General features: G+C 71.7%; 121 protein-coding genes, 1 tRNA gene and 2 pseudogenes. 87 read left to right on the top strand and 37 right to left on the bottom strand.

The annotated features are described in order from the left end of the window. Nucleotides 1-258 precede the first annotated feature (258 nt). On the bottom strand, nt 259-1386 hold the full coding sequence (ssd, locus tag GTW67_RS32280; RefSeq protein WP_161168286.1) for a septum site-determining protein Ssd: 1128 nt from the start codon (nt 1384-1386) through the stop codon (nt 259-261). A 562-nt stretch (nt 1387-1948) separates the two neighbouring features. On the opposite strand from ssd, the gene GTW67_RS32275 reads away from it, so the two are divergent. Next, the gene (locus tag GTW67_RS32275; protein ID WP_161168285.1) at nt 1949-2782 is read left to right on the top strand and encodes an HAD family hydrolase; all 834 of its coding nucleotides are present in this window, start codon (nt 1949-1951) and stop codon (nt 2780-2782) included. A 357-nt stretch (nt 2783-3139) separates the two neighbouring features. On the opposite strand, the gene GTW67_RS32270 is transcribed toward GTW67_RS32275, so the two are convergent. Continuing rightward, nucleotides 3140-3964, bottom strand: coding sequence for a Fic family protein (locus GTW67_RS32270; protein WP_161168284.1), 825 nt, complete (start codon nt 3962-3964; stop codon nt 3140-3142). 111 nt (nt 3965-4075) lie between these two features. Here GTW67_RS32270 and GTW67_RS32265 point away from each other — a divergent pair, with 111 nt between their 5' ends. After that, on the top strand, nt 4076-5056 hold the full coding sequence (locus tag GTW67_RS32265; protein WP_161168283.1) for an ATP-binding protein: 981 nt from the start codon (nt 4076-4078) through the stop codon (nt 5054-5056). A gap of 3 nt (nt 5057-5059) precedes the next feature. Here the strand turns inward: GTW67_RS32265 and GTW67_RS32260 are convergent, their stop codons facing one another. Further along, nucleotides 5060-6337, bottom strand: a complete 1278-nt coding sequence (locus GTW67_RS32260) for a polysaccharide deacetylase family protein (protein ID WP_161168282.1) — start codon at nt 6335-6337, stop codon at nt 5060-5062. A 348-nt stretch (nt 6338-6685) separates the two neighbouring features. On the opposite strand from GTW67_RS32260, the gene GTW67_RS32255 reads away from it, so the two are divergent. Further along, nucleotides 6686-9121 (top strand): SulP family inorganic anion transporter, encoded by a 2436-nt coding sequence (locus GTW67_RS32255; protein ID WP_161168281.1) that lies wholly within the window; start codon nt 6686-6688, stop codon nt 9119-9121. A 286-nt stretch (nt 9122-9407) separates the two neighbouring features. Here the strand turns inward: GTW67_RS32255 and GTW67_RS32250 are convergent, their stop codons facing one another. From GTW67_RS32250 to GTW67_RS32240, 3 genes are read right to left on the bottom strand one after another with little or no spacing between them, the layout of a single operon-like run. Then, complete coding sequence (locus GTW67_RS32250; RefSeq protein WP_161168280.1) at nt 9408-11057, bottom strand: recombinase family protein; 1650 nt, start codon at nt 11055-11057, stop codon at nt 9408-9410. Beyond that, nucleotides 11054-11401: a hypothetical protein gene (locus tag GTW67_RS32245; RefSeq protein WP_161168279.1), complete on the bottom strand. Its 348-nt coding sequence runs from the start codon at nt 11399-11401 to the stop codon at nt 11054-11056. The genes GTW67_RS32250 and GTW67_RS32245 overlap by 4 nt, the downstream gene beginning before the upstream one ends. A gap of 14 nt (nt 11402-11415) precedes the next feature. After that, nucleotides 11416-11604, bottom strand: a complete 189-nt coding sequence (locus tag GTW67_RS32240; RefSeq protein ID WP_161168278.1) for a hypothetical protein — start codon at nt 11602-11604, stop codon at nt 11416-11418. A gap of 506 nt (nt 11605-12110) precedes the next feature. Here GTW67_RS32240 and GTW67_RS32235 point away from each other — a divergent pair. From GTW67_RS32235 to GTW67_RS31970, 56 genes are all read left to right on the top strand, one after another. Next, on the top strand, nt 12111-12344 hold the full coding sequence (locus GTW67_RS32235) for a helix-turn-helix domain-containing protein (RefSeq protein WP_161168277.1): 234 nt from the start codon (nt 12111-12113) through the stop codon (nt 12342-12344). Continuing rightward, the gene (locus GTW67_RS32230; protein WP_161168276.1) at nt 12341-12559 is read left to right on the top strand and encodes a hypothetical protein; all 219 of its coding nucleotides are present in this window, start codon (nt 12341-12343) and stop codon (nt 12557-12559) included. The genes GTW67_RS32235 and GTW67_RS32230 overlap by 4 nt, the downstream gene beginning before the upstream one ends. Nucleotides 12560-12627: 68 nt before the next feature. Then, entirely contained in the window at nt 12628-13026 is a 399-nt protein-coding gene (locus GTW67_RS32225; protein WP_237519131.1) for a hypothetical protein, read from the top strand. Next, nucleotides 13023-13400, top strand: coding sequence for a hypothetical protein (locus GTW67_RS32220; protein ID WP_161168275.1), 378 nt, complete (start codon nt 13023-13025; stop codon nt 13398-13400). Before GTW67_RS32225 ends, GTW67_RS32220 begins: the two co-directional genes overlap by 4 nt. After that, nucleotides 13397-14434 carry an ERF family protein gene (locus GTW67_RS32215; protein ID WP_346010799.1) on the top strand — a complete coding sequence of 346 codons (1038 nt, stop codon included), beginning with the start codon at nt 13397-13399 and terminating at the stop codon, nt 14432-14434. The genes GTW67_RS32220 and GTW67_RS32215 overlap by 4 nt, the downstream gene beginning before the upstream one ends. Beyond that, nucleotides 14431-15051: a hypothetical protein gene (locus GTW67_RS32210; protein ID WP_161168274.1), complete on the top strand. Its 621-nt coding sequence runs from the start codon at nt 14431-14433 to the stop codon at nt 15049-15051. Before GTW67_RS32215 ends, GTW67_RS32210 begins: the two co-directional genes overlap by 4 nt. A 60-nt stretch (nt 15052-15111) precedes the next feature. Beyond that, complete coding sequence (locus GTW67_RS32205) at nt 15112-15699, top strand: helix-turn-helix domain-containing protein (protein ID WP_161168273.1); 588 nt, start codon at nt 15112-15114, stop codon at nt 15697-15699. Next, nucleotides 15696-15845 (top strand): hypothetical protein, encoded by a 150-nt coding sequence (locus tag GTW67_RS32200; RefSeq protein ID WP_161168272.1) that lies wholly within the window; start codon nt 15696-15698, stop codon nt 15843-15845. Before GTW67_RS32205 ends, GTW67_RS32200 begins: the two co-directional genes overlap by 4 nt. Further along, nucleotides 15842-16654 (top strand): adenine nucleotide alpha hydrolase family protein, encoded by an 813-nt coding sequence (locus tag GTW67_RS32195; protein ID WP_161168271.1) that lies wholly within the window; start codon nt 15842-15844, stop codon nt 16652-16654. The genes GTW67_RS32200 and GTW67_RS32195 overlap by 4 nt, the downstream gene beginning before the upstream one ends. Beyond that, nucleotides 16651-16935 carry a hypothetical protein gene (locus GTW67_RS32190; protein WP_161168270.1) on the top strand — a complete coding sequence of 95 codons (285 nt, stop codon included), beginning with the start codon at nt 16651-16653 and terminating at the stop codon, nt 16933-16935. Before GTW67_RS32195 ends, GTW67_RS32190 begins: the two co-directional genes overlap by 4 nt. A gap of 500 nt (nt 16936-17435) precedes the next feature. After that, a complete protein-coding gene (locus GTW67_RS37975; protein ID WP_237519130.1) occupies nt 17436-17840 on the top strand; it encodes a hypothetical protein in 405 nt (134 codons plus the stop codon). Then, nucleotides 17837-18526 (top strand): cell surface glycoprotein, encoded by a 690-nt coding sequence (locus GTW67_RS32180; protein ID WP_161168268.1) that lies wholly within the window; start codon nt 17837-17839, stop codon nt 18524-18526. Before GTW67_RS37975 ends, GTW67_RS32180 begins: the two co-directional genes overlap by 4 nt. Next, the gene (locus GTW67_RS32175) at nt 18523-19014 is read left to right on the top strand and encodes a hypothetical protein (protein ID WP_161168267.1); all 492 of its coding nucleotides are present in this window, start codon (nt 18523-18525) and stop codon (nt 19012-19014) included. Before GTW67_RS32180 ends, GTW67_RS32175 begins: the two co-directional genes overlap by 4 nt. Continuing rightward, nucleotides 19011-19187, top strand: coding sequence for a hypothetical protein (locus GTW67_RS32170; protein ID WP_161168266.1), 177 nt, complete (start codon nt 19011-19013; stop codon nt 19185-19187). The genes GTW67_RS32175 and GTW67_RS32170 overlap by 4 nt, the downstream gene beginning before the upstream one ends. Before the next feature lie 163 nt (nt 19188-19350). After that, nucleotides 19351-19848, top strand: coding sequence for an HNH endonuclease family protein (locus GTW67_RS32165; RefSeq protein ID WP_161168265.1), 498 nt, complete (start codon nt 19351-19353; stop codon nt 19846-19848). After that, nucleotides 19848-20336 carry a single-stranded DNA-binding protein gene (locus tag GTW67_RS32160; protein ID WP_161168264.1) on the top strand — a complete coding sequence of 163 codons (489 nt, stop codon included), beginning with the start codon at nt 19848-19850 and terminating at the stop codon, nt 20334-20336. Before GTW67_RS32165 ends, GTW67_RS32160 begins: the two co-directional genes overlap by 1 nt. Nucleotides 20337-20414: 78 nt before the next feature. Continuing rightward, complete coding sequence (locus GTW67_RS32155) at nt 20415-21356, top strand: hypothetical protein (protein ID WP_161168263.1); 942 nt, start codon at nt 20415-20417, stop codon at nt 21354-21356. Then, nucleotides 21353-21655, top strand: coding sequence for a hypothetical protein (locus tag GTW67_RS32150; protein ID WP_161168262.1), 303 nt, complete (start codon nt 21353-21355; stop codon nt 21653-21655). The genes GTW67_RS32155 and GTW67_RS32150 overlap by 4 nt, the downstream gene beginning before the upstream one ends. A 151-nt stretch (nt 21656-21806) precedes the next feature. Further along, nucleotides 21807-21998, top strand: a complete 192-nt coding sequence (locus GTW67_RS32145) for a hypothetical protein (RefSeq protein WP_161168261.1) — start codon at nt 21807-21809, stop codon at nt 21996-21998. After that, nucleotides 21995-22138, top strand: coding sequence for a hypothetical protein (locus GTW67_RS32140; protein WP_161168260.1), 144 nt, complete (start codon nt 21995-21997; stop codon nt 22136-22138). The genes GTW67_RS32145 and GTW67_RS32140 overlap by 4 nt, the downstream gene beginning before the upstream one ends. Beyond that, nucleotides 22138-22665, top strand: coding sequence for a hypothetical protein (locus GTW67_RS37210; protein WP_202437968.1), 528 nt, complete (start codon nt 22138-22140; stop codon nt 22663-22665). The genes GTW67_RS32140 and GTW67_RS37210 overlap by 1 nt, the downstream gene beginning before the upstream one ends. Beyond that, entirely contained in the window at nt 22662-23729 is a 1068-nt protein-coding gene (locus GTW67_RS32130) for a coiled-coil domain-containing protein (RefSeq protein WP_161168259.1), read from the top strand. Before GTW67_RS37210 ends, GTW67_RS32130 begins: the two co-directional genes overlap by 4 nt. A gap of 56 nt (nt 23730-23785) precedes the next feature. After that, entirely contained in the window at nt 23786-24601 is an 816-nt protein-coding gene (locus GTW67_RS32125) for a recombinase zinc ribbon domain-containing protein (protein WP_237519129.1), read from the top strand. A 121-nt stretch (nt 24602-24722) separates the two neighbouring features. Next, nucleotides 24723-25025: a hypothetical protein gene (locus GTW67_RS32120; RefSeq protein ID WP_161168258.1), complete on the top strand. Its 303-nt coding sequence runs from the start codon at nt 24723-24725 to the stop codon at nt 25023-25025. A gap of 16 nt (nt 25026-25041) precedes the next feature. After that, nucleotides 25042-25653 carry a hypothetical protein gene (locus GTW67_RS32115; RefSeq protein ID WP_161168257.1) on the top strand — a complete coding sequence of 204 codons (612 nt, stop codon included), beginning with the start codon at nt 25042-25044 and terminating at the stop codon, nt 25651-25653. Between the two features lie 24 nt (nt 25654-25677). Continuing rightward, nucleotides 25678-25902: a hypothetical protein gene (locus tag GTW67_RS32110; RefSeq protein ID WP_161168256.1), complete on the top strand. Its 225-nt coding sequence runs from the start codon at nt 25678-25680 to the stop codon at nt 25900-25902. 77 nt (nt 25903-25979) lie between these two features. Continuing rightward, the gene (locus GTW67_RS32105) at nt 25980-26447 is read left to right on the top strand and encodes a hypothetical protein (RefSeq protein WP_161168255.1); all 468 of its coding nucleotides are present in this window, start codon (nt 25980-25982) and stop codon (nt 26445-26447) included. Beyond that, nucleotides 26419-26664 carry a hypothetical protein gene (locus tag GTW67_RS32100; protein WP_161168254.1) on the top strand — a complete coding sequence of 82 codons (246 nt, stop codon included), beginning with the start codon at nt 26419-26421 and terminating at the stop codon, nt 26662-26664. The genes GTW67_RS32105 and GTW67_RS32100 overlap by 29 nt, the downstream gene beginning before the upstream one ends. A gap of 165 nt (nt 26665-26829) precedes the next feature. Beyond that, the gene (locus GTW67_RS37205; RefSeq protein WP_202437967.1) at nt 26830-27252 is read left to right on the top strand and encodes a hypothetical protein; all 423 of its coding nucleotides are present in this window, start codon (nt 26830-26832) and stop codon (nt 27250-27252) included. Between the two features lie 83 nt (nt 27253-27335). After that, a complete protein-coding gene (locus GTW67_RS32095) occupies nt 27336-27548 on the top strand; it encodes an Acb2/Tad1 domain-containing protein (RefSeq protein ID WP_161168253.1) in 213 nt (70 codons plus the stop codon). 20 nt (nt 27549-27568) lie between these two features. After that, the gene (locus GTW67_RS32090) at nt 27569-28123 is read left to right on the top strand and encodes a helix-turn-helix domain-containing protein (protein ID WP_161168252.1); all 555 of its coding nucleotides are present in this window, start codon (nt 27569-27571) and stop codon (nt 28121-28123) included. Further along, entirely contained in the window at nt 28107-29378 is a 1272-nt protein-coding gene (locus GTW67_RS32085; RefSeq protein ID WP_161168251.1) for a PBSX family phage terminase large subunit, read from the top strand. Before GTW67_RS32090 ends, GTW67_RS32085 begins: the two co-directional genes overlap by 17 nt. Nucleotides 29379-29392: 14 nt before the next feature. Continuing rightward, nucleotides 29393-29590 (top strand): hypothetical protein, encoded by a 198-nt coding sequence (locus tag GTW67_RS32080; protein ID WP_161168250.1) that lies wholly within the window; start codon nt 29393-29395, stop codon nt 29588-29590. Then, nucleotides 29577-31076 carry a phage portal protein gene (locus GTW67_RS32075; RefSeq protein ID WP_161168249.1) on the top strand — a complete coding sequence of 500 codons (1500 nt, stop codon included), beginning with the start codon at nt 29577-29579 and terminating at the stop codon, nt 31074-31076. The genes GTW67_RS32080 and GTW67_RS32075 overlap by 14 nt, the downstream gene beginning before the upstream one ends. 15 nt (nt 31077-31091) lie before the next feature. Next, nucleotides 31092-33335 carry a phage minor capsid protein gene (locus tag GTW67_RS32070; protein WP_346010798.1) on the top strand — a complete coding sequence of 748 codons (2244 nt, stop codon included), beginning with the start codon at nt 31092-31094 and terminating at the stop codon, nt 33333-33335. 4 nt (nt 33336-33339) lie between these two features. Then, nucleotides 33340-33504, top strand: a complete 165-nt coding sequence (locus GTW67_RS37200) for an Rmf/CrpP fold protein (RefSeq protein WP_202437988.1) — start codon at nt 33340-33342, stop codon at nt 33502-33504. 95 nt (nt 33505-33599) lie between these two features. Next, nucleotides 33600-34241 carry a hypothetical protein gene (locus GTW67_RS32065; protein ID WP_161168248.1) on the top strand — a complete coding sequence of 214 codons (642 nt, stop codon included), beginning with the start codon at nt 33600-33602 and terminating at the stop codon, nt 34239-34241. Between the two features lie 43 nt (nt 34242-34284). Then, entirely contained in the window at nt 34285-35139 is an 855-nt protein-coding gene (locus GTW67_RS32060) for a N4-gp56 family major capsid protein (protein WP_161168247.1), read from the top strand. 17 nt (nt 35140-35156) lie between these two features. Continuing rightward, on the top strand, nt 35157-35363 hold the full coding sequence (locus tag GTW67_RS32055; RefSeq protein WP_161168246.1) for a hypothetical protein: 207 nt from the start codon (nt 35157-35159) through the stop codon (nt 35361-35363). Between the two features lie 3 nt (nt 35364-35366). Further along, entirely contained in the window at nt 35367-35756 is a 390-nt protein-coding gene (locus tag GTW67_RS32050) for a hypothetical protein (RefSeq protein ID WP_161168245.1), read from the top strand. Next, entirely contained in the window at nt 35753-36067 is a 315-nt protein-coding gene (locus GTW67_RS32045) for a hypothetical protein (RefSeq protein WP_161168244.1), read from the top strand. Before GTW67_RS32050 ends, GTW67_RS32045 begins: the two co-directional genes overlap by 4 nt. Continuing rightward, the gene (locus tag GTW67_RS32040) at nt 36064-36414 is read left to right on the top strand and encodes a hypothetical protein (RefSeq protein ID WP_161168243.1); all 351 of its coding nucleotides are present in this window, start codon (nt 36064-36066) and stop codon (nt 36412-36414) included. The genes GTW67_RS32045 and GTW67_RS32040 overlap by 4 nt, the downstream gene beginning before the upstream one ends. Further along, nucleotides 36407-36820 (top strand): phage tail terminator protein, encoded by a 414-nt coding sequence (locus GTW67_RS32035; RefSeq protein ID WP_161168242.1) that lies wholly within the window; start codon nt 36407-36409, stop codon nt 36818-36820. Before GTW67_RS32040 ends, GTW67_RS32035 begins: the two co-directional genes overlap by 8 nt. A gap of 12 nt (nt 36821-36832) precedes the next feature. Beyond that, entirely contained in the window at nt 36833-37309 is a 477-nt protein-coding gene (locus tag GTW67_RS32030; protein ID WP_161168241.1) for a phage tail tube protein, read from the top strand. After that, nucleotides 37306-37785 (top strand): hypothetical protein, encoded by a 480-nt coding sequence (locus GTW67_RS32025; RefSeq protein WP_202437966.1) that lies wholly within the window; start codon nt 37306-37308, stop codon nt 37783-37785. Before GTW67_RS32030 ends, GTW67_RS32025 begins: the two co-directional genes overlap by 4 nt. Further along, on the top strand, nt 37782-37994 hold the full coding sequence (locus tag GTW67_RS32020; protein ID WP_161168240.1) for a hypothetical protein: 213 nt from the start codon (nt 37782-37784) through the stop codon (nt 37992-37994). The genes GTW67_RS32025 and GTW67_RS32020 overlap by 4 nt, the downstream gene beginning before the upstream one ends. A 41-nt stretch (nt 37995-38035) precedes the next feature. After that, nucleotides 38036-40231, top strand: a complete 2196-nt coding sequence (locus GTW67_RS32015) for a phage tail tape measure protein (RefSeq protein WP_161168239.1) — start codon at nt 38036-38038, stop codon at nt 40229-40231. 4 nt (nt 40232-40235) lie between these two features. Then, the gene (locus GTW67_RS32010; protein ID WP_202437965.1) at nt 40236-41201 is read left to right on the top strand and encodes a phage distal tail protein; all 966 of its coding nucleotides are present in this window, start codon (nt 40236-40238) and stop codon (nt 41199-41201) included. 12 nt (nt 41202-41213) lie between these two features. Then, a complete protein-coding gene (locus tag GTW67_RS32005) occupies nt 41214-42263 on the top strand; it encodes a hypothetical protein (RefSeq protein WP_161168237.1) in 1050 nt (349 codons plus the stop codon). Further along, nucleotides 42260-43369, top strand: coding sequence for a hypothetical protein (locus GTW67_RS32000; RefSeq protein WP_161168236.1), 1110 nt, complete (start codon nt 42260-42262; stop codon nt 43367-43369). The genes GTW67_RS32005 and GTW67_RS32000 overlap by 4 nt, the downstream gene beginning before the upstream one ends. Continuing rightward, on the top strand, nt 43369-44094 hold the full coding sequence (locus tag GTW67_RS31995; protein WP_161168235.1) for a hypothetical protein: 726 nt from the start codon (nt 43369-43371) through the stop codon (nt 44092-44094). The genes GTW67_RS32000 and GTW67_RS31995 overlap by 1 nt, the downstream gene beginning before the upstream one ends. 22 nt (nt 44095-44116) lie before the next feature. Then, nucleotides 44117-44968 (top strand): hypothetical protein, encoded by an 852-nt coding sequence (locus GTW67_RS31990; RefSeq protein ID WP_161168234.1) that lies wholly within the window; start codon nt 44117-44119, stop codon nt 44966-44968. After that, nucleotides 44965-45684 carry a hypothetical protein gene (locus GTW67_RS31985; RefSeq protein ID WP_161168233.1) on the top strand — a complete coding sequence of 240 codons (720 nt, stop codon included), beginning with the start codon at nt 44965-44967 and terminating at the stop codon, nt 45682-45684. The genes GTW67_RS31990 and GTW67_RS31985 overlap by 4 nt, the downstream gene beginning before the upstream one ends. Nucleotides 45685-45751: 67 nt before the next feature. Next, nucleotides 45752-46828, top strand: a complete 1077-nt coding sequence (locus GTW67_RS31980; protein ID WP_161168232.1) for a peptidoglycan-binding protein — start codon at nt 45752-45754, stop codon at nt 46826-46828. Between the two features lie 60 nt (nt 46829-46888). Continuing rightward, nucleotides 46889-47125, top strand: a complete 237-nt coding sequence (locus GTW67_RS31975) for a hypothetical protein (protein ID WP_161168231.1) — start codon at nt 46889-46891, stop codon at nt 47123-47125. Beyond that, nucleotides 47122-47388, top strand: coding sequence for a hypothetical protein (locus tag GTW67_RS31970; protein ID WP_161168230.1), 267 nt, complete (start codon nt 47122-47124; stop codon nt 47386-47388). The genes GTW67_RS31975 and GTW67_RS31970 overlap by 4 nt, the downstream gene beginning before the upstream one ends. A gap of 58 nt (nt 47389-47446) precedes the next feature. On the opposite strand, the pseudogene GTW67_RS31965 reads toward GTW67_RS31970, so the two are convergent. The 3 genes and pseudogenes from GTW67_RS31965 to GTW67_RS38255 all read right to left on the bottom strand — a co-directional run. Continuing rightward, nucleotides 47447-47608 (bottom strand): annotated as a pseudogene (locus GTW67_RS31965) (DUF397 domain-containing protein); the annotation flags it as partial. Between the two features lie 44 nt (nt 47609-47652). Then, nucleotides 47653-47952 carry a DUF5753 domain-containing protein gene (locus GTW67_RS38260; protein ID WP_272920550.1) on the bottom strand — a complete coding sequence of 100 codons (300 nt, stop codon included), beginning with the start codon at nt 47950-47952 and terminating at the stop codon, nt 47653-47655. Nucleotides 47953-48055: 103 nt separating this feature from the next. Next, nucleotides 48056-48619, bottom strand: a pseudogene (locus GTW67_RS38255) (helix-turn-helix domain-containing protein); the annotation flags it as partial. A 140-nt stretch (nt 48620-48759) separates the two neighbouring features. Here GTW67_RS38255 and GTW67_RS31955 point away from each other — a divergent pair. Continuing rightward, entirely contained in the window at nt 48760-49203 is a 444-nt protein-coding gene (locus tag GTW67_RS31955; protein ID WP_237519128.1) for an ATP-binding protein, read from the top strand. A 147-nt stretch (nt 49204-49350) separates the two neighbouring features. Further along, nucleotides 49351-49782 (top strand): hypothetical protein, encoded by a 432-nt coding sequence (locus GTW67_RS31950; protein WP_161168228.1) that lies wholly within the window; start codon nt 49351-49353, stop codon nt 49780-49782. A gap of 13 nt (nt 49783-49795) precedes the next feature. Here the strand turns inward: GTW67_RS31950 and relB are convergent, their stop codons facing one another. Further along, entirely contained in the window at nt 49796-50050 is a 255-nt protein-coding gene (gene relB / locus GTW67_RS31945) for a type II toxin-antitoxin system RelB family anti-toxin (protein ID WP_161168227.1), read from the bottom strand. A 252-nt stretch (nt 50051-50302) separates the two neighbouring features. On the opposite strand from relB, the gene acs reads away from it, so the two are divergent. The 5 genes from acs to GTW67_RS37970 all read left to right on the top strand — a co-directional run bounded on the left by acs (nt 50303) and on the right by GTW67_RS37970 (nt 55758). Next, nucleotides 50303-52267 (top strand): acetate--CoA ligase, encoded by a 1965-nt coding sequence (gene acs, locus GTW67_RS31940; protein WP_161168226.1) that lies wholly within the window; start codon nt 50303-50305, stop codon nt 52265-52267. 200 nt (nt 52268-52467) lie between these two features. Next, nucleotides 52468-53892: a Na+/H+ antiporter NhaA gene (gene nhaA, locus GTW67_RS31935; protein ID WP_161168225.1), complete on the top strand. Its 1425-nt coding sequence runs from the start codon at nt 52468-52470 to the stop codon at nt 53890-53892. 102 nt (nt 53893-53994) lie between these two features. Then, nucleotides 53995-54483 carry a phage holin family protein gene (locus tag GTW67_RS31930; RefSeq protein WP_161168224.1) on the top strand — a complete coding sequence of 163 codons (489 nt, stop codon included), beginning with the start codon at nt 53995-53997 and terminating at the stop codon, nt 54481-54483. Beyond that, nucleotides 54480-55430: an alpha/beta fold hydrolase gene (locus GTW67_RS31925; RefSeq protein ID WP_161168223.1), complete on the top strand. Its 951-nt coding sequence runs from the start codon at nt 54480-54482 to the stop codon at nt 55428-55430. Before GTW67_RS31930 ends, GTW67_RS31925 begins: the two co-directional genes overlap by 4 nt. 127 nt (nt 55431-55557) lie before the next feature. Then, entirely contained in the window at nt 55558-55758 is a 201-nt protein-coding gene (locus GTW67_RS37970) for a hypothetical protein (RefSeq protein WP_161168222.1), read from the top strand. Nucleotides 55759-55770: 12 nt separating this feature from the next. Here the strand turns inward: GTW67_RS37970 and GTW67_RS31915 are convergent, their stop codons facing one another. The 3 genes from GTW67_RS31915 to nth are packed head-to-tail and all read right to left on the bottom strand — an operon-like array spanning nt 55771 to nt 58902. Continuing rightward, nucleotides 55771-56970 carry a MarP family serine protease gene (locus tag GTW67_RS31915; RefSeq protein ID WP_161168221.1) on the bottom strand — a complete coding sequence of 400 codons (1200 nt, stop codon included), beginning with the start codon at nt 56968-56970 and terminating at the stop codon, nt 55771-55773. Between the two features lie 47 nt (nt 56971-57017). Then, nucleotides 57018-57725 carry an NUDIX hydrolase gene (locus tag GTW67_RS31910; RefSeq protein ID WP_161168220.1) on the bottom strand — a complete coding sequence of 236 codons (708 nt, stop codon included), beginning with the start codon at nt 57723-57725 and terminating at the stop codon, nt 57018-57020. Nucleotides 57726-57777: 52 nt separating this feature from the next. Further along, nucleotides 57778-58902 (bottom strand): endonuclease III, encoded by a 1125-nt coding sequence (gene nth / locus GTW67_RS31905; protein ID WP_161168219.1) that lies wholly within the window; start codon nt 58900-58902, stop codon nt 57778-57780. Nucleotides 58903-59271: 369 nt separating this feature from the next. Here nth and GTW67_RS31900 point away from each other — a divergent pair, with 369 nt between their 5' ends. Then, nucleotides 59272-59946, top strand: a complete 675-nt coding sequence (locus tag GTW67_RS31900; protein ID WP_019329813.1) for a Crp/Fnr family transcriptional regulator — start codon at nt 59272-59274, stop codon at nt 59944-59946. Nucleotides 59947-59952: 6 nt separating this feature from the next. Here GTW67_RS31900 and GTW67_RS31895 read toward each other — a convergent pair whose 3' ends face one another. The 5 genes from GTW67_RS31895 to sp36 form a co-directional block, all read right to left on the bottom strand. Further along, a complete protein-coding gene (locus tag GTW67_RS31895; protein WP_161168218.1) occupies nt 59953-60795 on the bottom strand; it encodes an MBL fold metallo-hydrolase in 843 nt (280 codons plus the stop codon). Next, nucleotides 60792-61703 carry an NUDIX hydrolase gene (locus tag GTW67_RS31890; protein ID WP_161168217.1) on the bottom strand — a complete coding sequence of 304 codons (912 nt, stop codon included), beginning with the start codon at nt 61701-61703 and terminating at the stop codon, nt 60792-60794. The genes GTW67_RS31895 and GTW67_RS31890 overlap by 4 nt, the downstream gene beginning before the upstream one ends. 58 nt (nt 61704-61761) lie before the next feature. After that, nucleotides 61762-62799: an alpha/beta fold hydrolase gene (locus tag GTW67_RS31885; RefSeq protein WP_524539845.1), complete on the bottom strand. Its 1038-nt coding sequence runs from the start codon at nt 62797-62799 to the stop codon at nt 61762-61764. A gap of 439 nt (nt 62800-63238) precedes the next feature. Beyond that, nucleotides 63239-63706 carry an Atu1372/SO_1960 family protein gene (locus tag GTW67_RS31880; protein ID WP_161168216.1) on the bottom strand — a complete coding sequence of 156 codons (468 nt, stop codon included), beginning with the start codon at nt 63704-63706 and terminating at the stop codon, nt 63239-63241. Next, nucleotides 63703-63864, bottom strand: a complete 162-nt coding sequence (sp36, locus tag GTW67_RS31875) for a Sp36 family protein (RefSeq protein ID WP_003975360.1) — start codon at nt 63862-63864, stop codon at nt 63703-63705. Before sp36 ends, GTW67_RS31880 begins: the two co-directional genes overlap by 4 nt. Before the next feature lie 106 nt (nt 63865-63970). On the opposite strand from sp36, the gene bagA reads away from it, so the two are divergent. After that, nucleotides 63971-64948, top strand: a complete 978-nt coding sequence (bagA, locus tag GTW67_RS31870) for an ATPase BagA (RefSeq protein ID WP_161168215.1) — start codon at nt 63971-63973, stop codon at nt 64946-64948. After that, a complete protein-coding gene (gene bagB / locus GTW67_RS31865; protein ID WP_161168214.1) occupies nt 64945-66291 on the top strand; it encodes an ATPase BagB in 1347 nt (448 codons plus the stop codon). Before bagA ends, bagB begins: the two co-directional genes overlap by 4 nt. Before the next feature lie 27 nt (nt 66292-66318). Here bagB and wblA read toward each other — a convergent pair whose 3' ends face one another. Next, entirely contained in the window at nt 66319-66657 is a 339-nt protein-coding gene (wblA, locus tag GTW67_RS31860) for a transcriptional regulator WblA (RefSeq protein ID WP_189421905.1), read from the bottom strand. A 460-nt stretch (nt 66658-67117) separates the two neighbouring features. Here wblA and GTW67_RS31850 point away from each other — a divergent pair, with 460 nt between their 5' ends. Next, nucleotides 67118-69373 carry a transglycosylase domain-containing protein gene (locus GTW67_RS31850; RefSeq protein ID WP_161168213.1) on the top strand — a complete coding sequence of 752 codons (2256 nt, stop codon included), beginning with the start codon at nt 67118-67120 and terminating at the stop codon, nt 69371-69373. An 82-nt stretch (nt 69374-69455) separates the two neighbouring features. On the opposite strand, the gene GTW67_RS31845 is transcribed toward GTW67_RS31850, so the two are convergent. After that, nucleotides 69456-69920: a GatB/YqeY domain-containing protein gene (locus GTW67_RS31845; protein ID WP_161168212.1), complete on the bottom strand. Its 465-nt coding sequence runs from the start codon at nt 69918-69920 to the stop codon at nt 69456-69458. A gap of 109 nt (nt 69921-70029) precedes the next feature. On the opposite strand from GTW67_RS31845, the gene GTW67_RS31840 reads away from it, so the two are divergent. The 5 genes from GTW67_RS31840 (at nt 70030) to GTW67_RS31820 (ending at nt 73290) form a co-directional block, all read left to right on the top strand. Next, nucleotides 70030-70965: a metallophosphoesterase gene (locus tag GTW67_RS31840; protein ID WP_161168211.1), complete on the top strand. Its 936-nt coding sequence runs from the start codon at nt 70030-70032 to the stop codon at nt 70963-70965. Nucleotides 70966-71019: 54 nt separating this feature from the next. Beyond that, complete coding sequence (locus GTW67_RS31835; protein WP_161168210.1) at nt 71020-71769, top strand: Pr6Pr family membrane protein; 750 nt, start codon at nt 71020-71022, stop codon at nt 71767-71769. Nucleotides 71770-71836: 67 nt separating this feature from the next. Continuing rightward, nucleotides 71837-71910: transfer RNA gene (locus GTW67_RS31830), tRNA-Pro, on the top strand. A gap of 238 nt (nt 71911-72148) precedes the next feature. Next, nucleotides 72149-72280 carry a hypothetical protein gene (locus GTW67_RS38250; RefSeq protein ID WP_272920549.1) on the top strand — a complete coding sequence of 44 codons (132 nt, stop codon included), beginning with the start codon at nt 72149-72151 and terminating at the stop codon, nt 72278-72280. Nucleotides 72281-72456: 176 nt separating this feature from the next. Then, entirely contained in the window at nt 72457-73290 is an 834-nt protein-coding gene (locus GTW67_RS31820) for a PIG-L family deacetylase (protein ID WP_161168208.1), read from the top strand. A 631-nt stretch (nt 73291-73921) separates the two neighbouring features. On the opposite strand, the gene rfbB is transcribed toward GTW67_RS31820, so the two are convergent. The 17 genes from rfbB to GTW67_RS31745 all read right to left on the bottom strand — a co-directional run bounded on the left by rfbB (nt 73922) and on the right by GTW67_RS31745 (nt 92215). Next, the gene (gene rfbB, locus GTW67_RS31815; RefSeq protein WP_161168207.1) at nt 73922-74881 is read right to left on the bottom strand and encodes a dTDP-glucose 4,6-dehydratase; all 960 of its coding nucleotides are present in this window, start codon (nt 74879-74881) and stop codon (nt 73922-73924) included. A gap of 47 nt (nt 74882-74928) precedes the next feature. Beyond that, nucleotides 74929-75996 carry a glucose-1-phosphate thymidylyltransferase gene (locus GTW67_RS31810; protein WP_161168206.1) on the bottom strand — a complete coding sequence of 356 codons (1068 nt, stop codon included), beginning with the start codon at nt 75994-75996 and terminating at the stop codon, nt 74929-74931. Then, nucleotides 75993-77060 (bottom strand): glycosyltransferase family 2 protein, encoded by a 1068-nt coding sequence (locus GTW67_RS31805; RefSeq protein WP_161168205.1) that lies wholly within the window; start codon nt 77058-77060, stop codon nt 75993-75995. The genes GTW67_RS31810 and GTW67_RS31805 overlap by 4 nt, the downstream gene beginning before the upstream one ends. A gap of 226 nt (nt 77061-77286) precedes the next feature. Further along, a complete protein-coding gene (locus tag GTW67_RS31800) occupies nt 77287-77913 on the bottom strand; it encodes a helix-turn-helix transcriptional regulator (RefSeq protein ID WP_161168204.1) in 627 nt (208 codons plus the stop codon). A 250-nt stretch (nt 77914-78163) separates the two neighbouring features. Further along, nucleotides 78164-78826, bottom strand: coding sequence for a GOLPH3/VPS74 family protein (locus GTW67_RS31795; RefSeq protein ID WP_161168203.1), 663 nt, complete (start codon nt 78824-78826; stop codon nt 78164-78166). Nucleotides 78827-78882: 56 nt separating this feature from the next. Continuing rightward, nucleotides 78883-80181 carry a YcaO-like family protein gene (locus tag GTW67_RS31790; RefSeq protein WP_161168202.1) on the bottom strand — a complete coding sequence of 433 codons (1299 nt, stop codon included), beginning with the start codon at nt 80179-80181 and terminating at the stop codon, nt 78883-78885. Between the two features lie 80 nt (nt 80182-80261). After that, on the bottom strand, nt 80262-82838 hold the full coding sequence (gene lanKC / locus GTW67_RS31785) for a class III lanthionine synthetase LanKC (RefSeq protein WP_161168201.1): 2577 nt from the start codon (nt 82836-82838) through the stop codon (nt 80262-80264). Between the two features lie 42 nt (nt 82839-82880). Next, nucleotides 82881-84554 (bottom strand): daptide biosynthesis intramembrane metalloprotease, encoded by a 1674-nt coding sequence (gene mpaP / locus GTW67_RS31780; RefSeq protein ID WP_237519127.1) that lies wholly within the window; start codon nt 84552-84554, stop codon nt 82881-82883. Beyond that, a complete protein-coding gene (locus GTW67_RS31775; protein WP_161168200.1) occupies nt 84551-85297 on the bottom strand; it encodes an ABC transporter permease in 747 nt (248 codons plus the stop codon). The genes mpaP and GTW67_RS31775 overlap by 4 nt, the downstream gene beginning before the upstream one ends. After that, nucleotides 85290-86027, bottom strand: a complete 738-nt coding sequence (locus GTW67_RS31770; RefSeq protein ID WP_161168199.1) for an ABC transporter ATP-binding protein — start codon at nt 86025-86027, stop codon at nt 85290-85292. The genes GTW67_RS31775 and GTW67_RS31770 overlap by 8 nt, the downstream gene beginning before the upstream one ends. A 195-nt stretch (nt 86028-86222) precedes the next feature. Next, nucleotides 86223-86393, bottom strand: a complete 171-nt coding sequence (locus GTW67_RS37195; protein WP_202437964.1) for a daptide-type RiPP — start codon at nt 86391-86393, stop codon at nt 86223-86225. Between the two features lie 63 nt (nt 86394-86456). Continuing rightward, a complete protein-coding gene (locus GTW67_RS37190; protein ID WP_202437963.1) occupies nt 86457-86627 on the bottom strand; it encodes a daptide-type RiPP in 171 nt (56 codons plus the stop codon). A gap of 91 nt (nt 86628-86718) precedes the next feature. Continuing rightward, the gene (mpaC, locus tag GTW67_RS31765) at nt 86719-87945 is read right to left on the bottom strand and encodes a daptide-type RiPP biosynthesis dehydogenase (RefSeq protein WP_161168198.1); all 1227 of its coding nucleotides are present in this window, start codon (nt 87943-87945) and stop codon (nt 86719-86721) included. Continuing rightward, a complete protein-coding gene (gene mpaD / locus GTW67_RS31760) occupies nt 87942-89234 on the bottom strand; it encodes a daptide-type RiPP biosynthesis aminotransferase (RefSeq protein ID WP_161168197.1) in 1293 nt (430 codons plus the stop codon). Before mpaD ends, mpaC begins: the two co-directional genes overlap by 4 nt. Next, entirely contained in the window at nt 89231-90070 is an 840-nt protein-coding gene (gene mpaM, locus GTW67_RS31755) for a daptide-type RiPP biosynthesis methyltransferase (RefSeq protein ID WP_346010797.1), read from the bottom strand. Before mpaM ends, mpaD begins: the two co-directional genes overlap by 4 nt. Nucleotides 90071-90074: 4 nt before the next feature. Next, on the bottom strand, nt 90075-91253 hold the full coding sequence (gene mpaB / locus GTW67_RS31750) for a daptide biosynthesis RiPP recognition protein (protein WP_202437962.1): 1179 nt from the start codon (nt 91251-91253) through the stop codon (nt 90075-90077). Continuing rightward, nucleotides 91250-92215, bottom strand: coding sequence for an LLM class flavin-dependent oxidoreductase (locus tag GTW67_RS31745; RefSeq protein ID WP_161168196.1), 966 nt, complete (start codon nt 92213-92215; stop codon nt 91250-91252). Before GTW67_RS31745 ends, mpaB begins: the two co-directional genes overlap by 4 nt. 301 nt (nt 92216-92516) lie before the next feature. On the opposite strand from GTW67_RS31745, the gene GTW67_RS37965 reads away from it, so the two are divergent. From GTW67_RS37965 to GTW67_RS31685, 12 genes are all read left to right on the top strand, one after another. Continuing rightward, on the top strand, nt 92517-93566 hold the full coding sequence (locus GTW67_RS37965) for a glycosyltransferase (RefSeq protein WP_161168195.1): 1050 nt from the start codon (nt 92517-92519) through the stop codon (nt 93564-93566). Next, nucleotides 93563-94942, top strand: coding sequence for an NDP-hexose 2,3-dehydratase family protein (locus tag GTW67_RS38410; RefSeq protein ID WP_161168194.1), 1380 nt, complete (start codon nt 93563-93565; stop codon nt 94940-94942). The genes GTW67_RS37965 and GTW67_RS38410 overlap by 4 nt, the downstream gene beginning before the upstream one ends. After that, a complete protein-coding gene (locus tag GTW67_RS31730; protein WP_161168193.1) occupies nt 94936-95904 on the top strand; it encodes an NAD-dependent epimerase/dehydratase family protein in 969 nt (322 codons plus the stop codon). Before GTW67_RS38410 ends, GTW67_RS31730 begins: the two co-directional genes overlap by 7 nt. Then, nucleotides 95901-97013, top strand: coding sequence for a DegT/DnrJ/EryC1/StrS family aminotransferase (locus tag GTW67_RS31725; RefSeq protein WP_161168192.1), 1113 nt, complete (start codon nt 95901-95903; stop codon nt 97011-97013). The genes GTW67_RS31730 and GTW67_RS31725 overlap by 4 nt, the downstream gene beginning before the upstream one ends. Next, entirely contained in the window at nt 97010-97594 is a 585-nt protein-coding gene (locus tag GTW67_RS31720) for a dTDP-4-dehydrorhamnose 3,5-epimerase family protein (RefSeq protein WP_161168191.1), read from the top strand. The genes GTW67_RS31725 and GTW67_RS31720 overlap by 4 nt, the downstream gene beginning before the upstream one ends. After that, nucleotides 97591-98811: a class I SAM-dependent methyltransferase gene (locus GTW67_RS31715; protein WP_161168190.1), complete on the top strand. Its 1221-nt coding sequence runs from the start codon at nt 97591-97593 to the stop codon at nt 98809-98811. The genes GTW67_RS31720 and GTW67_RS31715 overlap by 4 nt, the downstream gene beginning before the upstream one ends. A 52-nt stretch (nt 98812-98863) precedes the next feature. Continuing rightward, complete coding sequence (gene argG, locus GTW67_RS31710; RefSeq protein ID WP_161168189.1) at nt 98864-100309, top strand: argininosuccinate synthase; 1446 nt, start codon at nt 98864-98866, stop codon at nt 100307-100309. A gap of 156 nt (nt 100310-100465) precedes the next feature. After that, on the top strand, nt 100466-100957 hold the full coding sequence (locus GTW67_RS31705; protein WP_161168188.1) for a DUF2975 domain-containing protein: 492 nt from the start codon (nt 100466-100468) through the stop codon (nt 100955-100957). Beyond that, the gene (locus tag GTW67_RS31700; RefSeq protein WP_161168187.1) at nt 100957-101178 is read left to right on the top strand and encodes a helix-turn-helix domain-containing protein; all 222 of its coding nucleotides are present in this window, start codon (nt 100957-100959) and stop codon (nt 101176-101178) included. Before GTW67_RS31705 ends, GTW67_RS31700 begins: the two co-directional genes overlap by 1 nt. A 116-nt stretch (nt 101179-101294) precedes the next feature. After that, complete coding sequence (locus tag GTW67_RS31695; protein WP_161168186.1) at nt 101295-101585, top strand: zinc-ribbon domain-containing protein; 291 nt, start codon at nt 101295-101297, stop codon at nt 101583-101585. 114 nt (nt 101586-101699) lie between these two features. Beyond that, a complete protein-coding gene (locus GTW67_RS31690) occupies nt 101700-102761 on the top strand; it encodes a helix-turn-helix domain-containing protein (protein ID WP_161168185.1) in 1062 nt (353 codons plus the stop codon). 413 nt (nt 102762-103174) lie between these two features. After that, on the top strand, nt 103175-103833 hold a 659-nt coding region (locus tag GTW67_RS31685; RefSeq protein WP_202437969.1), incomplete at its 3' end, for an NAD-binding protein.

The following is a 103833-nucleotide window of genomic DNA, read 5'->3' as shown; positions in this document are numbered from 1 at the left end:
GCAACGCCCCCGGGACTGCCGGCGCCCGCACGCACGACGCCACGGCCGCCCCCACGGACGTCCCCGCCCCCGTGCCCGCCCACGAGGGCCCTTCCTCCCGGCGCCCCGTCGCCGTGACCGCCCACGAGGGCCGCCCCACCGCCTCCCGCTGCCCCGCCCCGCCTGACCGCCCAGGACCCGCTCCCCTGGCCCTCCGGACCACCACCGCACCGGCCGGCAGCCCCTCGGCCACCGCGTCGACGGCACTCACCGGCGCCCTCATCCCGCACCGCCCGTCTCCGCCACCAGCGCCCGCTCCCAGAACTCCCGGCAGAAGCGCGCCAGCGGCCCGCGTCCGGCGGCGCCCGGCGGCCGCCTGCCCTCCGTCGCCCGCAGCAGCCCGGACTCGACGGGCACGTCACCGACCAGCGGCAGCCCGAGCAGTCGGGCCACCTCGCGGTCGTCGAGCCCCGACGCGTAGGGCCCGCGTACCGCGACCCGCAGGTCGCGCAGCACCATGCCGACCGCGGAGGCCACCCGCCCGGCCGCCGCGACGGCGCGCAGTTCGGCCGGGACGACGAGGATTCCGACGTCGATCTGGGCGAGAACCTCGGCGACCCCGTCGTCGATCCGGCGCGGCAGGTCGACGACGACCGTGCCGCCCCTGCGCCGCGCCGCCGCGAGGACCGCCCGTACGGCCGGGGCAGGTACGGCGACGCAGTCCCCGCGGTCCCAGCTGAGCACACGCAGCGAGTGCAGCTCGGGCAGCGACTCCTCCAGGGCGCCCCCGCCGACCCGCCCGCGCGAGGCCGCGAACGCGGGCCACCTCAGCCCCTCGGCCGTCTCACCGCCGAGGAGGACGTCGAGTCCGCCGCCGAGCGGGTCGGCGTCCACCAGCAGGCTGCGCAGCCCCTGGCGTGCCGAGGTGACGGCGAGCGCGCAGGCCAGCGTGGACGCTCCGGCACCTCCGCGCCCGCCGATGACGCCCACGGTGAGGGCGGGCCGCCCGACGCCCTCCGCGACGTCGGCGATGCGGTCGACCAGCCACTGCTCGCCGTCGGGCAGCATCAGGACGTGGTCGGCGCCGATCTCGACGGCCCGCTGCCATACCCCGGAGTCGTCCTGGTCGCGGCCGACCAGCACCACGCCCCGCCTGCGCGTGGCACCGCGTACGCGCCGTGCGGCGTCGTCGCCCACCAGGACGAGCGGCGCCGCCTCCCAGCTGCCGCGCTGTCCGGACGCCGACGGCTTCCCGGGCACCGAGTGGTGCACCTCGGGTGTGGCGCCGGCCGCCGCGCACAGGCGCAGCAGGTCGTCGAGGAGTTCGGTGTCCTCGGTGACGATCAGTGGGCCGCCCTGCCGTCCACCGGCGGCGGGCGGCGGATCGTGAGTGAAGGTTCCGGTCATGCCTGTGTCCCCCTTCGTCGTGTCCTGCTTCGTCGAGTCCTGCTTCGTCGGCGTCCTGGGCATCGCTCCGCCGGAAACCGGCCATATGCGCCCGGCAAAACGAACCGGTCATGAGCGGGCACGGCCCGAACGCGTGGAATCACGGTGCAGCGGCCCGCGAAATCGTGTGGATCTTGGTCGATATCTGTGGACAACGTGAGGCCTGTGGATATCGCCGTCACCCTTACCGGTGAGTCCGGAGCCACCCCGCTCCACGCCCGCGTGCGACTCCCGCAGAGCAGCCCGTCAACTACCCACCGTGAGCAATCATGGACATGACAAGACACTCGCCTCGCACCGACCGAGCACGCCGACCGCCTCGGCGGAAGAAGGGAAAACCCACCCGGACATGCGACGACCCCCGCCGGGGGGGAGAGCGGGGGTCGTCTCCACGGCCGACTCGGGGGGGGAGGAGTCGGACCGGGTTAGCACGGTCGCGAACGATCCGTGACTTCCATGGTGTACCCGAGAGCCTTCTCAGGCAAACCCACACGCCCCACCTTACGCCGAATGGGCTGCGCCTATGCTCGGGGTCGTGGAAAACCACTCCTCGCCCCGTACCGCGGCCTTCTTCGACCTGGACAAGACGGTCATTGCGAAGTCGAGCACACTCACCTTCAGCAAGTCGTTCTACCAAGGCGGGCTGATCAACCGCAGGGCCGCCCTGCGCACCGCCTATACCCAGTTCGTGTTCCTCGCCGGCGGCGCCGACCACGACCAGATGGAGCGGATGCGCGAGTACCTGTCCGCGCTCTGCCGCGGCTGGAACGTCCAGCAGGTCAAGGAGATCGTCGCCGAGACGCTGCACGACCTGATCGACCCGATCATCTACGACGAGGCCGCGTCCCTGATCGAGGAGCACCACACCGCCGGCCGTGACGTCGTCATCGTCTCCACGTCGGGCGCCGAGGTCGTCGAACCGATCGGCGAGCTGCTGGGGGCGGACCGGGTGGTGGCGACCCGCATGATCGTGGGCGACGACGGCTGCTTCACCGGGGAGGTGGAGTACTACGCCTACGGTCCGACCAAGGCCGAGGCCGTCCGCGAACTGGCCGCGTCCGAGGGGTACGACCTCGCCCGCTGCTACGCGTACAGCGACTCGGCGACCGACCTGCCGATGCTGGAGTCCGTCGGCCACCCGCACGCCGTCAACCCGGACCGGGCCCTGCGGCGCGAGGCGGTCGCGCGCGAATGGCCGATTCTCGATTTCCACCGGCCCGTGCGGCTCAAGCAGCGGCTCCCCGGCTTCGCCGTACCACCGCGGCCGGCCCTCGTCGCCGCCGCCGCGATAGGCGCCGCGGCGGCCACCGCCGGCCTCGTCTGGTACGCGAGCCGGCGCCGGGCGGCAGTGGCCTGACAGCGGCCCGACCCTGACCCTTTCACCCGTGTTTGACCACAGAAGTAAAGAAGTGCGGGGAGGGCTTCCACTTGTTCCCGGGCAGGAGTACAAAGGAGTCAACGGCCCGCGAGACCAAGGACATCCGAAAGGATCACCTTAAGAACGCATTTGGCCCCACGGACCGAGCATGAACACCGGGCACCCACGCGACGTCGACCCGTCGATTACGGGCCAGCCGCACCAGGTGACGGGCAAAGTCCCGACCTGATGGGCATATCTCGAGGACGCTTGGTAACTGGGTGGGCATGCCAGCGGCGGTACGAATTCTCGTACCGCCGCATTACTTTGTGCCGGGCTCCAGCCGGGTGCGGCCGTTTATGCCGCTCCGCGCTGGAGCGCCTCGCACACCGCCGTCGACTCGCGTGCGCCCAGCTCCACCGCCCGGCCGCAGTGCGCGATCCAGGCGGCCATGCCCTCGGGAGTGCCGGAGACGTAGCCGTCGAGGGCCGCCAGGTAGGCCGCGCGGCCCAGCTCGGCGTGTCCGACCTCGGCGGCGCAGACCGACTTCGGGTCCAGACCGCTGCCGACCAGGACGATCCGCTCGGCCGCACGCGCGACCAGGCCGTTGTGCGAGGTGAAGGGACGCAGGGCCAGGAGCTCGCCGTGCACGACGGCGGCGGTCACCAGCGCCGGGGCGGAACCCCCCGCGATGACCAGCTCGGACAGGCCGTCCAGGCGGCCGTGCGCCTCCGCGGCGCCCGGCAGCGGCAGCTCGACGAGCGGCTCGTCCACCGCCTCGCCCTCCTGGCGCGGCCGTCCCACCTGGTCGTCCTTGTCCGCGGCCGCCACCAGGTGCAGCCGGGCCAGCACGCGCAGCGGGGACTGGCGCCAGATCGACAGCAGCTGCCCCGCCTCGGCGGTCAGCCGCAGGGCCGCGCCCACCGTGCGCGCCTCGTCGTCACCGCTGAAGTCGGTCCGCCGGCGCACCTCCTCCAGCGCCCAGTCCGCGCCGGACAGCGCCGCCGAACCCCGGGCGCCGCGCAGGGCCGCCTCGGACGTGATCTCGTTGCTGCGTCGCCGCATGATCCGGTGACCGTAGGTCCGGTCCACGGCCTTGCGTACGGACTCCACGGTCTCGGCCACACCGGGCAGCGAGCCCAGGGCCGCGAGCGGATCGGCGGCCGCGCCTGTCGTACTCATGGGTACGACCCTACGCACCCCGGCGCCCCACCCCACGAATGAGTGGTCTTCTTCACGCACTTCCCGGCTCTCGTGACACGTACAGCTATCAGCACACTACGCTTGGTGAACATGAAAATTGCTTTCGTCGGGAAGGGCGGCAGCGGCAAGACCACCCTGTCCTCCCTGTTCATCCGCCATCTCGCCGCCACCGGCGCACCCGTCGTCGCGATCGACGCCGACATCAACCAGCACCTGGGGGCCGCGCTGGGCCTCGACGAGGCGGACGCGGCGGCGCTGCCCGCGATGGGCGACCACCTCCCGCTGATCAAGGACCACCTGCGCGGCACCAACCCGCGCATCGCCTCCGCCGACAAGATGATCAAGACGACGCCGCCCGGCGAGGGTTCGCGGCTGCTGCGGGTGCGCGAGGAGAACCCGGTCTACGAGGCGTGCGCCCGGCCGGTGGAACTCGACGGCGACGCCGTCCGTTTGATGGTCACCGGGCCCTTCACCGAGGCCGATCTGGGAGTCGCCTGCTACCACTCCAAGACCGGAGCGGTGGAGCTGTGTCTGAACCACCTGGTCGACGGCCGCGACGAATACGTGGTGGTCGACATGACGGCGGGCTCGGACTCGTTCGCCTCCGGCATGTTCACCCGCTTCGACGTCACGTTCCTCGTCGCCGAGCCGACCCGGAAGGGGGTCTCCGTCTACCGCCAGTACAAGGAGTACGCCCGCGACTTCGGCGTCGCCCTGAAGGTCGTCGGCAACAAGGTGCAGGGACCGGACGACCTCGACTTCCTGCGCGAGGAGGTCGGGGACGACCTGCTGACGACCGTCGGGCACTCGGACTGGGTGCGCGCCATGGAGAAGGGCCGGCCGCCCCGGTTCGAGCTCCTGGAGGACACCGACCGGCGGGCGCTGCGGGCGCTGCACACGGCCGCGGACGCCACGTACGAACTGCGGGACTGGCAGCGCTACACACGGCAGATGGTGCACTTCCACCTGAAGAACGCCCGGAGCTGGGGCAATGAGCGGACCGGGACCGACCTGGCCGCGCAGGTCGATCCCGGTTTCGTCCTCGGCGAGGAGGTCGTCGCCCCGGCGTGACGCCTACCGCTTGTCGGCCGGCGCTCCGGGCACGCCCTTCGGCGCGGGTGCGGGGGCGGCCGACAGGAAGGACGCCCAGTCCTTCTTGGGAGCCTCACCGACCCCCAGGGTGCGCAGCTTCTCCAGGGTCTTCGGGTCCTGGGCGTCCAGCCAGTCCGCGAGCTGCCGGAAGGAGACGCAGCGCACCTCCTCCTTGGTGCACACCTTCTCGACGACCTCCTCGACGGCCCGCATGTAGGTGCCGCCGTTCCACGACTCGAAGTGGTTGCCGACGATCAGCGGCGCGCGGTTGCCGTCGTAGGCCCGCTGGAAGCCCTGGAGGAGGCTGTCACGCATCTGGTCGCCCCAGAACTCGCGCTTGGCGGGGTCGCCCTGGGTGGCCGTGCCGGACTGGTTGACCATGAAGTTGTAGTCCATGGTCAGCTGCTCGAAGGAGTGCCCGGGGAAGGGCACGAGCTGCATCGACAGGTCCCACAGTCCGTACTTCTTCTTCGGCCAGACCTGGTTGTTGACGCCGCTGCTGTCGTAGCGGAAGCCCATCTGGCTCGCGGCCCGCATGAAGTTGTCCTGGCCCTCCAGGCACGGGGTGCGGGCGCCGATCAGCTCCTTGTCGTAGTCGAAGGGCAGCGGTGAGGCGCTCTTCAGCCCCGTGTTGGTCTTCCAGGTCTTCACGAACTGCTTGGCCTGGCTGATCTCGCTCTTCCACTCGTCGACCGACCACTCGCCGACGCCGCCTCCGGCACCGCAGAAGTGACCGTTGAAGTGGGTGCCGACCTCGTTGCCCTCCAGCCACGCCTGCCGCAGCTGGGAGACGGTGTCGGTGATGCCCTTCTGGTCGTTGAAGCCGATGTCGGAGCGGCCCGGGGAGTGCTGCGGCGGCTGGTACTGGTCCGCCTTCTCCTTCGGCAGCATGTACACGCCGCTCAGGAAGTACGTCATGGTGGCGTTGTTCTCCTTGGCCACCTCACGGAAGTGGGAGAACAGCTTCTGGCTGTCCTCGCCCGCCCCGTCCCACGAGAACACCACGAACTGCGGGGGCTTCTGACCGGGCTTGAGGCGCTCGGGCCGGGGCAGGTGGGGCTGTGCTCCGGTGTACGCCGTCGAGCCGTCGCCGATCAGCCGTACCGCGTTCTTGGGCGCCGGCGCCGCTTTTCCCTTCTCCGGGCCTTGCGTCCCTTGGTCGGAATGGTTGCCGCTGGTGCCGAGCGCACAGCCGGCGAGCGACGCGGCGCAGACCGTGGCGATCACGACGCGCGTGGCGATCCTGTGGGTGGCGGCCATGTTCCGCCCACCTTCTTCCTTCTCTCGGGCCAACGCCGACGAGGGCGATGTCGGGTGCTGTACCGGGACGTGCCGTCAGCGCCGTCAAGGTGGCACGGGACCGAGAAGGAATTAATACGACAAGCCGATGAAAAGACCGATTCACTCGCTAGAGCGGCCCATTGCTCCATATGCGCGAAAAGCCTATGCCTTTTCTTTACTCTGAATTACGATCCGTTTACTGAGCGCAATCAAGCCGCACTCAGGCGTCCCGCCGCTGTACGCCGTGACCCACGGCCGCGACACCGCCCCCGCCGAGCGGGGGACCCCCCTGACCGCGACCGCGCAGCCCCGGAGGAGACGGGAAACATGTCAGCCTGCGTCCCCGCCCGCGCCGATTCGGCCCGGACCAAGCACGTCCATCCACCCCACAGCCCACCGCCCGGACGCCCCCGGCGATTCCGCATCGCGGGCGCCGACGTCTCGGCATCGATCGCGGTCTTCCTGATCGCCCTCCCCCTGTCCCTGGGCATCGCGCTCGCCACCGGCGCCCCCCTCCAGGCCGGCCTCGTCGCCGCCGCCGTGGGCGGGATCGTCGCCGGCCGGATCGGCGGCTGCCCGCTCCAGGTCAGCGGCCCCGCGGCCGGACTCACCGTGGTCACCGCCGACCTCATCCAGCGCTACGGCTGGCGAACGACCTGTGCCATCACCGTCTTCGCCGGGCTCGCCCAACTGGGCCTGGGCTGCCTGCGCGTGGCACGCACCGCCCTCGCCGTCAGCCCCGCCATCGTCCACGGCATGCTCGCCGGCATCGGCGTCACCATCGCCGTCGCCCAGCTCCACATCGTCCTCGGCGGCACCCCGCAGAGCGCGGTCCCCGACAACCTGCGCGCCCTGCCCGCCCAGTTGGCGAACGTGCAGCCCGCCGACCTGGCGGTGAGCGTGCTGACCCTGAGCGTGCTGCTGCTCTGGCCCCGCCTCCCCGGCCGGGCCGGACAGCTCCTGGGCAAAGTGCCCGCCGCCCTGGTCGCCGTCGCCGGTGCCACCGCGGTCGCCGCCCTCACCGGCCTCCAGCTGCCCAAGGTCGACCTGCCCTCCTGGAGCAGCCACGCGCTGGCCGCACTGCCTGACGGTCCGGTGCTCGGCCTCGTCGCCGCCGTCCTCACCACCACGCTCGTGTGCAGCGTGCAGTCCCTGCTCGGCGCGGTCGCCGTCGACAAGCTCACCGCCGCCCGGCCGGGCCCGGCCGCCCGCGTCGAACGCTCCGACCTGGACCGCGAACTGCTCGGCCAGGGCGCCGCCAACGTCGTCTCCGGCGCGCTCGGGGGCCTGCCCATCGCCGGTGTGGCCGTGCGCAGTTCCGCGAATGTGCAAGCGGGCGCCGTCAGCCGGAACTCCACGATGCTGCACGGCGTTCTCGTAGTGATCGCCGCACTGCTGATGGTCCCGGCCCTGGAGCTCATCCCGCTCGCCTCACTCGCCGCCCTGGTCATGGCCGTCGGCCTCAAGATGGTGTCCCTCAACCACATCCGCACGGTGACCCGCCACCGTGAGGTCCTGGTCTACGCGGTCACCACCTGCGGCGTCGTGTTCCTCGGCGTCCTGGAGGGCGTCGCACTGGGCATCGCCGTCGCCGTCGGTGTCGCCCTGCACCGGCTGACCCGCACCCGCATCACACACGTCGACACGGAAGGAGTCCACCACGTACATGTCAGAGGCCAGTTGACGTTCCTGGCGGTGCCCAGACTCAGCCGAGTCCTGCACCAGGTGCCTCACGGTGCCGATACCGTCGTGGAGCTGGACGGGTCGTTCATGGACCACGCGGCGTACGAGACGCTGCACGACTGGCAGAGGACGCACACCTCGCAGGGCGGCTCCGTCGAGATCACCGGCCGTCGTCCCGGGCTCCGCATCTCCGAGCCGGCCGACACGGACGGCTGCCGCTGCCGCCCCTGGACCCCCTGGCGAAACCACCAGTGCGAACGCCCCCGGACCGTACCCGTGCGCCCGCTCGGCGACGGCCGGCGGCCCGGCCCCCAGGACCCCGGCACGGCCGACGGGACTGGCGAGACGGAGGTCCCCGACAGAGCCGGCGGAACCGGCAGGACCGACGGGCCCGACGGGCCCGGTGGGTCCAGCGGACGCGAACTGGCGCGCGGCATCGACGCGTTCCACCGCAACACCGCCCCGCTGGTGCGCGGCGAGCTGGCCCGGCTGGCACGCGAGGGACAGCAGCCCTCCCAGCTGTTCCTCGCCTGCGCCGACTCCCGGCTGGTCACGTCGATGATCACCTCCAGCGGCCCCGGCGACCTCTTCGTCGTGCGCAACGTGGGCAACCTGGTGCCGCTGCCTGGCGAGGAGAGCGGGGACGACTCGGTCGCCGCCGCGATCGAGTACGCGGTGGACGTGCTGAAGGTGCGGTCCCTCACGGTGTGCGGCCACTCGGGGTGCGGTGCCATGCAGGCGCTGCTCGGCACCGAGACCGGGGGCGCGCGGACGCCGCTCAAGCGGTGGCTGCGGCACGGCGCGCCTAGCCTGCGGCGCGTGTCCGAGGACGAGGACTCCTGGATCCGGCTGGCGGGACGGCGGCCCGTCGACGCGGCCGAGCAGCTCTGCCTGGCCAACGTCGTCCAGCAGCTGGAGCACCTGCGCGCCCACGACTCGGTGTCCCGGGCACTGGCCGCCGGGGAGCTGGAGCTGCACGGCATGTACTTCCACGTGGGCGAGGCCCAGGCGTATCTGCTCACCGAGGCGGACGGGGCCGGGCGGTTCGAGCTGGTGCGGGAGACCGACCTGACCGCCTGAGCCGTACGAGAGCCGACGCGCGCGGAGTGTGAGAGGCGTTACACACGCTGAACCTCGCGCCGTCGGCGCCCGTGGGTACGGATGACCACTGGCCACGGAGTCGACGGACGGCCTGACAGGTCTAAACCAATTGTCCGTCGACCCTTGTCATCGTCCCCTCGGGTCTGATGAGGTGTGGCCTGGGACACAACGGACAACCCTGAGAAAGGGAGATGTCGTGAGCAACGACTCCTTGGCCAACCTCCTCAGGCAGGAGAGGGAAGGACTCGCGTTCGTTGACCTGCGGTTACGCGTTGGCGCGCGGTCCGAGTGGCTCGGGTACGGGCTCCCAGATGGCGACCGGAACGGCGTACACGGGTACCTCGGTCCCGTCCGGCGCGATGGATTTCGGGTACGCCCACACCCCCCGCAGCATCGATCGGAGCAGCGACCGGATCGTGTCGACGGGCGTCACGTCCCACCGCTCGATCAGGCCACGCATGACAGGCAGGAAGTCAACCGGCCGCGCTTCGTCCTCCTCAGAGCGCTCGTCGAGCTGGGCCAGCTCAGCGGTGACGCTCACCTGGTCCGCAGTGAGCCGGTCACGCTCCCGCTTGTAGGAGTCCTCGGGGATGATCTCCCGGGCGAGTAGGTCGGTCTGCCGGTCGAGTTGGCGCTGTATCTCGGTGAGCTGGGCGCGGAGTCGCTCTCGTGCTGCGCTGAGCCGCTCGCGCGGGTTGGTGGCCTCCTCGGGCTGCTGCGGGATGGTGGCGGCCTCGGCTTCGATTTCGGCCGTCCACTCGGCGAGGCGCTTGAGTAGGGCGGCCTCGGCGACGGTGCGGATGATGTACACGCCGTCGCATGTGGCGTTGTCTCGTGCCCGGGTGCACCTGAATGCGTAGCCCGGTTTCAGGATGCGTTTCTTGCCGGCGCCGTAGGTGGCGCTGCTCGCGGCTGATGCGGTGCCGCCGCAACGCGCGCAGCGCATGAGTCCGGAGAGCGGATACGCCGGCTTGCGGTAGCTCGCTGGCCTCTTGCGGGCCTCCTCGCGCCGCTTCTTGTATTCCGCCCAGACATCTTCCGGCACAATCGCCTCGTGGGCGCCGGGTATCCAGATCCGGTTGGGGCACTTCTCGCCGCGCGAGAACGTCGAGTCGGGGTCCTTGGGCGGGCAGTCGCAGTCGTCGGGATGGTAGCGGATCCATCCGGCGGCCCATCCGCTGTCGAGATAGCGGCTGAGACCGGATTGCAGCCAGGGCTTGCCGCGCATGCCGACGTAGCCGTTGCTGCCGAGCCACTGTGTGGCTGCGGCCATGGACCCCCCGTCGGCTATCCGCTCGTACTGCTTGGTGACGATGCGGCCGATGTCGTTGGGCTCGTACCACTCGCGGTGAATGATGCCGGCGTCTTCGTCGAACTGTCGTCGGTGCCAGATGTACCCCCATCGCTTCCCGCCGGTGGCGGGCAAGCCGGCCACGCGCCGGTGTTCGCGTGTCTCGGCCCACTGCTCGCCGATCCTGTCGCTTTCGTACTCAGCGAATTTGAACGCCATGCCCATTTGCAGCTTGCCGAACGCGGTGCGGGTGTCGGCTGCTTCGGTGGCGGATGCGAGGCGGCCTCCGAGCGCTTCGAGGCGGGCGAGGTTGACCGCGTTGCCGTGGCGGGAACGGCCGAAGCGGCTGTATCGCCATACGGCGATGCCGCGCGCGGTGCGGTCCTCGACCATCTTCAGCGCGTCGGCGATCTTGCGTTTCATCTTTCGGCCGGATACGTCGAGGTCCTCGATGTAGTCGACGATCTCGGCGTTGCTGCGGTCGGCCCACGCCTTGATCGCACTGCGTTGGATCTCGGGGCTGATCTTCTCCTCGTAGTAGGTCGAGACGCGGATGTACGCCACGAAGGGCTCACGCGCGGGTCCCAGGCGTGAGCCCTTCGGCGGGTTGAGCGTTCGTTTCACGGAGTGGACTCCCGGGGCTGGCGCCGTGCCTGTGCCCCGCCGAACGACACAACCGTTGAGGCTTCCGGCGGTTGTGCGTCGAGGGCCGCGTCGTGGGCGGCGATCGCGTGGGCGAGGGCGGCGATGGTGGCGCGGTTGGTCTTGTGGGTGGCGTAGTGGCGGGCGGCGCGGTAGCCCGTGGCGACCGTTGCGAGGGCGCCGACCGTGGTGAGTGCGGTGCCCGCGGTGATTACGGCGCCTACCTCGTTCGTCGTGAACACTCCCGTCACGAGGATGGTGAGTCCGATTACGAGGATGGCCGCAGCGAAGACGGCGGTGAGGTAGACGTCGGTGCGGGTGGTCACTGGAGCGGGCCTTCCTAGTTGGTTCCCTCCCGGCGGTTCTTGGCGGTGAGGGCGGTGATCATGGCGCGTACGGCGGCGCGGTCGTCTGGGTCGGTGACGCCGAGGACCGTGAGCGCCTGGTCTTCGGTGGTGGGCTCTGTGGGCGGGGGTTCTGCGTCGAGTACCTCGGGTGGCAGGTGGCCGGCGCGTACGAGGATGGGCAAGACGCGGATGTTGAGGAGCAGCCCGAGCACGTGGCAGGTGGCTACGTCGGGTTGGCTGTAGTCGCGCAGCAGTCTTGAGACTGTGGCGGGTGGGAGGCCGGAGTCGTCAGCGATCCTGCGTTGGATGCCACGTTCGTCAAGGTCGTATCCGTGGCGTGTGAGCGCCCATCTGAGCCATTCGACGAATCGGGCGTCGAGGGCGGGTTCCGGTTGCGAGCCGTTTGTCATACGCGCAATCTATCGCGCACGCGCGGTTTGTGGTGTGCGTTGCACAACTTCCGGGCACGTTCATGCGTCCCCCCGTGTCCTGTGGCATCCGGAACCGCAGACTATCGCTCAAATGCTCGAATCTCCACCGCTTGATCACAACCCGTAGCACGTGCATCACAAGTTACTCACTGGTCACACCATAGGACCATCACAAATGATTCACGCGTGAGTGGAACCGTGCTACGTTTCACTCATGAGCGATACGCGCTCATGAGTGATCGAACGAGGTACGTCCCGTGCACTTCGACCCCCGCCCGCTGCGCAGTGCAGCCGCCGCCAAGGGCCACAACACCGTCGCCGACATCGCCCGCGAGATCGGCGCCCCGTACAACACCGTGATCCGCTGGACACAGGGCCGCGGAACGCCCAGCGGGCCCGCCCTCGCCGACATCGAGCGGTCCTACGGCGTCACCCCCGCCGCGCTCTTCTCGACCCCGGCCACGCCGTCCACGGCCCCGGCCGACGCATGACCACGCACAGCCTCGGCACGGCCCGCACCCGCGCCACCGCCATCCGCGAAGCCGCCCGGATCTGGCGGCGCGGCATGGACGACATGGACCGCATGACCGTCGCCGCCGCCGCCCGCGCCTGCCACCGCCCCGGCGGGCCCTCGCTCGCCGAGCTGGAGCAGCGCATACGCGCCGACCGCACCGCCCGCACCATCCCCCACCGCGCCGCCGCCTGAAACGCGCGAGGGGCCGCCCGGATGCACCCAGGCAGCCCCTCGAAACCGACCCCCGAAGGGAACCGATCGTGAACACCGACCAGCGTACCCGCACCGCCCGCACCGCCCAGGCCGTCAAGGGCGCCCGCACCGCCCGCCAGCGCATCAACACCCGCGCTCAGTTCGTCCGCATCATGGCCTCCCAGCTCGACAAGATCGCCCCCGGAACCACCCGCGTCCGCACCGTCCCGGTCACCCGCGACGACCGCCGCCGCACGTGGGTCGTCCTCGACGACGCCGCCGGCCGCCCCGTGGCCGCCGGACTCGACGCGCACCGCGCCGCCTACGGCCTGGTGCAGCGGGCTTTCCCCCTCGCCGACTGGTCGGTCCCGCGGTCGTACGACGCCCGTACCGGCGTGCTCGCCGTGGACGAGCCGACCGCGCCGGCCGAGCTGGGCCTCGACACCGCCACGGAGGCCCGCCAGTGATCCGCCCGACCCTCACCGCCGACGGCACGGCCGTACGCCTGCCGATTCGCGACGCGATCACGGCACCGCTGCTCGACGCCCTCGCCGTCGCGTACATCGACGACGCCGACGTCCTCGGCCAGCTGCTCACCGCCCACGGCACCGCGGTGATCGCCAAGGACATGACCGAGGTCGACGACGACGCGGCCGAGTACGACCGCGCGATCCGTGCCGCCGAGGCCGATAGCACCCGCGAGGCCCTGCTCGACGAGCTGCCGATCGAGCACCAGCTCGACCCGCAGTACGGGCCGGACGCCGCAATCGCCCTCGCGACCCGCATTACCCAGCACGCCGCCCACATCCGCCACCTGAGCACGAAGGAACCGCGCCCGTGACCGTCACCCCGCTCCCGCTCCCCCCGGCGCCGACCAACCCCGCGATGGCGCTCACGTCGCCGATCTACCAGCCCGCCCCCGAGGGCGCCCCGGCCGACCAGCCGCGCGTGTTCGCCGCCATCGCCAACGTGATGCGCGACGCGATGCCCGTCGGCAAGGACCAGCGCAACGAGCAGCAGAACTACAAGTTCCGCGGCATCGACGACGTCATGTCCGCCATGGCCGGACCGATGCGCACCCACGGTGTGTTCATCCTGCCGACGATCGCCGACCACCAGCAGCAGCGCGACGGGAAGATGACCCGCGTACTGATCACGATGCGGTACTACGTCTACGGACCCGCAGGTGACTGCCTGGTCACCGACATGCCCGGCGAGGCGTTCGATTACGCCGACAAGGCGACCAACAAGGCACAGAGCGCGGCACTCAAGTACCTGTTGTTCACGCTGTTTATGCTGCCCGTGGACGGCCGCAGCATCGACGACGGGGACCGGCACCACCCGGAGCCGTCCGAGGAGCACCGCGCCGAGCAGCAGCAGCGCCAGCAGCGCGGGCAGCAGCGCCGCCAGCAGCGCGGGCAGCAGCCGCGCCGCTCCCAGCGCGCCGAGCCGGGTCCGTGGGAGAACCAGCAGCAGCCCCAGCAGCAGGCGCCGCGCCGCGACTACCTCACCGAGGCGCACCAGGCGAAGACGCCCGATGAGTTCGCCGCGGTGCGGGCCGCCGCCGCCGAGGCCGGCGCCCCGGCCGACTACCTCGCGCGGCTGGACACGATCGCCGCCCAGAAGCGGGCCGCCGCCCAGCCGCAGCAGACGGAGCAGCAGGGCCCGGCGCAGAACGCGCCCGCCTCGCCCAAGGCCGCCGCCGAGCAGGCCGAGAACGCGCTTCGCCTCGCCGCGTCGCGCGCCAACCTGCCCACCCTTGACGCCGACTTCGAGCGCGTCTACGGCCTGCCCGTCGACCAGGCCCCCGCCGCGCAGCTCGACGCGTTCCGGCAGCAGATCGAGGCCGCCGCCGCGAAGGGGGCGCAGCAGTGACCGAGCAGCCCACCACCGAGCCCACGGTGCGCGACGCCGTCACCAAGCTGGCCGCGCTCGGCGCCCTGCTCGAAGAGGTGAAGGAGGCGTATGCCGATGCCCGCACCGACGTGCAGCACGCCCTCAACGAGCAGCACAAGGCGAGCGGGGCGAGCCAGCTCGACGCGATGCTGCCCGGCGGGGTGAAGGTGGGGACGGTCTCCCGCACCGGCGGAGAGAAGGCCGCCCGGATCGTCGACGTCGACGCGTTCACCGCGTGGGTTCGTGACACGTTCCCGTCCGAGCACGTCGTCGAGATCGTGCCCATGCAGGTCCGGACGTCGGTCCGGCCCGCATGGTCGGCGCAGGCCCTCGCCGAGATGACCGCGACCGACGCCCCCCGCTACGTCGACAAGGCCACCGGTGTGGTGCACGACGTGCCCGGCGTTGAGATCCGCCCGAGCAAGGCGGCCGGCATGCGGATGTCCTACACCCGCCAGTCGAAGAAGAACCCGTTGGACGGCCGCGAGCTGGTCGCCGAGGCGTGGCGGTCCGGAGCCCTCGCCGCACACGTCCTGCCCGTCCTCGCCCCGGCCAAGCGCACCGCGCCGCCCGCCGAGGACGCCCCCGCCACGTAGCCCCCAGCCGTACGGCCCGCCCCACGTCACGGGGCGGGCCCGCACCACCCGGAGACCGCAATGCCACAGCCGCTCACCCCGGCCACCCGCGCCCGCATCGCCGAGCTGCTCGCCCAGGGCGCCACCAACAAGGCCATCCGCCGCGAACTCGGCGTCGACAAGACCACAGCCGCCCGCTACCGCGCCCGCCTCGGCTACGGCCCCGCGAAGCAGCCGACGCCGGCCAACAAGTCGCCGCTCACCCTCACCGAGAAGTGGCACACGCTCGCCCGCCCCGTCGAAGGCGGACACATGGAGTGGACCGGCCGCCACCGCCTGAACAGCGGCACGATGGTGCTCACCCACCACGGCCGCGAGTACACCGCCCGCGCCGTTGCCTTCCGCATCCGCACCGGCCGCGACCCGATCGGCCGCGTCACCGCCGAGTGCGACCGCCCCGGATGCGTCGCCCCGCAGTGCGTCGAGGACGACCCCGGCCGCGCCCGCCACCGCGCCCAGTTCGCCGCCCTGGTCGGCCGCGCCACCCTGCTCACGGAGTGCACCGCCGGACACCCCACCGCCGTGCACCGTCGCTACGACCGCGACGGCCGCCCGTACTGCGCCGCATGCCACGCCCTCCGCGACGCCCGCCGACGGGCCACCGCATGAGCCGACCGCCGACCGACGAGCCGCCGCCGTCCTGCGAGCACGGCAACCCCCGATGCCACGCCCAGCCCGCCCGCCCCTACCCGTGCGGCTGGAAGTGCGACGACCACCAGCCCGCCCGCACCCACCGACGCGAGGAAAGCCCGTGACCACCCCACTCCGTTCCATCAGCTACGGCGGAGGCGTGCAGTCCACAGCCCTGCTTGTGCTGGCCGCTCAGCGTCGCATCGACTTCCCCCTGTTCCTCATGGCCAACGTGGGCGACGACTCCGAGAGCCCCGCGACGCTGCGGTACGTCGAGGAGTACGCCCGCCCGTTCGCAGCCGACCGCGGCATCGAGCTGGTGACGCTCGACCGCGTGAAGCGGGACGGTTCCATAGAGACCCTGTGGCAGCGCCTCACACGCCCCGGCTCCCGCTCCCTCCCGATCCCTGTCCGCATGTCCAACGGGGCGCCCGGCACCCGGAGCTGCACCGCCGACTTCAAGATCAAGGTGATCGCGAAGGAACTGAAGCGGCGCGGAGCGACCGCGGACAGCCCGGCCACCATCGGCATCGGCATCAGCGTCGACGAGATCCACCGCGCGAACAACCGGCGTACGGAGCCGCACGAGGTCATCACGTATCCACTGCTCGACCTCGGTCTACGCCGTACGGACTGTGCCCGGGTCATCCGCGAAGCCGGGTTGCCCGTCCCGCCGAAGTCGTCATGTTTCTTTTGCCCGTTCCACCGTCCGGAGACGTGGCACGACATGCGGCGCGAGCAGCCCGAGGAGTTCGCCCAGGCATGCGCCCTCGAAGACCTGCTCAACGAACGGCGCGACGAACTCGGCAAGGACCACGTCTACCTGACCCGGTTCGGTCGGCCGCTCCGTGAGGCCATCCCCGCGGGCGTCGACGTACTGCCGATGCTCGACGAGGCCGACGGCCTGTGCGACTCCGGATGGTGCATGACATGAGGGCCTTCTACCGCGGCTACAGCGCCCAGTCCGGCCGCCGCGCCTCCCAGGTCCGGCGCCTGCACATCATGCGGGAGGACGGCCCCATGCCCGGCAGGCAGGCCGAATGCGGCACCACCGGATGGACCGTCACCCACAGCCCGGCCGTGATCCTCGACCCCGCCCCCGCGGCCCCGCCCGCCGGCCTCGCGTGGTGCCCGCGGTGCGTCGGCCTCGCCGCCGCCCGCACCAGCCTGCTCGACCAGTGGGCCGCCCAGCTCGCCGCCGAGGCCGCCCGATGACCCTCGACGCTTACGACTGGGCATGGAAGCACGCCCGCTCACGCGGTAACGCCCGGTTGGTCGTGCTCGCCGTCGCGGACAAGACGACCGGCCCCGACGCCACCGCGCGCCTCGGCGCCGCTGAAGCCGTTCGCCGCCTCGGAGGCGTCGGCAAGGGCGTCGCCGTCAAGGCCATCGCCGATGCCGTCGCCACGGGTGATCTGGAGATCGCCGAGCCCGCCAAGGGCAGCCGGCCGGTTCTGTACCGCATCCCGGGCGCCGTCAACTACGTCCGTAGCGGTCCGGACTACGGACCACAAACGGCCCCCGCCGAGCGGTCCGGAATCCGGACCGCAAACGGTTTGCGGTCCGGCACACGGACCACAACGACCCTCGCTAGTGGTCCGGAATCCGGACCGGTAGCCGATGAGCCCCAAGACGGTTTGTGGTCCGGATTGCAGACCGCTTGTGGTCCGGAATCCGGACCACATCACCCACCCATAGATAGAGAGAGTGAAGGAGTGAGTGAGGGACCGGCCTCGCCCGCGTCGCCGTTCGACCCGATCCCCCCGTACGCTCGCCCCCTGGTCGACCGGATCACCGCCGCGAAGGTCTACGTCGGATGGGACCTCACCGCCGGCGAATGGCTTCGCCTCGACGCCATGATCAAGAAGTCCGGCATCGACATGCTCGCCGAGCACGCCGTCACCATCGCCGCCCGCCAGCGCGTCAGCTCCGCCCGCTACTTCCTGCGGGCATGGACCAGCCTTCCCCCAGCCCCGGCCGCGGGCACCGTTCCCGCCGCCCCCACCGGGCCCAACGCCGACGTCATCCCTCTCGACCGCGCCGCCCCCCGCAAGGGCCGCGCCGCCCAGTCCGCCGACTACCTCGCCGCCGCCCTCGCCCGCATGGAGGCCCAGCAGTGAACCCCCGCGAAGTCGCCGCCCTGCTCGCCTACGTCGTCCGCCTCGACCCCCGCATGAACGTCGAGGACCAGGGCGCCGCCGAAGACCGCCTCGCCCAGTGGTGCGACCTGCTCAGCGACGTCCCCGCCCAGGCCCACGGATGGGACGCCGCCCAGATCGCCCGCGGCTACATCGCCCGCAACCCCTACCGCATCCAGCCCAGCGACATATCCCGCCCCTGGCACGCCCACAAGGCCGACGTCCTCAACCGCCGCCACGTCGGCACGTTCGAACCGACCGCACACCCCGAGATCGACCCCGACGACGAGACCGGCGACGCCTACGTGGCCGCACTCCGCGCCGAACGCCGCGCCATCGCCACCGGCCAGCAGGCCCCCACCACCCACCGCGCCCTCACCGCGGGCCCCATGGCCGCCCAAGTACGCCGCCGTCTCGCCGAGCTGGGCACCTACATGCCGCCCAGCGTCGCCGACACCCTCGCCGACTACCGGCCCCACCGCGCCCGCCGCGAGCAGCTCGCCCGCGCCGGCGCCCCCGACCCGCTCAACATCCCGTGCCCCTACAAGCACTGCCGCGCCGACCGCAACGCCCCCTGCCGCGACCACCGCGGCAACACCCGCACCCCCCACCCCACCCGCAAGGACCACGCCACCGCCGCCCACTACGCCCAGGAGCCCGCAGCATGAGCCCCACCCCGAAGTCCGCCCGCAGCTTCCACCGCAAGAACCGCGGCGGCGACCAGACCCGCAACGGCAAGCTCTACCGCGTCGAGGCCGTCTGGCCCGACCGCCCCGACCGGCCGGCCATCCGCATCACCCCCGACCGCGCCAAGGCCCGCCGCCTCGCCGAGGAGTTCGCCGACCAAGGCGCCTACGTCGAAGTGCAGCGCTCCCGCGGCTTCCAGTGGCGCACCGTCGAGACACTCGACGGACCCGCCCGCCTCGACGCCGCAGCGGCCGACCGCAGGCAGCAGCGCGCCGCCCAGGCCGAAGCCGAGCGCACCGCCCGCCTCGACGCCGAGATAGCCGCCCAGGCCGCCCACCACGACCGCGCCCGCACCGAGGCCACCACCGCCGAACACGAGCAGCTCGCCCGCCTCATGGCCCGCCCCCCGGTCATGCGCGACGCCACCGGCCGCGTCACCGCCCGCCACACCGCAGGAGCCCGCCCGTGACCACGCCCCCGGCCGCCGTCGCCGTCGTCCGCGCCACCCTCGAAGACGCCCACCTCGCCGAGCTGGAGCAGCGCCCCGGCACGACCGCCGCACGCGTCATCAGGGCCCTGGAAACCGCCGGGTGGACCATCGCCCCCACCAGCACTGTTAGCGCCCCACAGCGGGCCGCGTAGCCCGCCAACAGGGGGCGCCCCAGAACGAATCCAGGGCGCCCCCTGCGTGCTACGTTTCACGCGTGAGTGGTTCGAGATCACTCACGACTGAAGCATTACGGCAGCCGAGTACGCACCGGCGCCACGAACCGAGAGCCCAGGCTCAGCACCGAAGGGGACCGCGATGACGCTCACCGCCGCCGAACGGTTCGCCGCCAAGATCAACCCCCGCGGCCCCGTGAGCCTCTACCGCGGCGCCCCCGGCCCCTGCCACCTCTGGACAGGCGGAGCCCGCAGCAAACGCCCCCACGACGCCGGCGAACACGGCGAGTTCTACGGCGCATTCAGCGTCAACGGCCGCACCGTCCGCGCACACCAGTACGCCTACGAGCAGGCACACGCCCCGCTCCCCGAGCCCGCCGACGACGAGCAGCGCCCCGAGGTCGACCACAAGTGCCGCCGCCGCAACTGCGTCAACGTCGCCCACCTCGAACTGACCGACCACCGCACCAACACCCTCCGGTCGACCGGCCCCACCGCGATCAACGCGCGCAAAACCCACTGCGCCCACGGCCACCCCTACGACGCCGACAACACCCGCCGCCGCCCCGACGGCAGCCGCGCATGCCGCACATGCGAACGCACACGCACCCGCACCACACCCGAAAGGCAGGCCGCCTAATGGCCGGCGAAACCCTCCTCACCTACCAAGGCAACCTGGTCGACGACCCCGAGCTGAGGTTCACCCCGTCCGGGCACGCCGTCGCCAAGTTCCGAATGGCCTCAACGCCCCGCACCTTCGACAAGTCCACCAACGAGTGGAAGGACGGGGAGAGCCTGTTCCTCACCGTCAACGCGTGGCGCAAGCTCGCCGAGAACATCACCGAGAGCCTCAAGCGCGGCGACCGCGTCATCGTCCGCGGCGCCCTCAAGCAGCGGTCGTACGAGGACCGCGAAGGCGTCAAGCGCACCGTCTACGAGATCGAGGCCGAGGACGTCGGCCCGAGCCTCCAGCGCGCCACTGCCGCCATCACCAAGGCCAACAGCCAGCAGCAGAGCAGCGGAGGCTACGCCGCCCAGCAGCAGAGCTACGGCCAGCAGCAGCAGAACGGCTACGGCCAGCAGCGCGACCCATGGGCCACACAGGGCAGCAACGAACCCCCCTTCTAAGCCCCTCGCCCGCGACCGGTCGCCGCGCCGGCCGCGCGCGGGATCACCTCGACGTCACCGAGACAGGAGCAACCCCCGATGACCACCCAGACCGCCGCCCGCGTCTTCCACCGCGACCAGCTCGCCGAGTGGGGCGTGCCGAACGACCTCGCCGACGAGAGCAACGCGGCCGAGTTCCCGCACGCTGCGGTCGAGCTGCACCGCGAGCAGACCGCCACCCGCCGTTGGGTGTCCGTGCACGAGCTGGTGTTCCGCGCCCCCGACGACGGCAAGGCGTACCGCGTCACGTACGAGCAGGGACTCACGGAGGTGCAGGAGGACCACGACGAGTGGGACTACCGCGACCACATCGTGGGCGAGGAGGTCGAGGAGTACGACCACACGGTGAAGGCGTGGCGCTCCGTCGCCGAGCGGCCGGCCGCCGAGCCGTCCGCGTCCATCACGCTGCGCCCCGCCGATGACCCCGATGCCGACCTCACCATCGAGGCCGCCAGCACCGGCGGCATGGACCCGTCCGCCGTCGCGTACGGCCTCCGCATGGCCGCCGACCGGTTCGACAACTACGCCCGCGCCCAGGGCATCGAGCCGTTCCCCCACCCCGGCAACTCGCTTACGTGGGAGGCCCGCGCCGAGCACGCCGTCAAGCTGTACGCCGAGACCGCCATCGAGCGGGACGACGCCCGCGCCGAGGCCGCCAAGCTCCGCGAGCGCCTGGCCGAGGCTGTCGCCACGGTGGCGCGGCTGGAGCAGAAGCGCGTAGAGCTGGAGCGCACCTTGAACGCCGAGCGCGCCGACGTCGCCGAGCTGACCAAGCAGCGTGACCGTATCGCCGACGACACCGCCAAGGCCCTCGCCCCGAAGAACGGCAGCGCCTACGCCGCCGGACTGCTCGAAGCCGCCCGCCTCACCGAGCGGGACCTCATCACCAACCCCATGGGCGAGGCCGAGGAGCACGTCAACGACTGTTTCACCCGCTTCGCCGCGACGCTGCGCCGCAAAGCCGCCGAGGCGCAGCAGTGACCCCGATGGAAGGCGCCGCGGTCGTGGCCGGCGTCACCGCGTCCGGCCTCCCCTTCGCCCTCGCCGCCTGCCACGCCGCACGCCGCGCCCTCGACCACCGCACCCCCGAATGGCGCGCCGCACGCCGCGCCGCCCAGGACGACCGCGACCTACTGCGCCTCGCCCGCAACACCGCCCGGAAGGAACGTTCCGCCGTGAAGCCCGACCACATCGCCGCGACCGCCATCGACGAGCGGTCCCCCGACTGGTGCCACACCCACGGATGCCCCCTGTCCCAGTGCAACCCTCGCGGCCACTGACCCACCGCCCAGCGAGGTACCGCCGCCTGTCGTGGCGGTACCTCGCCCATCGCACCGGCCTAGTCCTCTCCCCCTCCCTCCTGTTCGCAGGGGTGCCGTTCTCCAACCGATGGCACCGCGCCCGCATCCTCGCCCGCAAGGAACGCCAGCCATGACCGCCCCCACCCACCCCCGCCGCACCGGCCGGACCCACACCGCCCGCCAGGCCGCCGACGAGCTGCTCGCCGCCGGCCACCACGTCCACTACGTCGCCCACGCCGAACAGGTCTGCCTCAACAGCGTGTGCCGCATCGTCCCGCCCGTCCTCGACGGACTCGCCCCCACCAAGGAGCAGCAGCAGTGAAGGCGATCCCGTTCCTGCTCGCCGCCGCATGCACCGGCAGCGCCACCGAGTACGCCCTTGACGGCAACTGGACCATCGCCGCGTTCGCCTACGCCATCGCCGTCCTGCTCATCCTCGACGCCACCAAGGAGCGCCCCTGATGGCCCGCCGACTCGTCAGCGACGAACACCAGATGTTCCGCGTCGTCATCGTCGCCCGCCAGCGCCGCGACAATCCGAACTGGGAACGCGGCAACCTCGCCTCGCCCCGATTCCTGTGGGACGGCCCCGAGTACACCACCGCCTACGGCCCCTACAACACGCCCGGTGCCGCCCGCGGGCAACTCACGTTCCACACCGTCGACGCCTACGGCGGGCCGCGTGACGGAGTCGTGTCCGGCCACATCGAGCAGGCCCACACCACGTGGACGCCCATCGGCCAGGCCGAGCCCGAGCAGTACAAGCCCGACCCCGACGGCCGGCCGACCTACGCACACGCCGATGTCGACGGAGACCGCCTGTTGGTCGCCCCCGCCGTCTACCTCGCCCACGGCCAGGAGAACCCCGGCATCTACTTCCGAACCAGCCCCAGCGGTTCATCCATCCCCCTCGCTGCGCTGCCCGCGTTCGTCGCCCGCCTGTCGACCATCGCCGACACCGCACGCCAGGAAGCCGAGGAGCAGCAGTGAAGCCGACCGCCCAGCGCCGCCGCGACCGCCGCGACCTACTCGACAACCTCTTGTCCCGCGCTCTCCGCGGCAACCTCACCACCGCCGAAGCCGCGCTCATGGTCGAGTCCGTACGCGAGGAGCAGCGCGCCTACGACCAGACCCGCCGCAGTCTCGCCGAGACCGGCACCGCCTACGGCAAGCACCGCGCCGCCGCCGACGACGCGATACGCGAACTGGAGCAGCGCGCCCTCGACGCCGAGGAGCAGCTCACCGCGTACCGGTCCGTCCTCGGCCCGCGTCCCCTCGACCGCATCCGCGACGCCCAGCGGCGCGCCGAGCAGGCCGAGGCCGAAGTCGAGGGCTACCGGGCCGCCGAGAAGTACCGCCAGGCCGCCGCCGACACATTCGCCGGCCGACTCGACGCCATCCGGCAGCAGACCGCCGAAGGGCTTGCTGAGGGATTCGAGGAACTGACGAAGCGCGCCGAGCAGGCAGAGGAGCTGCAACGCGCAGCGCACCAGTGCAGCAACGACGCCGAGGCCGCCCGCGCCGAAGCCGAGCAGCAGCTCGCCGAGCAGCGCCAGGCCCTCGCCACCGCCTTGCACGCCCACGGCGATCACGAGTGGCCGGCACTCATCGACTGGGCCGCCCAGGCGCACGAGTGGGCGGCCCGCGCCGCCGTCAAGGCCGACCGCAAGCGCGTCGAGGAGCTGGAGCACGAACGCGCCGTGATCGCCGCCGCGCTGCACGACGCCCGCCACAAGGCCAACCGGTACCGCCTCGCGTGGTACGCCTGCCGCCGCGACCGCAAGGCCGACCGCGCCGCCATGGCCGCCGAACGTCCCATCGTCGAGGCCGCACACCGTGCCGCCGCCCACGGCTCCGAGTTGTTCGCCGCAGGCCGCACCAAAGCCGACCGCGAGATCGGCCGGCGCATCCTCTCCGCGTTCGCGTTCCGCCGCGAGTTCCAGGCCCGCGCCACGGTCGCCGACGAGTACGCCGATATCGTCCGCGCCACCCTCGCCGAGCTGTGCCCCGACGACTGCCCGTGTCGCGCCGTCTGCCTCGCCGTCTACCCGTGATCACCCGGCGCCCCGCCTCACCCGCGGGGCGCCCGCTCGACCAGGAGCAACCCGCCATGCACACGCCCGCCCTTGACGCCGCCGCCGTCGCCACCATGCGCACCATCACCACCGCCGCCGAGGATCTCCGCGCCATCCGCGAGCAGTGGGGCGACCTGCTCGCCGCCATCGACACCCCGCCCGCCACCGAGTGGCCCCCGCGCGAATACCGCACCGTCGACATGCAGGCCGCCGCCCGCGACCACGACGCCGACCCCGTCATCGGCCGCATGCCGCTCATCCTCCGCGAGCACCCGGCGCCCGCGAACCTCGACGCCCTCGACGCCGCCCTGTCGGTCGAGCGGGCCCTGTTCGAGCTGGCCGACCGGATCGCCGAGCAGGCGCAGCGCCCCGCCGTCGACCAGGACGACCGCGACGACCCGGCCCGCTGGCACCTCCCCACCCACAACGCCAGCGTGACCGCCCGCGCCGCCAGCCCCGGCAGCCGCGCCTACGGACTCCACTGGGCCGCCGTGTGGATCGAGGGCCGCATACTCGGCGAGCAGCACGGCGACCTGTTCCAGCCCGTGCCGCTCCGCACCCTCGACGAGGCCGCCGCTACTGTGCGCCGCGCCCGCGCCACCGTCGAGCGGGCCCTACAGCGCGACGGCCGCACGACGGAGCTGACCGAGCCGTGCCCCTGGTGCGGCGACACCCTCACCGGCCACACCCGTCGCGGCGGCGAACCGTACGTCACGTGCGACCGCGGCGAGGCGTGCGGGGCCCCGGTCATCCTCGACGGGCGCCGGCGCACGTGGCGGGGCGCCGAACTGGTCGGGCTGTGGGCCGCGATGCACGCCGCCCGGGAGCGGGCCGAGGCCGACGCCGCGTAACACCCGGGGGCGTGCCGCGAGTTGGGCGCGCCCCTTTCCCCGATCCGATTGTGCACTCAGTACAGTACCCAGTACAGTCGGCCGTGCCGGACGTCACCCGGCACTGAAGGGAGCAACCCCCATGCGCACCTGCTTCACCGGGCGCGGCCGCACCAGCCACTACAAGCAGCCCGGCAGCCACCTCACCTACTGCGGACGCACCGCCGGCGCACCCGGCGTCGGCACCCGCATGTGCACCCGCTGCGTCACGGCCGAGGCCCGCGACCGCGCCGAAGCCACCGCCACCGCCGAGGCATGGCTCGACAAGCCGACCGCCGAGGCCGACACGTGGCGCGCCGACTGGATCGGCACCCGCACCACCTCGCCCGAGCCGACCCTGTTCGACATGACGCCCGACGCCGAACAGGGCGCCTTGTTCGCCTGACCCCCACGGAGACGACATGCCCGACCAGCAGCCCGACGAGCAGCCCACCACCGCCCACGGCTACGAGACCGGACGCACCTACTCGTCCGTCGAAATCACCCGCCGCATGAAGGGCAGGAGCGCCATCAACAAGCTGTACGCCGACCTACTCGCCGAAATGGAACGCTTCGAGCGCGCTCGCCGCGCCGAGATCATCGCGGCCGGCGGCGACCCCGACGAGGACCGCGACCCGTTCGAGACCGTACGCGCCATCGCCGATGACTGGGACCGTACCGCCGACGACCCCGACGGCCGCGCCGAGCTGCTCGACCGCCTCGCCGACAGCCTCGACACCAGCGAGGTACGCGCCCTGCGCCTCGCCGCCGAGGCCGCCGCCGCCATCACCCCCCGACTCATCCAGGCCGACGCCGACGCCGGCGTCCGCGCCGCCGACACCGCCGACGATCTCGGCGTCACCGAGTCCTACGTCTACCGCGTACTCCGCGAGCACCGCGCCGCCCAGGCCGAAGCCGACGACGCGAGCGGGCACGACTGGCATCACCCGACACCCAGCGCCGGCCTGCGGTGCCGACGCTGCAACCTCGCACACAAGAACTGGTCGGGCGAGGACTGCCCGGCCGCCGAGTAACCCACCACCGAAGGAGAGCAACCAATGCAGGCAGGCACGTACCACTGGATCCTCAGCCTGGTATGCGTCGAGGAAGGCCTCGACGGCGTCGTCCGCACCCGCTACGCCAACGCCGAGAGCACCGTCGAGGTCAAGCCGGGCGGCACCCGGCAGGACGTCTACCGCGCCGTCCTCGCCCAGACCGTGGCCGACCTGAAGCTCAATTTGGGCACCACGTCCACCCTCGCGTTCATCTGCGAGCCCAACTAACTCACCAACGAGCGCGGGCCCGGACACGGTGACGTCACCACCGGCCGGACCCGACTAACCACCGGGAGCAACCCCCGATGACCACCACCCAGGCTACCCGCCCCATGACGCGCGCCGAGCGCACCGCCCTGGTGCACCAGCTCGCCGCAGCCGGCCACTCCCACCGCGCCGTCGCGCGCCAGACCGGCATGCACCACACCACCGTTGGCCGCATCCTCCGCACCACCCCCGCACCGGCGGAGCGCGCCCCGGAACAGGCGGAGCGCACCACGCCCGCACCGTCCCCCGCACCGGAGCGCACCATCACCCTGACCAGCGGAGTCGTCCGCGCACCACGCCTGCTCTACCCCCTCGACCCCACCCTGATCCAGGATCTCAACGTGCTCACCGACCCGCGCACCGGAGCACTCCCCGACCCGATCCGGCGCTACCTCCGCGCCGCCGCCAACGCCCGACGCACCACCATGCGCACCACCGCGCACCACCTCGCCGCCATCGCCACGGAAGGACCCACCCATGGGGCAACAGATCATCCAGCAGCCTGACGGCCGCCTCGCCGTGTTCGACAGCGTGCCGGACGCCTTCGTGATCGTGGACGCCACGCCCGAGGAAGTAGTCGAGTGGCGGGCCGAGGAAGCTGCCGACGCAGCCCGCGAACGCACCCGCTCGGAACTCGACCGAGTGGCCAAGGGCCAGGCGTACCACCAATTCACGCTCACGTGGGAGGAGGCCGCAGGCCGCGACCGACGGAGCCGAGCGTAGCCACGACCGGTCGCGCGTCGGTCCGCGCGCGGGTTGCGCCGTGACCATTCCGTGATCTACCTTTGGGCCGTCCCCGGCGTGCCCGGACACTGACACCGAACGCCCCGCAGGTCCCCACGACCGCGGGGCGTTCGCATGCCTCGTACAACCATCCGGCCCCCCGCCATGTCTCACACCAGACACACCCGTACCACCGTGGGGGACCACACCGTGAAGCGCACCGCCACCGCCGCCGTCCTGCTCGCCGCCGCCCTCGCCACGCTCACCGCGTGCAGCAGCGACGACAGCACCGACGCCGCACCCAAGAACACGCCGGCCTACGAGATCACCCGCCAGGACGACAGCGGCAACCAGCGCATCGTCACCGTCGAGGTGAAGACGACGGACGGCATGCAGGACGTGTTCGAGGACGTCGCCGGGAAGCTGAGCGAGGACGCCGGCTACTTCGTCGAGATCAACTGCGCCCCCGGCGGCGCCCGCCTCGCCAACGGCAAGAAGGCCGTGGGCAACATGGGCGCAGCGGCGACCGGCCTCGACGACGGCAAGAGCGAGTACGAGGCGCAGCCGAACGCGAAGTGCCCCGCGTAGCACCGCGCCACACCAGACCAACGCCCCACCGCGCCCCCGTAGCGGTGGGGCGTTCCCCATGCCACCGACGGAAGGCACCGCCCATGAGCCCCGAGGACATCGAGCACCGGTTCGCGTTCCACGCCGCCACCACCAACGAGAAGCGCGACGCCCACACCTCCGTACGCCAGCACTGCCGGCGCCTCGCCGACCACATCAACGAGACGTGCCCCGACGGCCGCGAGAAGTCCCTCGCCATCACCGCCATCGAAGAGGCGATGTTCTGGGGGAACGCGGCGCTCGCCCGCCAGACCTGACCGCGCCAAGGGGGTGAGCCATGGCCCGCCCCATCACCGACAAGGACCGCCAGGCCGTCAAGCGACTGCACGCCAAGGGCACCAGCCGCAACGACATCGCGAGGGCGATCAAGCGCAGCCCCTCGACCGTCTCGAAGATCGCGAACGCCTTCGATCCGCCGCTCACGTTCGACCGGGCCCCGCAGGTCGAGGCCGCCACCGCCGTACGCAAGGCCGATCTCGCCGCACGCCGTACCGCGTTCGCCGAGGCACTACAGGACGCCGCAGAGCGCGAGCTGGGGAAGATGCAGGCACCCACCCTCTACTGGGAGTGGGGCGGCAAGGACCACACCTACGCGCAGAAACTCGCCGACGAGCCGACCGCCGCCGACCGCCGGTCGATCATGTCCATCATCGCGACCGCCGTCGACCGGTCCTTGAAGTTGGTGCCGCCGAAGGACGACGCCGGCGCCGAGTCCCGCAGCGTGATCGGCGACCTTATGGCCGGCCTCGCCCGGAACTACATCGAACGTCACGGCGGGCCGCCCCCGGAGCACCAGGAGCCGGAGGCCGCCGCCGATGACGACGACGACTAGCCTCGCCCTCTCCCCGAAGCAAATCGACTCGATCATGGAGGCCCGCGCGTTTCAGAACGTGTGGGAAGGGTCGGTCCGATCCGGCAAGACCATCGCGAGCCTGATCGGCTGGTTGGACTTCGTGTGCAACCGGCCCGACGGTGGCGAGCTGGTCATGGTCGGGCGCACCCGCGACAGCCTCGCCCGAAACGTGTTCGGGCCGTTGACCGATCCGACCATCTTCGGTTCGCTCACGCGGGATATCCACTACACGAACGGCGCGCCCACAGCGAACGTGCTGGGGCGCACCGTGCACTGTCTCGGCGCCAACGACGCCCAGGCCGAGCCCAAGGTCAGGGGCTTGACCTGCGCCGGCGGGTACGTCGACGAGCTGACCACACTGCCCAAGTCGTTCTACGACCAGCTCAACGCCCGTTGCTCGGTCGAGGGCAGCAAGATCTACGCCACGACCAACCCCGACAACCCGAACCACTGGGCCAAGACCGAGTACCTACTTCGCCCGCGCGAGACCCGCCTCCGTAGCTGGCACTTCGTCATGGACGACAACCCCGGGTTGTCCGAGGCCTACAAGGCCCGCACGAAGGCGTCGTACCGAGGCCTGTTCTACAAGCGCAACGTCCTCGGCTTGTGGGTCATGGCTGAGGGCGCCATCTACGAGGCGTACGACGAGGCCGAGCACGTCGTCGACACCCTGCCCGAGATGAAGCGCTACTGGCTGGGCATGGACTACGGCACCGTCAACGCCACCAGCGTGATCCTGCTCGGAGAGGGCGTCGACGGCCGCCTGTACGCGTGCGCCGAGTGGCGGCACGACTCCCGCAAGGCGCAACGCCAGATGACCGACGCGCAGTACAGCGCGGCGATCCGGGCGTGGCTGGCCGACTACCGGCCGCCGGGCGCACCCGCCACCGCGCCGAAGGGCGTAGAACCCGAATGGTCGTTCGTCGACCCGAGCGCGGCGAGCTTCATCACGCAGGCGTACGAGGACGGATTCCCCAACCTGGCCAAGGCGACGAACGACGTCGTCGACGGCATCCGCTCCGTGGCGTCGCTGCTCGCCGCCGGCCTACTGCGCATCCACCGATCCTGTACCGGTCTGCTCGACGAGCTGCCCGGCTACGTGTGGGACGAGAAGGCCGCCGAGAAGGGCGAAGACCGCCCGGTCAAGCTCAACGACCACAGCGTGGACGCCTTGCGCTACGTGATCCATTCGACCGCCCAGGAGTGGCGGCACCTGCTCACCCTCGCCGCATAGGAGACCCGCCGCCCATGGTCGTCACGCCACTGTTCCCCCCGGTCACCTTGCCCGTGACGCTCATCGTGGGCGACTACACGGCCGACGTCGGGACGCTCACTCTCGACCCCGGCGAGACCGTCGCGCACAACCTCGCCGACCTGTTCCGGGCCGCAGCCGACGCCCTCGACCGCGCCGGCGACCAGGAGGTGAGCCCCGATGCCACTGCCTGAGAACGGCGCCGCGTGGCCGCCGCCGCAGTGGGCCCCGTACTACGCCGGTATGCGCCTCGATGACGCGTGGTACAGCGGCGACCGGAAGCGCCTCGCCCACGTCTACGGCCACGGTCACCGCGCCGAACGCCGCCGGGGGCTGCGGGGCTTGTGGTCCCGCAGGAGCCCCACGCAGCACGGCCGCCGCGACCATCGGCTACACATCCCCCTGCCCGGCGACATCGCCGCTACGTCCGCCGCGCTGCTGTTCGCCGACATGCCGCGCATCACCGTCACGAACACGGCGGCACAGGAGCGGCTCGACGAGCAGCTCGACGCCGGCCGCGTACATCAGACCCTCATGGGCGCAGCCGAGCAGGCCGCCGCGCTCGGCGGGATTTACCTGCGCGTGGCGTGGGACCGCGAGCTTGCAGAGCGGCCCCTCCTGTCCGCGATGCAGCCCGACCAGGCCGTTCCCGAGTTCCGGCACGGCATGCTCAGCGCCGTGACGTTCTGGCGGGAGCTGTCCGGATCGATCGAGGGCGGCACCGTGTGGCGGCACCTCGAACAGCACGAGCCGGGCCTCATCCGCCACGCCCTGTACCAGGGCACGCGCGACAACATCGGCCGGGCCGTGCCGCTCACCGAGCACCCCGACATCGCCAGCATCGCGCCGACCGTCGACAAGGACGGGGCGACCGCAACCCTGATCCGGGGACTCACGGCCGCGTACGTGCCGAACATGACCCCCCACAGGCTGCACCGCGGCTCACCGGTCGGCCGGTCGGACTATGCCGCGCCGATCTACGACATGTTCGACAGCCTCGACGAGACATGGACGTCATGGATGCGGGATCTCCGTCTGGCCCGGTCCCGGCTGATCGTTCCCGACGGGTACCTCCGGAACAACGGCCCGGGTGCCGGCGCCGATTTCGACGAGGAACGCGAGCTGTGGCAGACGCTCAAGATCCCGCCGAACGAGCAGGGCGCCGCCAGCATCACCGTCAATCAGTTCGCCATCCGAGTTGAGGAACACAAGGCCACCGCGGAGGCGATCACCCGACAGGCTGCGCAGGCCGCCGGCTACTCGCCGCAGAGCTTCGGGCTGGAGACGGACGGGGCCCCGGTCACCGCGACCGAGGTCGACTCGAAGGACGCCCGCTCCGACGTCACCCGGAAGGCGAAGACCGGTCACTGGCGGCACGGGCTCGGCGACATCCTGCACGCGTACATGCAGGTTGACGTCGTCCACTTCGGCAGCAAGGCGACCCCCGAGCGGCCCCGCGTCGAGTTCAGGGGCGCCACCGAGAGCGCGCAGCAGCAGGCGACCACGCTGGAGCTGCTCGCCCGTGCCGGGGCCGTGTCGACCAAGACGAAGGTGAAGTTGCTGAACCCCGAGTGGGACGACGCGGACGTGAAGGCGGAGGTCGTCGCGATCCTGCGGGAGACCGGCGCCGGCGCCCCCGACCCGGGAGACCCGGGCGGCACGTACCCGCTCGCCGCGTAGAGAAGGGGGCGCCCCGTGGCCATTCACCCCGGCATGGTCGAGGATCTGGCCGCGGGCACCCGCGACCTGTACGCGCAGGCCGAGGAGCGGCTGTTGGGCATCATCGCCCGGCAGCTCGCCCGGGACCTCGACGCGCCCAGCTGGGCCGAGCGGAAACTCGCCGCCGTGCAGACGCTCAGGCGCGCCTCGCAGGGCGTCGTCGACGAGCTGGGCAAGGCCGCGACGCTAGAGATTTTCGACGTCGTTGCCGAGGCGTACAGCACGGGTGCCCGGGCGGGCGTGGCCGAGCTGGGCGCCCTGTCCGACGACGCGCGCCGCCTGGTCGACGACGTCACCCCGAACGCACAGAGCGTCGACCGCCTCGCACAGCAGGCCGTCGACGTCGTCACCGACCGGCACCGGTCGATCCTGCGCACCATCGTGGACCGCTTCCGGGCCGTCGTCGCCGAGGTGACCGCCACGCCGCTACTCGGCACCGGCACCCGCCGCCAGGCCACACAGGACGCGATGCGCCGTTGGGCCGATGAGGGCGTGACGTCGTTCGTTGACCGGTCCGGCCGCCGCTGGTCACTGCCCGCATACGCCGAGATGGCCGTCCGTACGTCCGTCGGCCGCGCCGCCACCGAGGCCCACATGCGCACCCTCTCCAACCACGGCGTGGACCTGGTCATCGTGTCGGACGCACCGCGCGAGTGCCCCCTGTGCCGCCGCTGGGAAGGCAAGGTACTGACGATCAGCGGGCCCGCGGGGGCGCGCATCGTCGAGGCGGAACACGGCATCGAGGACGGCCGCATGGTCCGCGTCCGTGTCGCCGGATCACTCGACGAAGCCCGGCAGAGCGGCTTGCAGCACCCGAACTGCCGCCACTCCGTGAGCATGTACACCCCGGGCGTTACGCGGCTGGAGACGCCCACGAGCGACCCCGAGGGCTACGAGGCCGGGCAGCGACAGCGCGAGATCGAGCGCACGATTCGGAAGTGGAAGCGCCGCGAGGCCGCAGCCACCGACCCCACAGCGCAGCGCATCGCCCGCGCGAAGGTCCGCCAGTGGCAGAAGGCGCAGCGTGACCATCTCGCCGCACACCCCGACCTCCGCCGACTGCGCCACCGCGAGCAGCTCGACCCGTCGCAGCTCCCCGCCAACCGCCGGCCACCGCGCAACGATCCGACGCCCGAGCAGATCGAGGCCGCCCGCGTGTGGTCCGGCGACGACGCCAGCGTGCGCGCCATGAGCGACGACGACCTCGCCGCCGCCATGCGCTCGAACCTGCTCGACTCCCGGGCCCGCCGCCGGATCGAGGTCGAGGCCGACCGCCGCGACACCGAGCAGCTACTCGACCGCGCCGCGCCGGGCGGCACCCTCGCCGACGATCTCACCGCGCTCAGCGATGCCGAGCTTGGCCGCGTGATCGGCCACGTCGACAACGCCGACGCGATCCGTATCGCCGCCGAACTGGACCGCCGCGACGTCGCGGCCCGGCTCCCCGGCGTCCGCGCCGACCTTGTGGGCCTGTCCGACGACCAGCTCGCCGCGCGTGTCCGCGACGCCATCGCCCACGGCACAGACGACGTCGCCGACCTCGCAGCCGAGGCACACCGCCGCGACCTGCTCGCCAGCATGTTCCCCGGCGGCCGGCTCGCCGACGACCTCGCCGCCGTCGGCGACGACACCCTCGCATGGGCCATGTCGTACGCCGACAATGACGAGGTACTGCGGATCGCCGCGGAGATGGACCGCCGCGACGCCATCGAGCTACCGGCGCCGGCCGCCACGGGTGACGCCGTCGCCGACCTGCTCGCCGACCGTGACGCCCTCGCCGACGCGATGAACCCCGCACCCGACCCGGAAGGGTGGGGCGCCCTCGCCGACGACGATGCCGCGTTCTCCGCGCTCAGGGCCGCCGCCGCGAAGCAGCACCGCGGCGACGACGAGGACCAGGACGAGCGGCACACCATCACCCGGGCCGAGGCCCGCAAGATGTACGACGAGTACGTCTATCAGCAGATGCTCGCCGCGCACGACGCGTGCAACGGCTACCTACTCAACAAGGCCGCCAGCCTCGCCGGACACTCGCCGCTCGCCCTGTTCTCCGGTCCCGCCCGCATTGCCTATGCGCGGGCGTCCGACGAGCTGAAAGAGTGGTGGGAGCAGAACGGCCGCCTGACGCAGGCCGAGTTCATCGAGCAGGTCACCGGCCGCACGCAACGCTGGGCCGCCGGCGCCCGCGAGAACAAGTGGGCCGAGCAGAAGAAGAGGTGACGCCGTGGGCACGCGCGAAGACATCGTCCGCGCCATGCAGGACGGAGCCGAGGCCGGCCGCCGAGGCGACCCGCCGACCGCCTGCCCTCACCGCGACCTACTGCGTACCGCGTGGATTCGCGGCTACGCGAGCACCGCGCCGAGGCCGACCGAGGACGACGACGCCTAGCACACCCCACTGACAGCACGACCCCGAAGGGGGGTCCGCCACCACGGCGGGCCCCCCTTTCGCATGCCCGCACCCAGTCGCCACAAGGAGCCACCGTGCCCGATCCGTCCCCCGCCCCGGCCGCCGACCCGTCGACGGACCCGGCCAATTCTCCGGCACCGTCGGCCAACCCGCCCGCGCCGACGCCTCCGGCCACGGACCCGGCCAACCCGCCGGCGCCCCCGGCCGCGCCGCCGCAGCAGCCCGCCGAGGGCGACGTGTCGTCGCTCCCCGAGTGGGCGCAGAAGCTCATCCAGGGCGCCCAGCCTGCCCCGCAGCCGACGCCCCCGGCCGCGCCCGCGCAGGCCCCCGAGGGCGACCTGTCCAAGCTCCCGCGGTGGGCGCAGCAGCAGCTCACCACCGCGCAGGAGCAGGCCCGGACCGCCGCCGTGCAGGCCGCCGTACTCCGTGCCGCGCCCGCCGCGCAGGCCGACCCGGTCGCCCTGCTCGACTCCCAGTCGGCCATGTCCGCGCTCGCCGCCGTCGACCCGGTCGACCAGGCCGCCGTCACCGCCGCGATCACCGCCGCCGTGCGGGCCAACCCGCGGCTCGCCGCCGGCCCGGCCCGCGCCGGCGCCGACTTCACCCCGGGCAGCAACGAGATCACCCCCGCCCAGTTCGCCGCGATGGGCTACGCCGAGCGCGCCGACCTGTTCCGTTCCGACCCGGAGACCTACCGGCGTCTCGCCGGTTCCTGACCCCCGCCCGGCCCCCGCGCCGACATCCCGATAGGAGGGCCCCGTGCCCGAGACCACCGCAGCCGACCTGATCGTCCCCGAGGTCTGGGGCGACATGTCCCAGGCCAAGTTCACCGGCGCCGTCCGCGTCGGTGGCAGCACCGCGGTACTCACCGACGACCGACTCACCGGCCAGCCCGGCGACACGGTCAACTTCCCGAAGTGGTCCCCGCTCGGCGAGCTCGACGACCTCACCGAGGGCGTCGCCATGGGCACGTCCGAGATGAAGCAGACCAGCGACAAGGCCACCATCAAGGAGGCCGGCAAGGCCGTCGAGCTGACCGACACCGCGGTTCTCACCGCGCTCGGCAACGCGAACGACGAGGCCCACCGGCAGTTCGGCGTCCTCGCCGCCCGCAAGGTCGACGCGTCCCTCATCGCGCAGGCGCAGGCCGACGAGTCCGCGCAGGGTGGCGGCAACCCGTTCCGGTTCACCACCGCGGCCGGGAAGACGAAGTTCTCGTGGGCCGACGCCATGGTCCCGGCGATCGCGCAGTTCGGTGACGAGTGGGAGCCGTCGGAGTTCGCCGGCGTGTTCCTCAACTCGGCGCAGCTCATGGACGCGTACGCCGATGAGCGGTTCATCGACGCGGCCAAGCTGGGCACCGCGACCCCGGTCACCACCGGCCAGATCGGCGCCATTGCGGGCGTGCCCGTGATCGTCACCAACCGGATCGCCGCGGGCAAGTTCATGCTGCTCAAGCGGAACTCGCTGGGGCTGCTCTACAAGCGGCGCCCCCTCGTGGAGACCGACCGGGACATCCTCAAGCGCACGACCGTGATCGCGACGACGCTCCACTACGCCGTGAAGCGCCTCGACGACAAGGGCGTCTGCGTCGGCACCCTCGCCACCGAATAAGAGAGGAGGGCGCCGCCGTGCTGCTGCGCCGCTACCACCCCGCCCCCGACACGGGCGAGGACGAACCCCACCCGCCGCCGAGCGGGGACAACGGGCCGGACGACATCGAGCGTCCGGCCCGTTCCGCGTCCAAGGCCGAATGGCTCGCCTACGCGGACAAGCAGGACCCGGACAACCACGAGTCCATGACCAAGGAACAGCTCATCGAGCAGTACGGGGGGTGAGCGATGCGCCGCGTCTACGCCACCCCCGAGCAGCTCACAGCGTGGACCGGTAAGCCCGCGCCGGACGATGCCGAACGCCAGCTCGCCCGCGCATCCGAGGACGTCGACACCGCGCTACTGACCGCTTGGTACGTCACGGACGCGGCGGGCATGCCGACCGATCCGGCCATCGTGCAGGCCCTCGCCAACGCGGTGTGCGCGCAGGTCGAGTACCGGCAGGCGTCCGGCGACGACGGCACGGGCGCGGCCGGCCGCTGGGGGTCGGTGTCCATCGGGCCCGTGACCCTCGGCGACCGCCGCGACGCCCCGCAGGCCGCAGGGGGCGTCGACCTCGGCCCGCGCGCCGAGCGGGCCCTCACCCTCGCCGGACTCCTGCCGGGGGTGATCACGTGAACCTCCCCGAGTGGCTGCTCAGGCACCAGATCACGGTGGAGCCGTACGCGGGTGACTCCGCGTACGGCCCGACGTACGGGCCGCCCGCCGAGGTCGCCGCGCTGGTGACCCCGAACATTCGCACCGTCCGCAACGCGCAGGGCCGCGAGGTGACGGCCACCGCGCAGATCATCACCGCGCCGGGCCTCGACTGCCCGCCTGAGTCCCGCATCACCCTGCCAGGCGGCCGGGTCACCCGGGCGATCAGCGTCGCCGACTACACCGCGCCGGGGCTTCCGGTGCCCGAGTGCACGGAGGTGAACGCGGAGTGAGCCGCGCCCCAGTCCGCTGGAACGGCCAGGCCGTGAACCGTGCCGCCCGCGCCGGCGCCCTGCGGGGCGTGCGGCTCGGCGCCGAGCACCTGCTTCAGGTGTCCCGGGCCCGCGTCCCGATCGAAGAGGGCACCCTCGAACGGTCGGCAACCGTGACCGTCGACGAAGCCGACATCACCGCCGCCGTGTCCTACGACACCCCCTATGCGGTCAGGCAGCACGAAGACATGACGCTGCGGCACGATGCCGGGCGCAGCGCCCAGTACCTACGCGGCCCGCTGCACGAGGAGAACGGCACGATCACGGAGCTGATCGCCGCGCAGGTGCGGAGGGCTCTCCGTGGCTGACCTGGGCGACGGGATCGCCCGCTACCTCGCCAGCCTCGACCTGCTCACCTACGACCCCGTAGGGGTCACCGGGGACACGTACGTCGGCACGATGCCGCCGGCCCCCGACCAGGCCGTTGCGCTCACCCTCTACGGCGACGGCACGCCCGTCGCCCGCGACGACGCCGACACTGCTCAGCTTCAGATCCGCGTCCGCGGCACCCCCGACCCGCGCGTGTCCGAACGCCGCTGCCTCGCCCTCCGCGACGCCCTACACGGCCTCGCCGGGATCGAGCTGCCCGACGGCACATGGCTGGTCCTCGCCACCGCGCCGCGCCCGTCGCCGATGGGCGTGGACGCCAACGGACGCCACGAACACGTGACCACTGCCGCGATCGACTACGCGGCCCCCACACCTACCCCGTAAGGAGGACTGCCCATGGCAGGCACAACACGGCCGATCGATGCTCGCGGCTGGATATTCGAGGTGCAGGACATCGACGCGGGCACGGACACGTGGCTGCCGATTGCTGGCCTGAACAGCTTCACCTCCAACCCGGGCGAGAACGAAGAGGTCACCGAAACCGTCGCGTTCGAGAGCGAAGGCGCGTACGAGGAAGACGTCATGCAGCGCGGGGCGTCGCTCTCCCTGGAAGGCCAGTACCGCATCGACAAGACGACCGGTGCGCAGGACCCCGGCCAGGCGTACATCGACCACGTGTGGACGCCCCGCGTCGGCATCGACTCCCACAACCCCATCAGGTGGCGGCACAAGTCTCAGGACAAGTGGGTCATGTGGGACGCGACCATGACCCCCGGCGAGCAGGGCGGCGGAAACAACGACAAGACGTCCTGGTCGTGCACGGTCCGCCGTAACGGCTGGCCGACCTCCGCGGATGTGGTGACGACGCCGTGAGCTACGACGACGAGTTCGAGCGTGACCCGCTCGACACCGCAGCCGAGATCGCCCAGGCCGCCGACGACTTCGACGCGTTCTTTGCCGAGGAGGTCGACGACCGGCCGCGCCACCCGTTCACCCTGTACGGCAAGCGGTACACGCTGCCCGAGTCCATGCCGCTCATGTTCACGCTCGGCATGGAGCGGCTCCAGCACAGCTCGAACCCCGACGACATCCGCAAGATGCTCCGGCCCCTGTTCGGCCGCGACACGCTCGACGAGTGGGCCGAGCACGGCATGACCGACAGGCAGTTCGCCGTCGTGCTCATCTACTCGGCAGCGAACATCCGCACCCCCGGCGCCCTCACCATGCAGGGCGCGGCCGACGCGTACGACAGGCAGGAAGCCGCCAAGGCGGGAAAAGCGGCGACGCCGAACCGGGCGGCGAGGCGCAAGAAGGGGAAGCGGAAGACCGCGAGTTCTGGGCGGCGGTGATCCGCCACTGGGCCGCGGTCGAGGGCGACCTGTCCCGTGACCATCAGGTGGCCCCCGACCAGCTCGCCCGTATGTCGACCCGTCGCTTCCTGACGCTGATCGCCACGCTCGGCGAACAGGCCCGTTTCCCGCGCCTGTGGCAGCGCACACCGCGCCGCGTCGACGACCCCCAGGAGATCGCCCGCATCACGGGCATCCCCACCGACTGACACACCGGCCGCGCGCCGGACACCCAAGGAGGTGATCCGGCGTGGCACTCACCGTTGGCGAGCTGCTCGCCACGATCGACGTCGACGACTCCGCGATGCGGTCCGGTCTCGCCGACGCAGAGGGCAACGCCCGCCGCGCCGGGCAGAACATCGGCGAGGGCCTGTCCGACAGCCTCGCCGACTCGGCAGGGGAGGGCGCCGACGCCGCGGGCAGCGAGGCCGCGGGCCGCTTCAGTGACAGCATGAAGGCCGGTCTGCTCGGCGCCGGCCTCGCCGGTGGCGCCCTGCTGGTCGCCGGTTTCGGCCAGGCCCTCGAACAGGGCCAGATCACCGGCCGCCTAGGGGCGCAGCTCGGCGCCACCCCGGCCGAGGCGCAGAAGTACGGCAAGCTTGCGGGCAGCCTGTACGCGTCTGCGGTAACCGAGGATTTCCAGACGGCCGCGGACACGATCTCCGCCGTCATGCGGGCGGGTATCGCCCCGCCGGATGCGACCGAGGCGCAGCTCGAATCGCTCGCGACGAAGGTCAGCGACGTCGCGACCACGTTCGATCTGGACTTGGGCCAGACCGCGAATGCTGTCGGCCAGGCCATTAAGACGGGCATCGCAAAGGACGGCACGGAAGCGCTCGATATCTTCGCCGCAGGGCTTCAGAAAATGGGCCCGCGTGCGGATGACCTCATGGACACTTTCAACGAATACAGTGTCCAATTTCAGCGTCTCGGCCTTGACGCGCAGACGGCAACGGGCCTCATTTCTCAGGGAATGCAGGCCGGTGCGCGTGACACGGATGTGGTCGCCGACGCGCTGAAGGAATTCACTCTCGAAGGCGTTCAGGGCTCCGACAAGATCGTTCAGGGCTTCAAGGATATCGGCCTTAACGCCGATGACATGACGAAGAAGATCAGCAAGGGCGGGCCCGACGCCACCGAGGCGCTACAGAAAACCCTCGACACGCTGCGAGGAATGGAAGACCCGATTAAGCGGGACGCTGCGGCGACTGCGCTTTTCGGCACCAAATCCGAGGACATGCAGAAGGCGCTGCTCGCCCTCGACCCATCGAAGGCAGTCGCCGCGCTCGGCCAGGTCGGCGGCACCGCCGAGCAGATGGGCAACACCCTCCGCGACAACGCGGGGGCGCAGGTCGAGGCTTTCAAGCGGCAGGCCATGCAAGGGCTCGTCGATTTCCTCGGCACCACCGTGATTCCCAAGCTGATGGAATTCGTCGGTTTCCTGCGGGATCACCAAACGGAGCTGTACGCGTTCGCCGCTGTGATCACTGCTGTGGCGGTTCCGGCGCTGCTGCTGCTCGGTGGTAAGGCATTGTGGGCCGGAATGCAGATGGCCCGCGCGTGGGTTATCGGTCTCGGTCCGATCGGCTGGGTTGGTCTTGCGATCGGCGCCCTGGTCGTCCTCGTGATTGCGTACTGGGACGAGGTCAAGGCCTGGACGCTCGCCGCGTGGGATTGGGTCGTGGCCAAGGTTTCCGGCGCCAAGGACGGCGTGTTGGACGCGGTCGGCTATCTCGGCCAGATCCCCGGAATGGTCGGCGGATACTTCGGCGACGCCAAGGACAAGGCGGTAGAAAAGTCACTCGCGTTGGTGGCGTGGATGCAGGGTCTTCCGGGCCGTACTGGCTCGGCGATCAGCGGACTCGGCGGCGTTCTGTCCTCTGCCGCGTCGCGGTACTGGCAGCAATTCAAAACCGGGTCAATCAACAAGGCCCGCGAAACGGTGTCGTGGCTGACTGGTCTGCCCCGTCAGATGGGCGCGGCCGTCGGCGACCTGTCCCAGCTCCTCTACAGCAAGGGAACGGATGTCGTTCGCGGGTTGTGGCAGGGCATCAAGAGCATGGGCTCGTGGCTCAAGGACACGCTGATTGGCTGGGCCAAGAGCATCATCCCCGGGCCGGTCGCCAAGGCTCTCGGCATCGCCAGCCCGAGCAAGGTGATGCGTGACCGGATCGGCCGGTGGATTCCCGCCGGCATCGTCGAGGGCATCCGCTCCGGCGAGGGCGCGGTCGCCCGGACCATGGCCAACCTCGTGCCTACGCCGACGCTGCCCCAGCTCGGTTCCGCGTATGCCGGCGCGGCCGGTGCGTACGGCAGCACGTCGCCGTTCGGCGGCAGTACGGCGGGCGGCGCGACGGTGCACGTCGAGCACTGGCACGCAGCCGAAAACGAGGGTCCGGACGACAACGCGAAGGCCCTTGCGTGGCTCGCGAAGGCACGGGGGTGACACGGTGGCTGCTGGCGATCTGGTGACCCGGCCGGGCCACATCCAATATGGGCCGCTGCTGCTCGGCCCCGGCACCCCGTACCGGTGGAAGACACTGTCCGGCTGGGGTGACCTGCCAGGCCTCGACTCCGGGACCGTGGCGCGGTCCGACGCGCACGGCAGCTTCCCGGGCCGGCTGCTCGCGCAAGCCCGCACGGTCACCGTGGAAGGCCTGATGATCCGCGCACCCCGCGGATCGATCGGCGCCGCCGTGGGCGCGCTGGAAGCGGGCACGGTGCCCGTCGAGGACGAACTACCGCTCGTGGTGTGGCTCGACGAACGCGGGCCGCTGCTCGCCTACGCCCGGGCCACCCGCCGGCTGATCCCTACGGGGCCCGGCTACCGGGTCGGCTCCATTCAGGAGGCGGCGGTCGAGTGGGAGGCGACCGATCCGCGCCGGTATGAGCTGGTCGAACGGTCCGACTCGGCGCGCCTGCCGATGCCCGAGCAGGGCCTCGACTGGCACACCAGCGCGGAGACGGGGACCGATACGGGCCTCGACTGGCACACCGGCGCGGGCGCCGACGGAGGCCTCGCGTTCGGTGAACCCGGCCGCACGGGCGCCCTGTCCGTCATGAACGCGGGCAGCGCGGCCACGCACCCGCTGATCGAGTTCCGGGGCCCGGTCGTCCGGCCGTCGCTCACGAACTTGGCCACGGGCGACGTCCTCGAATACGACCTCCCGTTGGCCGCGGGTGACGTCCTCACGGTCGACACCCGCGCGGGCACGGTGACGCTCAACGAGACCGCCTCGCGCCTGTCAACCGCGACCGCCCGCTCGGTGCCTGAGCAGACATGGACGCTCGCCCCGGGCGAGCTCGTCGGCGGCGTCCTGATGCCGACGACTACTCCCCTCATCTTCCGGGCCGCGCCCGGCTCGACCGACCCCGCCGCGTCCGTCACCCTCCGGTGGCGGTCGGCCTACTTCTAAGGAGGCGACGCCGTGACGGTGCGCGCTGCATGGCTGCTGCCGGGCGGATCGGGCCCCGGGCAGACCCGCGAAGACACTCGACTGACGCCGGTCGGCACGATGACGCCCGACGGTGAACTGACCACCCGCCCGGGAGTGGTCCCGGGCGGCAATCCGTTCGCTGCGACGTCGGCCGGCGCCATGTCTCTACGCATCGGCATCGGGCGCGGCGCGGTGCAGGGCACAGCCGCGCAGGGCGCCTACCCGGTCGCCGTGACCTCGCCCGAGACGGTGACGTTCACGGACGGCGCGGCGCAGTTCACGCGGATCGACACCGTGGCGGTGCACGTCTACGACGGCCTGTACGACGTGAGCGGGCAGACGCTCGCCGCGATCGAGGTCGTCGAGGGGCAGGCGTCTGCGACGCCTGCCCCGCCGGTTCTCCCGGCCGGATACCTGCGTCTGTGGGACGTGACCGTGCCCGCGGGCGCCTCGGCGGGCACGGGGGGTATCAACTGGTCGACGGCGCTCACCGACCGGCGGCAGTACACGACGGCCGTGGGAGGCATCGTCCCGCAGGGCGCCGCGGGCACGTACGCCGGCGCCTACGACGGCCAGTACCGGGACACCGGAACCGGCCTCGAACGCTGGAACGCCGCTGACGACGTCTGGGAGGCGTACCCGCCGCCCGCGGCCGGGTGGCAGTCGTACACGCCGACCCTGTCGAACACGACACTCGGTAACGGCTCCCTCCGGGCGCGGTACCTGCGCGACGCGAATCGCGTCGCGGTGGCCTGGAATCTGGCCTGGGGGTCGAGCACCAGCGGGAACCTGCCTGTGATCAGCCTGCCGGTTCCCCCGGCATCGCTGGGCGGCATGCGGTGGACCGGCACGTGCACGATCAGTCGCGGTAGCGGTACCTGGCGGGCAGGCTGGGCGTTCCTCGCCGACAACGGCGGCGCGGTCAGTACGTACGCCGTGACCAGCTCGGCCGAGATCACGTCCACCCTGTCCGCCGCCGGAATCACGATGGGCACGGGTGGCTGGGTCGCGGGCGACATCACGTACGAGGTGGCCGAGTGACCCGCGCGAGCCTCGCGCCCCCGTATCGGCTGCTGTTCTGCGATCTCCGCTCCGACCAGCTCCTCGACGTCCTGCCGGTGAGCGGCGTGAGCCTGGACGACTACATCGGCAAGACAGGCAGGTTGACGGGCACGGTGCCGATCCCCAATCGGAAGATCGCCGACCGGGCCCGGCGCGCGCTGGTGCCCGGCCGCACGGGCGTGTGGGTCGAGCGGGGCCGCGACATCTGGTGGGGCGGCATTCTGTGGACGCTGTCCCTGGGCAGTGATCAACGCGGCTTCCTCGGCGCGCAGGTCCAGTGCGGCGGCTGGGAGTCCTATCTCTACCGCCGACTCCTGTACGACACGCAGGTGGCCGTGCAGGTCGATCAGCTCGACATCGCCCGCGGCCTGATCGACTACGTGCAGAACACGCCCGGCGGCGATATCGGCATCACCTACGACCCGCTCACATCGGGCGTGCTCCGCGACCGTACGTACCTGCGGTACGACCTCCCGGCCGTAGGTGACCTGCTCGACGATCTCGCGGCCGTCGAGGGCGGGTTCGAGTGGCGTATCGCGTCGTTCCGGGACACGGACGGCCGCAGGGTGAAGCGGCTCCAACTCGGCTATCCGAAGATCACCACGGGCGCGACGGATATCGTCCTCGACCACCCCGGCGCGGTGCTGTCCTACACGTGGCCGACCGACGCCACGCAGAAGGCCAACGCATGGCAATCCCGCGGCGCCACGGTCAACAGCAACCAGGCCGCCGACTCGTACCCGCTCACGTCCGAGCTGCTCGTCGACGACGTCGACGTGGCGGCCGGCTGGCCGCGCCTCGACGGCACCAGCGACTACACCACCGTTGAACGACAGGACACCCTCAACGCGCACGCCCGCGCCGACTGGTCGACCGCCCGCAACCCGGTCGTCATCCCCGAGGTCGAGGTGCTGCTCGGCGGACAGATCACGCCCGCGCTGCTCGGCGCCACGGTCCGGCTCCGCATCCGCGACCTGTGGCATCCCGACGTCCTCGACGCCCGGTACCGGGTGGTCGGCATGTCCATCACTCCCCCCGAACGCGGCCGTCCCGAGACGGCCAAGCTGTATTTGGAGGTTCCGTAGTGCCGTTCGTGCCGCAAGACGTGTTGGACCGGCTCAGCAAGTTGGAGCGCGAGGTGCGCGAGCTGCGTGGACGGTCGCAGATGCGGCCCGCGCTCACCGAAATCCTGAACGGAGACGTGACAATCGGCGAGGGCGGGCAGCTCATCGTGCGCGCTCCGGGCGGTGTTGAGATCCTCCGTCTCGGCGACATCTACAACCCGGACAACGGCGTCAGCGAGTTCGGCGTCATCATGAAACGCCGGGACGGTTCCGTTGCCATGAGCCTCTACAACGGCACCGGGACGGACGAAGCGCAGGTGCTGCGGCTGTTCGATGCGCGCGGGCACGGCCTCCTGTTGGAGGACGTCAAGGCGGGCGGTCTGTACCGGCCGTGGATTCCCTACGGCACGCCGATCGCGTCGGACTACAAGCTGTGGCCGCACACGTCGAGCACGTCGTGGGAAGAGGTGGCGCGCATCCGCGCACCGACGCAGCATCCCCGGCTGCGCTACTACCTGTACGGCAAGTGGGACGGGGGAGTCGTCGCCCAGTCCCGCATCACCGTCGACGGCACGGTGATCGCCACCAGCGCATCAGGTACCCCACAGATGGCGGACATCGCCGAGATCCCGAACTACGAGTACGGCAAGGAAGTCGACGTCCGCATCGAGGCCCGGGTCGTCTCCGGTACCGGCTCGGTCTACCTCGCCCCCTACGCCCTGTACGGCGTCGGTTCCGCTTCCTGATCAGGAAGGACCCCCCTCCCCCATGCTTCCCGACGGGATACCCACCGTCCGCGTGACCGGCCGCTATCTGTCCCTCGACGACGCCGGCAAGCCCCTCGCCGGCCAGGTCGTGTTCCGCGCACCGTCGCTGATCACGTTCGCCAACTATGACGTCATCCTCGGCGGGCCCGTCTACGCCCAACTCGACGCAACCGGGGCGTTCGCCATCGACCTCCCGGCCACCGACGCCCCCGGCATGAACCCTTCCGACTGGTCGTACAGCGTCGCCGAGCAGCTCGTCGGCGTCGGTATCAACCGCCCGCCGTTCCAAGTGCTCTTGCCCGCGGCTACGCCCGCAGTCGACATCGCGGACATCGCCCCGACCGATCCGACGACGCCGAACTATGTCGCGGTCAAGGGCGACCCGGGCGAGCCGGGCACGCCAGGTTCGCAGGTCTACACGGGCAGCACCCCGCCGGCCGCTAGCCTGGGCCAAGACGGCGACGTCTACACCCAGTACACGACGGCGACCTACTACGGCATCACCTCGACCACGGTCACCCTGTGGGCGCGCACCGGCGGCACCTGGGCGAAGGTCGGCGGCAACATCCGCGGCTCCGCGATCATCGTCAACACCACCGGCACAGACTCCGCGCCAGTGGCCGACGGCGACGTCCTCATCCGCGCCGACACGGGCGACATCTACCAGAAGACCGCAGCAGGATGGGGCTCCCCGAAGGGCAATCTTCGCGGCCCCGCCGGCGCCGCAGGCGTCGTGCAATCCGTGAACGGCAAGAGCGCGGCTGCCGTCGTCATCAAGGCCGCCGACGTCGGCATCTACGTGCAGCAGACCGCACCGGCCGCGCCCGCGGTCGGTGACGTGTGGCTCTGGTGAGCGCGCAACGGTGGACCGGCACAGCGTGGGCACCGTTCACGCCGCAGCGGTGGACGGGCACCGCGTGGGTGCCGGTGGCGTCGGCGAAGCGGTGGACCGGGGTCGCGTGGGTCGAGATGCTCGCCCCGGCGCCGAACCCTCGCCTGTTCGCCAATCTGGCCGACACCTTCAACGACGGCGTCGTGTCTGAGGCCCTGTGGCCGGACGCGTACGGCGGGGTGACGGAGACGGGCGGGCGTGCCCGAGTGCCGACCGCCTCCGACTACGCCGCGTTGCAGTCTGCGCCCGCGTGGCAGCTCGAAGGGTCGGGCCTGTTCGTCGAGGTCCCGAAGGTGCCGGCGCTGGTCGCCCCGGCGACCGCCACGACGGCGTCGTTCCAAGTGCTGTCTGGTGTCGAGGGCACGTCGGCTGGCTTCACGTACGACGCTGCGGCGGGCACGCTACGGCTCGTCTCGAACGTGTCCTACTGGGACGACAACGCGGTGGCTCTCCCGTACAACGCGACCGCTCACCGGTGGTGGCGGATCACGGAGACGGCCGGGACTCTCACATGGGCCACCTCGCCAGACGGGCTCACGTGGACGACTCGGCGCACCCTGCCCACCCCGGCGTGGGTGATCGGCGCGACTACGTTGCAGCTCGACACCCCGGCCTACAGCAACGACCCGGCGTCCACGGCCTACGTCGAGTACGACAACCTCAACTCCGCCCCGTAACCCCCGCATCACCGCACGCCCCGCGCACCGCGCCGGGGCGTTTTCTCATGTCTGGAGACCACCGCCCATGTCCGTATCGATCATCAGCCGCGCCACGTGGGGCGCCACCCCGTGGGACCACGATGCGGCCAGCGATGGCCCCGCCTACGTGCCGCTCAGCTCCCGCAGCGAGTTCTTCGTGCACTACGACGGGGCGAGCCACATCACGCGCACCGGCTACGCCATCCCGCGCGCCATCGAGGCCGAGCACTTCGGCAACGGCTGGGCGGGCATCGGGTACAACTTCGTCGTCTCGCAGGCTGGCGAGATTTTCGAGGGCCGCGGATGGGACCGCCAGGGCGCGCACTGCCCCAACCACAACATCAGCGGCTTTGGCGTCCAGATCGCGATCGGCGGCGACCAGGAGCCGAGCGCGACGGCCCTCGCCGCGTGCCGCGCCCTGTACGACGAGGCATGCCGACGGACCGGCAAGACCCTCGCCAAGCGCGGCCACCGCGACGGCATCGCCACCCTGTGTCCCGGCACCAAGCTCTACGCGTGGGTCAAGGCGGGCATGCCTGCCGAGGGCTACGAGGCCGCGCCGACGCCGGGCGGGAGCGTCATCCCGGGCGGGAGCGTCGCCCGCTACAAGGTGACGATCAGCGGTCTGGAGTACGGCTACGGCGCGTACGGCGACCACGTGACCGCCGTCGGCCGCGCCCTGGTCGCGAAGGGGTTCGGCCGGCACTACACGTCCGGCCCCGGGCCCCGGTGGACCGACGCCGACACCGAGAACTTCAGCGACTTTCAGGTGCTGCTCGGCTTCACCGGCACCGCGCCGGGCGGCGACGCCGACGGAGTGCCGGGCGAGACATCGCTCCGCGCCCTGCTCGGCACCCTCCCGGGCAAGACGACCACGGCGTCCGCGCCCGCGTTTCCGGGCCGCGACAAGTTCCGTCCCGGGGCGAACAACGCCTACGTGACGCAGCTCGGCCGCCAGCTGGTCGCCAAGGGCTACGGCAAGCACTACTCCGTTGGCCCCGGCCCGAAGTGGTCGGAGTCCGACCGCCGAGCCGTCGAGGCGTTCCAGCGCGCGCAGCACTGGACCGGCAGCGACGCGGACGGATACCCGGGCCCGGAGACGTGGCGCCGGCTGTTCGCCTGACCATCCCCACTCCGCCCCGGCCGCGGGGCGGACCCACCCCCCAGAAATGGAGCACCCCCCATGTCCCCCGAGAACAAGCGCACCATCCGCACCGTGATGCAGACCGCCGTAGCGGGTGCCGTCGCCCTGCCGGGCATCGTCGCCGCGTCCGGCGTCCCCGGCTCCCTCCCGTACGTCGCCGGCGCCCTCGCCGTTGCGGGCGGCCTCGCCCGAGTCATGGCACTGCCGTCCGTCGAGGCCCTGCTCGACCGGTTCGGCCTCGGCCTGGTCGACGACGCCGACGGGGGCGGCCGGTGACGATCCCCACCCCGTCCGACCCGGCGGCGGTCGCCGTCGAGCTGGAGAGGCTCCGCGGGACGATGGAGACGGGGTTCGCCCGCGTCGACGGGAGCCTCGCCCTGCTCGTGCAGCGCGGCGACCAGACCGACCGCGCCATATCGGACCATGAGACGCGGCTCGACGCCCTCGAACGCGCCCGCTGGCCGCTCCCGTCGCTGGCCGCCCTGGTCGGTCTGGTCGGCCTGGTCTTCAGCCTGTGGCAGTACGCCACCCGCGCATGACGAACGCCCCCCGTACGGCCACACGGCCGCGCGGGGGGCGCCTTTCTGCGTACCCGGCCTACAGCGCGCCGGACTTGATGCCGTCGACGAGGCCGGCCAGGCTCGCACGGTCGAGCAGGAGCGCCGGACCGGTCGGGGCCTTACTGTCGCGGACGGCGACGGTCGCCACGTTGACGATGCCGAATTCGACGCAGTCGGACTGTGCGCCGGACGCCGACGACTTCCACCAGGTCACGGGGAGCGTCGAGGCGTCTGCGATGTGGTTCATGTGGTGTGTTCCCTTATCTGTGCGATGCGGTCGGCGGAGTGTTCGGGCGACAGTGCAGCAGCGCGCAACCGCTCGAACGCGTCCCGGTAGACGTCGACGTCTGCCGGGTCCTCGACGTACAGGGCGGACGTCAGCGACTCGACGTGCACGACGTCGAGGTCTGCGCCGTCCTCGAACGACAGGAGCGAGTAACTGCCCATCTGGCCGACGTGCGGCGGCGAGTCTGAGGGCAGAACTTGGATCGTTACGTGTGGGCGTCGGCCGCGGTCGAGGAGTCGGCCGAGCTGGTCGCGCATGACGCCCGCGCCGACGCACTGAGTGCGGAGTGCGGAGTGCGCTCTCGGCGATGATCGCCCAGAGGTGCACGGGGTCGTCGCGGGTGAGGACGGACTGTCGGGCGAGGCGTACCTCGACTAGGGGATCGATACGCCCCTCGACAGCCGCGGACATGGCGGTGGTCGTGATGACCTCGCGGGCGTACTCGGCGGTCTGAAGCAGCCCGGGAATGAGCCCCATCTGCCACGTACGCACGGTCGACGCCTCGTGCTCCAAGCTGATCAGGTCTTCGTAGACCGGCGAGAGGACACCGCGATAGCTGTGCCACCAGCCGCGTTGCGCACCCTCGCGGGCGAGGGACAGCAGCGCACTTCGCAACTCGGCGTCGTCGGCCCCGTACAGACTGAGCAGCGCCTCGACGTCGGCCGGCTTGGCTGCGGACTTGGCCAGCTCCAGCCGCGACAGCTTGGCCACGGTGAACGCACCGTCACTCTTGTCGGCAACGTCTTCGAGGGTGAGCTGTTGGGCGTCGCGCAGGGCGCGCAGCTTCTTGCCGAGCCTGCGCCGGCGCACGGTTGGGCCGCTCAATGTCGCCTCCCCTCCTGAGTCCCACCCGACAGTCTGCCGTTTGTGCTCCGGGGATGTCACCTCGGATGCCCCTTCCTGAGCTGCCTCTCTCGCGGGCATATGCGAATTCTCATTTCAGTCCTGCGAGGGTTGCACAGTGGGTGCGTAAAGGCGCACTGTAGTGTCACGAAACGTTGCCGTGCCTGTGTTGCGCGTTACGAAACTCTGCGCCGACTGGCACCCATGGCGAGGGAGTTTGCATGGCGTACATGCGAGCGGATGTCTTACGGGCCGATGAGCAAGCGCTGTCCGGCCCGGCCGCGATGGCGGTCTTCCCCTCCGAGGCGGGGACTCCCCGCGCAGCTCGCGAACATGTGCGGGCCGTGCTGCTCAGGGGTGATCCGCCGATGCCCGAGACGAAGATGGATGACGTCTGCCTGATCGTCTCGGAGCTGGTCACGAACGCTTACAGGTATGGGGGCGAGCCCGACGACTCGGTGATGGTCGTCGTGCTGCCCACGGCGAATTGCGTGCGGGTCGAGGTACACGACACTCGGCGGAAGCGGCCCCGCCTCCGTACCGACTCCGATGAGCGGGCGCGCGGCCGGGGACTGCACATCGTCGCCGCTCTCGCCGCCCGGTGGGACGTCGTCGAGCGACCGTTCGGTAAGGCCGTGTGGGCGGAGGTGGCGCGCGGTGACTGAGTGGAGCCCCACGCAGATCACCTTCCGCGCGTGGTCCACGCATTACCTGTCCTGTGTGCGGTGCGTGGCGGAGCGCGAGTGCCCGCGGGGTGCGCAGCTTCACGAGAAGTGGCGTGCGGCCTGGCGGTCGAGGACGGAGGCCACCCGATGACCCCCGGCTACCGGTGCACCGCCACGACCGAGGCGAGCGACGAGACTCGGACGCTGGCCGAGAAGATCAGCTCTCCGCGCGCCTCCATCGAGTGGGCCTCGGACACGGTACTTCAGTGCCTTCTTGAGGATGTGGCCCACGACTTCCACGCAGCCTTTCTGCGCTCAGGGTCCCGTACCGATCCCGACTCGGACGTCTTCCTGTGCTGGACCGATGAGCGTCAAGGGCTGGCCGACCTTGACTGCTGCCTGAAGTCGCGCACTCCGCTCAGCGGGGTCTGCACGATCTTCACGCACCATCCCGGCCGGTGCGATTGGGAGTACATCGACCCCCCACACCTCGCCGCTCAGGCCCAGGGCGACCAGCTCTTGGCGGAGATGGGCTTGCTGCGTAACCGCCTCCCAGAGTGGCCCCCGCCATCCCCTTGAGAGGCGTTCGCGCTTACGCCCGGTCGTTGACCAGCTCGGCGAGGGAGATGCCCAGGGCGGCGGCGAGGCGCTTCGCGGTGTCGAGGCGGGGGGATTGGTGGCCGTTTTCGATCAGGCTCACGGCCTGCTTGTCGAGGCCGGCGCGTTCGGCGAGGGCTTGCTGTGTGAGGCCGGCACGGTGGCGTAAGAAGCGCAGCCGGTCGCCGACGTGTCGCCGGAAGGCGGGCAGGTCGGCGGAGTGGTCGTGCACCGCACCACGCTTGCGCACTCATGATCGTTTGTCGTTACGGAGAACCGTATATTGAGCGCGCAGATGCGTGCATGATTCACTGACTGCCCGGCATTCGTTGCGAGTCGATTACGCCGGGTAGCGCGGCCCCTGGGGGTGTGAACCCCTGGGGGCCGTCGCACGTGTCCCGTAGGTGAGCGGGTGCCAGGATCGGGTAGGGGTTGACCGACTTCGGCAGGGCCCGGAGAATCGGGCGCGTTAATGGTCTAAACCACTTGGGACGGTGCGCAGATGACGACGAACGAAAGTCCTTCCCTCTCCAACTTGCTGAAGGAGGAGCGACGCTTCGCGCCGCCCGCTGACCTGGCCGCGAACGCCAACGTCACGGCGGAGGCGTACGAACAGGCCAAGGCTGACAGGCTCGGCTTCTGGGCCGAGCAGGCCCGCCGTCTGACCTGGGCCGAGGAGCCGACCGAGACCCTGGACTGGTCGAACCCGCCGTTCGCCAAGTGGTTCCAGGACGGCAAGCTCAACGTCGCCTACAACTGCGTCGACCGGCACGTGGAGGCCGGCAACGGCGACCGCGTCGCCATCCACTTCGAGGGCGAGCCCGGCGACAGCCGCGCCATCACCTACGCCCAGCTCAAGGACGAGGTCTCCAAGGCCGCCAACGCCCTGCTGGAGCTGGGTGTGCGCAAGGGCGACCGGGTCGCCGTCTACATGCCGATGATCCCGGAAACGGCGATCGCGATGCTGGCCTGCGCCCGTATCGGCGCCGCCCACTCGGTCGTCTTCGGCGGCTTCTCCTCCGACGCGCTCGCGACCCGCATCCAGGACGCCGACGCCCGCGTCGTCATCACCTCCGACGGCGGCTACCGGCGCGGCAAGCCGTCCGCGCTCAAGCCCGCCGTCGACGAGGCGGTCGAGCGCGCCGGCATCGTCGAGCACGTGCTCGTCGTCCGCCGCACCGGCCAGGAGGTCGCCTGGGACGACTCCCGCGACAAGTGGTGGCACGAGACCGTCGACCGGCAGTCCGCCGAGCACGCGCCGGAGGCGTTCGACGCCGAGAACCCGCTGTTCATCCTGTACACGTCCGGCACGACGGGGAAGCCCAAGGGCATCCTGCACACCTCCGGCGGCTACCTCACGCAGACGGCGTACACGCACTGGGCGGTCTTCGACCTCAAGCCCGAGACCGACGTCTACTGGTGCACCGCCGACGTCGGCTGGGTCACCGGGCACTCCTACATCGTCTACGGCCCGCTCGCCAACGGCGCGACCCAGGTCATGTACGAGGGCACCCCGGACACCCCGCACCAGGGCCGGTTCTGGGAGATCGTGCAGAAGTACGGCGTGTCGATCCTCTACACCGCGCCCACCGCGATCCGGACGTTCATGAAGTGGGGCGACGACATCCCCGCGAAGTTCGACCTGTCCTCCCTGCGCGTGCTCGGTTCGGTCGGTGAGCCGATCAATCCCGAGGCGTGGATCTGGTACCGGAAGACCATCGGCGCGGACGCCACGCCCGTCGTGGACACCTGGTGGCAGACCGAGACCGGCGCGATGATGATCTCGCCGCTGCCCGGCGTCACCGAGGCCAAGCCGGGTTCCGCCCAGCGCCCGCTGCCCGGCATCTCGGCCACGGTCGTGGACGACGAGGCCAACGAGGTGCCGAACGGCGGTGGCGGCTACCTGGTCCTCACCGAGCCGTGGCCGTCGATGCTGCGCACCATCTGGGGCGACGACCAGCGGTTCATCGACACGTACTGGTCGCGGTTCGAGGGCAAGTACTTCGCCGGGGACGGCGCCAAGAAGGACGACGACGGCGACATCTGGCTGCTCGGCCGCGTGGACGACGTGATGCTCGTGTCCGGGCACAACATCTCCACCACCGAGGTCGAGTCGGCGCTCGTCTCCCACCCGTCGGTCGCCGAGGCGGCCGTGGTCGGCGCGGCGGACGAGACGACCGGCCAGGCCATCGTGGCGTTCGTGATCCTGCGCGGCACGGCGGCGGAGAGCGACGACCTGGTCGCCGAGCTGCGCAACCACGTCGGCGCCACGCTCGGCCCGATCGCCAAGCCCAAGCGGATCCTGCCGGTGGCCGAGCTGCCGAAGACCCGCTCCGGCAAGATCATGCGCCGCCTGCTGCGCGACGTCGCGGAGAACCGCGCCCTGGGCGATGTCACCACCCTGACCGACAGCGGCGTGATGCAGCTCATCCAGGACAAGCTCCCGGCGGCGTCCAGCGAGGACTGATCCGCAGGACTGAAGCACTGGAGCGAGGGGCACCCGGCACGAGAACCGCCGGGTGCCCTTCCGTTCGCGCCGAGGCCACCCGTTAGGTACGCTAAGGAACGCGTAAGTGTCATAACAAGATCGTCATCGCAAGATCTCATGGTGCGCCGGGAAGTCTGGTCGGCACGTATTCCGTGCTGCCCATCGACCGGAGGTCCCCCGTGACGTCGCCCCGCACCCCCCGCAAGGCCTTCGGCCGGCTGTCCCTGCCCGAGCGGACCTACCTGACGGACGCGCTGCGCACCGAGACCGTCGGCGGGGTCCTGCTGCTCGTCGCCGCGGTCGCCGCGCTGATCTGGGCGAACGTCCCCGCGCTCCGCGAGAGCTACGAGAGCGTCAGCCACTTCCACTTCGGCCCCTCGGCCCTCGGCCTGAACCTGTCCGTCGAGCACTGGGCGGCGGACGGACTGCTGGCCGTCTTCTTCTTCGTCGCCGGCATCGAGCTCAAGCGCGAGCTGGTCGCGGGCGACCTCAAGGACCCGAAGGCCGCCGCGCTGCCCGTGGTGGCGGCCCTGTGCGGCATGGCCGTACCGGCGGTCGTCTACACGATCACCAACGCCGCGGGCGGCGGATCGCTCGCCGGCTGGGCCGTGCCCACCGCGACCGACATCGCCTTCGCGCTCGCCGTGCTCGCCGTCATCGGCACGTCGCTGCCCAGCGCGCTGCGCGCCTTCCTGCTGACGCTCGCCGTCGTCGACGACCTCTTCGCCATCCTGATCATCGCGGTCTTCTTCACCGAGGACCTGAACTTCGCCGCGCTCGGCGGCGCGGTCGCCGGCCTCGTCGTCTTCTGGCTGCTGCTCCGCAAGGGCGTGCGCGGCTGGTACGTGTACGTCCCGCTCGGCCTCGTCGTCTGGGGCCTGATGTACAACAGCGGCATCCACGCCACCATCGCGGGCGTCGCCATGGGCCTGATGCTGCGCTGCCACACCCGCGAGGGCGAGGAGCACTCCCCCGGCGAGCGCATCGAGCACCTGGTGCGCCCGCTGTCGGCCGGCCTGGCGGTGCCGCTGTTCGCACTGTTCAGCGCGGGCGTCGCGCTGTCCGGCGGCGCACTGGCCGACGTGTTCACCAAGCCGGAGACGCTTGGCGTCGTGCTCGGTCTCGTCATCGGCAAGACGCTCGGCATCTTCGGCGGCACCTGGCTGACCGCACGTTTCACCCGGGCCTCGCTCAGCGACGACCTCGCCTGGGCCGACGTGTTCGCCGTGGCGACGCTGGCCGGCATCGGGTTTACCGTCTCCCTGCTCATCGGCGAGCTGGCCTTCGAGGGCGACGCGGCGATGACCGACGAGGTCAAGGCCGCCGTCCTGGCCGGGTCGGTCGTCGCGGCGACGTTGGCGACCGTGCTGCTGAAGGTCCGGAACGCCAAGTACCGCCGCCTGACCGAGGCCGAGGAGCGCGACGACGACCTCAGCGGCGTACCGGACATCTACGAGGAGGACGACCCGGCGTACCACCTGCGGATGGCGGCCATCTACGAGCGCAAGGCCGCCGAACACCGCCGGATCGCCGAGGAGAAGGAGTCGGCGCGGCTTGCCGAAGTGCCGGGCGGGGCAGGCGAGGAGGGCGACGGTCCGGCATGATCTGACGAGACGGTACAAAAGACGGGACCGTTCGCGATCGGACAGAAGACGACGACCGCCACGGAACCGTACGCAGCAAGCCAGCAGAAGAGGGAGACCGCGATGAGCGCACCCGACGGCAGCCCGGTCGGCACCGAACGCAGCATCGGCCAGCTGTTCGCCTCGGCGACCACCGAATTGTCGGCGCTGGTGCACGACGAGATCGCACTGGCCAAGGCGCAGCTGAGGCAGGACGTGAAGCGCGGGGCGACCAGCGGCGGGGCGTTCTCGCTGGCGGGTCTGCTCCTGGTGTTCTCGCTGCCGATGCTGAACTTCGCCCTCGCCTACGGGATCCGGACCTGGAGCGGCTGGAACATGGCCGTCTGTTTCCTGCTGTCCTTCGCGGCCAACGTGCTGATCGCCGGTCTGCTCGCGCTGATCGGCGTCACCTTCGCCAAGAAGGCCAAGAAGGGCCGCGGTCCGCAGAAGGTCGCCGCCTCCGTGAAGCAGTCGGCGGGCGTCCTCCAGAACGCCAAGCCGCACCCGCGCCCGGAGCTTCCCGCCGACCGGACCCACGAGGCCATCGAGGCTGTGGCACGCTCGTCCTCATGACGGACCCCGCCACCCCATCGGCGCAATCCACCTCGGTCGTACGGCTCGACATCCCCGGCGGGCGCGAGGTGACCCACCGGGACGTCGCCGCCAACGGCGCCCGCTTCCACATCGCCGAGCTCGGCGACGGGCCGCTGGTGCTGCTGCTGCACGGCTTCCCGCAGTTCTGGTGGACCTGGCGGCACCAGCTCACGGCGCTGGCCGACGCCGGTTTCCGCGCCGTCGCGATGGACCTGCGCGGCGTCGGCGGCAGCGACCGCACGCCGCGCGGCTACGACCCCGCGGGCCTCGCCCTGGACATCACCGGGGTGATCCGCTCCCTCGGCGAGCCGGACGCCGCGCTGGTCGGCCACGACCTGGGCGGCTACCTGGCGTGGACGGCCGCGGCGATGCGGCCCAAGCTGGTGCGGCGGCTCGCGGTGTCCTCGATGCCGCACCCGAGGCGGTGGCGCTCGGCCATGCTCGGGGACGTCCGCCAGTCCCGGGCCGGCTCCTACATCTGGGGCTTCCAGCGCCCCTGGATCCCCGAGCGGCAGCTCACCGCGGACGACGGCGCGCTGGTCGGCCGGCTGATCCAGGACTGGTCGGGCCCGCGGCTGCCGGACGACGACGCGGTGGACGTCTACCGCCGGGCCATGTGCATCCCGTCCACGGCGCACTGCTCCGTCGAGCCGTACCGCTGGCTGGTCCGCTCCCTGGCCCGGCCCGACGGCGTCCAGTTCTACCGCCGCATGAAGCGGCCGGTGCGCGTGCCGACGCTGCATCTGCACGGCTCGCTGGACCCCGTGATGCGGACGCGGAGCGCCGCGGGATCCGGGCAGTACGTCGAAGCGCCGTACCGCTGGCGTCTGTTCGACGGGCTCGGGCACTTCCCGCACGAAGAGGATCCGGTCACGTTCTCCACCGAACTGATCAGCTGGCTGAAGGATCCCGAACCCGATCGGTGACCGAACGGACGCGCCCGGTATCCGAGCCGGAACGCTTGTCGTATGAACGGCCACTTGCCTGGCGCATAGGCCAATTGGGGGCCCCGGGAGCGGTTATCGACCTTGGGGCGGGGGCACACGTCCCGGTATGGGCTGGACGCACGACTACAGTGACGTAGCACGCGACGGCCGCTCCACGAGCGGCGCGAGCACCCACCGACGCGGAGTCACCCCGCAACTGGCGGGGACGGATCAACTGGCGGGGACGGATCTACGGGTGGGCATTCCGCGCATTCTGCGCCGCCGGGCCCGCTGGGTCTCCGTACGCCTGCGTCATCCGCGCACCTGACCGCCGGCTTCCCTAGAGCGCGCAGTTGTCGCTGTCCACCTGCTGGTTGGCGGTGCGGCCCTCGGTGATGTCCTCGCGGATCTCGTCGGCGGTGAGCGCGTAGCCGGTGTCCGGGTCGTCGAGGGACTTGGCGAAGACCACGCCGTAGACCTCGCCCTCGGGTGTCAGCAGCGGTCCGCCGGAGTTGCCCTGACGGACGGTCGCGAACAGCGAGTAGACGTCGCGGCGGACCGTGTCGCGGTGGTAGATGTCCGGGCCGTTGGCCGTGATGCGCCCGCGCACCCGGGCGGCGCGCACGTCGTACGCCCCGTTCTCCGGGAAGCCCGCGACGATCGCGTCGTCGTCCCTGTTGGCGTCCTCGTCCGTGAACCGCAGGGCGGGCGCCCGCAGTTCCGGCACGTCCAGTACGGCGATGTCGCGCTGCCAGTCGTAGAGGACGACCGTCGCGTCGTACTTGCGGCCCTCGCCCCCTATCTGCACGGTGGGCTCGTCGACGCCGCCCACCACGTGGGCGTTGGTCATCACGCGGCGCTCGGCGAAGACGAAGCCGGTGCCCTCCAGGACCTTGCCGCAGCCGGTGGCCGTGCCCATCACCTTGACGATGGACCGCTTGGCGCGGGTCGCGACGGGGCTGTTGACGAGGGCCGGGTCGGGCGGCTGGACGTCGGTGATCGGCTCGTTGGAGAACGGGCTGAAGACCTGCGGGAAACCGTTCTGCGCGAGGACGGAGGAGAAGTCCGCGAACCACGTGTCGGCCTGCGCGGGCAGCGCGCGGGAGACACCCAGCAGCACCTTGGAACTGCGGACCTCCTTGCCGAGCGTCGGCAGCGTGGTGCCCGCGAGGGCGGAACCGATGAGCCAGGCGACGAGCAGCATGGCGACGACGTTGACCAGGGCGCCGCCGGTGGCGTCCAGGGCACGGGCCGGGGACCAAGTGATGTAACGGCGCAGCTTGTTGCCCAGGTGCGTGGTCAGGGCCTGGCCGATGGAGGCGCAGACGATGACGACGACGACCGCGACGACGGCGGCGGTCGTGCTCACCTCGGCCTTGTCCGTCAGGGCGTCCCAGACGACCGGGAGCAGATAGACGGCGACGAGACCGCCGCCGAGGAAGCCGATCACGGACAGGATGCCGACCACGAAGCCCTGGCGGTAGCCGACGATCGCGAACCAGACGGCAGCCAGCAGCAGCAGGATGTCCAGCACGTTCACTGATTCAGGCCTCGCCTCGTCGTCCTACGCTCACACCGGTCACCCTGTCATGACCGCCAGTCCAGCGGGACCTGCTTCTCCCTGTCCCAGGGCCGCTCCCAGCCCGCGAAGTGCAGCAACCGGTCGATGATCCCGGCGGTGAAGCCCCACACCAGGGTCGATTCGACCAGGAACGCCGGGCCGCGGTGACCGCGGGGGTGGACGGCGGTGACCCGGTTGGCCGGGTCCGTGAGATCGGCCACGGGGACCGTGAAGACCCGCGCCGTCTCGTTCGGATCGACGACGCCGACGCGGCTCGGTTCGCGCCACCAGCCGAGCACGGGCGTGACGACGAAGCTGCTGACCGGGATGTACAGCTTGGGCAGGGCCCCGAAGAGCTGCACACCGGCCGGGTCGAGGCCGGTCTCCTCCTCGGCCTCGCGCAGGGCGGCCCGCAGCGGGCCCTCCCCCTGCGGATCACCGTCCTCCGGGTCGAGGGAGCCGCCGGGGAACGAGGGCTGGCCCGCGTGCGAGCGCAGGGAACTGGCCCGCTCCATGAGCAGCAGCTCGGGGCCGCGGCCACCCTCGCTCTCGGCCGTGCCCTCGCCGAACAGGATCAGCACGGCGGACTGCCGCCCGGCGCCGTCGGCCGGGGGCAGGAAACGGCTCAGCTGTCTCGGCTGCACCGTCTGCACGGCCCGCGCCACCGGCTCCAGCCAGCCGGGCAGGCCCACCTCGCTGAGCGCCACGCCCTGAGTGTTGCCCGCCCGCGTCATCGCCACCCCCGTTCTGCCGTGTCCAACGCCCGACGCCCCCGAGATCGTTCCGTCATCCGGCCCTCAGCGGCGGCGCCGGGGTGCCGCCCGCGTCCAGGTAGGCCCGCGGGGGGTTGAGCCGCTGGCCGGGGTAGCCGCCCTTCTCGTACTTGAGCAGCTTCTTCGCCTTCTCCGGGTCCGTCTCGCCCTCCCCGTACGCCGGGCAGAGCGGCGCGATGGGGCAGGCCCCGCAGGCGGGCTTGCGGGCGTGGCAGATGCGGCGGCCGTGCCAGATGACGTGGTGGGACAGGTCCGTCCAGTCGCTCTTGGGGAACAGCGCGCCGACGGCGGCCTCGATCTTGTCCGGGTCGGTCTCCTCGGTCCACTGCCAGCGGCGCACCAGGCGCTGGAAGTGCGTGTCGACGGTGATGCCGGGGCGGCCGAACGCGTTGCCGAGGACGACGAAGGCGGTCTTGCGGCCTACGCCGGGCAGCTTGACCAGGTCTTCGAGGCGGCCGGGGACCTCGCCGCCGAAGTCCTCGGACAGGGCCTTGGACAGCCCTATGACCGACTTGGTCTTGGCCCGGAAGAACCCGGTCGGGCGGAGGATCTCCTCGACCTCCTCCGGGTTGGCGGCGGCCAGGTCCTCGGGCGTGGGGTACTTGGCGAAGAGGGCGGGCGTCGTCTGGTTGACGCGCAGGTCGGTGGTCTGGGCGGAGAGCACCGTGGCCACCACGAGCTGGAAGGGATTCTCGAAGTCCAGCTCCGGGTGGGCGTACGGATACACCTCGGCGAGCTCGCGGTTGATACGGCGGGCGCGGCGGACCAGGGCGGTGTGCGACTCGTGGCGCGGGGAGTGCGGGGCGATGGTCTTCGCCGGGGCCACGCCCTCGACCGCGGCGGCGGCCTTCGCCGGCACGACGGCGGGCTTCTTGGCGGGCGCCTGCCGCTTGGCTGCCGCCGGCTTCTTGGCGGGGGCGGCCTTTTTGGCGGGGGCGGCCTTCTTGGCGGCGGCCGTCTTCTTGGCGGGAGCCGTCTTCTTCGCGGACGACGTCTTCTTGGCCGAGGCGGCCTTCTTCGCGCCCGTCTTCTTCGCGGGCGCAGCCTTCTTGGCGGGCGCCGTCTTCTTCGCGCCGCCCGTCTTCTTCGCGGGCGCGGCCGCGCCCGTCTCGGCGCCCGTCTCGGCGTTCTTCTTCAAGGCACCCTTCTCCGCGGTCACTCGCTTGGCAGGCGCCGCCTTCTTTGCCGTTTTCGCCGTTTTCCTACCGCCATCGGGACCCTGTTCGCCCACAGCGGAATCGCGACGTACAACCACCCGCGCAGCCCCCTAGGCCTGTGCTCTCACCGGCGATTTGGACACCCGGCCAGCCTACGACCCGGCACCGACATCCGCCCCGGACCCTGAAGATCGGCGTCCAATTGGACCCCTGCCGCGTACCCCAGGACATGTGTGCGGCATCCTTGTGACAGATCACACTGTTTGGACTGTCCGGCAAAATGGGCACCACGGACCCCTGGTACACCGGGGGAACAAGATCCTCTGAGCCGGTCGACAAGGAGAGAACTCGTGGACGACGTTCTGCGGCGCAACCCGCTCTTCGCGGCGCTCGACGACGAGCAATCCGCGGAGCTCCGCGCCTCCATGAGTGAGGTGACCCTCGCCCGCGGCGACTCGCTGTTCCACGAAGGCGACCCCGGAGACCGCCTCTACGTGGTCACGGAGGGCAAGGTCAAGCTCCACCGCACGTCCCCCGACGGCCGCGAGAACATGCTGGCCGTGGTCGGACCCAGCGAGCTGATCGGCGAGCTGTCGCTCTTCGACCCGGGCCCGCGCACGGCGACCGCCACCGCGCTGACCGAGGTCAAGCTGCTGGCCCTCGGCCACGGCGACCTCCAGCCCTGGCTGAACGTCCGCCCGGAGGTGGCCACCGCACTGCTGCGCGCCGTCGCCCGCCGCCTGCGCAAGACCAACGACGCCATGTCGGACCTGGTCTTCTCGGACGTCCCCGGCCGCGTCGCCCGCGCCCTGCTGGACCTCTCGCGCCGCTTCGGCGTGCAGTCCGAGGAGGGCATCCACGTCGTGCACGACCTGACGCAGGAGGAGCTGGCCCAGCTGGTCGGCGCGTCCCGCGAGACGGTCAACAAGGCCCTCGCCGACTTCGCCCAGCGCGGCTGGCTCCGCCTGGAGGCCCGCGCGGTGATCCTGCTGGACGTCGAGCGGCTCGCCAAGCGCTCCCGCTGACGTACGTCAGTCGGGCAGCTGGATGAGCCCGTGCTCGCCCAGGTACTCCAGCTGCGCCCGCACCGACAGCTCCGCCGCCGGCCACAGCGAGCGGTCGACGTCCGCGTACACGTGGGCGACGACCTCGCCCGGCGTGCGGTAGCCGTCCTCCACCGCCGTCTCGACCTGGGCGAGGCGGTGGGCCCGGTGGGCGAGGTAGAACTCGACGGCGCCCTGGGCGTCGTCCAGGACCGGCCCGTGTCCCGGCAGCACCGTGTGCACGCCGTCGTCGGCCGTGAGCGACCTGAGCCTGCGCAGGGAGTCCAGGTAGTCGCCGAGACGGCCGTCGGGGTGGGCCACCACCGTCGTGCCGCGGCCCAGGACGGTGTCGCCCGTCAGGACCGCCCGGTCGGCCGGGAGATGGAAGCACAGGGAGTCCGCGGTGTGCCCCGGGGTCGGTACGACCCTCAGCTCCAGCCCGCCGACCCCGATCACGTCACCGGCGGCCAGCCCCTCGTCGCCCAGGCGCAGCGCCGGGTCCAGTGCCCGCACGTTCGTGCGCGTCAGCTCCGCGAAGCGTGCGGCGCCCTCGGCGTGGTCCGGGTGACCGTGCGTCAGCAGGGTGAGGGCGACGCGCCTGCCCGCCCGCTCGGCGGTGTCGATCACGTTGCGCAGGTGGGTGTCGTCCAGCGGGCCCGGGTCGACCACGACGGCCAGGTCGGAGTCGGGCTCGGCGAGTATCCAGGTGTTCGTGCCGTCCAGCGTCATCGCGGAGGCGTTGGGCGCGAGGACGTTCACCGCGCGCGTGGTGGCGGGCCCGGAGAGGACACCGCCGCGCGGCTGGCCGGGCAGTGCTGCTGCGTCCGTCATGCGGGGGCTCCCCCGGTCGGGTCGGAAGGTGTGGCCGGCGCGGCGGCCGGGACGTGCTTGGTGAACTCCTCGTGCCCCGGCCAGGAGAGCACGACCTCGCCCTCGACCAGCCGTGCCCGGGCCAGTACGGGCGTCATGTCGCGGCCCGGCGCCGACGCGAGCGCCTCGGCCGCCGAACCGCACTCCGCGAGCGCGCGCAGGGTCGCGACGGTCGGCGGCATCATCAGCAGCTCGCCCTTGTCGTACCCCGCCGCCGCGTCGGCCGGGGTGATCCACACCGTCCGGTCGGCCTCCGTGGAGGCGTTGCGCGTGCGCTGGCCCTCGGGGAGGGCGGCCACGAAGAACCACGTGTCGTAGCGCCGGGACTCGAACTCCGGGGTGATCCAGCGGGCCCAGGCGCCCAGCAGGTCGGAGCGCAGGACGAGGCCCCTGCGGTCCAGGAACTCCGCGAAGGACAGGTCCCGGGCGACCAGGGCGGCCCGGTCGGCCTCCCAGTCCGCGCCCGTGGTGTCACCGACCACCGAGTCGGCGGCGGGTCCCGCGAGCAGGACGCCCGCCTCCTCGTACGTCTCCCGGACGGCCGCGCAGACGATCGCCTGGGCGCCCGCCTCGTCGACGCCGAGCCGGTCGGCCCACCACGCGCGCGTGGGGCCCGCCCAGCCGATGGCGCGGTCGTCGTCGCGCGGGTCGACCCCGCCGCCCGGGTAGGCGTACGCGCCCCCGGCGAAGGCCATCGAGGCGCGGCGGCGCAGCATGTGGACGGCGGTGCCGGTGCCGGTGTCCTTGAGGAGCATGACCGTGGCGGCTCGCCGCGGGACGACCGGGCTGAGCGTGCCGTCCGCCAGCGCGCGGATGCGGTCCGGCCACTCCGGGGGGTACCACTGACCATTCGCCTGACCATTCGCCATGGCCGGAGGCTATCCGGTGACGGGCGGATGTTCGAGTGGCCACCGGGACGGGTGGGCGTCAGCAGGGCAGGCCGGTCAGCCAGTCGGTGAGCAGCCGGTTCGTCTCCTCGGGGCGCTCCTGCTGGAGCCAGTGGCCGCAGCCGTCGAGGACGTGCGAGGCGCTCAGGCCGGGCAGGGTGGCCGGGTACGCCTCGATGGCGTCGGACAGCCAGGTCGTGGAGGCGTCCAGGGCGCCGCCGAGGAACAGGGACGGCTGGGTGACCGGGGCACCGGCGTGCGGTGCCATGTCCGCCCAGTCGCGGTCCATGTTGCGGTAGCGGTTGAGGGCGCCGGTGAGGCCGGTGCGCTCGAACTCCCCGGCGTAGACGTCCAGGTCCGCCTCGGTGAGCCAGGAGGGGAGCCGGCCCGCGGGGAACCGGTCGCGCATCGTGGCGCCGGGCGCGACGAAGTGCGGGTCGGGTGCGTCCGGGCCGGGCATGGTGTCGGCGGACAGGGCGGCGTAGAGGCCGGCGAGCCAGCCGCGTACGTCGGGTTCGATCTCGGCCTCGGCGCGGCCTGGCTCCTGGAAGTAGGAGACGTAGAACTCCTGCCCGGCGAACGGCCCGGCGGGGTCGCTCATGCCGGCGAAGACCTCGCTGGGCTTGGGACCGCCCGGCGGCGTGTAGGGCACGCTCAGCAGGCCCACCGCGCGGAACACGTCCGGCCGCAGCAGTGCGGAGCTCGCGGCGATGTTCGCGCCCCAGTCGTGGCCGACGATCACCGCGGAGCGCTCCCCCAGGGCCTCCACCACGGCGACGTTGTCCGCCACCAGGTCGAGCATCCGGTACGCCTCGACGGCGTCCGGCCGCGAGGAGCGCCCGTAGCCGCGTACGTCGATCGCGGCGGCACGGAACCCGGCGGCGGCCAGGGCGGGGAGCTGGTGGCGCCACGAGTACCAGGACTCGGGGAAGCCGTGCACGAGCAGGACCAGCGGGCCGCTGCCCTGTTCCACCAGGTGCGTGCGTCCGGCGGGCGAGGGCACCAGCCGGTGGACGGGCTGGTCGGCGCTCCCGCCGGGGCGGCGGGTTCCCGGGTCGGTCACGGGCGGCTGGGGCACGGCTCCTCCTGACACGTACGGTCGGCACGGCCCCGGCACGGGCCGGAGCCGCCGGCCGGGGCCGGGCCGGCTCCCGCACCGCACGGGGCACCGGCACCGATCCTGCGGGGCCGCGGCCCACGGCGGCGAGGCTTGTTGCCGGTCCGGCAAAGACGCCGGGAACGCGTCCGGGCCGCCGACACCACGCCCGACCGCCCGGCACCACGCCCAGCCGCCCGGCGACGCGCCCGGTCCGGCAAACACACGGGGCAACACACCCGACCGCCGACAACACACCCGGCAACCCGGCAAGCCCGCCCGATTGCCCGGCACCCCCCGCCTGCCTGGCAACCGCCCAGCCGCCCGGCGGCGCACCGCCCGGCAAACACGCCGGGTAGCCCGGCACCACACCCGACCGCCCGCCACCCTTCCCGGCGGCCCGCCGACGCGCCCGGTCCCGCTACGGCTGGACGAGCTCCACCTGGATCTCGACCTCCACCGGCGCGTCCAGCGGCAGGACCGCCACGCCGACCGCGCTGCGGGCGTGCACGCCCTTGTCGCCCAGGACCGCGCCGAGGAGCTCGCTGGCGCCGTTGACCACGCCCGGCTGGCCGGTGAAGTCGGCGGCGGAGGCGACGAAGCCGACGACCTTGACCACGCGCGCGATCCGGTCGAGGTCACCGGCGACGGACTTCACCGCGGCGAGGGCGTTCAGCGCGCACGTGCGGGCCAGGTCCTTGGCCTCCTCCGGCGTGACCTCGCCGCCCACCTTGCCGGTGACCGGAAGCTTGCCGTCCACCATCGGCAGCTGGCCGGAGGTGTAGACGTACGGGCCGGACTGCACGGCCGGCTGATAGGCGGCCAGCGGCGGGACGACCTCGGGCAGCGTCAGGCCGAGCTCGGCCAGCTTCTCCTCGACGGCGCTCACGCCTGCTTCTCCCGCTTCAGGTAGGCCACGAGCTGCTCGGGGTTGTTCGGCCCGGGCACGACCTGGACGAGCTCCCAGCCGTCCTCGCCCCAGGTGTCCAGGATCTGCTTCGTGGCATGGACGAGCAGCGGCACGGTTGCGTATTCCCACTTGGTCATGTGGCCGACTCTAGCCGCTGCCCGGGACCCGGCAGACGGCCGACCGCGGCCACGTTCTCCACAGCCTCCGGCGTACTCCGCGGGCGGACTGGTTACGCTCGAATACGTGAGCAGGCTCCAGGTCGTCAGTGGCAAGGGCGGTACCGGCAAGACCACGGTGGCCGCGGCCCTCGCGCTGGCCCTGGCCACCGAGGGGAAGCGCGCGCTTCTCGTCGAGGTCGAGGGTCGCCAGGGCATCGCGCAGCTCTTCGAAACGGAGGCGCTGCCTTACGAGGAACGGAAGATCGCCGTCGCTCCCGGGGGCGGGGAGGTGTACGCCCTGGCCATCGACCCCGAGTTGGCCCTTCTGGACTACCTCCAGATGTTCTACAAACTGGGCAGCGCCGGCCGGGCCCTGAAGAAGCTCGGCGCGATCGACTTCGCGACCACCATCGCGCCCGGGGTCAGAGACGTCCTGCTGACCGGCAAGGCCTGCGAGGCGGTCCGGCGCAAGGACAGGAGCGGGCGCTTCGCGTACGACTACGTCGTCATGGACGCGCCCCCCACCGGACGCATCACGCGCTTCCTCAACGTGAACGACGAGGTCGCGGGGCTCGCCAAGGTCGGCCCGATACACAATCAGGCGCAGGCCGTGATGCGGGTGCTGAAGTCGCGGGAGACGGCCGTGCACCTGGTGACGCTGCTGGAGGAGATGCCGGTCCAGGAGACCGCGGACGGCATCGCCGAGCTGCGCGCCGCCCGGCTGCCGGTGGGCCGGGTCATCGTGAACATGGCCCGCCCCGCGCTGCTGGACGCGACCGACCTGGAACTCGTACGGAGCACACCGCGCGCGGCGATCGCGCGGTCCCTGTCCGGGGCCGGGCTCGGCGGGGCGCGGCGGGGCGGGCACGCCGAGCGGCTGGTGGACCCGCTGCTGGCGCAGGCCGACGAGTACGCGGAGCGGTACGCGCTGGAGCAGGAGCAGCGGGCGGTCCTGGGCGCACTGGACCTGCCGCTGCACGAACTGCCGCTGTTCGCCGAGGGAATGGATCTGGCGGGCCTGTACGAACTGGCCCACGAGCTGCGGAAGCAGGGGATCGCATGAGTCCGGAACCGGACCGGCGGGGGGAGGGCGGGCGCCGTCTGGCCGCCGCGCGGGTGCTCGACGTCGATCCGCTGCTTGAGGACCCGAAGACGCGCATCGTGGTGTGCTGCGGTTCGGGCGGCGTCGGCAAGACGACCACCGCGGCCGCCCTCGGCCTGCGCGCGGCCGAGCGGGGCCGCAAGGTGGTCGTCCTCACCATCGACCCGGCCCGGCGGCTCGCCCAGTCCATGGGCATCGACTCGCTCGACAACACCCCGCGCCGGGTGAAGGGCGTCGACGACTCGGCGGGCGGTGAGCTGCACGCCATGATGCTGGACATGAAGCGGACGTTCGACGAGATCGTCGAGTCCCACGCGGATCCCGGACGGGCGGCGGCGATCCTCGGCAACCCCTTCTACCAGTCGCTCTCGGCGGGCTTCGCGGGCACGCAGGAGTACATGGCGATGGAGAAGCTGGGGCAGCTGCGGGCGCGGGACGAGTGGGACCTCATCGTCGTCGACACGCCGCCGTCCCGCTCGGCGCTGGACTTCCTGGACGCGCCCAAGCGTCTCGGGTCCTTCCTGGACGGCAAGCTGATCCGCGTCCTGCTGGCCCCCGCGAAGGTCGGCGGGCGGGCCGGCATGAAGTTCCTGAACGTCGGCATGTCGATGATGACCGGCGTCCTCGGGAAGGTGCTCGGCGGGCAGTTCCTGAAGGACGTGCAGACCTTCGTGGCCGCGATGGACTCCATGTTCGGGGGTTTCCGCACCCGCGCGGACGCCACGTACAAGCTGCTCCAGGCGCCGGGGACGGCGTTCCTGGTGGTCGCGGCCCCGGAGCGGGACGCGCTGCGCGAGGCCGCGTACTTCGTGGAGCGGCTGGCGGCCGAGAAGATGCCGCTCGCCGGTCTGGTGCTCAACCGCGTCCACGGCAGCGGTGCCGACGGGCTGTCGGCCGAGCGGGCGCTCGCCGCCGCGGAAAATCTTGAGGATCCCGGCATTGTGGATCAGGACGACGGGAAAGCTGGCCTTCGTAACTCCCCCGACACAGACGGCAGTTCAGCTGCGCCCGACCCCGACGCCCCCGCCGATCCGTCCCCCGAGACTCCGTCCCCCGAGGCTCCGGACACGCCGGAGCGGTCCGTCGACCAGCTCACCGCGGACCTGCTGAGGCTCCACGCCGAGCGGATGCATCTGCTGGCCCGCGAGCAGCGCACGCGTGACCGCTTCACCGCGCGTCACCCCGAGGTGGCAGTCACCGAAGTGGCCGCACTGCCCGGTGACGTGCACGACCTCGCGGGGCTGCGGGACATCGGCGTCCGCCTCGCGAGGGTCCGGCCCGAGCTGCCCGAACCCGGCGCCTGACCCGACCGACCGCTGGGCGCGGCCGCCTCAGCCCACGGCCGCGTAGTTCTCGTAGACCTCGTCGTCGTCGAGGGGCACGATGCCGGTCCCCCGCTCGTACTCCGTCCGCGCCGTCTCCAGCAGTCGGCGCCAGGAGGTCACGGTGGGCCGCCGGCGCAGCAGTGCGCGGCGCTCCCGCTCCGTCATGCCTCCCCACACGCCGAACTCGACGCGGTTGTCGAGCGCGTCGGCCAGGCACTCGGTGCGTACCGGGCATCCGGTGCACACCGCCTTGGCCCTGTTCTGCGCTGCTCCCTGAACGAACAGTTCGTCCGGATCGGTAGTGCGGCAGGCGGCCTGCGCACTCCAGTCGGTTACCCAGCCCATACCGGCGCCGTCCTCTCCCGAATCGAGGCTCCCCCACGGCGGCAGCGGCATATTCACCGCCGCCAGTTGAGGACGTTACGGAAGGTGGGCACAGCGCAACACCCCCTTCGGGCCCAATCTTGAATGGCCCGAACGGACTATGCGTAAGCGGCAGATCACCCGGGGGAGTGAGCTGGCGACATGCGTGACGATCCCGGCATTCGGGTCATCTCTGCTGCGCCACAACGGACACCAAGTGACACACAAGGTGGATACGGACACGCATCCCCCACGCCGTGGTACGCGCTCGTACACCCCAACGCGCCCCCCAGCGGGGCCTCTCGAAAGAAAGTCGAGCGGGTCCGGAACGATTCGGGGTCGCCGGACGTATTGATACGTGGCCTCACTGCTGTGACAGTTGAGTGCAGCTTAGGCCAAGGCATATACGCGTGTCCGGCGAATGAGAACGTAGGCTGCCCCCATGCCAAAGAAGCGCTCGGGCGGTGGTCTGTCGCCAACGCAGCAGGCCGCCAAGTTCCTCGGTGTCAGTGTGCTCGCGGGAGCCGTCCTGGCCGGCATCGCGTTGCCGGCCGTGGGCGCGCTGGGGCTGGCCGCCAAGGGTTCGGTGGAGAGTTTCGACGAACTCCCGGCCAACCTGAAGACGCCGCCGCTCAGCCAGCGCACCACCATCCTCGACTCCGAGGGCGGCACCATCGCCTCCGTCTACTCGCGCGACCGCACGGTGGTCGGCCTGAAGGACATCTCGCCCTACATGCAGAAGGCGATCGTCGCCATCGAGGACTCGCGCTTCTACCAGCACGGCGCGGTCGACCTGAAGGGCGTGCTGCGCGCGCTCAACAAGAACGCCCGCAGCGGCGGCGTCTCCGAGGGCGCCTCCACGCTGACGCAGCAGTACGTCAAGAACGTCTTCGTCGAGGAGGCCGGCGACGACCCGACGAAGGTCGCGCAGGCCACCCAGCAGACCATCGGCCGCAAGATCCGCGAGCTGAAGTTCGCGATCCAGGTCGAGGAGGAGCTGGGCAAGAAGCGGATCCTGGAGAACTACCTCAACATCACCTTCTTCGGCCAGCAGGCCTACGGTGTCGAGGCGGCCGCCCAGCGGTACTTCTCCAAGAGCGCCAAGGACCTCAACCTCCAGGAGTCCGCCCTCCTGGCCGGCATCGTCCAGTCGCCCACGCGCTACGACCCGGTCAACGACGAGGCCGAGGCCGTCAAGCGGCGCAACGTGGTGCTGGCGCGCATGGCCGAGGTCGGCGACGTCTCGCGGGCGGAGGCGGACAAGGCCCAGAAGGCGCCGCTGGTGCTGAAGGTCAGCCGGCCCAAGAACGGCTGCATCACGGCCGTGAAGGGCGCGAGCTTCTTCTGCGACTACGTGCGCTCGGTGTTCCTGACCGACCCGGTCTTCGGCAAGACCAAGGAGGCCCGGGCCAAGGTCTGGAACCAGGGCGGCCTGACGATCCGCACGACGCTCGACCCGCGGGCCCAGAAGTCGGTGCAGCAGTCGATCAAGGACCACGTCAACTCGGGTGACGACGTGGCGACCGCCGCGACCATCGTCCAGCCCGGCACCGGCAAGATCGTCGCGATGGGCCAGTCCCGCCCGTACGGTGTCGACGCCAAGCAGCACGAGACGACGCTCAACCTGTCGGTGAACCAGGCCATGGGCGGCGGCGGCGGCTTCCAGCCGGGTTCGACGTTCAAGCCGATCGTGGCCGCGGCGGCCCTCGAGGGCGGGATGCCCGCGACGAAGTCGTACTCCTCGCCGTACAAGATGGACTACCCGGCCCCGGTCGCGGCCTGCGACGGCAAGTCGTGGAACGAGCCGGGCGTCGAGCTGACCAACGAGAACGAGACCGAGGTCGGCCCGTACGACATGAAGGAAGCGACCGCCAAGTCGGTCAACACCTACTACGTGCAGATGATCAGCGACATCGGCGTCTGCCCGGTGACGCAGATGGCCGAGAAGATGGGCGTCGCGCGCGCCAACGGCAAGAAGCTGGAGCAGACCCCGTCCATCGCCCTCGGCGTCACCGAGGTGTCCCCGCTGACCATGGCGAGCGCGTACGCGACCTTCGCCTCGCGCGGCATGTACTGCACGCCGGTCGCCATCGAGTCGATCAGCCAGCGGATCGGCAACAAGAAGAAGTCGCTCCAGGTCCCGAAGTCCACGTGCTCGCGCGCCATGTCGGAGACCACGGCCGACACCGTCAACACGCTGCTCAAGGGCGTCGTCGAGGACGGTACCGGTACGCAGGCCGGTCTCGGCAGCCGGGCGAGCGCGGGCAAGACCGGTACAACCGACGAGCGCTACGCGGCCTGGTTCGTGGGCTACACGCCCAACCTCGCCGGTGCCGTGTGGGTCGGTGACCCGAAGCACGACCGGCAGATGGTGAACATCACCATCGGCGGCGTCCCGTACGACAAGGTCTTCGGTGGCGCGGTGCCCGGACCGATCTGGCGGGACATGATGTCCGGCGCGCTGGAGGGCAAGCCCGCCCCCGACTTCAACCTCGTCGACATCCCCGACGCCGACAAGGGCAAGGACAAAGACAAGGACAAGGGCGACAAGGGCGACAAGGGAGACAAGGGCGACGGCGGCGGCCGGCACGACGGGAACAACGGCGACGGCGGCGACAACGGCGGCGACGGCGGCTTCCCGGGCGGCGCCTGGGGCGACCTCTTCCAGGGCCAGGGCAACGGCGGCATCGGCCCCTGACGCGACTGAGGCCCCGCACCCCACGCACGCCGACGGCCCCCTTCCGCACCGGGAAGGGGGCCGTCGGCGCGAGCGGGTACGGTCAGCCGGCGAGCAGCCTCTTGACCGCGGCGGCCACCCGGCCGCCCTCGGCCTGCCCGGCCACCTTCGGGTTCACGATCTTCATGACGGCGCCCATGGCCCGCGGCCCCTCGGCGCCGGCCGCCTTGGCCTCCTCGACGGCCTGGGCGACGATCGCGTTCAGCTCGTCGTCGGAGAGCTGCTTGGGCAGGTACGCGGCGAGCACCTCGCCCTCCGCCTTCTCCCGCTCGGCCTGCTCGGGGCGGCCGCCCTGGGCGAAGGCGTCGGCGGCCTCGCGGCGCTTCTTCGCCTCGCGGGTGATCACCTTCTGCACCTCGTCGTCGGAGAGCTCCCGCTTCTCCTTCCCCGCGACCTCCTCCTTGGTGATCGCGGCGAGCGTCAGCCGGAGCGTCGAGGAGCGCAGCTCGTCCCGCTCCTTGATCGCGGCGTTGAGGTCGTCGTGCAGCTTCGACTTGAGCGTGGTCATGGGTGCGATTGTCGCAGGTGTGGCGGGAAGGACGCCCGCTGATTTAAGTGAGCCCGCGACGGGTGCCCGCGCGGTCGGCTCCGGCCACCGCTTCTGACACGATGGACGTATGCGCGCGCGATACGGAGTACCCCTGGGAATCACGGCGGTCGGCGCCGCCGGTCTGGCCTACGCGGCGGGCTTCGAGGCCCGCTCCTTCCGCCTGCGACGGGTGACCGTTCCCGTCCTGCCCTCCGGGATGCGCCCGCTGCGCGTGCTCCAGGTCTCCGACATCCACATGGTCGGCGGCCAGCGCAAGAAGCAGCGCTGGCTGCGCTCGCTGGCCGGACTGCGCCCCGACTTCGTGATCAACACCGGCGACAACCTGTCCGACCCGGAGGGCGTCCCGGAGGTGCTGGACGCGCTGGGCCCCCTGATGGAGTTCCCGGGCGCGTACGTCTTCGGCTCCAACGACTACTACGGCCCCAAGCTCCGCAACCCCGCCCGGTACCTGATCGAGAAGGTCCAGGGCCGCCACGGCCTCAACGGCAACGCACCCGCCGTCGGCGCCGTCCACAACCCGTGGGAGGACCTGCGGGACGGCTTCGACACCGCGGGCTGGCAGAACCTCACGAACACGCGCGGCACGCTGAAGGTCGAGGGGGTGTCGGTCGAGCTGACCGGCCTCGACGACCCGCACATCAAGCGGGACCGGTACGCGGAGGTGGCGGGCGGCCCGTCGGGCGCGGCGGACTTCTCGATGGGCGTGGTGCACGCGCCCTACCTGCGCGTCCTCGACTCCTTCACGGCGGACGGCTACCCCCTGCTCCTCGCCGGCCACACCCACGGCGGCCAGCTGTGCATCCCCTTCTACGGCGCGCTGGTCACCAACTGCGACCTGGACACGGACCGCGTGAAGGGCCTGTCCACGCACACGGCGGAGGGCCGTACGGCCTACCTCCACGTGTCGGCGGGCTGCGGCACCAACCGCTACACCCCCGTCCGCTTCGCCTGCCCGCCGGAGGCGACGCTGCTGACGCTGGTGGGCTGCGAGCAGCGGGGGTAACCCACTCGGCCCACCCATATGGTCCGATATGTCCGGCCTCCCTAGCGTGAGGTCATGACAGCTCCGATACCCAGGGAAATCCCGGACCTGCCCGCGGTGCCGCGCCCGCCCAGGCTCCTGCCCTCCCCGGTCCCGGCGAGCGCGGTCCTGACCCCGGTCCGGCGCCCGCTGACCGCCGGCTTCCGCGTCCTCACCGCGCTGCTGGCCCTGACCGGCGCGGCGCTAGAGCTGACCCTCGGCGGCCCGGCCCTCCGCGCCCTGAGCTACTTCACCGTCCAGAGCAGCGTCCTGCTGGCCCTGGTCACGCTCGCCTCGGCCCGCCGCGCCTGGTCCGCCGGACGCCCCCTGTCCGGCGCCCTGACCGGCGCGGCCCTGCTCTACGCCGCCGTCGCCGGCCTGGTGCACCACCTGCTCCTGGCCAACGCGGACAGCCCGTTCGCCGTGGCCGGCGCCGGCGGCACGGGGTGGCACGCCGTCGCCGTCCAGCTCATGTGCACGGTCACACCGGCCGCCGCGGCCCTGGACTGGCTCCTGCTCACCGGCCCCGGCCGCCTGCACCTGCGCCAGACCGTGACGTGGCTCCTCTACCCCCTGGCCTACCTGGGCTTCTCCCTGGCCCGCGGCGAGCTGCTCCTCCCCGGCACCGAGGGCCGCTACCTCTACCCCTTCCTCGACGTCGACCAGCACGGCTACAAGGGCGTCCTGGGCAACGCCCTCCTCCTCGGCCTCGCCGTCTACGCCCTGTCCGCCCTCCTCGTCGCCCTGGACCACATCCGCCCCGACCCCCTGCGCCGCCGCTGGTAAACCCGATTTCGTGTCCGGGCGCGGGTGGGCTAAAGTAAACGACGTCGCCGCGACGAGCAGCGACAATCGGGGTGTGGCGCAGCTTGGTAGCGCGCTTCGTTCGGGACGAAGAGGTCGTGGGTTCAAATCCCGCCACCCCGACATAGGTCAGAGGCCAGGTACTGGATTCAGTGCCTGGCCTCTGTCGTGCTCGGGGCAGGACGGGTCGGTGATGACGCGGATCTGGAATACGTGGGTCCTTCCCCTCATGGGGTAGGCGATCGGTATGACGGGGTGTCAGCGGTCGGGGGATGAGGGAACGCCTTCGTGGCGTCGGCGTCGGGTGACGTGGTGGCTGGTGTTGGGGGCTTACTCGCTTGCCGTGGCCGGGCTTGCAGCCGTGTTCTGGCATGGGGTGCGGGGCAAGTCGTGGGACGACTCGCTGTCGTTCGCGCTGACGCTGACGCTGACTTCGATCGGCGGCCAGTTGATAGCCCGGCTCGTCCTGCGGCGGGCCGGCCGCCGAAGATGACGCGTTCGGGAACAGGGGGGTCGGCCCCCGCCGTTGGATCGGTCGAGGGACCGGTGATGCGCGGGTGGGACTCGGGGACCGTGAGGTCGTCCGGCCCGGCAGGGTCCGGGCCCCGGGAGCGCGGTGCGACCGCCGTGCACCCGGACCATGACGGCTTTCTGCAGGAGGACTGCTTGATGACTGACCGGCCCTTGACGCTCATGGCGGTGCACGCCCACCCCGACGACGAGGCCACCGGGACCGGAGGGGTCCTCGCGCGGTACGCGGCGGAGGGCATCCGTACGGTTCTCGTGACGTGTACCGACGGCGGTTGCGGTGACGGACCCGGGGGCGTCAAGCCGGGCGATCCCGGGCACGATGCGGCGGCTGTCGCGTCGATGCGCCGGCAAGAACTTGAGGCGAGCTGTGACGTCCTCAAGGTCAGCGATCTGGAGATGCTGGACTATGCCGACTCCGGGATGATGGGCTGGCCGAGCAACGACGCCCCCGGGTCCTTCTGGCAGACCCCCGTGGAGGAAGGCGCGGCCCGGCTCGCGGAACTCATGCGGCACTACCGACCTGATGTGGTCGTCACCTACGACGAGAACGGCTTCTACGGCCATCCCGACCACATCCAGGCCCACCGCATCACGATGGCGGCGCTGGAGATGACCGATCTGGCACCGAAGGTGTACTGGACCACGATGCCCCGCTCGGGGATGCAGCGGTTCGGCGAGATCATGCGCGAGTTCCATCCGGACATGCCGGAGCCGGATCCCGCCGAGGCCGCCGCGATGGCCGAGATCGGTCTCCCCGACGACGAGATCACCACCTGGGTGGACACCACCGCGTTCAGCGGCCAGAAGTTCGACGCGCTGGCCGCGCACGCCAGCCAGGGCGAGAACATCTTCTTCCTCCGGATGGGCAAGGAGCGGTTCGGTGAGCTGATGGGCATGGAGACCTTCCTCCGTGTCCGGGACTCCACCGGCGCGGCCGTACCCGAGAACGATCTCTTCGCCGGACTGCGCTGATCCGCTCACCCGGACCGGAGCCCTGGAAAGCTCAGCAGGTACCAGCGAGCGCGGAATCAGCCCGGCGGATCCGGGCTGAGCCCGCGAAGCCTCCGCCCGTCCTCTGAAGGCGATCGAGCCACTTGCCGACGCGCTCCACCCACCGGCCCCTCCGCTCGAGGCTCCGGGCGTCGTCTGCGCACCCGGATCGCTGGATCGCGAGCCGTACCTTCGGGTCCTGCGATGGCTCCTCGAGGACAAGGCTGCGGCAAAGACACTGGTCGCCGTCACGGATCGCCGCAAGCCCGGACTCAGGTTCCGGACCGGCTTGCGACGACGCGGTCCTCCGTAGGCTCGCCCGCCGTCTCGGTCGGTGCCCGCCCCAGCCCGCTGGAACGAGCCGCCGCCTTCGATCTGCGGGAACACGAGGCCGCTCGACCGCCGGACGTCAGCCCCGTCGAGCACGAAAGGCGCTGGGAACTCTCCACCGACATGCGTGCGGGCCTGGACGAGCTGCGGGGGCCGCTCACTTCCGTGGCCGAAGAACTCGCGGCCCTGTGCGGCATCGATCTCCTGTCTCCTTCGTCACCGAGGGAGTCAACAGCGGCCTCCGGGAGCGCCCGCTCCCGCCCGTCGGGGGTGATCCGGCAGGTCATCTCCGGGAGGACTTCCACCACGAGGGGTTCTCCCGGTACCAGGCCACCGTGGCGGCCAGGCCCTCGTCGAAGGGGTGCCGGGGCTCGTAGCCCAGTTCGGTGCGGATCTTGGTCCAGTCGACGGAGTAGCGGGCGTCGTGGCCCTTGCGGTCCTCGACGTGGACGACGCTGTCCCAGTCCCGGCCGCAGGCGTCCAGGAGGCGCTCGGTGAGCTGCTTGTTGGTGAGCTCGGTACCGCCGCCGATGTTGTAGACCTCGCCCGGGCGGCCGCCCTCCAGGACGAGCCGGAGAGCGTGGCAGTGGTCCTCGACGTGCAGCCAGTCACGGATCTGTCCGCCGTCGCCGTACAGCGGCACCTGGCGGCCGTCGAGCAGGCTGGTGATGAAGAGCGGGATGATTTTTTCGGGGTACTGGTACGGCCCGTAGTTGTTCGAGCAGCGCGTGACGCGGACGTCCAGGCCGTGGGTGCGGTGATAGGCCAGGGCGAGTAGGTCCGATCCCGACTTGGCCGCGGAGTAGGGGGAGTTGGGGGCGAGGGGGTGGTCCTCGGTCCAGGAGCCGACGGGGATGGAGCCGTAGACCTCGTCCGTGGAGACGTGGACGAAGGTGCCGAGGCCGGTGCGGACCGCGGCTTCCAGCAGGACCTGGGTGCCCAGCATGTTGGTCGAGCCGAAGTCGGCGCCGTCGGCGATCGAGCGGTCGACGTGCGATTCGGCGGCCAGATGTACCACCGCGTCGTGCTCGGCCATCAGGCCGGCCACGCGTTCGGCGTCGAGGATGTCCCCGTGGACGAAGCGCAGCCGGGGGTCGTCCGCCACGGGCGCGAGGTTGGCCGGGTTGCCCGCGTAGGTCAGCGCGTCCAGGACGGTGACCGCCTCGGTCGCGGGGTCGGACAGCAGGGTCCGTACGAAGTGGGAGCCGATGAAGCCGGCCCCTCCGGTGACAAGGGTTCTCATGGCGGGTGTCGCGGTCTCTCGTGTCGTGGGTGTCCCGGGAAGCGGGCTCAGAAAGCGATCCGGATACGGCTGTGGTCGCCGAGGACGAAGCGGTGTGCGCGTGGTGCCCGGACCGCGCCGGAGACGTGGACGGAGCGGCCGATGAGCGAGCCCTCGACCCGGCCGGCGTCCTCGATCCGCGATCCCTGCAGCACGATGGAGAACTCCACCTCGCTGCCGCTGATCCGGCAGCCGTCGGCGATGGAGGTGAAGGCCCCGATGTGGGAGTCGGTGACGACGGTGCCGGCGCCGATGACGGTGGGGCCGACGATGCGGGACCGCACGATCCGGGCTCCGGGCCCGATCCTGACCCGGCCCACGATCTCGCTGGCCTCGTCCACCTGTCCCTCGACGCCCGGCTCCACGCTCTCCAGCACGATGCGGTTGACCTCCAGCATGTCGTCGGCGTTGCCGGTGTCCTTCCAGTAACCGGTGATGGTCGTGGCGCGGACCTCGTGGCCGGAGTCGACCAGCCACTGGACGGCGTCGGTGATCTCCAGCTCGCCGCGCGCCGAGGGCACACAGGCGGCGACGGCCTCGTGCACGGCGGGGGTGAAGAGGTAGACGCCGACCAGCGCCAGGTCGCTCCGGGGCGCCGGGGGCTTCTCCTCCAGCCGCACCACGGAGCCGTCCGGGCCGAGTTCGGCGACCCCGAACACCGACGGGTCCGCGACCTTGGTGAGCAGGATGCCGGCGTCGGGCCGCTCCCTGCGGAACTCCTCCACCACGTCGGTGATCCCGCCGACGACGAAATTGTCGCCGAGGTACATGACGAAGTCGTCGTCGGCGAGCCAGTCCCGGGCGACGAGCACGGCGTGTGCCAGCCCGAGGGGTGCTTCCTGCGGCAGGTACGTGACCCGGGCCCCGAAGGCCGAGCCGTCACCCAGCGCGGCCCGTATCTCGTCGGCCGTGCCGCCGACGACGACACCGATCTCGGTGATGCCCGCGGCGACGATCGACTCGATGCCGTAGAAGAGGACCGGCTTGTTGGCGACGGGGACGAGCTGCTTGGCGGCGGTGTGGGTGATGGGGCGCAGCCGTGTGCCGGTGCCGCCGGCCAGAACGAGTGCCTTCATCGCCGTCCCGCCCCCGCGAGGGTTCCGGCGCACTCCGCCGCGACCGCGTCGAGGAGGGTGAACAGTCTCGGCTGGGTCCGCCGCACCAAGGACGTGACGCGCTCCGCGTGCTCCGCGGTGGCGCAGCGCAGGGGCTGGGCCAGGGCGTAGCGGTCGTGCTGCCTGAGGACCAGAAGGTCCGGCCAGAGTTCCTGCGCGGACCGTCTGGCCCGCGCGATGTCCGCCGCCGGGTCGCCGTCCCAGCCCACGGGCCTGACGAAGTACTCGTCCGCCACCAGCCGGGCGAGCCACTCCTCGCTGTCCGCGAGCTGCGCGGCCCGGTGGGCGGCGTCGTCGCGCCCGGAGCGCAGGAGTTCCAGCATCGCGCGCGCGGCGCGCGGGTCGTCGAAGACTGCCAAGGGCAGCCGGTGCCGGGCCGGTATCCGGTGCCGGCGTGTGCCGGTGTCGTCGAGCAGTACCGTCGTGCGGTCGGCCACCGTGGTGAAGCGTGCCCCGGCGTCGGTCATCCGCAGCCACAGGTCCCAGTCCTCCAGGCCCGCCCCGGTGCGCCAGCCGCCGGCTCGCTCCGCGAGACCGCGCCGGTGCGCCACGCGCGACGGTTCGAAGACCACCCCGAGCACCTGGAACTCCGGGTGCCAGCACATCTCGTACGGCTGCGAGGCCGCGGTGAGCGCTCCCGCGGGGTCGCGCAGTTCGAAGCCCGTGGCGACGATGTCGGCCCCGCGGTCCGTCAGGGACAGCACGACCTCCAGGTGGTCGGCCCGCCACTGGTCGTCGTGGTCGAGATAGGCGACGACCTCACCCCGCGCCTCGGCCAGTGCGATGTTCCTGGGACCGCTGGGGTGGCCGTGGCGTTCGGTGCGCAGCAGTCTGATCCGTGGATCGGTGCGGGTGCTGTGGCGGACCCAGTCGTCGGTGTCGTCGGTGCTGCCGTCGGACACCACCAGCATCTCCCAGTCGGTGACCGTCTGGGCGGTCACCGAGGCGAGGGTGTCCAGGATCGGCCGGGACCGGTTGTACGTCGGGCAGATCACCGACACGCGGGGCTTGGGGGCATGCTCCATCTGTGCAACTCTCCGCGTCGTGGGACCGGGATTTCTTTGCCATCGCACCGGTGCCCGCGCCCGTCGATTCTCTGCTGCGAACGGCCACGGACGGGCCCGCCGGCGCACGGATCCGGCGCTGCGGCGCTTGTCGCAAAGTTAGCCCCGGCCGGTGCGCGGGCGCGCCCGCCGGAGGTCGAGTCGTCCCCCGCCCCGGGGCGGGGGAACGGTCGGGCCGGGTGAGCCGTCAGGCCGCGAAATGGACCGGCAGCGCCTGCGAGTGCCACAGGACGGCGACCTGGGCACGGTCCCGGCAGCCCAGTTTGCGCAGGACGTTCGACACGTGGAACTTGACCGTGCTGCGCTCTATGGTCAGTCGCTCGGCGATCTCCGAGTTGGACAGGCCCTCGGCGACGAGCACAGCCACCGTCCGTTCCCGGCCGGTGAGTTGGGTGATCTCGGCGGTGGGCAGCTCCGTCCGCCGGGCCTGGCCGGCCCGGCCGGACAGCAGCGCGGGAACGAGTTCGGGCGAGATCCAGCCGCGTCCGTTCAGCACCTCGCGTACGGCGCTGACGTAGCCGTGGTCGGGGTCGTCGCGGTCGACGATCCCGGCCACCCGGGCATGGAGGGACGACTTCCAGAACGCGTCGCTCCCGCCGTCGACCAGGACGATGACCCGCCTGCCCCACTCGGCCAGCGACGGATCCGCGTCCACCGTGGCGCTCTCGACGATGGCGACGTCGGCCGGTGTCACGGGTTTCACCGACGCGTGTCCGTCGTCCTTCCCCGAGACGAGCCACCCGAGGCCGGTCAGTGCCTCGGTCATACGGCGCCGCTGGGACGGGGTGCTGATGCCGAGAAGGATTCGTTCCATACTTCCCCCGAACTATGGTCGCAGCGCGGAGGAAGACCCCAACTGGTCAAAGTCGGTCACATCCCCCGCACAACTTTGATCATTCGTGGGGAAGTTAACACGAGCTCATTACTCCTTCAACGGAAAGTGACGGCAGAGCAAACGACTTGAGGAAGAACTGAGGTCACCGCCTCCCACGCCGCCTCCCACGCCTCCTCCCATGCCGCCTCCCATGCCGCCTCCGCTCACGCCCGATTCACCCGGCAGGCCCTCAGCTGCCCGCGTTGATCATGGTGATCGTGGTGGACGCCGCGGTGGTCGTCAGCGCCACGTACACCGAGTCGATCAGCTGCTTCATCGCCGGCTCGGCCCAGTGCCCCTCGGCCAGTTCCGCCATGCGCTCGTCGACGGCGGTCGTGTCGGCGCCGGCGAACACGAGGTCCCGCAGCCCGCCGGTGTGCAGCAGCACCACCAGCGCGGCCGTGCGCGCGTCGGGCTCCTCACCCTCCAGGACCACCGACTCGAGCCTCTGGCGCACCACGGCCTCGACCGATGCGTCGGCCTCCGGGTAGCGGCTCGTGGGGAAGATCCCCCAGCGCCGGGTCCGTTCCTCGCGGATGACGCCCTTGTCGAGCAGACCCTGCCGCGCGCCGTCGACCGCTTCCTCGCGCAGCTCGAAGATCCACGCCTGGACGTCCTTGGGTTCGTCCGCCGCGGCGATCCGCGCGAGCGCGGTGTCCAGGGCCGGGACGCCCGGCGGGGTGGGGTCGGTGACGACGAGTCGGTCGTCCTCGATGCGCACGCGGTCCGCGAGTGCCAGTTCCAGCACGGACGCGCTGGAGATCATGAATTCGGACTGCGACTGCAGCTGGGGGGCGCCGGTGGTGTCGTCGAGCGACAGGAGCATGATCTGCTCGCCGAGTGTGGTCTCCATGAGTGGGGTCTCTCCTTCTGCTGATCCGCGAAACTCGGTCGGTGAAACGTGCCTGCTCACGGCAGGGGGTGGGGACGGCCGCGGGTCTCCGTCCCCGGTGCGGCGGCCAGACCCGTCCTGGCCTCGGCCGTCCGCAGCCGCTCCGTGTTCCAGCTGAAGCCGGGGGACTCCGCCATCCGCAGCTGCTGGTATCCGACCGGGACGACCTTGACCGCGGCCCAGCCCATCTCCCGCAGGGCTGCCGGAAGCCGGCCGGTCAGATCGACGGCGAGCGGGTCGGCACCGTCGTCGAGCAGTCCCTCCAGGAGGCCGGAGGTCGTCACCGGCCGCGCCGTGCGGGGGGCCCGTGCCTCTCCGAAGCCGGCGACCCATTCGCCGACGAGGTCGAAACACTGCCGGGACGCCACGTACCGCAGCCGGTCGTCGTCGTCCCTGATCTCCGCCGGGGCTTCGCCGTAGCCGTGGCTCTCACGTTGGTTCACCACCGCCGAGCGTATCTGGAGCGCTTCCTGGAGCGCCCCCAGCATGCTCCAGCCGACCTGGTCCGTGGCATTGCAGCCGACGGTCGCCAGTGGCTGCGGGCCCGTCTCGTCGATGACCACCCCCACGGTGCAGACCACGCCGGGCACGCCGGTCGGAAGATCCGCGAGGACCGGTACGAGCCCGGCCTCCCGGGCCGAGCCCCACAGCTTCAGCAAGGTCCGCCAGTGCGCGTTCTCCTTGCCCTTGCGCACCCGGTCGGCGTCGACGGCGCCCACGTCGACGCGCCTCGGGCGCAGCCGGCGTTCCCAGGCGACGAGGAGCGCGTCCCGTTCGACCGTCTCCAGCAGGGCCGAACGCAGCGCCATGTCGTACCCCTGCCCGGACGCCGCCCCCGAGGGGCCCGGATCGAAGCCCTCCGCCTCCTCGGCGGGCGCGGGGTAGTCGACCAGTCCCGCGGGCACCAGGATCTCCGCGCCGTCCCGCAGGCGCCGTGCCGGATACCACGTCAGGGGCCGGTCGGTGACCCGCGCGTCGCCGAGGGCGACACCGGGGCCGGCGAAGGCCAGCGCGCGGGCGCCGAGGCCGCTCGGGGCGGACCGGACGGCACCGGGGAGCGGCTCCGGCTGCGGGAAGAGCGCGTACCGCTCCACCGCCTCACCCGCTCCGCGCACCAGGGCGTCCATGCGCGAGTGCCCGTACGCGCCGACGACCCGTGGCGACAGCGCCTGCGCCGCGTTCTCGGCCCGGTCGGCGCCGCAGGAGAGTCTGATGAGGGCCTTCCACAGCGGGTCGGCCGGTGGCGCGGGGGGAAGCATCCCGGACTTCTCCGCCAGTCCGTTGCCGGGGTCGAGGGTGGCCACGAAGTCGATCATCAAAAGGTTCCTGCCGGGAGGCGACGAGCGGGCGTACGGGAGAGGAGGGCGTCCCGGCCGGGAGCGCCCTGGAGGGACGGTCAGAGGAACGGCAGCCGGCAGCGGTGGTCGCTCCACGCGGCGCCCAGGGCGAGGAGCACGCCGGCGGTGCCGGTCGCCAGGTCGGAGGAGATACGCAGGGACTCCTGGCCGAGGAAGGCGGGGCCTCCCTGGTGCCGGACGGCGCCCAGGGCGAGCCCCGCGACGTGCCGGTGCTGCACGGGATCGGGGCCGGCGGCATGCTCCGGTCCGTCCGTCAGGTGCACGCGCGCCATGATGACGCCCGCCCTCCCGTTCAGCAGGCCCGCCTGCGCGACGAACGGCAGCTCCGTCGCCGCGAGGACCGCGTCACGCGCTTGGATCAGCTCGGGGTCCGGGCGGTGCGTGAGGAGGTCGTGCAGCACCATGCCCGTACCGCCGCTGCCGGACGCGATCAGCGGCAGTCGTCCCGTGGTGCCGTCCGCGAACGGCTCCCCCGGTGTCCAGCCGAAGCCGGCGAGGTCGCGGCGCAGCGCCGCCTCGGCGTGGTCCAGCAGGGCGGTGTCCCCGGTCCGTTCGTACAGGCGCAGCAGGAACAGGGCACTGCCCGACTCCCCTCGCAGCAGCCCCGCTCCCGAGCCGCCGCTCCCCCGGCCTTCGGAGGGCTGCGGGGTGCCGTCCACGAGACGCCCGGCGATCCCGGCCGCCCGGTCCAGCAGGCCGCGGTCGTCCGTGGACGCGGCGAAGTGCAACAGGGTCAGTCCGACGCCGGCGAGGCCGCCGCGGAGGCTGTGGTCGGTGCCCTGGAGGGGGGCCTCGACCAGCCGGGCGAGGAGTTCGCGGGCGGCGGCGGTGCGGCCGAGGCGGTCCAGGGCGTACGCGATCCCGCTCAGTCCGTCGTAGAGGCCGGGCCGCGGGTCCTCGAGGGCGTGCGCCTTGCCGGCGAGCCAGTCGAGATGCTCCTCGGGTACCTGCGCTCCGGCCTCGCCGAGGGCCCAGAGCACTCCGGCGGCGCCGTGGGCGAGGTCGAGTCCGCCCTCCGGCGTGAAGAACTGTTCGGCGTCGCCCGGGAAGAGCCGGTCGTCGCGGCCCGGCTGGGCGGTGGCGAGCAGGCCGTCCGCGAGGGACCGCAGCAGCGCGGGCCGGCCGGCCGGGCCGGGTGCGTCCCACGCCGGTTCCGTGCGCCGTTCGCCGTCACCGCCACTGCCCTCGGTGCCCGACGGGCGGGGCGACGGTCCCAGGTCGCGGCGGACGCGCTCCGCGAAGTCCTCCGGCACCGGGTAGTACGCGGTGATGACGTCGATGAGCTGGTCCGCCTTCTCCGTCCCCCAGGGCAGCACGGCCACCTGCGGGGCGAACAGCGCGAGCCGCAGGCAGCCCAGCGCGTAGCGGTCGATGGCGAAGCCGGTGTGACCGGCCGGGGCGATGAACCCCACCGCGCCCATGGTCTGCGCGACGGTGACGTCCGGCGTGCCGGCCGTCTCGAAGTCGATGAAGACGACCCGGCCGTCGGGCCGGACGAGGATGTTGCCCGGGTGCAGATCGGCGAAGACGACACCACGGTCGTGCATGGCGTCGATGCCCTGCTCGATCTGGTCGAGCACGTCCAGCGCCCAGGTCGTGTACTCGGCGACGGCCTCCGGGGAACGGACGGCCTTCAGCAGCGGGTTGCGGCGGACGAGTTCCTTGGAGAGCGCCGTCCCCTCCACGTACTCCCGGACCAGGAAGTAGTGCTCGTGGCCCTTGCGGTAGTCGATCAGCCGGGGGATGCAGGGCAGCCCGGTGAGCCGGCGCAGCGCCCAGTGCTCCTGTTCGTGGCGGGCGACGGCGTCGCGCCCGTCCGCGTCGAGGCCGGCGTGCGGGCGGGCCTCGCGCAGCAGGACCTCGGAGCCGTCCCGGGTGTCCGTGCCCCGGTACACGCCACCGCCGTTGGAGAAGTGCACCGCCTTGGTGACCCGGTACGGGAAGTCCCGGAGCGTGCCCGCGTTGCGGGCGGCGATCGCCTCGGCCAGACAGGCGGGCGGGGTCACCCACTCGGGCGGCCGGAACCCGGGTCCCCGCCGGTCGGGGACCAGCCGGCCGTCGGGGTCCTCGATGCAGTGGACCAGCTCACCGGACTCGGTCCGCACCGCCTGTAGGACGAAGCCCCCGTAGCGGACGTAGAGCGGCCCGGAGCGCCATCGGAGGTCGCTGAGGATGTACGGCCCGGGCTCGCCGTCCAGCAGGTCGCCGAGCTCGCGGAGGATCCGCTCGAAGTGCTGGTCGTCGAGCGGGTAGACCGTGACGAACTTGCCGCTGCCGCTGCGGTCGCCGTACTTGCTGTTGCGCCGTTGGAGCAGGTCCCGGCTGCGGATGAACTTGAACATCACCCGCTCGGTCACGCAGTACTTCGCCACCACGTCGAGGATGTGGCCGGCGTTCTCCAGGGTCGCCGATACATGGATCTTCCAGCCCTGCCGCGGCAGCGTCACGCCGGGCGGGGACAGCACCACCCACTCGCTGCCCGGCGCGCGGCCCCAGCCCTCGGGCAGCTCGTCGCGGACGAGGGGGAAGTCGTCCTCGGCCGCGGCCGACCGGGCCGGCAGGTCGAAGAACGGCGTGCCGGGCGGGCAGAAGTGCAGATGCCGGATGATGTCCATGATGCCGATGAGGTCCTGTTCCCTTGGTCCGGTGAGGGCGGGTCAGCGAGCGGCCGGGGCGATGTAGGAGAGGTAGAGCCATTCGCCCAGGGAGCGGTCGCCGGCCGCCACGCGAGCCGTCCCGATGCTGTCGTCCGGAGCCTTGGCGGTGACGGACAGCGGAAGCCGCACGGCGGGCACGGGGAGGGAATCGCCCTCCCGCACCGGCACGAAGGCGGAGAGGGGGGCGACGTCCTTCTCGGCCGGCCCCTGCCCGACGGTCGCGGTGCCGGTCTCGGTGCGCGTCACCATTCCGCGCCGGTACAGCGTGACCTGTGTGCCCGGGGTGACCGCGTCCAGGTCGGCCGCGTCCGACAGTACGAGCGTGGCCCTGCCGTCCTCGACGACGTAGCCGCCGGTGACCGTGTACGGCACGGTGACCGTCGTCAGCGTCGCACCGGCGCCGGCGGTGACGACCAGCGCGACGACGCACACGCGCCACATCCGGGCACCGGCCGCGCGCGCCTCGCGCACGAGCAGCCGCGCGCCGTTGAAGAGGCGGTAGGCGAGGTAGGCGACGCCGACGAGCACCAGCGTCGCGCCGATGAGACCGATGCCCTGGAGGATGTCGAGCCAGAGGGTGAACGCCGTCGCGATCAGGTAGACCGGGAAGAGCATGGAGGCGAGACCGAACGGCACGGACCAGCGCAGTGCGGGCAGCTCCCGCACGTACCGGCCGCCGAAGAGGACCTTCGCCAGGAAGCGGCGCGCGTCGGTCATCGTCCGGTCCCGCAGGTGCGAGATGTCCAGATGGGTCATGAGCGCGATGTAGCCGTCGAGCTTGACGAGCGGCAGGAGGTTGAGCAGGCCCGTCACATAGGTGGAGACCGCGAACACCAGCATGCCGTCGCGCAGACCGGACTCACCGGACGCGGCGCCCACCACGGACGCGCCGAGCGCCACCGACCCGGCGATGACCATCTGCGTCACCACGCCGGCGAGCGCCACCTGGACGCGTTGTTCCCGGTGGGGCAGCCGCCAGCCGTCGGAGACGTCGCAGAAGAACGCGGGCGTCAGGTAGAAGAGCATCACTCCCATCCGGCTGGGGCGCCCCCCGTGGTGGGTGAGGACCGCGCCGTGGCCCATCTCGTGCAGCGCGGTCGCGACGACCGAGGCGCACGCGACGCCGAAGAGGACTCCGAGCGGGAGCGGGGCGCCCAGCGCGTGCCGGAGCTGTGGTGCCTGGAACGCGAGGGACAGCACACCGCCCAGGGCGAGGACGGCCGCGAGCACCGCGCCGCCCCGGTTGGCCACGAGCCGCAGCAGCGGCACGAGCGCGGCGAGCATGCGTTCCGGCTTGACCACGGTGAACTGGAAGGTGAGCGGCGGAACGAACTTGAACCAGGTGTTGCCGGAGCGGTGCGGCTGCCCGTCCTCCAGCAGCCGCATCTTCCGCAGGCTCTCCACCGCCCGTTCGACGGCCTCCTCGGTCCAGGGCGCCCCCAGCGTGTCCACCAGGCCGGGACGGTCGCGCTCGCCGTCCAGCGCGCGCAGCAGCCGGGCCATGTCGGCCCCCACCCGGATGTACTGCTGTGAGCCCCGCTGGACGACCCAGGGCGCGTCGTCGGCGATCGGCTCGTGAACCTGTACGTCGGGGGCCAGTTGGGGCCGTTCCCGCAGGGCGCTCTCCCGCTCAGGCGTCAGCGTCGCGCCCGATCCCGCCCGGCCACGCCTCATATGACGTCCCGGGTGAGGAACAGCCGGCGGGCGGCGTAACCGGCCAGGGCCAGCCAGGCGCCGATGACGATCAGGGCGACCGGCACCGACAGCAGTTCGGGCTTGCCGTCCCGGTAGACCGAACTCATGGCGATCGTCATGGTGAACCTGCCGACGGAGGGCGCCAGCCGCAGCAGCGCCTCGTCGACGAAGAGCGTCAGACCCAGCAGGGTCGCCACGGCGGCGGTCTGGTTGCGGATGACCCAGCCGAGCAGAACCCCCCAGGGGGCGCCCAGGACGGTGACCGTGAAGACGCCCACCAGGGTGAGCGTCGTCTCGTGGGTCCAGGCGGGTTCCAGGCTGGTGGAGGCCGAGAGGAACACCGCCGGGGAGGCGGCTGCCAGGCCCGTGGCGAGCAGGGCGAACACGACGCCCATGCCGGTGCCCACGAGCAGCTTCGCGCCCAGCAGGCGGCTGCGTCCGCCGCTCAGCAGCACGGACCTGCCGATGGCACCGGAGTGGTACTCCCTGGTGACGAGGACGGCTCCGAGCAGTGCGGAGAACAGCAGCAGCATGAACCAGGAGCGGACGACCTGGTCGGTGACGGCCTCGACGGTCGTCGCGCCCTTGGCGATGTCCTCCTCGGCCTGGGCGACGAATCCACTGCTCGCGAGGACTCCCAGGAACACTCCGATGAGGGCCATCGACCACCAGGCGCGTCCGGTGAACGCCTTGGACCATTCGGCGGCTATGAGATCACGCATGAGCGGCTTCTCCGGTTCCGGTCGGCTCGGCGAGCTCGAAGAAGCGGTCCTCGAGGCTGTGCCGGCCGCCCGAGGTGAGCTCGGTGAGGGATCCGCAGTAGCGCAGGGACTTCTGAAGGATCACCACGTCGTCCACCGTCTGCTCCACCTCGGCGAGCAGATGGCTGGACAGCAGAATGGTGCGGCCCTCGTCGGCGAGGGACCGCAGGAAGGTGCGCAGCCATCGGATCCCGTCCGGGTCGAGGCCGTTGGCGGGCTCGTCCAGGACGAGCAGCTCGGGGTCGGCGAGCAGCGCGGACGCCAGCGCGTGACGCTGTTTCATGCCGGTGGAGAAACCCTTGAGCTGCTTGTCGGCACGGTCGTCGAGGCCGACGTGCTCCAGCACCTCGTCCACCCGCCGGCGCGGCAGCCCGAGCATCCTGGCCCAGATCCTGAGGTCGCGACGGCCGGTCACGCCCGGCGTGGCGCCGATGCCGTCCATGCTCACGCCGATCCGGTGGGCGGCGCGGGGGAGTTCGGCGTACGGCTTGCCGAAGACGGTGGCGCTTCCGGTGGTCGGCGCGGTGAGGCCCAGCAGCATGCGCAGCGAGGTGGTCTTGCCGGCGCCGTTGCGGCCGAGCAGGCCGACGATGCGTCCGGCGGGCACCTCGAAGGTCACGTCCTCGACCGCGGTGAACTCACCGAAGCGTTTGGTCAGTCCCCGGAAATCTGCTACGACGGCACTACTCATACGTTCTCCGTGCGGGAGTTCACAGCGATGCGGCACACACAGGCGATCGGACTGTGATTTCTTGGCATGGCAATTCCTTCTCAGTCGTCCCGGTGGTGTCCGACGGCCGGGAACCGGCCCCCTGCCCCGGAAGGAAACGAGACTTCCTTCCGGGGCAGGGGTTCACCTGTGCGGTCGATCTCCGCGTCGGCGGGATCAGGTGACGGCGACCGCGGAAGCCACACCGCCGTAGACGGCGCTGGCGGCGACCGAGACGACCACACCGTCCTTGAAGTTGGACCAGAAGCCCGGGGCCTCCATGGCCTCCAGCTCCTGCATGCCCAGCTCAAGCGCCTCGGTGGCGTCCTTCTCGAAGATGTCCTGCATTGTTCAACACCTCCTTCGCGTCAGCTCGTTCTCATTCCGGGACGGATATCCGGAGTGCGGATATCAGGTCGTCGCGATGACGGAAGCGACGATGCTGTAGGTGACGGCACCGCCGACACCCGCGCCGCTGATGTAACCGGTCACGGACCAGAAGCCCGGGGCCTCCATGGCCTCCAGCTCCTGCATGCCCAGCTCGAGCGCCGGATTGTTGTCCAGCTCGGCAGAGTTCTGCATTTTTCTTTACCCCCCTTCCACCTATGTGCTGTTCATCCGCGGGCGCTGGGCGACGGCCCGTCACCTGCGGAAGTCTCGGTCGATTCGGCGGTCAGCGGCTGACCGGCGTCGAATCGGACACGGCTGGTTCCAGAAGGCCCTCGATGTCGGCGGCGTTCAGTCCGTCGAGCATCGGCAGCCCCGCGCCCCACGCCCGAACGCTGCGCCGGGCGACGACGGCGAGCCGGCCGGGTTCCGCGGTGATCCGCCGTCCGACCCCCCAGGAGTCGATCAGCGCCGCGATCCCCGCGCCCGGGTCCTCGGGCAGCGGCGTGGCCGGTGGTCCCTCCCCCGTCGGGTCGAGGGCGGCCGCCCGCAGGCGCTGCCACAGCGCGTCGAGCCTGCGCGCCGAGCCGAGCCGCGTGTCACCCGCGGCGATCGCCCCCCACAGGGGCGGCAGCAGCGCGGCGACCGCTGTCATCTTGCGCAGACCCAGCTCGGTCGACAGCTCGTTGGCGAGGTACCAGCCCTTGCCCGCGTAGGGAGGCCGGTCGAGGACCACCCAGCCGGCGTGGCTGAGGCCGCTGATCTTGGCGATCTCCGTCCGCAGCCGCTCGTCGGCCGCCAGGCCCCGGGCCCGGCGGGCCCGCACCTCGTTGCCGAGCCGCACCGTCCGTTCGGCCAGTGACTCGGCCAGGGCGTCCTCGGTCGGCCGGTCCCGGTGGTCGCCGGCGTAACTGCCGCAGATCCGGGACAGCACCTCCAGGACGCCTTCCGCGACCAGTTCGGCGGGCAGCGTCGCGGTGGCCTCCGGGTCGATCACCGCCGCGTCGGGGCGGAGGGCCCCGCCCATGACGAGCCGCTTGCCCCCGTCGTGGGCCAGGCAGGCGACGGCGCTCAGCTCCGACCCGGTGCCCAGCGTCGTGGGCACCGCGGCCAGGCGGGGCCCGCGGGACCGCTCGGACGGCAGCAGGACCAGTCCACTGCGCTGCGGAACCGTGAGCCGGGTGAGGGCGTCGGGATCCGCGAGCAGCAGGACCGCCAGCTTGGCCTGGTCGAGCAGCGAACCGCCGCCGACCGCGACCACCAGCTGCGCGTCCTGGATCCGCCGGGCGAGGTCGGCGACGTCGCGTGGCGAACCGGGGCCGGTGATCACGACTGTGTGCGCGGTCCGGCCGCCGCGTTCGATCCGTTCCCGGACCGTCCCCGCGATGCCGGCTTCGGCGACGCCGCTGTCCAGCAGCAGGGCGACGGAGCGTTCCGGCCGGGTGCCGAGCCATCGGGCGAGCCCGTCACCGCCGTACGCCATCACGGTCGGGCAGTGCCAGCCGAGGGTCATCTCGCCGCCCCCGCCAGGTCCGCCGTGTACGCCGTGATGCCGGTGCGCACGCAGTCCAGCAGCTCGGTCAGCTCCGCCTCGGTGTAGGTCAGCGCGGGGAGGAGCTGGATGCCGTTCACTCCGGGGTGGACGACGGCGCCGGCCTCGCGGACCGCGGCCACCAGGGCGGGGACCTCGGTCTGCGGCAGCGGCAGGCCGTCCGCCGCGCTCACGCGGACCGAGCGGAAGCAGCCCGTGCCGGTGGTTCCGGACACCCTGGGGTGCTCGGCGGTCAGGCGCTCCAGTTCGGTGTCGAGCCGGGCCGACAGCCGCTGTCCCAGGGCCACCGCGTCCAGCCGCCGCATCTCCTCGACGGTGGCGAGGATCGTGGCGCAGGTGACGGGGGTGCCCGCCTGGGTCTCACCGTGGGTGAGCAGCGAACCGGCCTCCGTGAAGGCGTCCGCCACCCGGTGCGAGGCGACGACGGCCGCCGCCGCGCTGGTCCCGTTGGTGAGCCCCTTCGAGGCGATCAGCAGGTCCGGCTGTTCGGGCCAGCGGTGGGATGCGAAGAAGCTGCCGGTCCGGCCGAAGCCGGTGGCCACCTCGTCGGCGACGAGCAGGAATCCGTGTTCCGAGCGCAGGCGCAGAAGCTCGGCGACGTACTCCTCGGTGAGCGGGACCGCGCCGGAGCCGAGGACCGGCTCGACGACGACGGCGGCGACGTGCGCGCCCTGGCGCTCCAGCAGGGCGCGGATCTCGTCCGGGTCGTTGGGTGCCACGTGCCGCACGTGGCGCTGGTCGACACCGTAGAGCTGCTGCCCCAGGTTGTCCCCGGTCAGCGCGAAGCCGCCGAAGGTCAGTCCGTGATAGCTGCCGCGCAGGCCGACCACCGCCTTGCGCCGGTCCTGACCGCGCAGCGCGTGGTAGTGCCGGGCCACCTTCATCACCAGGTCGTTGGCCGCGCCTCCGGAGGTGGAGAACAGCACCCGCTGGTAGTGGTCCGCCCCGCAGACGTCGATCAGGGCTGCCGCCGCCTTGCGGGCGTAGACGTTCTCGTACCGGAAGACGCTGAGGTAGGAGGCCTCGCGCAGGGCCTCGGCCGCCGCCTCGGCGATGGCCCGGTTGCCGTAGCCGAGGTTGGTGTTCCACAGTCCGCTGGAGCCGCACAACAGCTCGCGGCCGTCGGCGAAGCGGATCCGGACGCCCTCGGCCGACACGGCGCACAGGGCGTCGTCGCCATGGTGTTCCGGAGCGAGCATCGAGGGCCACAGGGCCGGGGCGGGAGCCGTTCCCGTGCCGTTGTCCGTCATGCCGTCACTCCCACTTCCAGCAGTACGTCGCGGTAGCGCCCGGTGCCGGGCAGCGGGTGCCTGGACAGCACCGTCAGGCCCGCGCCCGCGAGTTCGCTCTCCAGGCGGTCGGCGGGCAGCACGCCGACGGTGGTGGTGCACACCGTGACGGGCCCGTCGTCGCCGACCGTCGCGGGGAAGATGGTGACGGTGCGGGTGGCGGATCCCGCCGGCCAGTGGTCGTGCATCCGGTAGACGCGTCCGCTGGCACCGACCGCCTCGATCACCGCCTCCACCTCGGCCGCGGCACCCGTGGCGTCGGAGCCCGGGGCCCCGGACGCCACGATGTCGGCCGTGGAGAGCAGGAACCGGCCGCCGGGGGCGAGGTGCTCCCGCACCGCCGCGTACAGACCGGCCCGGCCCTCCTCGTCGAGCAGGGAGACCGAGGTCGTGCCCAGCACGATCACCTCGAAGCGGCGGCCCAGCGCGAAGGAGCTCATGTCGGCCCGCACCGTGACGCAGCGCTCCCGCAGCCGGCCCGGTGCCTGCGCCAGCCGCTCGTCGAGCAGTCGCAGCATGCCGCCCGAGAGTTCCAGGGCGGTCACCTCCCTGCCGAGCGCGAGCAGCGGCAGAGTCAGCCGGCCGGAACCGGCGGCCAGTTCGAGGACGGCGCCCGGCGTCCGCCTGACCAGGCCGACCAGTTCGCGGACCTCGTGCGTGTCCTTCAGGGAGAAGTCGTGGTAGATCGGCGAGCCGGTCTCGTCGTACACATCGTGCAGCTCGGCCCGGTCCCCCAGCTCGGCCAGCAGTTCACCGGCCCGGCCCGGGACCTTCGGGGGTGTCAGCGCGACGGCCACGGTCTCACGCCCCCGCGCCGAGGAGCCCGGTGGAGCGCAGCGGCACACCGGCGTCGGCGAAGAAGGCCTCCACCTCGCACAGGCGGTCCCGGTCGGCGTGTCCGGCCGCGGCTTCGAGGGAGCCGCACACCAGCAGCGTCTCCACGAGCGCGCCCGCCTCCCGGCCGACCCGGAAGGTCCGCCCCACCGCGGGGGCGTGCACGTAGGCGGCCTCGTCCGTCCACAGCAGCAGCGGCAGCGCGCTGTCGTCGGTGTCCGCGGCACCGGCCGGGGCTGCCGGGGTGGAGGCGAGCCGGCCCCCGAAGCCGGAGACCCGTACGCCGTCCAGGCCCCTGGCCCGCAGCTCTCGTACCGCGGCCAGCGCGGCCAGGTACCGTCCCAGCCAGGGCCGTTCGGTGAGCGCGGCCACACGGACGTCCTCGGGCACGGTGTCGCCGAGGGCGACCGCGCAGGGGTGCGCGCTAGCGGTGTTGGCGCGGTCCCAGGCGGCGACCACGGAGGCGAAGGAGGAGCCCAGCCGACCCAGCCGGCTGCCGCCGGGGGAAGTGGACAGTTCGCCTTCCTGCCCGACGTACAGCCGGGTCGAGGGACCGTCTCCGTCCGGTCCGGCGCCCAGTGCGGAGACGTCCGCGAGCTGGACGGCGGGGTCGGTCACGAAGGCGGCGAAGTCGCCCTCGGCGCGGGCCCGGTCGGCGTCGGCGAGGAAGGTCTCGAAGTCCGCCTCCTCGGTGACGCGGATCAGGGTCGCGCCGATCACCGACATGTAGGCGGACGTCGCGTAGTCCTGGGTCTGGAGGAAGAAGGAGTCGTCGATGGACAGATCGCCCCCGGGTTCGCTCAGCGAACCCTGGTAGCCCACGACGAGGGGGCCGGGGACGTCCGAGGTCTCCGGGACCCGGCCCGGAGCGAGGACCACCGTGTGCGGCCCGACCAGATCCGACCCGAGCACCTCGGCCAGGTGCCGCGGGTTCTCCAGGACCACCGTCGCGGCACCGGCGTGCCGTCCCTCGGGGCGGCCGGGCAGCGCGCGGCCCGTCCCCCAGGACATCAGGTGCCGTCGGGCCGCGGACATACGGTTCCCGTCCACGTCTTCCACCCCCCTTTTCGCGTTCGACTTCTTCGTCGTGTCCGTCTTCACCACATCGGCCTTCGCCGCTTCGGCCTTCGCCGCCTCGGTCTTCATTGCGCCGTGACCGATGTCAGGATCTTCTTCAGGTCTTCCATGGCGGCTTTCGCACCGTGCACGTTGAATACACCGGTCGGATTGAGGACGATCTCGTCCACGCCGGCCTCGCGGTAGGCCGCGAGCTTTCCGACGACCGTGTCGATATCGCCGTGAACGAAGGCGTCGCCTTCGAGCATGCGTTTCGCCGCCGCCGGCATTTCCTCGCCCGCGATGTCGATCCCGGCTTTCTTCAGCATGTCGATGTAATGCGGAGCCTGCATGTGCCGGGAATTGCTGGCCAGCACCAGTTCCGCCGGATCACGGTCCGGCCTTTCCAGCGCCACCGGGACGATGGCCGACAGCCGGGGTGTGGCGCGCCCCGCCTTTTCGGCGCCTTCCGTCATGGCCGGCCGCACGGTGTCCCGGAGATAGGCGGGAGGTGTCAGCCAGGTGACGGCGACGTCGGCGGCGGCACCGGCCAGTCTCGCCATTCCCGGCCGCAGCACGCCCAGGCCGAGGTCGACGCGCGGGGCCACCGCGGGGACCATGGCGGCGTGGCAGGAGAAGTACTCCCCGTCCACGTCCACGGTCTCGCCGGCGAGCAGGCCCCGGACGATCGTGAGGTACTCGCGCGCCGCCGTCAGCGGGCTGGCGTACGGAGTGCCGAGCAGGCTCCGCTGGAACTCCCTGCCGCCGGGGCCGAACCCCGCGACCACGGACTCGCCCGTGGTCATGGCCAGTGACCTGACCTGGTGGGCCGCCTCGTACGGATGCCGCAGCGGCATCAGGGTGACACCGGTGCCGGTCGGCACCCGGAAGCCGGCACCGGCCGCGGCGGCGAACCCCTGGAAGGGTTCGACCAGCATCGCCTGCCCCTGCCACAACCGGTGAGCGCCGGTCCATTCGACCAGTGCGGCGTACGGCAGCAGCTGTTCCGGCCTGCGCGGCAGGAACGGCATCAATACCGAATACGCGGTCATGTGTCACTCCGACATCGAAACACGCCCATGAACAGCGGCGCGTTGCTTCCCCGACAATGTCACGGCGGTGAGCCGGCCGGGAATCCTTTTCGTGCGGTGCCCGTCGGCCCGGCCTGACAACACAAAGGTATGGGTCCGGCGGCCTCCGCGCCCCCGCCAGGAGGACAGTCTCTTCCCCGTCCCGGGACGGGGAAATCGACGCGGTCCCGCACCGGCGGGCCACGGGCCCCCATTCGCCTTGAACAGGAGGGCGCTGTTCGCCCATACTCCGACGCACCGGACCTTGGAAAGGCCATATCCCATGCCGCCACGCATCAGCGTCATATGCCCTACGTACAACCGCGGTGAAGCGATTCTGTCCACGTTGGAATCCGTGCGGGCACAGACGATGCGCGACTGGGAAATGCTGGTGGTGTCCGACGCGAGCGACGACGGCACGGACGCGGTGGTCGCGTCACTGGCGGCGCGCGACCGACGGATACGGCTGCTGCGGACCAGGCGGTTCGGCTCCCAGTCCGGACCCACGAACATCGCCCTGGGCGAGGCCGCGGGCGAATTCGTCGCCTACCTCGACCACGACGACCACTGGGAACCGGACCACCTGCTCCGGCTGTGGCAGGCCTACGACGACGGGGCCCGGTTCGTGGCCACCCGTGCCCGCAAGACGACCGCGGCCGGAGCGGTGACCGGCACGGCGCACCCCCTGTCCCTGTGCTGGCACCCGGACATCCAGCTGATGAGTCCGCTGTTCGAGAACTCCTGCGCCGGACACGTCGCCGGCCTCGCCGAACAGGTGGGCGGCTGGCGCGAGTCCCCGGTCGGCCTGGAGGACTGGGACCTGTGGCTGCGTTTCGCCGACGCCGGAGAGCGCTGCACCACCCTCCTGGACCGCACGGTCACCCTGCTGGACGACCCGGGCACCCGGACCCACAGCCTGGAGCGGCGGTTCACCCACGAGATCGCCCGCTTCGACGACGCCCTGTCCGCCCGTGCCGCCTACCGCGCGCTGGCCGACACCCGCAACCAGGAGCGGGAACTCCAGGCCGTCCGCAGGGACTTGCTGGACTGGTACGGCGCCCTGGCCGAGAGCGGCGAGCTGGTGTTCCCGCGTGGCTGGCGGGGCGGTACGAAGGCGCTCGAAGCCGCGGTGGAGTCACAGATCAGCGAGAACGGCACGGTGTGGAAGGGGCTCGCCCTCGTCGCACGCGACACGTACGTCTCGCTGTGCGTGCCGCTGTCGACCATGACCGCGGAGCACGCCGACCGCTACACGCGGTACTTCCGCGCCACCATGCACCACCAGATGGCGTTCCTGGAGGACGTCCTGCCGCACGGGAGCGTGCGTCGGTGAGCGTCGTGGCGGACCCGGGCCCGGCCGGTATCCGGTCCTGGCGCGACGACGCCGGGGACCGTCTCCGTATCCGTACCGAACGGGTACCGCTGGACGCCCTGGACGACTGGGAGACCGATCCGTCCTCCGGCGCCCTCCGGCACCGCAGCGGACGCTTCTTCTCCGTCGAGGGGCTGGACGTGCGCCGTCCCGGGCACCCGGTGTCCCACTGGCAGCAGCCGATCATCAGCCAGCCGGAGATCGGCATGCTCGGCATCCTGGTCAAGCGGTTCGGCGGCGTACCGCACTGTCTGATGCAGCTCAAGCCGGAACCGGGCAACTGGGGCGGGCTCCAGATCTCCCCGACCGTCCAGGCCACCCGCAGCAACTACACGGGGGTGCACAAGGGCGCCCGGGTCCCCTACCTCGACCACTTCCTGAGCGCCTCCGCCCGGCACCGGGTCGTCACCGACGTGCACCAGTCCGAGCACGGCTCGTGGTTCCTGCGCAAACGCAACCGCAACATGGTCGTCGAGGTCACGGGGGACGTGGAGGCGGTGCCCGGCTTCCGCTGGCTGTCTCTCGCGGAGCTGCGGCAACTGCTGCGCGTGGACGACCTGGTGAACATGGACACCCGCTCCGTACTCTCCTGCCTGCCCCGGCGGACGGCGGCCGGCCCGTCCGCACACCCGACCGCCGACGTCCTCGCCTGGCTGGCCCGGGGGCGGGCCCGCTCCGGGATGACCGTCGAGCGGCGACCGCTCGACGGCCTGGCGGGCTGGCGGCGCGACGCCGGGCGGATCACGCACGAGAGCGGCCGGTTCTTCGACGTCATCGGGGTCCGCGTGGAGGCCGTCGGCCGCGAGGTCGGCCGCTGGAACCAGCCGATGATCGCCCCGCACGGGGTGGGAATCGTGGCGTTCCTGACGACCCGTGTCGACGGCGTACCGCACGTACTGGCGCAGTTGCGGGCGGAGCCCGGCTGCGCGGACACGGCCGAACTGGCACCGACCGTTCAGTGCACCCCCGGCAACTACGACCTGCTGCCCTCCGCCGCCCGCCCGCCCTTCCTCGACGACGTGCTGGCCGCCGACCCCCGGTCCGTCAGGTTCGACACGGTCCTCTCCGACGAGGGGGGCCGCTTCCACCACTCACGCAGCCGCCACCTCGTCGTCGAACTCGACGAGCGGGCCGAGCGGCCGGAGCGGCCCGGCTACCGCTGGCTGTCCCTCGGCCAGCTCCACGAACTGCTGCGCCACGGAGGCCGCGTGAACATGCAGACGCGCAGCCTGCTCGCCTGCCTGACCGCCCTGACACCCGCCACGGACCGGGACACGGCCACGGCCACGGCCACGGACATCGACGTGCACACGGAACCGGACGTCACGCCATGGTGACCCGCCCTCTGATCACCGTGCTCGGCGCCTCGGGTCTCATCGGCTCCTCCGTCGTCGCGGAACTCGCCCGGCGCCCCGTCCGGCTGCGCGCCGTCGGACGCCGAACCGCCGTCCCGGCCGGGCCCGGCCGTCCGGTGGCGGACGTCGAGACCCGGTCCGTGGACCTCTCCCGGCCCGGCCTCCTCGCGGAGGCGGTGGCCGGCTCCGACGCGGTCATCCACCTCGTCGCCCACCTGGACGGCGCGGGAACCTGGCGGACCACCGACGGGGACAGCGCGGCCGAACGCCTCACCACCGGCCTGGTCCACGAGCTCGCCGACGCCCTGCGGCCGGCGCCGGCCACCGGCCGGCCGCCGTCGACGGTCGTGTTCGCGAGCACCGCGACCGCCGCCACCGGACCCGCCACCGCCTACGAGCGGCAGAAGTCCGCCGCCGAGCGGGTGCTCGCCGACGCCACCGCCGCGGGCGCGCTGCGCGGCGTGTCCCTGCGGCTGTCCACCGTGTTCGGCCCCGCCCCGGCGCCCGCGGCGGACCGCGGCGTCGTCTCGGCCATGGCCAGGCGGGCGCTGGACGGCACGCCGATCACGATGTGGCACGACGGCACGGTGCGGCGCGACCTGCTGTACGTCCGGGACGCGGCCACGGCGTTCACCGCCGCCCTGGACCACGCCGACGCACTCGCCGGACGCCACTGGTCGGTCGGCAGCGGCCGTAGCTCAGCGCTGGGCGACGTCTTCCGCACCGTCGCGGCCACCGTGGCGAGCCGCACCGGGAGGCCGCCCGTGGCGGTGCACCGGGTGGAACCGCCCGCGTTCGCCTCGGCCGCCGACTTCCGGGACGTCTCCGTCGACCCCGCGCCGTTCCGCTCCGTGACGGGCTGGACCCCGCGGGTCCCCCTGCACGAGGCCCTGGACCGAACCGTCGCCGCGCTGGCCGGCACCCATGGAAAGGACCTGCTGTGACCACCTTCGTCTGGGACTACCTCCGGGAGTACGAGACCGAGCGCGCGGACATCCTCGACGCCGTCGAGACGGTCTTCGGCTCCGGGCAGCTCGTGCTCGGCAAGAGCGTGGACGGCTTCGAGAGGGAGTTCGCCGACTACCACGGAGTCGGGCACTGCGTGGGCCTGGACAACGGCACCAACGCGGTCAAGCTCGCGCTCCAGGCCCTCGGGATCGGGCCGGGCGACGAGGTCATCACCGTCTCGAACACGGCCGCGCCCACCGTCGTGGCGATCGACGCGGTCGGCGCCACCCCGGTCTTCGTCGACGTGCGCGAGGAGGACTTCCTCATGGACACCGGCCAGGTCGAAGCGGCGATCACCGACCGGACGCGCTGCCTGCTCCCGGTCCACCTCTACGGGCAGTGCGCCGACATGGACACGCTCGGGGACATCGTCGCACGGCACGGTCTGGCCCTGGTCGAGGACTGCGCCCAGGCGCACGGCGCCCGGCACAACGGCCGGCGGGCGGGCACGTTCGGCGACGCCGCCGCGTTCTCCTTCTACCCGACGAAGGTGCTCGGCGCCTACGGCGACGGCGGCGCGACGATCACGTCCGACGACGAGGTGGCCCGCCGGCTGCGCCGCCTGCGGTACTACGGCATGGAGGAGCGGTACTACGTCGTCGAGACCCCCGGCCACAACAGCCGGCTCGACGAGGTGCAGGCCGAGATCCTGCGCCGCAAACTGGGCCGGCTCGACTCCTACGTGGAACGCCGCCGCGCCGTCGCCCGGCGCTACGCCGAGGGCCTCGGCGACACCGGCCTGGTCCTCCCCCGCGTCACGCCGGGCAACGACCACGTGTACTACGTCTACGTGGTCCGCCACCCCCGGCGGGACGCCGTCCTCGAGGCGCTGAAGTCCCGCGGCATCTCCCTGAACATCAGCTATCCGTGGCCCGTGCACACCATGTCCGGCTTCGCCCACCTCGGCGTGACGCGCGGGGCGCTGCCGGTCACCGAGGCCCTCGCGGACGAGGTCTTCTCGCTGCCGATGTACCCCTCGCTGCCACCCGGGACGCAGGACACGGTGATCGCCGCCCTGCGCGACGTACTGGAGGAACTGGCGTGAAGGCCCGTCCGCTGGCCGTGCTCGGCGCGGTGGAGTTCAGTCCCGTGCCGCACCCCGACGACCGGGGTCTGTTCGTGTCCACCTTCACGGAGGACGCCTTCACCGAGGCGGTCGGCCGGCCGCTCTTCCCGGTGCGGCAGGCGAGCCAGAGCGTCTCCCGCCGGGGAGTCGTACGGGGCGTGCACTTCACCGCCGTGTCCCCGGGCACCGAGAAGTACGTCCACTGTCCGCGCGGCACGGCCCTCGACATCGTGGTGGACCTGCGCGTCGGCTCACCGACCTTCGGCACCTGGGACTCCGTGGTGCTGGACGCCCGGGACTTCCGCGCCGTGTACCTCCCCGCCGGCGTGGGGCACGCCTTCGTGGCCCTGGAGGACGACACGGTCATGTCCTACCTGCTGTCCGCCGGTTACGTCGCCGCGCACGAACTCGCCGTGTCCGTGCTGGACCCGGAGCTCGGCCTGCCCCTCCCCGACGGCATCACCCCGGTCCTCTCGGAACGGGACCGGCTGGCCGTCACCCTCGCGGAAGCCGCCGACCGGGGCATGCTGCCGCGCTACACCACCGAGGAGAACCGATGAGCACCTGCCGCGTCTGCGCCGGCCCCCTGACCGAGTTCCTCGACCTGGGGGCACAGCCCAATTCCGACGCCTTCCTGCGGCCGGGCGAGACGGACGGCGAGTTCTTCTTCCGGCTCGCGGTGGGCCGGTGCGGCTCCTGCACGATGGTGCAGCTGATGGAGGAGGTCCCGCGCGAGCGGATGTTCCACCGGGACTACCCGTACCACTCCTCGGGCTCCTCGGTGATGCGGGAGCACTTCGAGAACACCGCGCGCCGGCTGCTGGCCACCGAGGCGACGGGGTCCGACCCGTTCGTCGTCGAGATCGGCTGCAACGACGGTGTGATGCTGGCGACCGTCGGCAGGGCCGGGGTGCGCCATCTGGGCGTCGACCCCTCGGAAGGCGTCGCCGACGAGGCGCGGGCCAAGGGGGTACGGGTCCGTACCGCGTTCTTCGAGGAGTCCACGGCGCTCGGCATCGCCGCCGCCGAGGGCCGGGCGAACGTCGTCTACGCCGCCAACACCCTGTGCCACATCCCGTACCTGGACTCGGTCTTCCGCGGGCTGGACGCCCTGCTGAAGCCGGACGGGGTGTTCGTCTTCGAGGACCCCTACCTGGGCGAGATCGTCGAGCGCACCTCGTTCGACCAGATCTACGACGAGCACTTCTACTTCTTCACGGCCCGCTCCGTGCGGAACCTGGCCCGGCGCCACGGGTTCGAGCTGGTGGACGTCCTCCGGCTGCCGGTGCACGGCGGGGAGGTCCGCTACACCCTCGCACGCCGGGGCACTCGGCCGCCGACCGCGGCGGTGGCCGAAATGCTGGCCGAGGAGGAGAGAAAGGCCCTCGCCGAGCCGGCGACGCTGGAGCGCTTCGCGGCCGACGTCCGGCGCACACGCGACGAACTGGTCGCACTGCTCAAGGGCCTGCACGCGGACGGCCGCAGGGTCGTCGCCTACGGTGCCACCGCCAAGAGCGCCACCGTCGCCAACTACTGCGGCATCGGGCCGGAGCTGGTCTCCTCCGTCTACGACACGACCCCCGCCAAACAGGGCCGTCTCACCCCCGGCTCCCACATCCCGGTCCGCCCGTCCGAGGCCTTCGACGAGCCCTATCCGGACTACGCGCTGCTCTTCGCCTGGAACCACGCGGAGGAGATCATGGCCAAGGAACGGGAGTTCCGCGCGGCCGGCGGCAAGTGGATCCTCTACACCCCCCGGGTCCGCGTCCTCGAGTAGGCGGCACACCAGACGGCTTGCATGACCATGCGAGGTGATGCATACTTTTTCCATGTCCAAAGTCCTCACCTCCCTGCCCACCGGTGAGCGCGTCGGTATCGCCTTCTCCGGCGGCCTCGACACCTCCGTCGCGGTCGCGTGGATGCGCGACAAGGGCGCCGTGCCGTGCACCTACACCGCTGACATCGGTCAGTACGACGAGCCCGACATCGCCTCGGTGCCCGGCCGCGCCAAGACCTACGGCGCCGAGATCGCGCGCCTGGTCGACTGCCGTGCGGCACTGGTCGAGGAGGGGCTGGCCGCGCTGACCTGCGGCGCGTTCCACATCCGCTCGGGCGGGCGGGCGTACTTCAACACCACGCCGCTCGGCCGCGCCGTCACCGGCACGCTGCTGGTGCGGGCCATGCTCGAGGACGACGTCCAGATCTGGGGCGACGGCTCGACGTTCAAGGGCAACGACATCGAGCGGTTCTACCGCTACGGCCTGCTCGCCAACCCGCACCTGCGGATCTACAAGCCCTGGCTGGACGCGGACTTCGTGACCGAGCTGGGCGGCCGCAAGGAAATGTCGGAGTGGCTGCTCGCCCACGACCTGCCCTACCGGGACTCCACGGAGAAGGCGTACTCCACCGACGCCAACATCTGGGGCGCCACCCACGAGGCGAAGACGCTGGAGCACCTCGACACCGGCGTGGAGACCGTGGAGCCCATCATGGGCGTGCGGTTCTGGGACCCGTCGGTCGAGATCGCCGCCGAGGACGTCACCATCGGCTTCGACCAGGGCCGCCCGGTGTCGGTCAACGGCAAGGAGTTCGCCTCCCCCGTCGACCTGGTGATGGAGGCCAACGCCGTCGGCGGCCGCCACGGCATGGGCATGTCCGACCAGATCGAGAACCGGATCATCGAGGCCAAGAGCCGCGGCATCTACGAGGCGCCCGGCATGGCCCTGCTGCACGCGGCGTACGAGCGCCTCGTCAACGCGATCCACAACGAGGACACCCTCGCCCAGTACCACACCGAGGGCCGCCGCCTCGGCCGGCTGATGTACGAGGGCCGCTGGCTGGACCCGCAGGCGCTGATGATCCGCGAGTCGCTCCAGCGCTGGGTCGGCTCCGCCGTCACCGGCGAGGTCACGCTGCGGCTGCGGCGCGGCGAGGACTACTCGATCCTCGACACCACGGGCCCGGCGTTCAGCTACCACCCGGACAAGCTGTCGATGGAGCGCACCGAGGACTCCGCGTTCGGTCCCGTGGACCGGATCGGCCAGCTCACCATGCGCAACCTGGACATCGCCGACTCGCGCGCCAAGCTGGAGCAGTACGCCGGTCTCGGTCTCATCGGCACCGGCAGCGCCGCCATCGGCGCCGCGCAGGCCGCCGCGACCGGGCTGATCGGCGCCATGCCCGAGGGCGGCGCCGAGGCCATCGCCTCCCGCGGCCAGGTCTCCGCCGACGACGAACTGCTGGACCGCGCCGCGATGGAGTCCGGGACGGACTGATCTCCGCCACCGCCGTACGGCCGAGGGGCCGGTCCGATGCCTTCCGGGTGTCGGACCGGCCCCTCGTCGTTCGCCCGTCGCCTCGCCCTCTCCTCCCCTTGCATCACCTATCGAGTTTCGATAGGTTTCCATCGTTGGGCGATGGATGGAGCGGGAATGACAAAGCTGACCGTGCTCGCGCTGCGAGCCGTGCTCGGGGTGGTGCTCGCCGGCACCCTGTTCGTACAGGTGGGGATGGTGTGGGCGCTGGCCGGCGGGAACGACCCGGAGGACGGGTCGCTGCCGCTGACCTCGCTGCGCGTGATCACGCTGCTGGGCATGGTGTCGGTCCAGGTCGTCGCCGTCTGCGTGTGGCGGCTGGTGACGATGGTGCGGCGCGGGACGGTCTTCTCCCCCGGCGCCTTCCGCTACGTGCACATCGTGATCGGCGCCTTCGTGGCGGCCGCGCTCCTGGTGTTCGCGGTCGGGGTCGTCCTGGCACCGGGCGAGGCCGTCGCCCCGGGCGTCGTCCTGCTGGTGGGCGGGGTCGGCGTCGCGGTCCTGGGCGTCGCGCTGATCGTGCTCGTCCTGCGGATGCTCCTCGCCCAGGCCGTCGCCCGCGACATCGAGGCCTCGCGGATGCAGGCCGAGCTCGCCGAGGTGATCTGATGCCGATCGCCGTCGACATCGACGTGATGCTGGCCAAGCGCAAGATGTCCGTGGGCGAACTCGCGGAACGCGTCGGCATCACCCCCGCCAACCTGGCCGTCCTCAAGAACGGCCGCGCCAAGGCCGTACGCTTCGCGACGCTCGCCGCGCTCTGCGAGGCGCTGGAGTGCCAGCCGGGAGACCTGCTGCGGTGGGAGGCCGGGGACATCGAGCACGTGTGATGCCGGGCGGGCCGGCGGCATGGGCGTCGGCCCGAGTGGTCGCCGGGGGCGGGCGGGGCGCACTCTGGGGGAAGATCTCCTTGCCCACAGGCACCCACCCGGGAAGGACCCGCCCCGTGATCATCTTCGGCACCAAGGGATACCTCTACCAGCTCGCGATACTGACGCTGGTCTGCCGCTCCTGCAACACCCCCGCCGCGCACACGCTCAGGAAGCGCGTCGTCAAGTTCACCCTGTTCTTCGTGCCGCTGTTCCCCTTCTCCACCAAGTACGCGCTCCAGTGCACCTTCTGCGGCGCCGAGCAGCAGGTGGCCAAGGAGCAGGCCGAGCAGCTCCTCGCCCAGGCCGCGGCCGGCCAGGGCGGACCGGCGTACGGGCAGCCGCAGCAGCAGCCGTACCAGTCCTAGGCGCCCCGTACCAGGCACGGGCACCCCTCCGCGTTGCCGGTTTCCGGCAGCCTTGACTACCCTCTCGTTGCCGGACACCGCGCACCGGGCGTGACCGGCAGGGGGAGGCGCACAGTGGGGGAACAGCAGGAGGCGTACCTGTCCGGGTACGCCGAGATCCTCGCGCAGGTCGCCGGCACGGGACGCCGGCTGAACCGCGACGAGCTGGAGGAGCGGCGGCGGCTCGGCGAACGGGCCGCGGACCAGGGTCGCAGTCTGCGCACCCTCGTCCGGGAGCATCTGGACGCCACCCGCGCCCACTGGCCCGGCCAGGCGGGGAGCGCGGGGACGACCGACAGCGTGCTCGGCGCCGTCGGCCAGGCCGTCGACGCCTTCGCCGAGGGATACGAACGCGCCCAGCGTCTCGCCGTACGGCAGGAGGAGGCCGCGCGGCGGGAGTTCATCGACGACCTGCTCTACGGACGCAGCGATCTGGGGCGGCTCGCGGAGCGGGCGGAACGTTTCGGCCTGGTGCTGTCCCGGGCGCACGCCGTGGCGGTGGCGCAGGGGCCCGAGGCGTACGACGACACCGCGCCCGTCACCCGGCTCGTGGAGACCGCGCTCATCTCCCGCTTCGGCGACCGGCGGATCCTGATCGCCACCAAGAACGGCCAGCTCATCTGCATCGCGCCCGGCGACCAGGACGACGTCCTCGCCTTCTTCGCCAAGCAGGCGTACGCCGCCACGGAGGGCAACCGGGTGGCCGTCGGCCGGCCCCGGACCGGCGCGGGTGGCGTCGTGCACAGCTACGAGGAGGCGCTGAGCACCCTCGAACTCGCCGAACGCCTGGAACTCGACGAGCCCGTCGTGCGCGCCGCCGACCTGCTGGTCTACCCGGTGCTGACCCGCGACCGGGAGGCCATGGCGGACCTGGTGCTGAGCGTGCTGGGCCCGCTGCGTGACGCCCGGGGCGGTGCGGAGCCGCTGCTGCGGACCCTGGAGGTGTACTTCGACGCCGGGTGCACCGCGGCCGAGGCCGCGCGGCGGCTCGCGCTGAGCGTGCGGGCGCTGACCTACCGGCTGGACCGCATCCACCAGCTGACCGGGGCCGATCCCGCCGACCCCGTGCACCGCTACACCTTGCAGACCGCGGTCATCGGGGCCCGGCTGCTGGGCTGGCCGGCCGAGGAGATCTGACCGGCCGAGGAGATCTGAGCCGACCGCAGAGGTCTGAGCCGGCCGCAGAGGTCTGAGCCGGCCGCGGAAGTCTGAGCCGGTCGTGGTGGCCCGGGCCGGTCGCGGGGACCCGGGCGGCGGCGTGGGCCCGAAGGTCAGCGACGGGGCGGGCAGCACGTCCCCCGTGGGGCCCGGTCCGAGAGAGCGGGTCCTGCGTGCCGTCCCCCGCCCGCCCGTCGCTGAGCTTCGGTGAGACGCATCGTCACACGGAAAGTGACGGGCCGTCACTGCCGGGGCCCGGCAGTCTTCTCGCGTCTTCCATGCCGTCCTCGCGCCCTGGAACCGGCCGGACGGCCCGGGCAGTCTTCTCCGTTGTGGTGAGCGTTCCGAACCAGTTTCCGCCGGGCAGTGCGCCCGGCGACGCGTCCGCGCACATGGTGGTGTGCGGCGACGACGGGCTGGCGCACCGGCTCGCGGCCGAGCTGCGCGGGGTCTACCGCGAGCAGGTCACACTCGTCGTGCCGCCCTCCGGCAGCCGGGTGCGCCAGCCCGTGGTGGGCCGGGCCCGCGCGGCCTCGGCGGCACTGCTCGACCGCTTCAACGCGGCCGTGAACCGGACGGGCAACGGCGACGCGGGCGGCGCCGGCGGCAACGGCGGCACCGGGCGCGAGCTGGAGGCCGCCGAGCCGACCGAGGAGGTCCTCGCCGAGGCCGGTGTGGACCGGGCCGCCGCACTCGCCCTCGTCTACGACGACGACGAGACCAACATCCGCGCCGCCCTCACCGCCCGCCGGCTCAACCCGCGGCTGCGGCTCGTCCTGCGCCTCTACAACCGGCGGCTCGGCCAGCACATCGAGGCGCTCCTCGACCAGAGCGCCGCCCTGGCGACCGGCAGCGCCCGCGATCCGGGCCTGGACGGCGCCGGCACCTCCACGACCGTGCTGTCCGACGCCGACACGGCCGCGCCCGCGCTCGCGGCGACCGCGCTCGTCGGCACCAGCAAGGTCGTCGAGACGGACGGCCTGCTGCTGCGCGCGGTGGAACGGCAGCCGCCGCGTCCCGGTGAGGTCGCCGACCCGGGGCTGTGCACCCT

This window comes from Streptomyces sp. SID5910, assembly GCF_009862125.1.
Lineage (GTDB): Bacteria > Actinomycetota > Actinomycetes > Streptomycetales > Streptomycetaceae > Streptomyces.
The sequence above is the reverse complement of the archived record's forward strand: the minus strand, read 5'-3'. Positions and strand labels throughout refer to the sequence as shown.

Bases quoted from the DNA above. Each gene is read 5' to 3' on its own strand.
- ssd (WP_161168286.1), bottom strand. From the start codon at position 1,386: ATGACCGGAACCTTCACTCACGATCCGCCGCCCGCCGCCGGTGGACGG.
- GTW67_RS32275 (WP_161168285.1), top strand. From the start codon at position 1,949: ATGCTCGGGGTCGTGGAAAACCACTCCTCGCCCCGTACCGCGGCCTTC.
- GTW67_RS32270 (WP_161168284.1), bottom strand. From the start codon at position 3,964: ATGAGTACGACAGGCGCGGCCGCCGATCCGCTCGCGGCCCTGGGCTCG.
- GTW67_RS32265 (WP_161168283.1), top strand. From the start codon at position 4,076: ATGAAAATTGCTTTCGTCGGGAAGGGCGGCAGCGGCAAGACCACCCTG.
- GTW67_RS32260 (WP_161168282.1), bottom strand. From the start codon at position 6,337: ATGGCCGCCACCCACAGGATCGCCACGCGCGTCGTGATCGCCACGGTC.
- GTW67_RS32255 (WP_161168281.1), top strand. From the start codon at position 6,686: ATGTCAGCCTGCGTCCCCGCCCGCGCCGATTCGGCCCGGACCAAGCAC.
- GTW67_RS32230 (WP_161168276.1), top strand. From the start codon at position 12,341: ATGACCACGCACAGCCTCGGCACGGCCCGCACCCGCGCCACCGCCATC.
- GTW67_RS32205 (WP_161168273.1), top strand. From the start codon at position 15,112: ATGCCACAGCCGCTCACCCCGGCCACCCGCGCCCGCATCGCCGAGCTG.
- GTW67_RS32200 (WP_161168272.1), top strand. From the start codon at position 15,696: ATGAGCCGACCGCCGACCGACGAGCCGCCGCCGTCCTGCGAGCACGGC.
- GTW67_RS32190 (WP_161168270.1), top strand. From the start codon at position 16,651: ATGAGGGCCTTCTACCGCGGCTACAGCGCCCAGTCCGGCCGCCGCGCC.
- GTW67_RS32175 (WP_161168267.1), top strand. From the start codon at position 18,523: ATGAGCCCCACCCCGAAGTCCGCCCGCAGCTTCCACCGCAAGAACCGC.
- GTW67_RS32165 (WP_161168265.1), top strand. From the start codon at position 19,351: ATGACGCTCACCGCCGCCGAACGGTTCGCCGCCAAGATCAACCCCCGC.
- GTW67_RS32160 (WP_161168264.1), top strand. From the start codon at position 19,848: ATGGCCGGCGAAACCCTCCTCACCTACCAAGGCAACCTGGTCGACGAC.
- GTW67_RS32155 (WP_161168263.1), top strand. From the start codon at position 20,415: ATGACCACCCAGACCGCCGCCCGCGTCTTCCACCGCGACCAGCTCGCC.
- GTW67_RS32145 (WP_161168261.1), top strand. From the start codon at position 21,807: ATGACCGCCCCCACCCACCCCCGCCGCACCGGCCGGACCCACACCGCC.
- GTW67_RS37210 (WP_202437968.1), top strand. From the start codon at position 22,138: ATGGCCCGCCGACTCGTCAGCGACGAACACCAGATGTTCCGCGTCGTC.
- GTW67_RS32125 (WP_237519129.1), top strand. From the start codon at position 23,786: ATGCACACGCCCGCCCTTGACGCCGCCGCCGTCGCCACCATGCGCACC.
- GTW67_RS32120 (WP_161168258.1), top strand. From the start codon at position 24,723: ATGCGCACCTGCTTCACCGGGCGCGGCCGCACCAGCCACTACAAGCAG.
- GTW67_RS32115 (WP_161168257.1), top strand. From the start codon at position 25,042: ATGCCCGACCAGCAGCCCGACGAGCAGCCCACCACCGCCCACGGCTAC.
- GTW67_RS32110 (WP_161168256.1), top strand. From the start codon at position 25,678: ATGCAGGCAGGCACGTACCACTGGATCCTCAGCCTGGTATGCGTCGAG.
- GTW67_RS32105 (WP_161168255.1), top strand. From the start codon at position 25,980: ATGACCACCACCCAGGCTACCCGCCCCATGACGCGCGCCGAGCGCACC.
- GTW67_RS32100 (WP_161168254.1), top strand. From the start codon at position 26,419: ATGGGGCAACAGATCATCCAGCAGCCTGACGGCCGCCTCGCCGTGTTC.
- GTW67_RS37205 (WP_202437967.1), top strand. From the start codon at position 26,830: ATGTCTCACACCAGACACACCCGTACCACCGTGGGGGACCACACCGTG.
- GTW67_RS32095 (WP_161168253.1), top strand. From the start codon at position 27,336: ATGAGCCCCGAGGACATCGAGCACCGGTTCGCGTTCCACGCCGCCACC.
- GTW67_RS32090 (WP_161168252.1), top strand. From the start codon at position 27,569: ATGGCCCGCCCCATCACCGACAAGGACCGCCAGGCCGTCAAGCGACTG.
- GTW67_RS32085 (WP_161168251.1), top strand. From the start codon at position 28,107: ATGACGACGACGACTAGCCTCGCCCTCTCCCCGAAGCAAATCGACTCG.
- GTW67_RS32080 (WP_161168250.1), top strand. From the start codon at position 29,393: ATGGTCGTCACGCCACTGTTCCCCCCGGTCACCTTGCCCGTGACGCTC.
- GTW67_RS32075 (WP_161168249.1), top strand. From the start codon at position 29,577: ATGCCACTGCCTGAGAACGGCGCCGCGTGGCCGCCGCCGCAGTGGGCC.
- GTW67_RS32050 (WP_161168245.1), top strand. From the start codon at position 35,367: ATGCGCCGCGTCTACGCCACCCCCGAGCAGCTCACAGCGTGGACCGGT.
- GTW67_RS32030 (WP_161168241.1), top strand. From the start codon at position 36,833: ATGGCAGGCACAACACGGCCGATCGATGCTCGCGGCTGGATATTCGAG.
- GTW67_RS31990 (WP_161168234.1), top strand. From the start codon at position 44,117: ATGCTTCCCGACGGGATACCCACCGTCCGCGTGACCGGCCGCTATCTG.
- GTW67_RS31980 (WP_161168232.1), top strand. From the start codon at position 45,752: ATGTCCGTATCGATCATCAGCCGCGCCACGTGGGGCGCCACCCCGTGG.
- GTW67_RS31975 (WP_161168231.1), top strand. From the start codon at position 46,889: ATGTCCCCCGAGAACAAGCGCACCATCCGCACCGTGATGCAGACCGCC.
- GTW67_RS38260 (WP_272920550.1), bottom strand. From the start codon at position 47,952: ATGCGCGACCAGCTCGGCCGACTCCTCGACCGCGGCCGACGCCCACAC.
- GTW67_RS31955 (WP_237519128.1), top strand. From the start codon at position 48,760: ATGGCGTACATGCGAGCGGATGTCTTACGGGCCGATGAGCAAGCGCTG.
- GTW67_RS31950 (WP_161168228.1), top strand. From the start codon at position 49,351: ATGACCCCCGGCTACCGGTGCACCGCCACGACCGAGGCGAGCGACGAG.
- acs (WP_161168226.1), top strand. From the start codon at position 50,303: ATGACGACGAACGAAAGTCCTTCCCTCTCCAACTTGCTGAAGGAGGAG.
- GTW67_RS31930 (WP_161168224.1), top strand. From the start codon at position 53,995: ATGAGCGCACCCGACGGCAGCCCGGTCGGCACCGAACGCAGCATCGGC.
- GTW67_RS31925 (WP_161168223.1), top strand. From the start codon at position 54,480: ATGACGGACCCCGCCACCCCATCGGCGCAATCCACCTCGGTCGTACGG.
- GTW67_RS37970 (WP_161168222.1), top strand. From the start codon at position 55,558: ATGGGCTGGACGCACGACTACAGTGACGTAGCACGCGACGGCCGCTCC.
- GTW67_RS31910 (WP_161168220.1), bottom strand. From the start codon at position 57,725: ATGACGCGGGCGGGCAACACTCAGGGCGTGGCGCTCAGCGAGGTGGGC.
- GTW67_RS31895 (WP_161168218.1), bottom strand. From the start codon at position 60,795: ATGACGGACGCAGCAGCACTGCCCGGCCAGCCGCGCGGCGGTGTCCTC.
- GTW67_RS31890 (WP_161168217.1), bottom strand. From the start codon at position 61,703: ATGGCGAATGGTCAGGCGAATGGTCAGTGGTACCCCCCGGAGTGGCCG.
- sp36 (WP_003975360.1), bottom strand. From the start codon at position 63,864: ATGACCAAGTGGGAATACGCAACCGTGCCGCTGCTCGTCCATGCCACG.
- bagB (WP_161168214.1), top strand. From the start codon at position 64,945: ATGAGTCCGGAACCGGACCGGCGGGGGGAGGGCGGGCGCCGTCTGGCC.
- wblA (WP_189421905.1), bottom strand. From the start codon at position 66,657: ATGGGCTGGGTAACCGACTGGAGTGCGCAGGCCGCCTGCCGCACTACC.
- GTW67_RS31850 (WP_161168213.1), top strand. From the start codon at position 67,118: ATGCCAAAGAAGCGCTCGGGCGGTGGTCTGTCGCCAACGCAGCAGGCC.
- GTW67_RS31845 (WP_161168212.1), bottom strand. From the start codon at position 69,920: ATGACCACGCTCAAGTCGAAGCTGCACGACGACCTCAACGCCGCGATC.
- GTW67_RS31840 (WP_161168211.1), top strand. From the start codon at position 70,030: ATGCGCGCGCGATACGGAGTACCCCTGGGAATCACGGCGGTCGGCGCC.
- GTW67_RS31835 (WP_161168210.1), top strand. From the start codon at position 71,020: ATGACAGCTCCGATACCCAGGGAAATCCCGGACCTGCCCGCGGTGCCG.
- GTW67_RS31820 (WP_161168208.1), top strand. From the start codon at position 72,457: ATGACTGACCGGCCCTTGACGCTCATGGCGGTGCACGCCCACCCCGAC.
- rfbB (WP_161168207.1), bottom strand. From the start codon at position 74,881: ATGAGAACCCTTGTCACCGGAGGGGCCGGCTTCATCGGCTCCCACTTC.
- GTW67_RS31810 (WP_161168206.1), bottom strand. From the start codon at position 75,996: ATGAAGGCACTCGTTCTGGCCGGCGGCACCGGCACACGGCTGCGCCCC.
- GTW67_RS31805 (WP_161168205.1), bottom strand. From the start codon at position 77,060: ATGGAGCATGCCCCCAAGCCCCGCGTGTCGGTGATCTGCCCGACGTAC.
- GTW67_RS31800 (WP_161168204.1), bottom strand. From the start codon at position 77,913: ATGGAACGAATCCTTCTCGGCATCAGCACCCCGTCCCAGCGGCGCCGT.
- GTW67_RS31795 (WP_161168203.1), bottom strand. From the start codon at position 78,826: ATGGAGACCACACTCGGCGAGCAGATCATGCTCCTGTCGCTCGACGAC.
- GTW67_RS31790 (WP_161168202.1), bottom strand. From the start codon at position 80,181: ATGATCGACTTCGTGGCCACCCTCGACCCCGGCAACGGACTGGCGGAG.
- lanKC (WP_161168201.1), bottom strand. From the start codon at position 82,838: ATGGACATCATCCGGCATCTGCACTTCTGCCCGCCCGGCACGCCGTTC.
- mpaP (WP_237519127.1), bottom strand. From the start codon at position 84,554: ATGAGGCGTGGCCGGGCGGGATCGGGCGCGACGCTGACGCCTGAGCGG.
- GTW67_RS31775 (WP_161168200.1), bottom strand. From the start codon at position 85,297: ATGCGTGATCTCATAGCCGCCGAATGGTCCAAGGCGTTCACCGGACGC.
- GTW67_RS31770 (WP_161168199.1), bottom strand. From the start codon at position 86,027: ATGAGTAGTGCCGTCGTAGCAGATTTCCGGGGACTGACCAAACGCTTC.
- GTW67_RS37195 (WP_202437964.1), bottom strand. From the start codon at position 86,393: ATGCAGGACATCTTCGAGAAGGACGCCACCGAGGCGCTTGAGCTGGGC.
- GTW67_RS37190 (WP_202437963.1), bottom strand. From the start codon at position 86,627: ATGCAGAACTCTGCCGAGCTGGACAACAATCCGGCGCTCGAGCTGGGC.
- mpaC (WP_161168198.1), bottom strand. From the start codon at position 87,945: ATGACCCTCGGCTGGCACTGCCCGACCGTGATGGCGTACGGCGGTGAC.
- mpaD (WP_161168197.1), bottom strand. From the start codon at position 89,234: ATGACGGACAACGGCACGGGAACGGCTCCCGCCCCGGCCCTGTGGCCC.
- mpaB (WP_202437962.1), bottom strand. From the start codon at position 91,253: ATGAAGACCGAGGCGGCGAAGGCCGAAGCGGCGAAGGCCGATGTGGTG.
- GTW67_RS31745 (WP_161168196.1), bottom strand. From the start codon at position 92,215: ATGACCGCGTATTCGGTATTGATGCCGTTCCTGCCGCGCAGGCCGGAA.
- GTW67_RS37965 (WP_161168195.1), top strand. From the start codon at position 92,517: ATGCCGCCACGCATCAGCGTCATATGCCCTACGTACAACCGCGGTGAA.
- GTW67_RS31730 (WP_161168193.1), top strand. From the start codon at position 94,936: ATGGTGACCCGCCCTCTGATCACCGTGCTCGGCGCCTCGGGTCTCATC.
- GTW67_RS31715 (WP_161168190.1), top strand. From the start codon at position 97,591: ATGAGCACCTGCCGCGTCTGCGCCGGCCCCCTGACCGAGTTCCTCGAC.
- argG (WP_161168189.1), top strand. From the start codon at position 98,864: ATGTCCAAAGTCCTCACCTCCCTGCCCACCGGTGAGCGCGTCGGTATC.
- GTW67_RS31705 (WP_161168188.1), top strand. From the start codon at position 100,466: ATGACAAAGCTGACCGTGCTCGCGCTGCGAGCCGTGCTCGGGGTGGTG.
- GTW67_RS31700 (WP_161168187.1), top strand. From the start codon at position 100,957: ATGCCGATCGCCGTCGACATCGACGTGATGCTGGCCAAGCGCAAGATG.